The 113574-nt window shown below is 70.6% G+C and carries 106 protein-coding genes and 2 pseudogenes (2 of these 108 running past the window's edge); 56 read left to right on the top strand and 52 right to left on the bottom strand.

Annotation, left to right across the window (positions count from 1 at the left end):
• Positions 1 to 1011: the 5' portion of a threonine ammonia-lyase gene (ilvA, locus tag IF67_RS0101600; RefSeq protein WP_030981371.1), read on the bottom strand. It extends 261 nt beyond the left edge of the window; only the first 1011 of its 1272 coding nucleotides appear in the window; it begins with the start codon at positions 1009 to 1011; its stop codon lies beyond the left edge, outside the window.
• Between the two features lie 235 nt (positions 1012 to 1246).
• On the opposite strand from ilvA, the gene IF67_RS0101595 reads away from it, so the two are divergent.
• From IF67_RS0101595 to IF67_RS44595, 3 genes are all read left to right on the top strand, one after another.
• Entirely contained in the window at positions 1247 to 1747 is a 501-nt protein-coding gene (locus tag IF67_RS0101595) for a MarR family winged helix-turn-helix transcriptional regulator (protein ID WP_030981370.1), read from the top strand.
• A 358-nt stretch (positions 1748 to 2105) separates the two neighbouring features.
• Positions 2106 to 2687: a sigma factor-like helix-turn-helix DNA-binding protein gene (locus IF67_RS0101590; RefSeq protein ID WP_030981369.1), complete on the top strand. Its 582-nt coding sequence runs from the start codon at positions 2106 to 2108 to the stop codon at positions 2685 to 2687.
• Positions 2684 to 2932 (top strand): hypothetical protein, encoded by a 249-nt coding sequence (locus IF67_RS44595; RefSeq protein ID WP_030981368.1) that lies wholly within the window; start codon positions 2684 to 2686, stop codon positions 2930 to 2932. Before IF67_RS0101590 ends, IF67_RS44595 begins: the two co-directional genes overlap by 4 nt.
• A gap of 25 nt (positions 2933 to 2957) precedes the next feature.
• Here IF67_RS44595 and IF67_RS0101580 read toward each other — a convergent pair whose 3' ends face one another.
• On the bottom strand, positions 2958 to 4118 hold the full coding sequence (locus IF67_RS0101580) for a cystathionine gamma-synthase (protein WP_030981367.1): 1161 nt from the start codon (positions 4116 to 4118) through the stop codon (positions 2958 to 2960).
• Positions 4119 to 4331: 213 nt separating this feature from the next.
• Here IF67_RS0101580 and IF67_RS0101575 point away from each other — a divergent pair, with 213 nt between their 5' ends.
• Together IF67_RS0101575 and msrA are read left to right on the top strand one after the other, a co-directional pair.
• Positions 4332 to 5495 (top strand): hypothetical protein, encoded by a 1164-nt coding sequence (locus IF67_RS0101575; RefSeq protein ID WP_030981366.1) that lies wholly within the window; start codon positions 4332 to 4334, stop codon positions 5493 to 5495.
• 308 nt (positions 5496 to 5803) lie between these two features.
• A complete protein-coding gene (gene msrA, locus IF67_RS0101570; protein ID WP_030981365.1) occupies positions 5804 to 6478 on the top strand; it encodes a peptide-methionine (S)-S-oxide reductase MsrA in 675 nt (224 codons plus the stop codon).
• Positions 6479 to 6488: 10 nt separating this feature from the next.
• On the opposite strand, the gene IF67_RS0101565 is transcribed toward msrA, so the two are convergent.
• Both IF67_RS0101565 and IF67_RS0101560 read right to left on the bottom strand, forming a co-directional pair.
• Positions 6489 to 6959, bottom strand: coding sequence for an NUDIX domain-containing protein (locus IF67_RS0101565; protein WP_030981364.1), 471 nt, complete (start codon positions 6957 to 6959; stop codon positions 6489 to 6491).
• A 3-nt stretch (positions 6960 to 6962) separates the two neighbouring features.
• Positions 6963 to 7706: a helix-turn-helix domain-containing protein gene (locus tag IF67_RS0101560; RefSeq protein WP_030981363.1), complete on the bottom strand. Its 744-nt coding sequence runs from the start codon at positions 7704 to 7706 to the stop codon at positions 6963 to 6965.
• A 119-nt stretch (positions 7707 to 7825) separates the two neighbouring features.
• Between IF67_RS0101560 and IF67_RS41035 the strand changes: the two genes are divergently transcribed.
• Positions 7826 to 8050 carry a hypothetical protein gene (locus tag IF67_RS41035; RefSeq protein WP_030981362.1) on the top strand — a complete coding sequence of 75 codons (225 nt, stop codon included), beginning with the start codon at positions 7826 to 7828 and terminating at the stop codon, positions 8048 to 8050.
• A gap of 499 nt (positions 8051 to 8549) precedes the next feature.
• The gene (locus IF67_RS45665) at positions 8550 to 8675 is read left to right on the top strand and encodes a hypothetical protein (RefSeq protein ID WP_267959174.1); all 126 of its coding nucleotides are present in this window, start codon (positions 8550 to 8552) and stop codon (positions 8673 to 8675) included.
• 1082 nt (positions 8676 to 9757) lie between these two features.
• Here the strand turns inward: IF67_RS45665 and IF67_RS43560 are convergent.
• A complete protein-coding gene (locus IF67_RS43560) occupies positions 9758 to 11158 on the bottom strand; it encodes a hypothetical protein (RefSeq protein WP_158713027.1) in 1401 nt (466 codons plus the stop codon).
• 630 nt (positions 11159 to 11788) lie between these two features.
• On the opposite strand from IF67_RS43560, the gene IF67_RS0101530 reads away from it, so the two are divergent.
• The 4 genes from IF67_RS0101530 (at position 11789) to IF67_RS0101515 (ending at position 15542) form a co-directional block, all read left to right on the top strand.
• Complete coding sequence (locus IF67_RS0101530; protein WP_030981360.1) at positions 11789 to 12283, top strand: hypothetical protein; 495 nt, start codon at positions 11789 to 11791, stop codon at positions 12281 to 12283.
• 161 nt (positions 12284 to 12444) lie between these two features.
• On the top strand, positions 12445 to 12927 hold the full coding sequence (locus IF67_RS0101525; RefSeq protein ID WP_030981359.1) for a DUF1877 family protein: 483 nt from the start codon (positions 12445 to 12447) through the stop codon (positions 12925 to 12927).
• Positions 12928 to 13111: 184 nt separating this feature from the next.
• Positions 13112 to 14530, top strand: coding sequence for an amino acid permease (locus IF67_RS0101520; RefSeq protein ID WP_030981358.1), 1419 nt, complete (start codon positions 13112 to 13114; stop codon positions 14528 to 14530).
• Between the two features lie 220 nt (positions 14531 to 14750).
• A complete protein-coding gene (locus IF67_RS0101515) occupies positions 14751 to 15542 on the top strand; it encodes a DUF4239 domain-containing protein (protein ID WP_030981357.1) in 792 nt (263 codons plus the stop codon).
• A gap of 94 nt (positions 15543 to 15636) precedes the next feature.
• Here IF67_RS0101515 and IF67_RS0101510 read toward each other — a convergent pair whose 3' ends face one another.
• The 4 genes from IF67_RS0101510 to IF67_RS0101495 all read right to left on the bottom strand — a co-directional run bounded on the left by IF67_RS0101510 (position 15637) and on the right by IF67_RS0101495 (position 21276).
• Complete coding sequence (locus IF67_RS0101510) at positions 15637 to 17568, bottom strand: sulfatase (RefSeq protein WP_037838591.1); 1932 nt, start codon at positions 17566 to 17568, stop codon at positions 15637 to 15639.
• 190 nt (positions 17569 to 17758) lie between these two features.
• Entirely contained in the window at positions 17759 to 19036 is a 1278-nt protein-coding gene (locus IF67_RS0101505; protein WP_030981355.1) for a DUF2786 domain-containing protein, read from the bottom strand.
• Positions 19037 to 19389: 353 nt separating this feature from the next.
• A complete protein-coding gene (locus tag IF67_RS0101500; protein ID WP_078889262.1) occupies positions 19390 to 20661 on the bottom strand; it encodes a L,D-transpeptidase in 1272 nt (423 codons plus the stop codon).
• 276 nt (positions 20662 to 20937) lie between these two features.
• Positions 20938 to 21276, bottom strand: a complete 339-nt coding sequence (locus tag IF67_RS0101495) for a hypothetical protein (RefSeq protein WP_030981353.1) — start codon at positions 21274 to 21276, stop codon at positions 20938 to 20940.
• A 108-nt stretch (positions 21277 to 21384) separates the two neighbouring features.
• On the opposite strand from IF67_RS0101495, the gene IF67_RS0101490 reads away from it, so the two are divergent.
• The gene (locus IF67_RS0101490) at positions 21385 to 21783 is read left to right on the top strand and encodes a hypothetical protein (RefSeq protein ID WP_030981352.1); all 399 of its coding nucleotides are present in this window, start codon (positions 21385 to 21387) and stop codon (positions 21781 to 21783) included.
• Between the two features lie 36 nt (positions 21784 to 21819).
• Here IF67_RS0101490 and hutH read toward each other — a convergent pair whose 3' ends face one another.
• From hutH to IF67_RS0101465, 5 genes are all read right to left on the bottom strand, one after another.
• Positions 21820 to 23364, bottom strand: coding sequence for a histidine ammonia-lyase (gene hutH / locus IF67_RS0101485; protein ID WP_030981351.1), 1545 nt, complete (start codon positions 23362 to 23364; stop codon positions 21820 to 21822).
• Between the two features lie 113 nt (positions 23365 to 23477).
• On the bottom strand, positions 23478 to 24593 hold the full coding sequence (locus tag IF67_RS0101480) for a sensor domain-containing diguanylate cyclase (RefSeq protein WP_051817560.1): 1116 nt from the start codon (positions 24591 to 24593) through the stop codon (positions 23478 to 23480).
• Positions 24594 to 24921: 328 nt separating this feature from the next.
• Complete coding sequence (locus tag IF67_RS0101475) at positions 24922 to 25734, bottom strand: enoyl-CoA hydratase/isomerase family protein (RefSeq protein WP_030981349.1); 813 nt, start codon at positions 25732 to 25734, stop codon at positions 24922 to 24924.
• A 153-nt stretch (positions 25735 to 25887) separates the two neighbouring features.
• Positions 25888 to 27159: an adenylate/guanylate cyclase domain-containing protein gene (locus IF67_RS0101470; protein ID WP_030981348.1), complete on the bottom strand. Its 1272-nt coding sequence runs from the start codon at positions 27157 to 27159 to the stop codon at positions 25888 to 25890.
• A 274-nt stretch (positions 27160 to 27433) separates the two neighbouring features.
• Positions 27434 to 28336 (bottom strand): biotin--[acetyl-CoA-carboxylase] ligase, encoded by a 903-nt coding sequence (locus IF67_RS0101465; RefSeq protein ID WP_030981347.1) that lies wholly within the window; start codon positions 28334 to 28336, stop codon positions 27434 to 27436.
• A 131-nt stretch (positions 28337 to 28467) separates the two neighbouring features.
• Here IF67_RS0101465 and IF67_RS0101460 point away from each other — a divergent pair, with 131 nt between their 5' ends.
• The 7 genes from IF67_RS0101460 to IF67_RS0101430 all read left to right on the top strand — a co-directional run bounded on the left by IF67_RS0101460 (position 28468) and on the right by IF67_RS0101430 (position 34460).
• Positions 28468 to 30057, top strand: a complete 1590-nt coding sequence (locus IF67_RS0101460) for an acyl-CoA carboxylase subunit beta (RefSeq protein WP_030981346.1) — start codon at positions 28468 to 28470, stop codon at positions 30055 to 30057.
• A 40-nt stretch (positions 30058 to 30097) separates the two neighbouring features.
• Positions 30098 to 30310 (top strand): acyl-CoA carboxylase epsilon subunit, encoded by a 213-nt coding sequence (locus tag IF67_RS0101455; protein ID WP_030981345.1) that lies wholly within the window; start codon positions 30098 to 30100, stop codon positions 30308 to 30310.
• Positions 30311 to 30438: 128 nt separating this feature from the next.
• Positions 30439 to 30567, top strand: a complete 129-nt coding sequence (mmpB, locus tag IF67_RS45660) for a morphogenic membrane protein MmpB (RefSeq protein WP_267959173.1) — start codon at positions 30439 to 30441, stop codon at positions 30565 to 30567.
• 186 nt (positions 30568 to 30753) lie between these two features.
• Positions 30754 to 32238: a peptidoglycan D,D-transpeptidase FtsI family protein gene (locus IF67_RS0101445; RefSeq protein WP_030981344.1), complete on the top strand. Its 1485-nt coding sequence runs from the start codon at positions 30754 to 30756 to the stop codon at positions 32236 to 32238.
• Positions 32239 to 32282: 44 nt separating this feature from the next.
• On the top strand, positions 32283 to 32897 hold the full coding sequence (locus IF67_RS0101440; RefSeq protein ID WP_030981343.1) for a nucleoside triphosphate pyrophosphatase: 615 nt from the start codon (positions 32283 to 32285) through the stop codon (positions 32895 to 32897).
• A gap of 105 nt (positions 32898 to 33002) precedes the next feature.
• Positions 33003 to 33833, top strand: a complete 831-nt coding sequence (locus tag IF67_RS0101435; RefSeq protein WP_030981342.1) for an MOSC domain-containing protein — start codon at positions 33003 to 33005, stop codon at positions 33831 to 33833.
• A gap of 60 nt (positions 33834 to 33893) precedes the next feature.
• Entirely contained in the window at positions 33894 to 34460 is a 567-nt protein-coding gene (locus IF67_RS0101430; protein WP_030087111.1) for a DJ-1/PfpI family protein, read from the top strand.
• A gap of 134 nt (positions 34461 to 34594) precedes the next feature.
• On the opposite strand, the gene IF67_RS0101425 is transcribed toward IF67_RS0101430, so the two are convergent.
• The 4 genes from IF67_RS0101425 to IF67_RS0101410 all read right to left on the bottom strand — a co-directional run bounded on the left by IF67_RS0101425 (position 34595) and on the right by IF67_RS0101410 (position 40638).
• Complete coding sequence (locus tag IF67_RS0101425; protein WP_030981341.1) at positions 34595 to 36694, bottom strand: protein kinase domain-containing protein; 2100 nt, start codon at positions 36692 to 36694, stop codon at positions 34595 to 34597.
• Positions 36695 to 36779: 85 nt separating this feature from the next.
• On the bottom strand, positions 36780 to 39017 hold the full coding sequence (locus tag IF67_RS0101420) for a protein kinase domain-containing protein (protein ID WP_030981340.1): 2238 nt from the start codon (positions 39015 to 39017) through the stop codon (positions 36780 to 36782).
• A 6-nt stretch (positions 39018 to 39023) separates the two neighbouring features.
• Complete coding sequence (locus IF67_RS0101415) at positions 39024 to 39995, bottom strand: serine/threonine protein kinase (RefSeq protein ID WP_030981339.1); 972 nt, start codon at positions 39993 to 39995, stop codon at positions 39024 to 39026.
• Between the two features lie 130 nt (positions 39996 to 40125).
• On the bottom strand, positions 40126 to 40638 hold the full coding sequence (locus tag IF67_RS0101410; protein ID WP_234340946.1) for a hypothetical protein: 513 nt from the start codon (positions 40636 to 40638) through the stop codon (positions 40126 to 40128).
• Positions 40639 to 41100: 462 nt separating this feature from the next.
• Between IF67_RS0101410 and IF67_RS0101405 the strand changes: the two genes are divergently transcribed.
• Positions 41101 to 42870, top strand: a complete 1770-nt coding sequence (locus IF67_RS0101405) for an acetyl/propionyl/methylcrotonyl-CoA carboxylase subunit alpha (protein WP_030981337.1) — start codon at positions 41101 to 41103, stop codon at positions 42868 to 42870.
• 74 nt (positions 42871 to 42944) lie between these two features.
• Here the strand turns inward: IF67_RS0101405 and IF67_RS0101400 are convergent, their stop codons facing one another.
• Positions 42945 to 44129: an alpha/beta hydrolase gene (locus IF67_RS0101400; RefSeq protein WP_030981336.1), complete on the bottom strand. Its 1185-nt coding sequence runs from the start codon at positions 44127 to 44129 to the stop codon at positions 42945 to 42947.
• Positions 44130 to 44673: 544 nt separating this feature from the next.
• On the opposite strand from IF67_RS0101400, the gene IF67_RS0101395 reads away from it, so the two are divergent.
• The 6 genes from IF67_RS0101395 (at position 44674) to IF67_RS0101370 (ending at position 50463) form a co-directional block, all read left to right on the top strand.
• Positions 44674 to 45945: a hypothetical protein gene (locus tag IF67_RS0101395; RefSeq protein WP_030981335.1), complete on the top strand. Its 1272-nt coding sequence runs from the start codon at positions 44674 to 44676 to the stop codon at positions 45943 to 45945.
• A 111-nt stretch (positions 45946 to 46056) separates the two neighbouring features.
• Complete coding sequence (locus IF67_RS0101390; RefSeq protein WP_107050145.1) at positions 46057 to 47328, top strand: DUF4145 domain-containing protein; 1272 nt, start codon at positions 46057 to 46059, stop codon at positions 47326 to 47328.
• A complete protein-coding gene (locus IF67_RS0101385) occupies positions 47322 to 48215 on the top strand; it encodes a carbohydrate kinase family protein (RefSeq protein WP_051817470.1) in 894 nt (297 codons plus the stop codon). Before IF67_RS0101390 ends, IF67_RS0101385 begins: the two co-directional genes overlap by 7 nt.
• The gene (locus IF67_RS0101380; RefSeq protein ID WP_030981332.1) at positions 48212 to 48835 is read left to right on the top strand and encodes a 2'-5' RNA ligase family protein; all 624 of its coding nucleotides are present in this window, start codon (positions 48212 to 48214) and stop codon (positions 48833 to 48835) included. The genes IF67_RS0101385 and IF67_RS0101380 overlap by 4 nt, the downstream gene beginning before the upstream one ends.
• Entirely contained in the window at positions 48832 to 49596 is a 765-nt protein-coding gene (locus tag IF67_RS0101375) for an inositol monophosphatase family protein (protein ID WP_051817468.1), read from the top strand. The genes IF67_RS0101380 and IF67_RS0101375 overlap by 4 nt, the downstream gene beginning before the upstream one ends.
• 225 nt (positions 49597 to 49821) lie before the next feature.
• On the top strand, positions 49822 to 50463 hold the full coding sequence (locus tag IF67_RS0101370) for a TetR/AcrR family transcriptional regulator (RefSeq protein WP_420708585.1): 642 nt from the start codon (positions 49822 to 49824) through the stop codon (positions 50461 to 50463).
• A 108-nt stretch (positions 50464 to 50571) separates the two neighbouring features.
• Here IF67_RS0101370 and IF67_RS0101365 read toward each other — a convergent pair whose 3' ends face one another.
• Positions 50572 to 51555, bottom strand: a complete 984-nt coding sequence (locus IF67_RS0101365) for a DeoR/GlpR family DNA-binding transcription regulator (protein WP_078889215.1) — start codon at positions 51553 to 51555, stop codon at positions 50572 to 50574.
• A gap of 302 nt (positions 51556 to 51857) precedes the next feature.
• The gene (locus tag IF67_RS0101360; protein ID WP_030981328.1) at positions 51858 to 53303 is read right to left on the bottom strand and encodes an NAD(P)H-quinone dehydrogenase; all 1446 of its coding nucleotides are present in this window, start codon (positions 53301 to 53303) and stop codon (positions 51858 to 51860) included.
• A 140-nt stretch (positions 53304 to 53443) separates the two neighbouring features.
• Between IF67_RS0101360 and IF67_RS0101355 the strand changes: the two genes are divergently transcribed.
• From IF67_RS0101355 to IF67_RS0101345, 3 genes are all read left to right on the top strand, one after another.
• A complete protein-coding gene (locus tag IF67_RS0101355) occupies positions 53444 to 53881 on the top strand; it encodes a gamma-glutamylcyclotransferase (RefSeq protein WP_030087091.1) in 438 nt (145 codons plus the stop codon).
• A gap of 169 nt (positions 53882 to 54050) precedes the next feature.
• Positions 54051 to 54872 (top strand): purine-nucleoside phosphorylase, encoded by an 822-nt coding sequence (locus tag IF67_RS0101350; RefSeq protein WP_030981327.1) that lies wholly within the window; start codon positions 54051 to 54053, stop codon positions 54870 to 54872.
• Positions 54873 to 55288: 416 nt separating this feature from the next.
• Entirely contained in the window at positions 55289 to 56983 is a 1695-nt protein-coding gene (locus IF67_RS0101345; RefSeq protein ID WP_030981326.1) for a phospho-sugar mutase, read from the top strand.
• A gap of 301 nt (positions 56984 to 57284) precedes the next feature.
• Here IF67_RS0101345 and IF67_RS0101340 read toward each other — a convergent pair whose 3' ends face one another.
• A complete protein-coding gene (locus tag IF67_RS0101340) occupies positions 57285 to 57908 on the bottom strand; it encodes a PH domain-containing protein (protein WP_030981325.1) in 624 nt (207 codons plus the stop codon).
• A gap of 231 nt (positions 57909 to 58139) precedes the next feature.
• Here IF67_RS0101340 and deoC point away from each other — a divergent pair, with 231 nt between their 5' ends.
• From deoC to IF67_RS0101305, 7 genes are all read left to right on the top strand, one after another.
• The gene (deoC, locus tag IF67_RS0101335; RefSeq protein ID WP_030981324.1) at positions 58140 to 59144 is read left to right on the top strand and encodes a deoxyribose-phosphate aldolase; all 1005 of its coding nucleotides are present in this window, start codon (positions 58140 to 58142) and stop codon (positions 59142 to 59144) included.
• A 7-nt stretch (positions 59145 to 59151) separates the two neighbouring features.
• Positions 59152 to 60603: an aldehyde dehydrogenase family protein gene (locus IF67_RS0101330; protein ID WP_030981323.1), complete on the top strand. Its 1452-nt coding sequence runs from the start codon at positions 59152 to 59154 to the stop codon at positions 60601 to 60603.
• Positions 60603 to 61469: an aldehyde dehydrogenase family protein gene (locus tag IF67_RS0101325; protein WP_030981322.1), complete on the top strand. Its 867-nt coding sequence runs from the start codon at positions 60603 to 60605 to the stop codon at positions 61467 to 61469. The genes IF67_RS0101330 and IF67_RS0101325 overlap by 1 nt, the downstream gene beginning before the upstream one ends.
• A 161-nt stretch (positions 61470 to 61630) precedes the next feature.
• Complete coding sequence (locus IF67_RS0101320; RefSeq protein WP_030981321.1) at positions 61631 to 61966, top strand: hypothetical protein; 336 nt, start codon at positions 61631 to 61633, stop codon at positions 61964 to 61966.
• On the top strand, positions 61963 to 63009 hold the full coding sequence (locus IF67_RS0101315) for a WXG100 family type VII secretion target (protein ID WP_030981320.1): 1047 nt from the start codon (positions 61963 to 61965) through the stop codon (positions 63007 to 63009). The genes IF67_RS0101320 and IF67_RS0101315 overlap by 4 nt, the downstream gene beginning before the upstream one ends.
• Positions 63010 to 63040: 31 nt before the next feature.
• Complete coding sequence (locus IF67_RS0101310; protein ID WP_030981319.1) at positions 63041 to 63811, top strand: hypothetical protein; 771 nt, start codon at positions 63041 to 63043, stop codon at positions 63809 to 63811.
• Between the two features lie 4 nt (positions 63812 to 63815).
• The gene (locus IF67_RS0101305) at positions 63816 to 64538 is read left to right on the top strand and encodes a hypothetical protein (protein WP_030981318.1); all 723 of its coding nucleotides are present in this window, start codon (positions 63816 to 63818) and stop codon (positions 64536 to 64538) included.
• Positions 64539 to 64614: 76 nt separating this feature from the next.
• On the opposite strand, the gene IF67_RS0101300 is transcribed toward IF67_RS0101305, so the two are convergent.
• Entirely contained in the window at positions 64615 to 65016 is a 402-nt protein-coding gene (locus IF67_RS0101300; protein ID WP_030981317.1) for a hypothetical protein, read from the bottom strand.
• Between the two features lie 157 nt (positions 65017 to 65173).
• On the opposite strand from IF67_RS0101300, the gene IF67_RS0101295 reads away from it, so the two are divergent.
• Positions 65174 to 65878, top strand: a complete 705-nt coding sequence (locus IF67_RS0101295) for an ATP-binding protein (RefSeq protein ID WP_420708583.1) — start codon at positions 65174 to 65176, stop codon at positions 65876 to 65878.
• A 242-nt stretch (positions 65879 to 66120) separates the two neighbouring features.
• On the opposite strand, the gene IF67_RS0101290 is transcribed toward IF67_RS0101295, so the two are convergent.
• Complete coding sequence (locus IF67_RS0101290) at positions 66121 to 66948, bottom strand: SigE family RNA polymerase sigma factor (protein WP_030981315.1); 828 nt, start codon at positions 66946 to 66948, stop codon at positions 66121 to 66123.
• Positions 66949 to 67174: 226 nt separating this feature from the next.
• Here IF67_RS0101290 and afsQ1 point away from each other — a divergent pair, with 226 nt between their 5' ends.
• The 5 genes from afsQ1 (at position 67175) to IF67_RS0101265 (ending at position 71185) form a co-directional block, all read left to right on the top strand.
• The gene (gene afsQ1, locus IF67_RS0101285) at positions 67175 to 67852 is read left to right on the top strand and encodes a two-component system response regulator AfsQ1 (RefSeq protein ID WP_026169550.1); all 678 of its coding nucleotides are present in this window, start codon (positions 67175 to 67177) and stop codon (positions 67850 to 67852) included.
• Positions 67849 to 69648 (top strand): ATP-binding protein, encoded by a 1800-nt coding sequence (locus tag IF67_RS0101280; protein ID WP_030981314.1) that lies wholly within the window; start codon positions 67849 to 67851, stop codon positions 69646 to 69648. The genes afsQ1 and IF67_RS0101280 overlap by 4 nt, the downstream gene beginning before the upstream one ends.
• Positions 69645 to 70283, top strand: coding sequence for a hypothetical protein (locus tag IF67_RS0101275; protein WP_030981313.1), 639 nt, complete (start codon positions 69645 to 69647; stop codon positions 70281 to 70283). Before IF67_RS0101280 ends, IF67_RS0101275 begins: the two co-directional genes overlap by 4 nt.
• A gap of 131 nt (positions 70284 to 70414) precedes the next feature.
• Complete coding sequence (locus IF67_RS0101270) at positions 70415 to 70930, top strand: VanZ family protein (RefSeq protein ID WP_199812677.1); 516 nt, start codon at positions 70415 to 70417, stop codon at positions 70928 to 70930.
• Positions 70931 to 70975: 45 nt separating this feature from the next.
• Entirely contained in the window at positions 70976 to 71185 is a 210-nt protein-coding gene (locus tag IF67_RS0101265) for a PspC domain-containing protein (RefSeq protein WP_030087060.1), read from the top strand.
• 199 nt (positions 71186 to 71384) lie between these two features.
• On the opposite strand, the gene IF67_RS0101260 is transcribed toward IF67_RS0101265, so the two are convergent.
• Together IF67_RS0101260 and IF67_RS0101255 are read right to left on the bottom strand one after the other, a co-directional pair.
• Positions 71385 to 71654, bottom strand: a complete 270-nt coding sequence (locus tag IF67_RS0101260; RefSeq protein WP_030981311.1) for a hypothetical protein — start codon at positions 71652 to 71654, stop codon at positions 71385 to 71387.
• A 141-nt stretch (positions 71655 to 71795) separates the two neighbouring features.
• Positions 71796 to 72956, bottom strand: coding sequence for an adenosine deaminase (locus IF67_RS0101255; RefSeq protein ID WP_030981310.1), 1161 nt, complete (start codon positions 72954 to 72956; stop codon positions 71796 to 71798).
• Between the two features lie 103 nt (positions 72957 to 73059).
• On the opposite strand from IF67_RS0101255, the gene IF67_RS0101250 reads away from it, so the two are divergent.
• Complete coding sequence (locus tag IF67_RS0101250; RefSeq protein WP_030981309.1) at positions 73060 to 73878, top strand: hypothetical protein; 819 nt, start codon at positions 73060 to 73062, stop codon at positions 73876 to 73878.
• A gap of 27 nt (positions 73879 to 73905) precedes the next feature.
• Here IF67_RS0101250 and IF67_RS0101245 read toward each other — a convergent pair whose 3' ends face one another.
• On the bottom strand, positions 73906 to 74922 hold the full coding sequence (locus IF67_RS0101245; RefSeq protein ID WP_420708581.1) for a LysR substrate-binding domain-containing protein: 1017 nt from the start codon (positions 74920 to 74922) through the stop codon (positions 73906 to 73908).
• A 62-nt stretch (positions 74923 to 74984) separates the two neighbouring features.
• Between IF67_RS0101245 and IF67_RS0101240 the strand changes: the two genes are divergently transcribed.
• Complete coding sequence (locus tag IF67_RS0101240) at positions 74985 to 76310, top strand: MFS transporter (protein WP_030981307.1); 1326 nt, start codon at positions 74985 to 74987, stop codon at positions 76308 to 76310.
• A 685-nt stretch (positions 76311 to 76995) separates the two neighbouring features.
• On the opposite strand, the gene IF67_RS0101235 is transcribed toward IF67_RS0101240, so the two are convergent.
• A complete protein-coding gene (locus tag IF67_RS0101235) occupies positions 76996 to 77643 on the bottom strand; it encodes a TetR/AcrR family transcriptional regulator (protein ID WP_051817463.1) in 648 nt (215 codons plus the stop codon).
• Between the two features lie 76 nt (positions 77644 to 77719).
• Between IF67_RS0101235 and IF67_RS0101230 the strand changes: the two genes are divergently transcribed.
• On the top strand, positions 77720 to 78415 hold the full coding sequence (locus tag IF67_RS0101230) for an alpha/beta hydrolase (protein WP_030981305.1): 696 nt from the start codon (positions 77720 to 77722) through the stop codon (positions 78413 to 78415).
• A gap of 198 nt (positions 78416 to 78613) precedes the next feature.
• Positions 78614 to 79036, top strand: a pseudogene (locus IF67_RS0101225) (hypothetical protein); the annotation flags it as partial.
• On the opposite strand, the pseudogene IF67_RS44590 reads toward IF67_RS0101225, so the two are convergent.
• From IF67_RS44590 to IF67_RS0101165, 12 genes and pseudogenes are all read right to left on the bottom strand, one after another.
• A pseudogene (locus tag IF67_RS44590) lies at positions 79014 to 79184 on the bottom strand (NUDIX hydrolase); the annotation flags it as partial. The pseudogenes IF67_RS0101225 and IF67_RS44590 sit on opposite strands and share 23 nt — an antisense overlap.
• 29 nt (positions 79185 to 79213) lie before the next feature.
• The gene (locus IF67_RS0101215) at positions 79214 to 80491 is read right to left on the bottom strand and encodes a thymidine phosphorylase (RefSeq protein ID WP_030981303.1); all 1278 of its coding nucleotides are present in this window, start codon (positions 80489 to 80491) and stop codon (positions 79214 to 79216) included.
• Positions 80492 to 80581: 90 nt separating this feature from the next.
• Positions 80582 to 80977 carry a cytidine deaminase gene (locus IF67_RS0101210; RefSeq protein ID WP_030981302.1) on the bottom strand — a complete coding sequence of 132 codons (396 nt, stop codon included), beginning with the start codon at positions 80975 to 80977 and terminating at the stop codon, positions 80582 to 80584.
• Complete coding sequence (locus tag IF67_RS0101205; protein WP_030981301.1) at positions 80974 to 82266, bottom strand: ABC transporter permease; 1293 nt, start codon at positions 82264 to 82266, stop codon at positions 80974 to 80976. Before IF67_RS0101205 ends, IF67_RS0101210 begins: the two co-directional genes overlap by 4 nt.
• On the bottom strand, positions 82263 to 83378 hold the full coding sequence (locus tag IF67_RS0101200) for an ABC transporter permease (RefSeq protein ID WP_030981300.1): 1116 nt from the start codon (positions 83376 to 83378) through the stop codon (positions 82263 to 82265). Before IF67_RS0101200 ends, IF67_RS0101205 begins: the two co-directional genes overlap by 4 nt.
• Entirely contained in the window at positions 83375 to 85054 is a 1680-nt protein-coding gene (locus IF67_RS0101195; protein WP_030981299.1) for an ABC transporter ATP-binding protein, read from the bottom strand. The genes IF67_RS0101200 and IF67_RS0101195 overlap by 4 nt, the downstream gene beginning before the upstream one ends.
• A 117-nt stretch (positions 85055 to 85171) precedes the next feature.
• Positions 85172 to 86209 (bottom strand): BMP family lipoprotein, encoded by a 1038-nt coding sequence (locus tag IF67_RS0101190; RefSeq protein WP_030981298.1) that lies wholly within the window; start codon positions 86207 to 86209, stop codon positions 85172 to 85174.
• A 141-nt stretch (positions 86210 to 86350) separates the two neighbouring features.
• Positions 86351 to 87619, bottom strand: coding sequence for an amidohydrolase (locus IF67_RS0101185; RefSeq protein WP_051817461.1), 1269 nt, complete (start codon positions 87617 to 87619; stop codon positions 86351 to 86353).
• 139 nt (positions 87620 to 87758) lie between these two features.
• Positions 87759 to 88973: a hypothetical protein gene (locus tag IF67_RS0101180; RefSeq protein ID WP_420708580.1), complete on the bottom strand. Its 1215-nt coding sequence runs from the start codon at positions 88971 to 88973 to the stop codon at positions 87759 to 87761.
• A gap of 28 nt (positions 88974 to 89001) precedes the next feature.
• Positions 89002 to 89931 carry an N-acetylneuraminate synthase family protein gene (locus IF67_RS0101175; RefSeq protein ID WP_030087032.1) on the bottom strand — a complete coding sequence of 310 codons (930 nt, stop codon included), beginning with the start codon at positions 89929 to 89931 and terminating at the stop codon, positions 89002 to 89004.
• A gap of 81 nt (positions 89932 to 90012) precedes the next feature.
• The gene (locus IF67_RS0101170; protein ID WP_030981295.1) at positions 90013 to 91305 is read right to left on the bottom strand and encodes an acylneuraminate cytidylyltransferase; all 1293 of its coding nucleotides are present in this window, start codon (positions 91303 to 91305) and stop codon (positions 90013 to 90015) included.
• Positions 91306 to 91343: 38 nt separating this feature from the next.
• Positions 91344 to 92633, bottom strand: a complete 1290-nt coding sequence (locus IF67_RS0101165) for a DUF6716 putative glycosyltransferase (RefSeq protein WP_030981294.1) — start codon at positions 92631 to 92633, stop codon at positions 91344 to 91346.
• 223 nt (positions 92634 to 92856) lie between these two features.
• Here IF67_RS0101165 and IF67_RS0101160 point away from each other — a divergent pair, with 223 nt between their 5' ends.
• The 3 genes from IF67_RS0101160 to IF67_RS0101150 are packed head-to-tail and all read left to right on the top strand — an operon-like array spanning position 92857 to position 96340.
• A complete protein-coding gene (locus IF67_RS0101160; RefSeq protein ID WP_030981293.1) occupies positions 92857 to 93834 on the top strand; it encodes a glycosyltransferase family 2 protein in 978 nt (325 codons plus the stop codon).
• The gene (locus IF67_RS0101155) at positions 93834 to 95189 is read left to right on the top strand and encodes a polysialyltransferase family glycosyltransferase (protein ID WP_030981292.1); all 1356 of its coding nucleotides are present in this window, start codon (positions 93834 to 93836) and stop codon (positions 95187 to 95189) included. The genes IF67_RS0101160 and IF67_RS0101155 overlap by 1 nt, the downstream gene beginning before the upstream one ends.
• Positions 95186 to 96340, top strand: coding sequence for an acyltransferase family protein (locus IF67_RS0101150; protein ID WP_030981291.1), 1155 nt, complete (start codon positions 95186 to 95188; stop codon positions 96338 to 96340). The genes IF67_RS0101155 and IF67_RS0101150 overlap by 4 nt, the downstream gene beginning before the upstream one ends.
• Positions 96341 to 96432: 92 nt before the next feature.
• Here IF67_RS0101150 and IF67_RS0101145 read toward each other — a convergent pair whose 3' ends face one another.
• Positions 96433 to 97110, bottom strand: a complete 678-nt coding sequence (locus tag IF67_RS0101145) for a TetR/AcrR family transcriptional regulator C-terminal domain-containing protein (protein WP_030981290.1) — start codon at positions 97108 to 97110, stop codon at positions 96433 to 96435.
• Between the two features lie 37 nt (positions 97111 to 97147).
• Here IF67_RS0101145 and IF67_RS0101140 point away from each other — a divergent pair, with 37 nt between their 5' ends.
• Positions 97148 to 98719, top strand: a complete 1572-nt coding sequence (locus IF67_RS0101140; RefSeq protein WP_063754288.1) for an FAD-dependent monooxygenase — start codon at positions 97148 to 97150, stop codon at positions 98717 to 98719.
• A gap of 34 nt (positions 98720 to 98753) precedes the next feature.
• On the opposite strand, the gene IF67_RS0101135 is transcribed toward IF67_RS0101140, so the two are convergent.
• Positions 98754 to 99353 carry a TetR/AcrR family transcriptional regulator gene (locus tag IF67_RS0101135; RefSeq protein ID WP_030981288.1) on the bottom strand — a complete coding sequence of 200 codons (600 nt, stop codon included), beginning with the start codon at positions 99351 to 99353 and terminating at the stop codon, positions 98754 to 98756.
• Positions 99354 to 99422: 69 nt separating this feature from the next.
• On the opposite strand from IF67_RS0101135, the gene IF67_RS0101130 reads away from it, so the two are divergent.
• Entirely contained in the window at positions 99423 to 100484 is a 1062-nt protein-coding gene (locus IF67_RS0101130; RefSeq protein ID WP_078889211.1) for a DMT family transporter, read from the top strand.
• Here the strand turns inward: IF67_RS0101130 and IF67_RS0101125 are convergent.
• Positions 100481 to 101467, bottom strand: a complete 987-nt coding sequence (locus tag IF67_RS0101125; protein WP_030981286.1) for an IS481 family transposase — start codon at positions 101465 to 101467, stop codon at positions 100481 to 100483. The genes IF67_RS0101130 and IF67_RS0101125 overlap by 4 nt on opposite strands.
• 87 nt (positions 101468 to 101554) lie before the next feature.
• Positions 101555 to 101920 carry a VOC family protein gene (locus IF67_RS0101120; protein WP_030981285.1) on the bottom strand — a complete coding sequence of 122 codons (366 nt, stop codon included), beginning with the start codon at positions 101918 to 101920 and terminating at the stop codon, positions 101555 to 101557.
• A 95-nt stretch (positions 101921 to 102015) separates the two neighbouring features.
• Between IF67_RS0101120 and IF67_RS0101115 the strand changes: the two genes are divergently transcribed.
• Entirely contained in the window at positions 102016 to 102981 is a 966-nt protein-coding gene (locus tag IF67_RS0101115; protein ID WP_030981284.1) for a helix-turn-helix transcriptional regulator, read from the top strand.
• Between the two features lie 49 nt (positions 102982 to 103030).
• On the opposite strand, the gene IF67_RS0101110 is transcribed toward IF67_RS0101115, so the two are convergent.
• Entirely contained in the window at positions 103031 to 104428 is a 1398-nt protein-coding gene (locus tag IF67_RS0101110) for a gluconate:H+ symporter (RefSeq protein WP_030981283.1), read from the bottom strand.
• Positions 104429 to 104492: 64 nt separating this feature from the next.
• Positions 104493 to 105014 (bottom strand): gluconokinase, encoded by a 522-nt coding sequence (locus tag IF67_RS0101105; protein ID WP_030981282.1) that lies wholly within the window; start codon positions 105012 to 105014, stop codon positions 104493 to 104495.
• A 132-nt stretch (positions 105015 to 105146) separates the two neighbouring features.
• Between IF67_RS0101105 and IF67_RS0101100 the strand changes: the two genes are divergently transcribed.
• Positions 105147 to 105848, top strand: a complete 702-nt coding sequence (locus IF67_RS0101100; RefSeq protein ID WP_030981281.1) for a FadR/GntR family transcriptional regulator — start codon at positions 105147 to 105149, stop codon at positions 105846 to 105848.
• Between the two features lie 50 nt (positions 105849 to 105898).
• On the opposite strand, the gene IF67_RS41025 is transcribed toward IF67_RS0101100, so the two are convergent.
• The 5 genes from IF67_RS41025 to IF67_RS0101075 form a co-directional block, all read right to left on the bottom strand.
• A complete protein-coding gene (locus tag IF67_RS41025) occupies positions 105899 to 106111 on the bottom strand; it encodes a hypothetical protein (protein WP_030981280.1) in 213 nt (70 codons plus the stop codon).
• Positions 106112 to 106241: 130 nt separating this feature from the next.
• Positions 106242 to 106784 carry an NUDIX hydrolase gene (locus IF67_RS0101090; RefSeq protein WP_030981279.1) on the bottom strand — a complete coding sequence of 181 codons (543 nt, stop codon included), beginning with the start codon at positions 106782 to 106784 and terminating at the stop codon, positions 106242 to 106244.
• A 5-nt stretch (positions 106785 to 106789) separates the two neighbouring features.
• Complete coding sequence (locus IF67_RS0101085) at positions 106790 to 107911, bottom strand: NAD-binding protein (protein WP_030981278.1); 1122 nt, start codon at positions 107909 to 107911, stop codon at positions 106790 to 106792.
• Between the two features lie 218 nt (positions 107912 to 108129).
• Positions 108130 to 108561 carry an ATP-binding protein gene (locus tag IF67_RS0101080; RefSeq protein WP_030981277.1) on the bottom strand — a complete coding sequence of 144 codons (432 nt, stop codon included), beginning with the start codon at positions 108559 to 108561 and terminating at the stop codon, positions 108130 to 108132.
• Positions 108562 to 108569: 8 nt separating this feature from the next.
• Complete coding sequence (locus IF67_RS0101075; protein WP_030981276.1) at positions 108570 to 109010, bottom strand: hypothetical protein; 441 nt, start codon at positions 109008 to 109010, stop codon at positions 108570 to 108572.
• 151 nt (positions 109011 to 109161) lie between these two features.
• Here IF67_RS0101075 and IF67_RS0101070 point away from each other — a divergent pair, with 151 nt between their 5' ends.
• Entirely contained in the window at positions 109162 to 110259 is a 1098-nt protein-coding gene (locus tag IF67_RS0101070; RefSeq protein ID WP_030981275.1) for a hypothetical protein, read from the top strand.
• Positions 110260 to 110275: 16 nt separating this feature from the next.
• Positions 110276 to 110944 carry a YdcF family protein gene (locus tag IF67_RS0101065; protein WP_030981274.1) on the top strand — a complete coding sequence of 223 codons (669 nt, stop codon included), beginning with the start codon at positions 110276 to 110278 and terminating at the stop codon, positions 110942 to 110944.
• Positions 110945 to 111079: 135 nt separating this feature from the next.
• Here the strand turns inward: IF67_RS0101065 and IF67_RS0101060 are convergent, their stop codons facing one another.
• Positions 111080 to 112678, bottom strand: coding sequence for an acyl-CoA mutase large subunit family protein (locus tag IF67_RS0101060; protein ID WP_030981273.1), 1599 nt, complete (start codon positions 112676 to 112678; stop codon positions 111080 to 111082).
• Positions 112679 to 112848: 170 nt separating this feature from the next.
• Here IF67_RS0101060 and IF67_RS0101055 point away from each other — a divergent pair, with 170 nt between their 5' ends.
• On the top strand, positions 112849 to 113574 hold the 5' portion of the coding sequence (locus IF67_RS0101055; protein WP_030981272.1) for a L,D-transpeptidase family protein. Its footprint extends 114 nt past the window's final position; 726 of the gene's 840 nt are visible here — the first part of the coding sequence; its start codon is at positions 112849 to 112851; its stop codon lies off the right edge, out of view.

Below are 113574 nucleotides of genomic sequence, written 5' to 3'. Positions count from 1 at the left end.
GATGCGCTGCAACAGCAGCGGGTCGACATTGCCGCCGGACAGCACCGCGACCACCGGCCCCTCGAAGGACTCCGGTTCGGCGAGCAGCGCCGCCACCGGGCTCGCCCCGGCCGGCTCCACCACCAGCTTCGCCCGCTCCAGACACAGCAGCAGCGCACTGGAGAGCTTGTCCTCGGTGACCGTACGGACCTCGTCCACCAGCTGCTCGACCATCCCGAAGGTCACCTCGCCGGGCCGCCCGACCTTGATGCCGTCCGCCATCGTCGAGAGCCCCTCGATCGCCACCGGACGCCCGGCCGCCAGCGACGGCGGGTAGCAGGCCGCCCCCGCCGCCTGCACCCCGACGATCTTCACGTCCGGCCGCAGCGCCTTGACCGCGAGCGCGACCCCCGCGGCGAGCCCGCCGCCGCCGATCCCGATGACGATGGTCCGCACCTCGGGGCACTGTTCGAGGATCTCCAGGCCGACGGTGCCCTGACCGGCGATGATGTCGGGGTGGTCGAAGGGGTGGATGAAGACCGCGCCGGTCTCTCGCGCGTAGTCCTGGGCGGCGGCCAGCGTCTCGTCCACCACCTGGCCGTGCAGCCGTACTTCTGCGCCGTATTCGCGGGTCGCGGCGACCTTGGGCAACGGGGCGCCGACCGGCATGAACACCGTCGACCGCACCCCCAGCAGCGACGCCGCGAGCGCCACGCCCTGCGCGTGGTTGCCGGCGCTGGCGGCCACCACACCCGCCGCCCGCTCCTGCGCCGACAGCCCCGCGATCCGTACGTAGGCGCCACGGATCTTGAAGGAGCCGGTGCGCTGGAGGTTCTCGCACTTGAGGTGAACGGGCGCGCCGACCAGCCCGGACAGATAGCGGCTGCCCTCCATCGCGGTGGCCCGGGAGACACCGGAGAGCATCTTGTGCGCCGCGCGCACGTCATCGACCGTAATCGCGGCGACCGGACCCTCGGCGGAGTGTGCGGAGGCGGAGGTTCCGTGCGGCGTACGCGGCGTGTGGTCGGCCATATCGCCAGTCTTGCAGTTCGCCCACCGCGGGGCCTTTTCTGCCCGAATGGCGATCAGGGCCGCGTCGGAAGCGGCGGACGGCGGCGCGGCGGCGGCGTTGGCGGCGGAGTCCCCGTACGGCCGCACGGGGGTTACGGGGCGTTATCGGAATGGACAGCCCAGGTACGCTCCGCGCCGGGTCCGCGTACGCTGTCCTCCCATCCATACGCACTTCCATCGAAGCGAGCTCCCGGCCATGCCCACCTCTTCGGACATGACGACCCACACCGACCCCGCTCTCCTCGACGCGCTGCAACACCAAGTGGCCGTCTTCGCCCGCCGCGCAGAACAGAGCCGGCTCGGCGGCGTCGGGCAGGCGCGCAATTCCATGGACCGCGCGGCCTACCTGCTGCTCAACCGCCTGGACCAGGAAGGCCCGATGGGCGTCAAGGCCCTGGCCGCCGGTATGGGCATCGACTCCTCGACGGTCACCCGGCAGGTCGCCCCGCTGGTCGACTCCGGTCTGGTCAGCCGCGCCACCCACCCGGAGGACGGCCGGGCCGTGGTGCTCCAGCTCTCCGAGCGCGGCCGCGCCCGCCTGGAGGAGGTGCGCACGTCCCGCCGCGCGCTGATGGCCCTGGTGACCGAGCAGTGGTCCGAGGAGGAGCGCACGGCGTTCACCACGCTGCTGACGCGCTTCAACGCCTCCCTCGCCGACATCACCGCGTCGCTGACTCCGGTGGGTCCGGCGTCCTGACTGCCGGCAGGTCCGGCGTCCCGACTGCCGACGAATCCGAGGCCCCGACGCCCGCGCGCCGGAAGAACTGACCCGGCGGACGCGGGCCGACCGCAAGCCGACGGACGCGGGACGACCGCAGGCCGGCGGGCCGCCGCACCCGTACGCGCCGTGACCGCATGCCTGCCGCCGCACCCGTCGCGCCCCGTCACCGCATGCCTGCCGCCGCGCCCCCGGCCCCGTGACCACGGGCCGCCGTACCCGTCACGCCTCTCCCGCACCCCGCGGACTGCCGCCCCCGTCACGCCTCTTGACCAGGTGGCCGCGCTGCCGTGCTATGAGGAGCCCAGGGTCGGGTGTCCGTCATCCGGGAGGCGCGGTGCGAGAGCGGCGACCGGCGCAGGAGCGCCGCCACGCCCGGGAGTTCAGGCTGTTCGTGGCGGGCGCGGCGGGCCGGCTGCTGCACACCGCCACCCTGCTGACCGGCGAGCCCGCCTCCGGGCCCGCGCCGGCCGCCGAAGAGTTGCTGACCTGCGCGCTCTCGCGGACGTACGCCGTCTGGGACCGGCTGCGCGGTGACGATCCGTACGAGCGCACCCGCCGGGAGATGTCCGCCCTCCCCCAAGCTCTTAAGGAGCAGGGCGGTGCCCCCATCGCGCGCACCGCCTGGCGCCACCGCCGGCCACGCGGCGGGCTTCTGGACCGGCTGTCCCCGCAGGAGCGTCTGGTGCTCGTCCTACGGCTGTACGAGGGCGTGGCCGAGGAGCAGACCGCGGCCCAACTCGGCCTGCCCGCCGAGCGGGTGCACGCCCTGTGCCTGCGCGCGGTCGCGGAGATGCGCAGCCGCCGCCCCGGGCCGGAGCCCTCCGCGGCACGCCGTCCCGCGCCGGCACCGGAATCCGGCCCGGCACCGGAATCCGGCCCGGCCCAGGACTCCGCGCCCAAACCGGCGGCCCCATGAGCCTCCCCGACCGCAAGGAGGCCGAGGTGCGGCGGATGCTGGCCGGGCCGCATCCGCTCGTCCCGCCCGATCTCGCCGAACGGGCCACCGCCCGCGGCCGCCGTCTCCTGGCGCACCGCAGGCTGGTGCGCCGCCTCGGCTGGCTGCTGGCGCTGCTCGCCCTGGCGGCGCTGACCTGGGCGGCCGTGCAGCACCCCTGGCTGCCCCCGCCGGCCCCCACCACCCCTCCCGTGGAGGGGTGGTGAACGGCAGGGCCGGCGACCGGTCCCGTCAGCCCAGCGCCTGCGCGAGGTCCGCCAGCAGGTCGTCGACGGACTCGATGCCGACCGAGAGGCGCACGAGGTCGTTGGGGACCTCCAGCAGCGAACCGGCCGTCGAGGCGTGCGTCATCAGCCCCGGGTGCTCGATCAGCGACTCGACGCCGCCCAGCGACTCACCGAGGGTGAACAGCTTGGTCCGGTTGCAGACCTCCACCGCCGCCTGCTCGCCGCCCGCGACCTGGAACGACACCATGCCGCCGAAGGACCGCATCTGCTTGGCGGCGATCTCGTGGCCCTGGTGCTCGGCCAGCCCCGGGTAGTAGACGCGGGTCACCTTGTTGTGGGAGGTGAGCAGGTCCGCGATGCGTGCCGCGTTGGCGCTGTGCCGGTCCATGCGGACGGCGAGCGTCTTGATGCCGCGCATCACCAGCCAGGCGTCGAACGGTCCGGCGACCGCCCCCATCGCGTTCTGGTGGTAGGCGAGTTCCTCGCCGAGGGCGTCGTCGTTGACGACAAGAGCGCCGCCGACCACATCCGAATGCCCGCCCATGTACTTGGTCGTGGAGTAGACCACCACGTCCGCGCCGAGAGCGAGCGGCTGCTGAAGGTAGGGGCTGGCAAAGGTGTTGTCGACAACGAGCTTGATCCCGGCGTCATGCGCGACACCGGCCAGCGCCGAGATGTCGCTGATGCCGAGCAGCGGGTTGCTGGGCGTCTCCACCCAGATCGCCTTCGTACGGGGCCGCAGCGCGTCGCGTACGGCCTTCGGGTCGGAGGTGTCGGCCACCGACCACTCCACACCCCAGCGCTCGACGACCTTCGAGATGAGACGGAACGTCCCGCCGTAGGCGTCATTGGGGATGACGACATGGTCGCCGGGGGTCAGCAGGGTGCGCAGCAGGCAGTCCTCGGCGGCGAGGCCGGAGGCGAAGGCGAGGCCGCGGCGGCCGCCGTCGAGCGCCGCGAGGTTCTCCTCCAGGGCGGTCCGGGTCGGGTTGGCGCTGCGGCTGTACTCGTAGCCGCCGCGGAGCCCGCCGACCCCGTCCTGCTTGTAAGTGGATACCTGATAGATGGGCGGTACCACCGCGCCGGTGGCCTCGTCGGGCTCCTGACCTGCGTGGATGGCAACGGTTTCAAAATGCTGGTGGCGTGGTTCGCGCTGATCGCTCATGTCTGCCGAGGGTAGTCGGCCTCGCGACCGAACTTTTCGGAACTTTCTGGTTGGCTGGATAGTGGATACATACGAGGGACCACACACAGGTTCCCCGCGCACCCCATCCGCCGCCCGTCACCCACACCCTCCTCCCACCCCACTCCTCCTCTCCGCGCCACGCCTTCGACCCGCACCGTTACAGGCAGCCGTTACAGGTACAGGACACCCCACATGGACGCTCTGCTGGTTCTTCTCGCCGCGCTCACGCTCGGCGGCTTCGTCTTCCTGCCCTGGATGCGGCGCCGGCGGGCCGGGCAGCACACCCGGCAGGGCATGGTGGTGGCCTCCGACCCGATGGCCGGCTACGGCTTCGTACCGCTGGAGGAACTCGACGTACGGCTGCCCGGCCCCGACCAGGAACTCGCCGAGGCGCTCGCCGAGATGCGCCGCACGCACGACTGGCGCCCGGCCGCCGCGCTGCTGAAGTCCACCGGCGACGACTGGGAGCGCCGCTGGCAGCGGGTGCAGACGCTGGCCGGCGCCGCCGCGTTCGAGCTGGCCGCGGAAGAGGCGACGGAGCAGCAGCGGCGCGGTACGGCGCCGGGGTACGGCGACGGCGGGCGGACCGGCGGGATCTGGCTGCGCACCTGGCGCTCGGAGGCCCCCAAGGACCCCGGCGGCGCCCAGACGCACGCCCAGTTCCTCGTCGTCCAGGCGCTGCGCGACCCGGGCTCGGAGGACTTCCGCATGATCCTCGAAGAGGCCCGTACGGTCTGCCGGGAGGCGGCCCTGCTGGCGCCCGGCAGCCCGATCCCGTACATCACGGAGCTGGCCGTCGCCCGCGGCCTGGGCGACCGCCCCGCCGACTACGAAGAGCTGTGGTCCAAGGTCGCCCAGCGCGCTCCGCAGCACATGGGCGCGCATCTCGCCGCGCTCCCGTACTGGTCGCAGAAGTGGCACGGCTCCCGCGAGGAGGCCGAGGCCTTCGCCGAGCGCTCGGCGGCCGCCGCCCCGGCCAAGACCCTCCTCCCGGCCCTCCCTCTCTTCGCGGTCTACGAGCACCTCCCCGAGGCCAACATGGTCCGCAGCCTCTACCAGAGCGCCGTCGTCGAGCGCGCCATAGAAGGCGCCCACTTCGCCCTCCGCGAGGCCCCCGCCGACCACCCCATGGCCCCGCACGTCCGCCATCTCCTGGTCTGGTTCCTGGTCCGCGCCGAGCGCTACCCGGAGGCCATGGAGCAGCTCCGCCAGGTCGACGGCCATGTCGGCGCCGTCCCCTGGTCGTACGGCCGCAGCCCCGCCGCCGAGTACGCCGCCTACCGCGCCCTGGCCATCGCGGGCTGGGAACAGCTCGGCGGCGGCAGCTCGGCGGGCTTTCCGCCGGCGGGGCAGTAGCCGCCCTGGCCGGAAAACGTGGCTCACGCGCCTGCGCCCGCAGCGGCCGGCCGACGCCCCGGCCATGAGCATCGGCCCCTCGGCGATCCCGGAATCCGGACAACCCGTGCATCATCCGGCGTCCCTCCGGGGGCGGCTCCAGCTCCGGCTCCGGCTCCGGCTCCGGCTCCGGCTCCGGCTCCGGCTCCGGCTTCGGCTTCGGCTTCGGGCCGGAATACCCCCCACCCCGACAACGTTGAGCGCACTAAGGACACTGCGTGCCACGTCGGTGCCACGTCGCTCGCCCCAGCCCCAGGAGCCTGATCCGGATGCTCTTCTCCCGCTTCAAGACCCACCTCCCCACGCCGGACGAGGCCCTCGAAGGCCGCCCTGAGCGCCCGTTCGCCGTCCCCGACCGGCACACCGTCCTCGGCAACCCGCTGCTCGGCCCGTACCCGGACGGCCTGGAGATCGCCGACTTCGGCCTGGGCTGCTTCTGGGGCGCCGAGCGGAAGTTCTGGCAGACCAAGGGCGTCTGGACCACCCTCGTCGGCTATCAGGGCGGCCACACCCCCCACCCCACCTACGAAGAGGTGTGCAGCGGCCACACCGGCCACACCGAGGCCGTCCGCGTCGTCTACGACCCCGCCGTGATCCCGTACACGGCCCTGCTGAAGCTCTTCTGGGAGTCGCACGACCCGACCCAGGGCTTCCGCCAGGGCAACGACGTCGGCACCCAGTACCGCTCCGCCATCTACACCCACTCCCCCGCCCAGCAACAGGCCGCCGAAGCCTCCCGCGACGCCTACCGCACCGTCCTCCAGAACTCCGGCTACGCCGACATCACCACCGAAATCCTCCCCGCCGACGGCACCCGCCCCTTCTACCCGGCAGAGGGCTACCACCAGCAGTACCTTTCAAGCAGCAAAAACCCGAACGGGTACTGCGGGATCGGCGGGACGGGCGTGAGCTGCCCGGTAGGGGTGGCTCCGGCCGGGGACTAACTCGGGAGCATCACCCCAGGTAGGGGCACTCCCGACGCTCCAGGAAGTGCCGGATACGGAGCTGCTGCGTGTGGTGCATCGGGAGATCGCCGACCTCATCGGGGTGGATGAACCGCAGCTCCGTGGACTCGTCCGAGATGGCAAGCTGCCCTCCGACGAGGCGCGCGGTAAAGCACACGTTGAACTGTCGCCGTACCTCCCCGTCCGTGTAGGCGATCACGTGACGGGGATCGGTGTACGTCCCCACCAGCCCTGTGATCTCCACATCCAGCCCGGTCTCCTCCTTGACCTCCCGGACCGCGGTGCCGGGAAGGGAGTCGGTCATCTCCATGCCACCGCCGGGCAGGGCCCAGAGGTCATTGTCCCGACGCCGCTGGAGCAAGATGCGGCCCTCACCATCGGTCACCACAGCTGAAGCGGCAACGACGAGACTGTTGGGCTCGGGGGCGTCGGGATCGTCGTAATACTCGGTACGCGACAGGGTTCACTCCTCGGATACAGGCTTCGCCGCCGTCCACACCGCGTCGAAGCTCAGGGCGTAGGTGTCGAAGATTCCACCATCCCTGTTGCGGCGAAGGTGCCATACCGGTGCCCCATAGGCATTCACGCCCCAGACATGGGCATTGGCCAGGAGCTGATCGTCCGCCCGGTAGATGGAGTTGTACAGCGTGGTTCCGTGGGTCCGGATCTCGATTCCGGGTACCCCGAGCAGCGGCCGGAAGTGCATAAGGGCGAGCCGGCAACGCGATTCGATGCCGTGCCCAAACCGTTCCTCCTCTCCCCGCTGCCGCACGTTCTCGCTCTCCGCGTCGCCCAACGCGATCCGCACGGAGCACCCTTCGGCGGCGCGCTCACGGAGCAGGTCGTTCAGGCGGGGAAACGCCTCATGCAGGAAGACTGCCGCATAGACAAGTACGTCAATGTTCTCGCGGGCCTCCGCCAGCATGTCCGTAAACGTGGACACGGGGACATCAGCCCGCTGGTCGTACAACGCGACCAGCTCCGAGCTGACAGCGCGGGCAGAGCGTGCTTGCCTGAGCGCCGGCCAAAGTGCATGCACGTCTTCTCCTAACGTCTCAGCCGCCAGCAGGGCCGTCGCCCGTCGCGGGATCCGGCCCAAGTTGACCCATCGCTCAACGGACTTGGGGTCCACCTGAGTACTGGCTGCGAGGGCGGCGTGGGTCCACCCTCCGACTGCCATGGCGGCTCGAAGCCTCTCGTTCGGCATCCGCAGTCTCTCCCTGAATGTCGGGACGTCGCTAGGGACGTTCTACCGCCTCCGGGACGTCCCAAAATGGGTTTTGGGAGAGGTTCCTACGTCCTGGGTACCGCCGTGATCCTCCTTGCATGAGCGACAAGAAAGCCCCCGCGGTGGGCACTTTGACGCTGGACTCCAGGAGCGGCCGGGTCGGCCGGGTCATGGACTTTGAGGGGCCGCACGTACAACTGCGGCCGCCCCAAGGCGGGATCGAATGGGACGCACGACCGGAGGATCTGCGTCCGCTCGGTTCCTGTGACGACCTGAGCTCACGGGTGGCAGAGCGCAACGCTCACAGCAGGAGCAGGCTGTGACCAGGTCGGTCTATCGCTACCTCAGGTGGACGATGGGGCCGGAGACCGCTCCGGAAGCCACCGAGATGGTGCACAAGTTGGAGTGCATGTCCTGCGACACCGCAGCAGACCCCTCGGAAGAATTCGAGACCGCACGAGACTGGGCCTTCTCGCATACCGGCCAACATCCCTCGCACCGCGGGTACCGCGAGACCGTCACACGATTCTGGCGCATGACGCCAACGGACGGTGAGTGCCTGTGAGACAGCGATTATTCAGCGTTCTGATCGTGGCCTTCTGGGCGGCGATAGTCGTGCCGCTTGTCGTCATCAGCACCCCTGACAACGGCTGACCCAAGACATGTGAGACCGGACCACCTCGCCTGCACAGCATCCGAGGTGGTCCGGGCCGGAGCCTTCGCGGACCCCGGTGCCGATGGTACTGGGGCCGTTGTCATGCCCGTTGACCGGCGGGTGGACAGCCCCAGGTAATCAACTACTGCTCCTGGGAGTGACGTTCTGTGCAGCACGATCCGATGGATCCGAACTTCGACGACGAGGCTCTGAAACCGGACGGCTGGATGTGGGTACGCGGAGTGGACTACGTGGCCGACTGGCGGAGCGCGGTGGCGCTGCGACGGAGCTAAAGGGCGCGATGGATGAGGCAGGCATCGACACGACCGAGGTCATGTCGACGGCATAGACAACGACTGATGGTTCGGGAGTACTCCGGCTGTCACTGCCTGTGGAGGCTGCCGGCTTCTCCATGGCGCGATGTACTGTTCGACTCAATCGTGAAGGACTGGGAGCGCTGACGCTCCGCAGCGTAGGGAGCTCTGGCTCCTGTCCTTTCCTTTGGGAGGACAGGCATGCTCGGGTTCGCGGGGAAGTTCTGACCTGAGCCGTCGAAAGCCAGCCAGGGCGGCGGGCACGCCGAAAGAGCACCCGCCATGCGTATCTCCAGCAAGCCCCGTTCCAGGCTTAGCCGTGCATCTTGAGCGCGTCATGAGTGGACCCCACCTCGGGCCGCTGTCGACGTGGTTGCACAATGCTTTGGCTATTCCGTAAGAGCCATTCGGTCATGGGCCGGTGGATGGTGGGCGCAACGCTCCAACTAATTGGGCATCAGCTTCGTCTTGCTGCTTTGGCCTGGCTGTCCGTATTATGCGGTTACTGTACTTCGCTGCTGTACAGTACAGCGGGCTGACCACCGCTTTAGGAGTTCGTTCAAGGCGCCGACCCACCGCGTCATAGCTGGCGCCCGCACTCCGTAGGAAACCGCCCCGATCCGCATGTTCCTGCCGTCGTTGATGTCGGGCGTGGATGTCGGCGGCCTGCCTGTAGGCTAACGCGCACACGGCTCCGGAGGACCCATGTGTCTTCCATATTTCGGCAGGTCAGGCACCTAGGAGCGGCCTATACGCCTCCGCCGGTCCACGCATAGGCCACAGCTAGCAGATAGGCCTGTCCTCCAGGTATTGATGTGGGCGCAGGGTCCGCGCTGCTGGTGGCCCCTGGGTGCGTCAGTGTCTATGGCTACCCAGAATCCCTTGGACTCCCGGGGGTGCCCCCAGGTTGTGCCATGACAAGCCGGGATGCTTCGATCCTCAGCGCGGCGAGGCCGACCGGGGTCAGTGCACCTCTCACCTACCGAGATGGTCCGCGAGCACCGTGTACGTCGGAGTTATCCCTCAGATAAACAGCTGCTGCGGTGCTGAGGCTTGAGGGCCTAACGCCCACGCGCCTGAGCGCTCAGAATCACTTCGTATGCCAGGAAGCGAACGAGCTCGATGTCAGGCCCCAATGCCTCAGCCTCATCACTCTGGGGCAGAAGGGCGGGCGTGCTCTCAAACTTCGGGTCATCCTTCGCGTGCACAATTCGATTCCTGATCCGGTAAACTCGATCCGCCACCTGACTGAAAAGCGGAGACTGCTTATTGTCTGGGTTGATATTCTCGTTCACCCCCCGAATGGGGCCGTTCTTAGTGAAATGCTTCCCCCAGTCATGGTCTGCGAAGAAATCGCGAAGGCTTGAATCGCGTACGAATTCTTCGACAAGCACCTTGAGTTGACTGGCCTCTGAAGAGGTCGCAGCGTTCTCCCCCACAGAAAGGAGACGCATAAGGTACTTATCGTCACGGCGGTCGAACCGCGGATCGGTAAGTTCAAGTTCCAGCTTGCGTAGCGCATTCCTGCGCGCTGCGACAGGAAAGAAGTTCTCCAACACTTGATAGTAAGACAGGAAGGCCAGAGGTGGATTACCTGAGGCGCTGCCGGCGAAACCGAAGAGGACGGACACTTCTGGGTCGATACGGGTCTCGGGAAATCGAACGATACGATTCGGTCGAGTTGTGCGAGCGGGTCTTTGCTGACTAACTCGCGAGGGCCACCGGACGGCGCGAAGCTTGACGCTGTTTCGGACGTCGAGCTCGTAGATCAGAGAGTTAAGGATTGGCTCTGCCGCCGCTTCGATTTCTTCCAGTTTAATCGGCTGGCCGAAATCTATTTTCACGGTGTACGAGAATCGAGGACGCCCTCGATATCCGCTATTAGAAAGAACGTGACATGTGGGCGAGGGAGGTGAAATTTCGAGACAGGCTTTTTCTCCTATGAGATGCAACTTGCCGTCAGGTTCACCTCGTCGGTGCTCTGCGAAATCGAGAGCTTCCAGGCATTCATCATCACGAATATGCTGGCATGCGATGTCGATCTCATCCGCCACCATGCGACTCAGGGGGCGAATGGCGGAGGATGAGGCAGGGATCGAGGAGTTAGGTCGAATCAGAACCTCTATGTACCCCTTAGCGGGGACGGAAATTCCAGCCCATCGCGTGCATAGCACGACCCCGCGCGCAAGCGTGGTAGCCAGCTCTGGCGACCGGTCACGGGGGAGATGGTTGACATCGAAGGAGGACTCTCCCCACCTGGGATGCGCCGAGAAAATGATGTACTCGGACTCCATCCCTCGGACTTCGATTTCATGGTTCGCCAGATCTCGAATGACCTTAGTTTCCAGGGTGGTCGCCTGCTCGTCGACAGTGGAATCAACTAGCATTTGAGGACCGTTAGGGACGCCCGCCTCGTCGTCCTCGCCGTCGGCCCAGTCGTTATCGATCTCGACGTCGGTCATATGCCCCCCAGTTCAATCGTCTGCTGGGAGCAACGATAGGGAACAGACGAGGTCGGTGGAGCGGCTTTGGCCGGTGTCCTGCCCGGATTGGGGTCGAGCACGACCAGGGGGCCGTACGCTGGCCGGCAACTCGGTCAGCTCTTGAGCCCCCTCACCCCGGACGAAGCCGACTGGCTGCGGCGCGGATTGAGCCTGGCAGCAGAGGCGATCGAGGCAGCCCAGCCTCCATTCCAGCAGACGCTGGTCACCGTGTATCGCGTGTTGTTCCCCGAAACCAAGTTCCAGGCGGAGGGGCTGGCCGGAGCGATCATCACTGGTCACAGAAAGAGTTCAGCATCCCCGAAGTCGCCGTCGGCATCTCCTTCGACCGTGCCGCCAACCGCTTCGCCTTCAACTGGCAGTCGCATCAGCCCGGCCCAGGAGACGATGTGCGCAGGAAGCGCCCGCCCGGGATCTGCGTGGCCGCCTTCTGCAGGACGAACGAGGCGCGGAGTAGTACGACTGCCCCGCAGGGCGTTTTCGTGGGTCCGGGTCTCGACTCCGGTGCCCCGTGCAGCGGCCCGTAGTGCATGAAGGCCGGGCCAGCAGCGGGATGCTTGGATGGCTTCGGAAGCCGTTAGCTTGATCCGTATGGCCAGCCAGATCATCACTCTCATCGGCGTCCTGGTGGGCGCCCTCACATCCTTCTTCGCCACCAGCATGGCCGAACGTGCCAAGTTCCGGCGGACGTTGGCCACACGGTGGGACGAGCGGAAGCTGGACACGTACATCGAGTACACGTCGTGCATCAAGGAAGAGGTGCGGACAGCGAGGCGAGCCGTTGAGGCCGGTGAGCGAGGCGAGAGTCCGGCGGAGGCGCTTGCCGAGATGGATGCGGCAGAGGCGAGGCGGTCTCTCCTCTTCGAGGGGCTCGTCCTGCTGAGCAACGATGCGGCTATCGAGGCGGCCAACACGGTCAACCAGCGCACTTGGGACCTGTTGAAGTGCGCGCGCGGGCCTGCGCAGGAAGCTGTCGACCAGCGACCGGAGTTGAGCATGCTCGTCATCGAGGCGCTGAACGCCCTGCACATCGCGGCGCGTTCCGATCTCTTCATAAACGGCTCGCAGTTGGTGCGGCGGCGGTGAGCACTCGCCGCGGTCGTAGCGCTCGCCGTGCTGCGCGGCTTCGGCGGCTCCGTGTGCGTCCTGGTCGGCTGAACGTCACCGGCGGCGGGAGCGGTTGCGCGGAATTCGGCGGAATGCAGTGGAATGCAGTGGAATGCAGTGGATTTCAGGGGGAAATTTTCATGGGGCAGGACATCCAGTTCGTGCGGGTGACGGCGGCGGAGCTGGAGCGGGCGGAGCAGGAGCCGGACCGGGCGGACGAGTTGGTCGTCGAGCGCAGCGAGGAAGGCGAGGAGGACGACGACCTCGTCGGGTTCCTGGGGAGGGACTGGGCCGGGCTTCAGTACCTCTTCGATGCCGCGGAGGTTCCGGTGATGATCCTGGACGGCGGATCCACGATCGACGAGCACGGGATCTACACCGGCTGGGACGTCGAATCCGTCGCGCACGTGGCGGAGGAGCTGCGGAAGGCGGCCTGGGAGGACCTGGCCGAGCACTACGACCCGGAACAGATGCTGGAGGAGGACGTCTATCCCGGGCACGGCTACTGGGACCGGGACGGGAACGGTCTCGGCTACCTGGAGGGGGCCTTCGTCACCCTGCGGCACTTCTTCACCACTGCCGCGGCCGTGGGCTCCGCGGCGATCCGGGAATTCAATTTCTGACCGGCCGGCAGTCGCAAATTTTCCGATGCGAGGCAGGCGTCACATGGCAAGCCCACTGCGTGTCAGGGCGTTCACCACGGGTAAGCGAATGGTCCGCATAGTGGGCGTTCACCTCGTACGCGCAACACGTCCCTCCACACTCTTGAGGCTCTCCGAACGTCTCGATCAATGAACAGGCACGACCATGAGTCGGACATCCACCCGGTCCCCCCAGGGCTCCCAGCAGGCCCTACAGAACGGCGGCGAGCCCGTGTTGTCGCACGGGCTCAAACAGCGCCATCTGTCGATGATCGCGCTCGGCGGGGTCATCGGCGCGGGGCTCTTCGTGGGTTCCGGGGTCGGGATCGCCGCGGCCGGGCCGGCCATCGTGCTCCTCTTCATGGGTACCGGCGCGCTGGTCATGCTGATCATGCGGATGCTCGGTGAGATGTCCGCGGCCCGGCCCTCCACCGGCTCGTTCTCGGTGCATGCCGAGGAGGAGATCGGGTCCTGGGCAGGTACCACCTCGGGCTGGATGTACTGGCTGATGCTCTGCGCCGGTGTGGCCGCCGAGGCCACCGCGGCGGGCACGATCATGCACACCTGGGTGTCGTTCATCCCCGCCTATGGCTGGGTGGCGATCTTCATGGTGTTCTTCTGCGCCAGCAATCTGACCGCGGTCAAGAACTTCGGCGAGTTCGAGTTCTGGTTCTCCGCCATCAAGGTCACCATGATCGTCGCCTTTCTGGTGCTGGGCGTGCTCGGCATTCTCGGGGTGTTCGGCAGCGCCCCCGGCACGAGCCATCTCACCGGCCACGGCGGTTTCTTCCCGACCGGCGCCGCCGGCCTCGCCGCCGGGCTGCTGACCACCATTTCCGGGTTCGCCGGGCTGGAGACCGTCACCATCGCGGCGGCCGAGTCCGACCAGCCGAGCCGGAACGTGGCCCGTGCCGTCCGTACTGCCGTCTGGCGCATCGCCGTCTTCTACATCGGCTCCATGGCCGTGGTCGTCACCCTTGTGCCGTGGAACGACCCGAAGGTCGCCTCGGCCGGCCCGTACGTCACCGTGCTCGACAGGCTCGGCATCCCGGCCGCCGGCACGATCATGCAGATCGTGGTGCTGGTGGCACTGCTCTCCGCCATGAACGCCAACATCTACGGCTCGTCGCGCATGGCGTACTCCCTCGTCAACCGGGGCCAGGGGCCGCGTTTCCTGGGCAAGGTCACCAGGGGCGTACCGGCTGCGGCGGTACTGGCCTCCTGTGTGTTCGGCTTCGCGGCCGTCATCGCCGGGATCGTCTGGCCGACCACCGTGTTCGCCTGGCTGCTGAACATCGCGGGCTGCTCGGTGCTGGTCGTCTGGTCCATCGTCTGCCTCACCCAGCTGAAGATGCGCCGCCGTCTGGAGCGCGAGGCACCCGAGCTGCTCTCCGTACGGATGTGGGGCTTCCCCTACCTGACCTGGCTCGCGTTCGCCGCCATCCTCGGCGTCTTCGCCGTCATGGCCTCCAACGCGGACGGCCGTCAGCAGCTCGCCGGGACGGCCGTCGTGGTGGCGGCGCTGGCCTGCGCGGGCCATCTCAAGCAGCGCCGCGACGACCGCCGGGCCGACGTCACCGCCTGAGCCCGACGTCGCCGTCTGACGCGTCCCGCCGAACCCCCGTCCCGTGCCGGGGGATGCCGATCCTGCGCCGCCCGGATGCTGGTCCCCTGCCGCACGGATACCGCTCCCCTGCCGCCGTCTCCCGCCGAAGAGACGAAGAGGGCGTGTCCGCTGCCCGGCACTTTCGTTGGCCACCGCGCCGGTGGTGGCGGGGTGTGGGGTACGTCAGGAGCGTGGAGCAGTGAGCCGTTGGATCGTGGTCAACCTCCCTTCCTGGTTGCTGCTGGCAGGGCTCATCGTCGTTGTCGTCGGCGGGACGGCGGCCGTCCAGGCGTTCGTCCGGCACCGTTTCCCCCGCCTCAAGCAGGGCGGGCAGAACGAAGTCGCACAGTTCGTGTTCCCCGTGATCGCTGTGGTCTACGGGTTCCTCATCGGCTTCATCGTCCTTGCGCTCTGGGGCCAGGTGAACTCGGCCGACCAGACGACGCGGGCCGAGGGCGCCGGGGCGGTGCAGATGGCCGGGAGCCGCGAGGTGTTCGGCAAGGCCGAGAGCGCACGGATCCGGCAGAGCCTGCTGGAGTACGGACGCGCGGCAGCGGCCGAGTGGCCCCGCGCCGCGACCGGCCTCACCACGCCCGAGGCCGAGAACGCGCTGAACCGCCTGCACCGCACGTACGAGAACATCACGCCCCGCAACGACACCCAACGAGCCTTCCTCACCAGCTCGCTCGCGTCCCTGAGGGAAGTGAACCTCGCCCGTACGCAACGGCTGCTGGCGGCCCGCAGCAACCTCGGCCCGCCCCTGTCCTTGTGGATGGTGATCCTGCTGACCAGTGGACTGGTCCTCGGGTTCTCCGTCGTCTACGGCTCCGAGCAGGCCCGGATGCGCTACGGGATGGTCGGGGCGGTGAGCGTCCTGGTTGCCGCCAACCTGTTCCTCGTCACGGAACTGTCCTATCCCTTCCTCGGCGAGTTCGCCACGTCGCCGGAGCCGCTGAACACGGTGGTGGAGGTCCTGTCGTCGCCCCGGTAGACCGGAGGGCGCGCGGGCGGACGGACGGACGTAGCCAGTGCAGTTGGCTCAGGGTTGCGGGCTCTGTGGCCGGCGTGGTGGCCGACCGTGGTGGCTACCGGGACGGTGCCGGTCCGGGCCGGGAGCCGTAGGCGGAGAGGAAGCGGTTGCGGAAGGCGTCCATGCGCCAGACCGGGGCTTTGTGGCCGGGGTTGAGGCCGGGTGTCCAGCCCCAGTCGGAGATCCGTTTCAGGACGTCGGGGTCGTGGGCGACGATCGCGACCGGGACGTCCCTGCTGGCGTGGTCGCCGGAGACCTTCGCGACGGGCTGGTGGTCGCCGAGGAAGACGAGCACGGTGTTCTTGTTGCCGTACTTCTCCACATACGAGATGAGGCTGTTCAGGGAGTACTGGATGGACTTGCCGTACTCGGTCCGCACCTTGTCGGTCTGCTGCCATACGTCGACGGGGTGCTTGCCGGCCTTCTCGATGGAGCGGAAGACGGAGCCGTCGCCGACCTTGTCCCAGCCGATCGTCCTGGGGAGGGGCGCCCAGGGGTTGTGGCTGGAGGTCAGGATGATCTCGGACATCAGCGGCTTGTCGTGCGGTTTGCCGTGCTCCAGGCGCTCGAAGGCGGCGAGGCTGTACTGGTCGGGCATGGTCGACCAGCTGAACTTGGGTCCCTTGTAGCCGAGTTCCCGGGAGTCGTAGACGTGGTCGAGGCCGTAGAACGTGCCCTCCGGCCAGCTCTTGGTGACACCGGGCATGATGCCGACGGTCCGCCAGGCGCCGGTGCGCTTGAAGGCGCTGGTGAGGGTCAGATGATCGCCCGCGGTGACGGTGCGGTAGCGCTGCTGGTTGTCGATCCACAGGCCGGACAGGAAGGTGGAGTGGCCCAGCCAGCTGCTGCCGCCGTACGTCGCCGAGGTGAGCCAGCCGCTGCGGGCGGAGTAGCCGGCGGCCCGCAGTCGCTTGGTCCCCTTCGCCAGCACCGCGTCGACCCCCGGTGCCATCAGCGGGTCCTGGACCGCGCTGCGGCCGTAGCTCTCGATGAAGGTGAAGATGACGTCCTTGCCGCGCAGTCCGGTCAGCAGGCGGCTTCCCGGGGTGTGGTGGTAGGGGTCGCTCGCGGCTTCCTTGGCGAACGTCCGCTCGTCCTTCAGGGTCGCGTTGACGCCGTCCACGCGGGCCTGGACGAGGTCGGAGGTACTGCGGGAGGCGACCGGCGCGCCGGCGATCTGCACACCGAGCGCCGAGGAGACGACCCAGGCGGTGCCGAGTACGAAGGTGGTGCCGGCCGCCCTGGCGCCGTGCCGGGCCATGAGGTTGCTGAGCCGGAGGACCGCCAGTGCGGGGAGGACGAGCAGGGCCAGGACGAGGAGGACGGCCGCGATCTCGACTCCGATCGTGCCCGCGCGGCCGATGGAGTCCTGGAGGAAGGAGGCGCCGTCGCCGAGCAGGGCCCAGTCGAACACCACGTTGAATCCTCGGCCGAGCACCTCGACGAAGCCGAAATCGAGGAGGTCGAGGAGGGTCAGCAGGCCGAGCCCGGCCCCGGCGAGCACCGCGGCCATCCGCCGCGCCGTCCGGGGCAGGAGGAGGAGCAGGGCGGCGCCGGCTATCCCCTCCACCGGTATGCGGGCGAATTCGGTGGGGGTGAGGCGGGCGGGATCGTTCGGCAGCAGGAGGGTGACCAGCACCAGCGCGCCGGCCAGGGCCGTGGTCGTCCAGGCCACTGCCCGCGCCGCGGCCGGATGCCGATGCCGCCAGCCGCCGGCCGGGCCGGGGTCTGTGCCCGTACCCGTGTCCGTACCCGTTTCCGTGCCCTCGTCCTCGGCCTTGAGCGCGCCCTCGACCTCGACCGGGGCGGTGTCTTCGCCCCGGGCGGTGTCTTCGACGTCCTGTTCCGCTGCCGTTGCCGCGCCGTCCGGGGTGTCCTGCGGCGCGTGCTGGGGCGTGTGCTCCGGGGAGCTGTCCGGCGGCAGGTCCTCGGTCGCGGTTGCCTCCGTCTCCTGCGGCAGCTGGCGAAAGCGCGTGAAGTGGGACAACCCCAAGGTCCTTCCGTGCGAGGCCCGGTAGTGGCATGGCGGACCGGACTCGGGAGGTCGGCGCCGTCGTTATCTGTACGGCGGACGGGCGGCCTGCGTTCAGTGCCCAGGTCACCCTCGTGGGACGGATGTGGGAGGCGGACAGGCGAGACGGACATGCGCAAGCCCCGCAGGTCACCCGCCCCCAAGGTCACCCGTCCCCCAGCCGCGCCCGGTCCGCCGCCGCTCTGCCCTGGTGCCAGCCGTCCGCGTCGCGGATGCCGCGCAGGCGGACCGGGGCGGTGTCGGGGAAGAGGGCGCCGGTGGTCTCCTCGACGGCGAGTTCGCGGGCGGCGAGGACCGGGAGGAGGTCGGGGGCCGCGCCGGCGGACTCGGCGGTGGCGGCGGCCGTGGCGGCTGCGGTGGCCGCCCCGAGCCGGTCGCGGATGCGGTCGGCGTAGGCGACGAGGAAGGTCTGGCGGAAGTCCCGGGTGCGGCGGGAGCGGCCGCGGGCGACGGGGGTACCGCCCTGCTCCTTGAGAGCCCGGTGGTGGTCGTCGCCCGCACGGCTCATCGCGGCGGTGGCCTGGAGCAGCAGCGAGGTGTAGAGCATCTCGGCCGCCTCCAGGTCGGGTGCGAAGCCGATCAGGGTGGAGAAGCCGACGTCGGCGGCCCAGACGGCCTGGCAGCGGTTGGCGGCCGCGACCGCGTCGAGCAGCAGCGCCTTGGCCTGCTCGTACGGGCCCTCGATGCCGATCCGGACCGCCGACGGGCCGCCGGCCTGCCCGCCCGGCGAACCGTCCGCGCCGTCGAGGAGCGCCTCGTCGATGCTGTGCCGCGCCATCAGCTCCTGTGCCTTGGCGGACAGCGCCTCCGCCTCCTCGGGGTAGTCGGTCGCCTCGGCCTTGGCGAGCAGTCCGCGGATCCGGCCGAGGGCGCGGGACGCGGCGGCGCCGGCAGGGCCGCTCCTGCGGCCTGCCTGCGGCGGGGCCGGCAGTGGGGTGACTCGGGGCAGCCGCGCGAGCACGCGCAGCGCCGCCAGGACGTCGTACGCGGTCTCGAAGCGGGAGGCGCGGCGGCGCCGGGCCAGTGCGTCGAGGTAGCCGGTGTCGCAGGCCCACCAGACCTCGGCGCCGAGGTGCCGCAGCTGCTCGGCCCAGCGGGCATCCCGCGCGGACCGCGCTGCCGCCGGACGGGCCGCGTCGGCCGCGATGGCGTCGACGATCACGGCGACGTGGGAGGCATGGGAGGCATTGGAGGCGTGGGAGGCGTGGGAGGCGTGGGACGCCTCGCGCCGTACGATCCGCTCCAGGTCGGCGGGGTGCCAGCCGCCCGCCCAGCACTGCCGCACCCCTGCCACGGCGGCCGCGACCACCGCCGCGCTCACCGCCTCCCAGCCGGCCTCGGCCGCGGCCAGCATCGAGGCGCCCGCTTCGATGGCGTCCTCGGCCTGCGCACCGTCCGGCGCGTAACGGACGCTGCCGAGCACCTGCCCGACCAGTTCACCGGCCGTCGACGACGACGGCCCGCCGCGCCCTTTTCTCCCGCGCTCACTCACCCGTTCACTGTACGGAGGGCTTCCCCGCGCCCGTGGCCCGGTGGCGGTCGGTCGCGGCGCACCGCCCACAGCGGCGACGCCCGCCGCGCACAGCGATGACGCCCGTGGCGCCCTGATCGGGGCGCCACGGGCGTCGTCGCTTCATGGGGCGGGGGCCGGGCGATCACGTCATGACACGGCCTGCCACGCCCCCTTGCCCGGGATCATCCCCACGCAGTCACCAGGAGTCACAGGCAGTCGCGCGACGAAGTCACGCGTGCGGTGTACTGCCGCGACTCGCGGCGTCACTGCATCTGCACCGCGCTGCCGGCCACCCACTGCGACCAGTCCATGTTCCAGCCGTTCAGGCCGTTGTCCGGCTTGACGCTCTGGTCAGGGGAGTTGGCGACCTCCACCACATCGCCGAGCTGCGAGTGGTCGAAGAACCAGGCGCCGTCCGACTTCGGATCCTTGGCGCCCTTGACGTCCTCCAGGCCGATGCAGCCGTGGCTGGTGTTGGCCTTGCCGAAGACGCCCTTCCCCCAGTAGTTGCCGTGGATGAAGGTGCCGGTGTCCGACAGGCGCTGGGCGTGCGGCACATCGGGGATGTCGTACTCGCCCTTGCCGTCCTTCTTCTTGAAGCCGACGGTCGAGCCGTCCATCCGGGTCTGCTTGAAGCGCTCGGAGATGACCATCTGGCCGTTGTAGGTCGCGTGGTCGTCGCTGCCGGCCGAGATCGGAATGGTCTTGATCAGGTTGCCGTCCCGCACCACGTACATCTCGTGTGCCTGGGTGTCGACGGTGCTGACCTGCGAGTGGCCGACGTTGAAGCTGATGGTCTTGTTCTGGATGCCCTTGACGCCCGGTGACGCCTCGACGCCGTCGAGGCCGAGCTTCATGGTGACCTTGGAGTGCGCCTTCCAGTGCTCGGAAGGGCGGAAGTCCAGCCGCTTGTCGTTGAACCAGTGGCCGACGACCTTCTGGTTGCTGCTCGAAGCGACCTTGATCGCGGACTCGACGGCCTGCTTGTTCTTGACCGGCTTGTCGAAGTTGATCGACACCGGCATGCCGACGCCGACGGTCGAGCCGTCCTCCGGGGTGAAGTTCCCGACGAAGCTGTTCTCCGGGGCGACGGTGGTGAAGCTGGAGTTCTCCACCGCCGTGCGTCCCTTGGAGTCCTTCGCGTGCGCGGTGACCTTGTACTTCGTCGAGCGCTCCAGCGGCTTGTCCGGCTTCCAGGAGTGGCCGTCGGCAGAGAGGGTTCCGTCGACCGTCTGCTTGGACTCGGCCGAGGTCATGGTGACGTCGGTGAGCTTTCCGGCACTGACCGTGACCCCGGCGTCACGGTTGACGCCCGCGCCGGTCGCACCGTCCTCCGGCAGAATCTTGATCTTGGCCTGGGAGGCGTCCTTCGCGGCCGCCTCGTCCACCTGTTTGGTGTTCTCGTGCCGGGTGCCGTCCGTACCGCCGTCGCCCTGGTCGGCCGCCGTGCTGCCGCCACACGCCGCAAGCGTGAGTACGCCCCCGAGCAGCGTGGCGCTGGCTATGAGCCCCTTCCGGCGCTGGCTGTCCGTCATCACACGCATCTCCATTGCTACCGATTTCGCATAGTTCCCCGAGCGAGCTGCCAACTGAACGCAGGCATATGTGGACGCAGGCATTCCTGCCGACGCCATATAAACGCCTTTTCCTTTTCGCCCGTTCCATGCATCCACAAAGTGTGGGGAAGGCCACTAATGCCCCCCATACCGGTCACGAGCGCTCACGGACCGAAGTCGCGGCGGCCACGAGAAGGGCCCCCGCACGGCGGGTAGCCGTACGGGGGCCGTGCCATCGGGGGGAGAATTTTCCGCTCAGCCCTCCCCGTCCGCGTCGTCCGCCAGATCCCACTCCGCCGCGTCCCACTCGGCGTCCGGGTCGTAGTCGGTCAGCTCCTCGCTGCTCCAGGAGGCCTGGGCGAGTTCGGTACCCGGCACCGCGGTGACGAGGTCGAAGGGGTCGATCAGGTGGGCCAGCGCCTCCGCCGGGTCCCCCTTGACGGTCTCCAGGGACTGTCTGCGCTCCTCGTCGGGCAGCGACGGGTCACCCTCGATGTGGTCGAGGGCCGCACCGGTCAGCTGACCGCCGTCGGTGACCTCCATGATCAGTTCGACATGAAGGCGCACAAAACGTGATGTCTCACCATTGCTCATAGCACGGAGGTTAGGCATGGACGGGTCCTGACTTCCCCGCGACCCGCGGCGGTCACTAACATCTGAGGTCAACGGCCAATTCGCCGAACCCACAAGGGGGATCGCTCCGTGACCGCTCGACGACCACTGCTGACCGCCGCAGCCGCGGGATCGGTACTGTTCGCCCTGTGGTTCGTACCGTCCGCCACTGCGAGCGCGGGGGTTGACGGAGCGACAGATTCCGGCCTGCGGACGGCCTCCGCGACGGCCGGGAGCGGCCTGACCCACCGGGCGGGCAGCGGGGCCCAGGACGCCGTCGGCGGTTCCACGACGACCACCCCGCAGCACAGCGGCACGGGCTCAGCCTCCGGTGCCGACGGCGCCTCCGCCGGCACCCCTGCGCACTTCCTCGCCGACACCGGCAGCCCGGACACCACGCCGTACGTGATCGGCGGCGCCGCCCGTCTCGCGCTCGGCGCCGGCCTGGTCGGCTACTCCGTCCGCTGCACCCGCGACGAGACCGCCTGAGGCGGGACGGGACGACGGGCGCCCCGCCCGCCGCGGTTACGCCAGCTCGCCGGTAACCGACTCCACGGCCGCCACCAGCTTCCCGCCCCGCACGAACGCATACGCGTCCGCCAGGTCCGGCGCCAGGAAACGGTCCTCGCCCGGTCCCTGGATGCCCGCACCGCGCACCGCGTCCAGTACGGCGCGGGTGGCGGGGGCGGGCGTCAGCCCCTCGCGCATCTCGATGGCACGGGTCGCCGCATAGAGCTCGACGGCGATGATCCGGGCCAGGTTGTCGACCGCGGTGCGCAGCTTGCGCGCCGCCGACCAGCCCATCGAGACATGGTCCTCCTGCATCGCGGAGGACGGGATGGAGTCCACCGAGGCAGGCGCGGCCAGCCGCTTCAGCTCGCTGACCAGCGCGGCCTGGGTGTACTGGGCGATCATCAGGCCGGAGTCGACGCCCGGGTCGCCGGCCAGGAAGGCGGGCAGCCCGTGCGAACGGTTCTTGTCCAGCAGCCGGTCCGTACGGCGCTCGGCGATCGAGCCGAGGTCGGCCGCGGCGATGGCCAGGAAGTCCAGGACGTAGGCGACCGGCGCGCCGTGGAAGTTGCCGTTGGACTCCACCCGGCCGTCCGGGAGGACCACCGGGTTGTCGACGGCCGCGGCGAGCTCGCGGTCGGCGACCAGGCGGGCGTGGGCGAGGGTGTCCCGGCCTGCGCCGGCGACCTGCGGGGCACAGCGGATCGAGTAGGCGTCCTGGACGCGCGGGGCGTCGTCCTGGTGGTGCCCGGTGAATTCCGAACCCGCCAGCACCTTGGACATGTTGCCCGCGGAGGCGGCCTGCCCGGGGTGCGGGCGGATGGCGTGCAGCTCGGGCGCGAGGACCTTGTCCGTGCCGAGCAGCGCCTCCAGGGAGAGGGCCGCGGTGATGTCCGCCGAGGTGAACAGCCGGGCGAGGTCCGCGCAGGCCATCACGAGCATGCCGAGCATGCCGTCGGTGCCGTTGAGGAGCGCCAGGCCCTCCTTCTCGCGCAGTTCGACGGGCTCGATGCCGTGTGCGGCCAGCAGCTCGCCGGCCGGCCGTACGACGCCGTCGGGGCCTTCCGCGTCGCCCTCGCCCATCAGCGTCAGCGCACAGTGCGAGAGCGGCGCCAGGTCACCCGAGCAGCCGAGCGACCCGTATTCGTGCACGACGGGCGTGATGCCGGCGTTGAGTATGGCGGCCATCGTCTCGACGACGAGCGGGCGGACGCCGGTGTGCCCGGAGGCGAGCGTCTTCAGCCGCAGGAACATCAGCGCGCGCACGACCTCGCGCTCGACCCGCGGGCCCATACCGGCCGCGTGCGAGCGCACGATGTTGCGCTGGAGCTGCACGCGCAGCTCGGGGCTGATGTGCCGTACGGCGAGGGCCCCGAAGCCGGTGGAGACGCCGTATACGGGGTCGGGCTTGGCGGCGAGTTCGTCGATGAAGGCGCGGGAGGTGGCGACGGCCGCGAGGGCCTCCTCGGACAGCTCGATCCGGGCCGCGCCGCGGGCCACCGCGATGACGTCCTGTGCGGTCGTGCCGGACGTCCCCAGCACCACAGTGTGCATATCCATATTCAGGCACCCTAGAGACTGAATCGCCGGATGTCACCACCGGATTTCGCGATCACCCCTTACCGGGGCGTACGCAAGGGACCGGGGGCCGGGCTGTGTCAGGTCGCGGCGCCTCACCTCCGGAAGCGGCGGCGTTCCGGCCCCGTCCGCCGGTCCGGGGCGTCCGCGAGCCGGACGACCGGGTCGTCCTTGCCGCCGTGCCGCCCGGCGACCACCGGCTCGCCGGACCGCGCCGCCTTGGCCTTGTACTGCGCGGCGTCCGCGAGCCGGAACAGCCGGCGGGCACTGCGCACCGGGCCGATCGGATCACCGGTCGAGGCGACCCCGACCGCGACCCCCTCACCGAGGTCCAGCTCCCCCGCCCGGTCACACAGCTCACCGGCCACCTTGACCACCTCGTCGGCCGGCGGGCCCACCGCGAGCAGACAGAACTCATCGCCGCCGAGCCGGGCGGCCAGCATGCCCGGCAGCATCGCCCCGCACAGGGACAGCACCGAGCCGAAGCGCTCCAGGAGACGGTCCCCGACGGCATGGCCGCGCGAGTCGTTCACCCGCTTCAGCCCGTTGAGGTCGCACACCACCAGGCTGACCACCGTCTCGTCACCGCGGTGCAGCTCCAGCGCCTCGTCCAGCCGCATATCCACGGCCCGCCGGTTGGCGAGGCCCGTCAGGGAGTCCGTGAAGGCAAGCCGGCGGGCCTCCGCCAGCCGCTCGGTCTGGGCGATCCCGGCGGCCGTCACGGCGGCGAGCACGCTCGCGAAGTCCGCGTCCGCCCGGCCGAAGACCTGCTCCCCCGTACGCCGCGCGACATACAGCTCGCCCCACGCACGGCCGTGCAGCACGATCGGCGCGACCACACAGCAGCCCCGGCCGCGGCGGCGCAGCGCGGCCACCCGCTGCGGGTTGACGCAGCCGCCCGCTTCCCTCCCGGTGAGCGCCGGGCCGCCGGGCGGCTCCTCGGCCGTCTCCACCCAGGCACTGGGCTCTCCGCCGCCCGCCCACTGCTCGTGCAGAAAGCCGACGATCTCCGGGAATTCGTGGACGGGGTAGCTCTCGTCGTCCGGGAACTCCTCCTCGCCGTCGGCGAGTTCGCCGACATTGACCAGCACCCGCAGCTTGCCCAGCTCGCGCTCCCACTTCGAGATCGCCGCGAAGGAGCCGCCCAGGGCCTGGCGCACGCCCAGCGCCGCGGCATGCGCCGATTCGCGCGGAGTGTGCGCGGCCGCCATCGCCTGCGCCAGCTCCACCACGGCCCGCAGCCTCGCATCGCCCTCGCCCGTCACCGGACCCTCGCATTCCGTCACCGTGAGCACGCTCTGTATTACAGCGTAGGAATGTTTAACCCCTTTCGCCCCTTTCCGTGCGAGATTGACACCCAGGCGTTATTCGCGTCGTTCCTCGCGTCGTTCCTGGTGAGGCAGCCGGGGCGGACCGAAGCGGGGCGGAGGCCGGGCGGGCACGGGGCGGCGGCGGCGAGTCCTTACGGTGCGTCACCATGGGCGGCCCGCCCGGCGCCGCGGGAGACACCGTCCGGCGCCGGCCGTCCCCGCCCCCGGATCACTCCCCGGGCCACTCCGGATCCCGCTTCTCGTTGAAGGCCGCCACGCCCTCCGCCCGGTCCCCGGAGAAGGCCACACTGCGCCAGGCGCCGTCCTCCAGCTCCAGCCCGGCCCGCAGGTCCAGCCCGTGCCCGAGCCGCATCGCGCGCTTGGCGGCACGCAGTCCGACCGGCGAGTTACGAGCGATGCCGGCCGCCAGTTCCAGCGCCTCGGCCCGGTCCTGCCCGTTCGCCACCAGCCGGTCGACCAGCCCCAGCTCCGCGGCCTCGGCCGCCCGCACCCGCCGCGCGGTGAAGACCAGCTCGGCCGCCCGCGCCGCGCCCACCCGGCGCGGCAGCAGCTGGGTCCCCCCGCCGCCGGGGATGACGCCCACCGACACCTCCGGCAGGCCGACCTCCGCCGTACCGTCGGCGACGATCAGATCGCAGGCCAGCGCCAGTTCGAAGCCGCCGCCGAGCGCAAAGCCGTGCACCGCGGCGATGGTGGGCACCGGGAGGTCCAGTACGCCGGTGTACGCGGCGCGGGTGTGCGGGCGCTGGCGCATCAGGTCCGCGTCCGTGAAGGAGTTGCGCTCCTTGAGGTCGGCGCCCACGCAGAACGCCCGCTCATGGGTGGAGCTGAGGACCACCGCCCTTACGGAGCGGTCCGCGGCCAGCTCGGCGCAGGCCTGCGCCAGGCTGTCGGCCATGGCCGTCGAGACGGCGTTCATGGCCTTCGGACGGTCCATGACCAGCTCCGCCACGAAGCCGTGCCGCTCGACGGCGATCCAGCCGTCCGCGCCGAATTGTTGCCGTTGCCCCTGCCGTTCCATGCAACCCTCCCAGTTAACGGGCGTTGACCTGACGGGGGGATCATGCCAGGTGGGCGGGCCCGGGGAACAGGGATGACGGGGACGGGGGCCGGATGAGGCCGGGGGGGTGCGGTACGGGCTTCGTTTCAGGGCGGCCCGGTCCGCGCGCGGGCCTCAGTCGTTCGCGCCCTGTCCGTTACGGCGGCTCAGCATCCATGGCTCGACCACGCCCAGGCCTCGCACCGGCCGCTGCCACATCGGCTGGAGCGCGAAGCGGTACGACGGCGGCGGGGCGCCGGTGCCCTCCGCGGCCGCCTTTTCCGCGGCCGCGGCGTCGGCCTCGGAGACCGGCGCGTCCCCGATCCGGCCCAGCTCCTCGGCGAACGCCTCGTCCACCAGCACGGTGTCCTTCGGCGCTATCGAGGTGAGGCGGCTGGCGAGATTGACGGTCGTGCCGAAGACATCGCCCATCCGGGTCGTGACCGTGCCGAAGGCGATGCCGACCCGCAGCTCGGGCATCGTCTCGTCGTTGGTCATCGTCTCGATCAGCCGCAGCCCGATCTCGGCGGCGATACCGGCGTCGTCGGCGGAGAAGAGGACCTCGTCGCCGAGGGTCTTGATGAGCCGGCCGCCGTGCGCGGCCACCAGGTCGGAGCAGGTGGTCTCGAAGGCCTCCACCAGCTCGCCCAGTTCCTCCTCCTCCAGGCGGCGGGTCAGACGGGTGAACCCGACCAGGTCGGCGAAGCCGACGGCGAGCCGGCGGTCGACCATCTCGGCGTCGTCCTGGGCCCGGACGACGCGGCCGGTGGCGGCGGCGAGCTGCCGCCGCCAGACGTAGACCAGGAACTCCTCCAGCTCGGGGAGCAGCAGCTCGACCAGCGGGTAGGTGATCTCCGTACGGGTCAGCCCGGAGTCCTGGGGCTCGGTCAGGCCCTCCAGGAAGGAGTCGATCTGCCAGTCGGCGAGGCGGGCGGTGGTCTGGCCCGTGGAACGGGCGACCTGGATGGCCATGGCCTCGCTCAGCAGTCCGGCCTCGACGAGACCGGACAGGCGGCGCAGGGCCAGCACATCGGCTTCGGTGAGGGCCTTGACCTGGCCGATGTCGGCGAAGCCCATGGCCCGCCAGAAGCGGGCCGCGAGATCCATGGAGACACCGGCGCCGCGGGCCGCCTGGAACGGTGTGTAGCGGCGGTCGGCACCGAGGATGAGCTGTTCGAGGCGGACGGCGATGTTGTTCTCGTCGCCGTTGTCGGCTCCGGGGTCGCCGGCGCCGTTGTCGGCTCCAGGATTGCCACCGCCGTGGGTGGTGGCGCTGCTGTTCACGCCGGCGTTGTGGGTGGCGCTCCCGTTCTCGGCCCCGGAGGGGTCGTCGACGGGGACGTCGCGCACGGCGTCGTCCTCGGTGTCCATGTCGCGCGGGGCGGCGCCCGAGTCGTCGGCGGTCACCGGCCGCTCCCTGTCCGATCCCTGCGCACTGCCCTTCCGATCACTGCTCGCCGGTGGTCCGCTCCCTGGCGGACCGCCTTAACGATACGGCAGGTGTGCTCTGGCTCACTCTCACATGTCGGCCCTGACCACGGAAGTGGTGGGGGTGCATCGGCGCGGCGGGTGGGCGGCGGGACGGTGGCGGGGCGGGTTGCCCCCGCCCCGTCGTGCCCGGCTGCCGTGACCGGTGCCGACGGGCCCCGGCGCCACCGCTCGGGACCGGGGGCGTCTCCCCTCAGGCCTCCGCCGCCGGGCGCAAGTGGACGATGTCTCCCGCGCCCACGGGCCGCTGTACGCCGTCCGCGGTGGCCAGGACCAGGCGGCCGTCGCTGTCGATGGCCACCGCCTCACCGGTGATTTCGGTGTCGCCGGGGAGTTCGGCGCGCACGGAGCGGCCCAGGGTGGCGCAGCCGGTGGCGTAGGCCTCCTGGAGGCGGCTGGTGACGGGGTCGCCGCCGGCGGACTGCCACGCGCCGTACCAGTGCTCCAGCGAGCGGAGTACGGCGCGCAGCAGCGGGTCGCGGTCGGTGGTGCGGGCGCCTGCCATGGCCAGGGATCCCGCGGTGGGAACGGGGAGTTCGTCGGCGGTGAGGGAGACGTTGAGGCCGATGCCGACGACGACGCCCGGACCGGCGCGTTCGGCGAGGATGCCGCCCACCTTGCGTTCCGTGAGGGTCCCCCCTGGACGGAGCGCGTCGGCGTCCGGGGAAGTTACCAGCAGGTCGTTGGGCCACTTGAGGGCCGTGTCGACGCCGGCGGCCTGGGTCAGGGCGCTTGCCGCGGCGACTCCCGTGAGCAGCGGGAGCCAGCCCCAGTGCTCCACGGGGACGCGGGGGGTGAGGTAAACGGAGAAGAAGAGGCCGGAGCGCGGGGGCGCCGACCAGGTGCGGTCGAGGCGGCCGCGGCCGGCGGACTGTTGCTCGGCCACCAGGATGGCGCCCTCGGTCTCCCCCTCGGCCGCACGGGCCGCCAGGTCGGAGTTGGTGGAGCCGGTGGCGGAGACGACGTCCAGGGCGGTCCAGAGCGAACCGGGGCGCAACAAGGCGCGGCGCAGTGCCGTGGCGTTCAGCGGAGGGCGGCCCAGATCGCTCCAGCGACCGGCATCTTTGTCCCGGTTTTCCGGTGGTTGAGGCGTCATGGGACCAGCCTAGGTGTGGTCAACGACGCAGTGCCGGTGAGCAGTCCCGCGGATACGCTACGAATCGGTAGCCAAACCCGTACCACCCTCAGTACGAGCACCAGTCCAGGACGAGCAGGAGCCGCATCCCGATGTCCGAGCCGGAAGCAAACATCCACACCACCGCGGGCAAATTGGCGGATCTGCAACGGCGGGTCGAAGAAGCCACGCATGCCGGTTCCGCCCGTGCAGTGGAAAAGCAGCATGCGAAGGGGAAGTTGACGGCGCGTGAGCGCATCGATCTGCTGCTGGACGAGGGCTCGTTCGTAGAGCTGGACGAGTTCGCGCGGCACCGGTCGACCAACTTCGGAATCGAGAAGAACCGCCCCTACGGCGATGGTGTCGTCACGGGCTACGGCACCGTCGACGGGCGGCCGGTCTGTGTCTACTCGCAGGACTTCACGATCTTCGGCGGGTCGCTGGGCGAGGTCTACGGCGAGAAGATCGTCAAGGTGATGGACTTCGCGCTGAAGAACGGGTGCCCGGTCGTCGGGATCAACGACGGCGGCGGGGCCCGGATCCAGGAGGGCGTGGCCGCGCTCGGCCTGTTCGCGGAGATCTTCCGGCGCAATGTGCATGCGTCGGGTGTCGTGCCGCAGATTTCGCTGATCGTCGGGCCCTGTGCGGGTGGCGCGGTGTATTCACCCGCCATCACCGACTTCACGGTCATGGTCGACCAGACCTCGCACATGTTCATCACCGGTCCTGACGTCATCAAGACGGTCACGGGTGAGGACGTCGGCTTCGAGGAGCTGGGCGGCGCGCGGACGCACAACACCACCTCGGGTGTGGCGCACCACATGGCGGGCGACGAGAAGGACGCCATCGAGTACGTCAAGGGACTGCTGTCGTACCTGCCGTCCAACAACCTCTCCGAGCCGCCGGCCTTCCCGGAGGAGGCGGACCTGGAGACCTCGGACACCGACCGCGAGCTGGATGTCCTGATCCCGGATTCGGCCAACCAGCCGTACGACATGCATGTCGCGATCGAGCACGTCCTGGACGACCACGAATTCCTGGAGACCCAGGCACTGTTCGCGCCGAACATCCTGACCGGCTTCGGGCGGGTCGAGGGGCATCCGGTGGGCATCGTCGCCAACCAGCCGATGCAGTTCGCCGGCTGCCTCAACATCGACGCGTCGGAGAAGGGCGCCCGCTTCGTGCGGACCTGCGACGCGTTCAACATCCCGGTGATCACCTTCGTGGACGTGCCGGGCTTCCTGCCGGGGACGGACCAGGAGTACGACGGGATCATCCGGCGCGGCGCCAAGCTGATCTACGCCTACGCCGAGGCAACGGTCCCGCTGATCACGGTCATCACGCGTAAGGCCTTCGGTGGCGCCTATGACGTCATGGGCTCCAAGCACCTGGGCGCGGACCTCAACCTGGCCTGGCCGACCGCGCAGATCGCCGTCATGGGCGCACAGGGCGCGGTCAACATCCTGCACCGCCGCACACTGGCCGCGATCGAGGACCCGGCCGCGCAGGACGAGCGGCGCCAGGAGCTCATCCAGGAGTACGAGGACACCCTGCTCAACCCGTACGTCGCGGCCGAGCGCGGCTATGTCGACGCGGTGATCATGCCGTCCGAGACGCGCCGGCACATCGTCCGCGGGCTGCGCACGCTGCGCAACAAGCGCGAGGCGCTGCCGCCGAAGAAGCACGGCAACATCCCGCTCTGACCGGCAGAACCAGCGGAACCAGCGAAGGGAGCCGTTCTCCATGATCAAGGTCGTACGGGGCAATCCCACACCCGAGGAGCTGGCCGCCGCCCTGGCGGTGGTGCAGGTCCGCGCGGCGGCCGCCGCTTCCGCCGAGCCCCAGGGCACCGATCGCGGTACCGAGTGGTCGGACCCCGCGGCCACGGTCCCGGCGCGGGCACGGATGCCGCACCCGGGCCCGCGGGCCTGGCGGACGAGTTACTGGCCGCATTGACCGGCTGACGTCATGCGGTGACCGGCCGCGTCAGGTCGGTGCATAGTGCATTGACTAGTCCATAACGCCTGTGGCGCCTGAGTACGCGTACTCAGGCGCCACGGGCGCATCGGGCACAGGATCGATACATGCTGTGGTCAGATCCGCCCGATGAGCCTCCGGAGGAGCTGCGCGATGTGCAGGCCAAGCTCCGCCGGATGGGCATCGTGCTGGCCGTGGTCGCGGTGGTGATGATGGTCCTCCTCCTGGGGAGGTAGCCGTTCGCGTGCCCGGGGGAGGTCGCCGTTCCCGTGCCCGGGGGCGTGGCTGTTCCCGTCCCCGGGGAGGTAACCCTCACAGTCCCCTTTCGCAACCATCACCGCTGAAATCGCTTCTTTCCCTCTCGACAGAGCAATTCGGGTGCTCGGCCGCACGGGCGCCGGCCGACCGGGAGTGGGAGAGCGATGAACAGGCCGCTGAGACATATAGCCGTCTTCTGCGGGGTGCTGGTGCTGGCCCTGCTGGCCCGCGCCACCTGGGTCCAGTTCGTCCAGGCCGACGAACTCGCCAACGACACCCACAACCGGCGCGTCAAGATCGAGGCGTTCTCCTACCCGCGCGGCAACATCATCGTCGGCGGCAAACCGATCACCGGCTCGGTGGCGACCTCCGGCGACTTCAAGTACAAGCGGACGTACAAGGACGGCCCGATGTACGCGCCGGTCACCGGCTTCGCCTCGCAGGCCATGGGCACGTCCTTCCTGGAGGGCATCTACAACAAGGTGCTCAGCGGCAAGGACGACCGGCTGGCCTTCAATCGCGCCCAGGACATCCTGACCGGCAAGAAGCCGCGCGGTGGCGATGTCGTCACCACCATCGACCCCAAGGCGCAGAAGGCTGCGTACAAGGGGCTGACCGACCTCAACGCCAAGGGTGCGGTCGTCGCCCTCGACCCGCGCGACGGCCGGGTGCTCGCGCTCGCCTCCACCCCCTCCTACGACCCGTCGGTCTTCACCGGTATCTCCACCGCCGAGGGCCGGAAGTTCAAGGCGATGGAAGCCGACAAGAGCAAGCCGCTGAGCAACCGGGCGCTGCGCGAGACCTATGCGCCCGGCTCCACCTTCAAGATCCTCACCGCGGCGGCGGCCCTGGAGAGCGGCGCGGTGTCGGACATCAACGCCTCGTCGGGCGCACCCGCCCCGTACCAGCTGCCGCAGAGCACGACGAAGATCGGTAACGATGTCGCGGGCGCACCGTGCGACAAGGCCTCGCTGAAGACCGGCATGCAGTGGTCGTGCAACAACGTCTTCCTCGACGCCGCGCTGAAGGTCGGCAAGGACAAGATGCGCAAGACCGCGGAGAAGTTCGGCTTCAACGCGAACATCTACGACGAGGACCTCGGTGACCTGCTGGCCAGCAAGAGCCTCTACCCGGACAAGCTCGACAAGCCGCAGACCGCGCTGACCGGTATGGGCCAGGGCAGCCTCACCAGCACACCCATGCAGATGGCGATGGTCGTCGCCGGCCTCGCCAATGACGGCAAGGTGATGATGCCGCACCTCGTCGACGAGCTGCGCGGCCCCGACCTGTCGACGATCGAGAAGATCGAGCCGAAGATGAAGTCCCAGGCCGTCTCCGCCGACACCGCGAAGAAGGTGCAGGAGATGATGGAGTACACGGTCGACGAGGGCACCGCCTCGAAGGCCAAGATCGACGGTGTGACGGTCGGCGGCAAGACCGGCACCGCCCAGCACGGCGCCAACGTCAACGACGAGCGCCCCTACGCCTGGTTCGTCTCCTACGCCAAGCAGAGCGACGGCAGCTCCCCGGTCGCGGTCGCCGTCTTCGTCGACCCCAAGGACATGGACATCCCCCGGTCGGAGATCGCCGGCGGCAAGCTGGGCGGCCCGATCGCGAAGTCCGTGATGGAGGCCGTGCTCAACAAGTAGTCCGGGCGCCCGGGTGGCCCCCCGGGCTCCGTACGATGGCGGGCATGACCGAAGAGCCCCGCCCCCGCCATCTCGTCCTCGCCTCCCAGTCCCCCGCCCGGCTGGCCCTGCTGCTGCAGGCCGGGCTGGCGCCCGAGGTCGTCGTCAGCGGCGTCGACGAGGATGCGCTCACCGCCCCCACGCCCGGCGAACTGGCCCGCGTACTGGCCGAGGCGAAGGCCGCAGCCGTCGCCGCCCGCCCGGAGACCGCCGGCGCGCTGGTGGTCGGCTGCGATTCGGTCCTGGAGCTGGACGGGCGGGCGCTCGGCAAGCCCGCGGACGCCGAGGACGCCACCGCCCGCTGGAAGTCCATGCGCGGGCGCTCGGGCATCCTCCAGACCGGCCACTGCGTCATCGACACGGCGGCGGGCGGGCGCCAGGTCTCCGCCACCGCCTCGACCACGGTCCGCTTCGGCGACCCCACCGACGACGAGATCGCCGCCTACGTCGAAAGCGGTGAGCCGCTGTTCGTCGCGGGCGCCTTCACTCTCGACGGCCGCTCCGCCCCCTTCATCGACGGCATCGACGGCGACCCCGGCAATGTCATCGGCCTCTCCCTGCCGCTGCTGCGCCGGCTGCTGGCCGGCCTGGACGTCGCGATCACGGACCTGTGGACCTGAGCCTCCCCGCACCGGCCGGGTCCGGCGCCGGGCGGCCCGCGCGGCGGGGCACCCACCGGCGGTAAAGGGCGGCACCCGGCGGCCGCCCCGTCCTACGCTGCCCGTATGGCGACTGTCATCGAACTGACCAGCTACCCCGTCAAGGGCTGCGCCGGCACCCGGGCGGCCGCGGCGGAGCTCACCCCGGCCGGCCTCCCGCACGACCGCAGCTTTTTGGCCGTCGGCCCCGGAGGCGTCTTCCGCAGCCAGCGCACCGACCCCCGGCTGGCGGTGGTACGGCCCGAGGTCAGCACCGACGGGACACAACTCACCCTGAACGCCCCCGGGTTGGAGACCCTCCACCTGGACATCGACCTCGGCGCCGGGCCGGCACCCCGCTGCGACGTCGAGATGTTCGGTGACCCGTACCGCGCGGTCGACCAGGGGGACCGGGCGGCCGAGTGGCTGTCCGAGGCGCTCGGCGCGACCAGCCGGCTGGTCCGCGCAGCGCCGGAGCACGACCGGGTGACCGACGGCCTCACCCCCGGCACCTCCGGCTTCGCCGACAGCAGCCCCGTGCACGTCATCTCCCTGGCCACGTTCGACGACCTCAACCGCCGTATCACCGCGGCCGGGCGTTCGCCGGTCCCGATGGACCGCTTCCGTCCCAACATCGTCGTCGACGGCTGGGACGCACCGCAGACCGAGGACCGGGCGCGGCGGGTCACGGTCGGCGGCGGTGAACTGGGTTTCGCCAAGCTCGCCGTCCGCTGCGCGGTCACGCTCGTCGACCAGCGCACCGGCGACAAGGCGGGGCCGGAACCGCTGCGCACACTCGCCTCGTACCGGCGGGTGCCCGAGGGCGGGGTCGCGTTCGGATCGAAGTTCTCGGTGCTGGGGACGGGAAAGGTGGCGGTGGGCGACGCATTCGAGGTCACCGAGTGGGGAACCGATTGATCCGATACGGCCCGATCGGCCGGATCGGTCCGGTCCATGCCAGCGTGAGGAGTCCGCACCATGCCCAAGATCCTGATCATCGCCGGTGACGCCACCGAGGACCTGGAGTTCTTCTACTCGTACCAGCGGATGCTGGAGGAGGGGTACGAGACGCAGGTCGCGGCCCCGACGCGGAAGAAGCTGCGGTTCGTGGTGCACGACTTCGTCGACGACTTCGACACCTACGTCGAGCGCGAGGGCCACTCCTGGCCGTCCGACCTCGCCCTGTCGGAGGTCGACCCGGCGGAGTACGCCGCGCTGGTGCTCCCGGGCGGCCGCGCCCCGGAGTACCTGCGCAACGACTCCGACTACCGCCGCGTGGTCACCCACTTCTTCGACGAGGACAAGCCCGTCGCCCACATCTGCCACGCGGCCATCACCCTGGCCCCCCTCGGCGTCCTCAAGGGCCGCCGCACCGCCGCCTACCCGGCCTGCGCACCGGATGTGGCGATGGGCGGCGGGATCTTCGTCGACGGCTCGGCGGTGGTGGACGGCAAGGTCGTCTCGGCGCGTGCGTGGAACGACCAGCCGGAGTGGATGCGGGCGTTCATGGAGGTCCTGCGGGAGCATGCGCCGGTGAAGGGCTGAGCGGCCCGCCGCAGTCCGGACGGCCGGGCCGGTGCCCGTTCGGCCGGGCTGCGGTCTCCGGCCCGTCCCCCGTCACACCCGGCTCCGGATCACCGGGCCCCGGCAGACCGGGGCGCAACGGGCGCTCAGGGCGCTCAGGGCACCGGCAGCGCATAGAGCGACGTGCCGTGGAGGACGAACACCCGGTTGCCGTCCGCCACCAGCCACGAACGCTCGGCCGCGGGAAGCTTGTACGTCAGGACGGGGACGCCGGTCGACAGATCCGCGGCGAACACCTTGAACCAGGGGTCGCCCTCGATGGACCAGAGGGCGCGCCCGTGGATGAACACCGGGAGCCACCGGACCGACGTTCCGTTCCCGCCCTGGATCTCGCTGCCGTCGCTGGTCTTCCTGATGCTGGGCCACTCGTCGTGCGCGGCGCAGACGGTGTCGTCGTCGAAGACCGTCGCCGGGCCCCAGTCCTCGTGCTTGTCCCAGGCGTCCCGCTTGTCGAGCGACCACAGCTTCTTGCCGTCGCTGATCCGGCGGGCGGTGAGCGTTGTGCCGTTGAGGTACACGGTGGTGCCGTGGACGGCCGGACGGACCAGCCGGTCCCACTGGTCCCGCAGTTCCCACACCTGGTGGCCGTCGGCCGTATCGACGGCGAACACATTGCCGTCGCTCGTGCCCAGGATCAGACGGCCGTGGGCGACGACGCCCGGCGGCTCGACCTTGGTGCGGTAGCCGGCGGCGATCTTCGCCGTCCAGCGGATCGTGGCGTCGGAGCAGCGGACGGCGCGGAGCCGGTGGTCCTTCGTCAGGACGTAGACGTTCTCGTCGTCGGCGGCCAGCAAGGCGCTCGCCTCGGCGTCGACGGTCCAACGGGGCTCGCCCGTCGAGGCGATGAAGGTGCGGATGGTGCCCTTGGTGTCGGCGGCGGCGATCAGCCGGTCCGAGAGGGAGAGGTAGCGGCTGGGCGCGCTGACGTCGCGGGCGGCCCAACGGCGTTTGCCGTCCACGACGTTGTGGGCGGCGATCCCGCCGCCGCGTGCGCCGAAGACGATGACGTCCCGTACGGGCAGGGGCGCGGGCGTGTCCTCGGCGAGGGCGTCGACCGGGCCCCACAGCGGTTTCACCTCACCGCCGGCGAGGTAGTCGCCGTTGTCGGCGTCGAGCACATGCGCCACCGGGGTCCTGGCGGCGGGCGGAAAGGCGAAGGGGTCGGGCCGGCCTGCCGACTGCCGCGGCCCCCACGGCCACCAGACCGCCGCGGCGCCGCCGCCCGCGGCCAGGACCGCACCGCCCGCCGCCAGGCCCGTGAGCAGCCGGCGCCGGGTCACCGGACGGCCGGAACCGCCGTCGGGCAGGGTCGCCGCGGTCAGCTCGTGGAGGCCGCTCTCCCGCTCCTTGATCGCCTGGTTCACCGGGCCGCGCCGCCAGGCCCGTTCGGCGCCGCGCGGTGGTGCGAAGGCGGCGGCGATCCGGGCGGGGGCGGGACGGGCGGCCGGGTCCTTGGCGAGGCACGGGGCGATGAGGTGCCGCAGGGCTTCCGGGACACCGGTCAGGTCGGGTGCGTCGTGGACGACCTTGTACTGGAGGGCGGCGATGTGCGAGGCGTCGTAGGCGCGGTGCCCGCTGGCGGCGTACACCAGAACGGCGCCCAGGGAGAAGACATCGGCCGAGGAGGCCACGCGCCGGCCCAGGACCTGTTCGGGGGCGCCGTAGCCGGGGGTGACCGGGACCTGGCCGGTGGAGGTGAGGGTGAGGCCGTGCTCGGGGCGGGCGATGCCGAAGTCGATGACGCGGGGGCCGGCCGACGTCAGGACGATGTTCGGGGGCTTGAGGTCGCGGTGGATCAGACCGGTGGCATGGATGTCCGCCAGGGTGTGGGCGATCGACGCGGCGAGGGCGCGTACGGCCGGTTCGTCGAGGGGGCCGTACGCCTCGACGGCCTCGTCGAGGGTCGGTCCGGCCAGGAACTCGGTGGCGATCCACGGGCGGCCGCCCTCCGTGTCCGTGCCCAGAACGCGGGCCACGCCCTTGCTGGTCACGGCCGTCGCCGCCTGCGCCTCGCGGACGAAACGGCGGGCGAGGTTCGCCTCGTCGGTGAGCTCGGGCCGGAGGACCTTGACGGCGGCGACGGTGCCCACGGCGTCCTGGCCGACGTAGACCTTGCCCATACCGCCCTCGCCGAGCACACCGAGCAGGCGGTAGGGACCGAGGCGGAGGGGGTCGCCGGTGCCGAGGGGTTTCATGGGCGGTGTCCTTCAGGCGGGTTCAGGCAAGTGCGGGCAGGTTCAGGCGTCTTGTGGCACGTGGTGGCGGCACGTTTCGGCACGTTCAGCGGAGGGGGAAGCCGGCGAGGAAGTCGGGGCCGGACGCGATGACCGTCCGGCTCTTCTCATGGGCGGTGAACCGGGTCCCGCTGGTCTTGTAGAGCTGCTCGGTGGTGTGCGAGGTGAGGCCGACGGCCCGGAGGACCTGGTCGGTCTGGCTGTACGTGTAGGCGTACGCGGAGCCGACCACCGGATGGACGACGTGGTCCGTCCGTGGGCCCTCCTCGCTCTTCTCCGCCCACCGCGGCTTCCCGCTCCCGGTGCCGAACGCGACCAGGCCGAGGTCCTTCTCCACCGCGTACAGCACCCCGTCCTTGAGGGCCGGCGGTCCGTACGTCTTCCCGGGGCGGGTGGCAGCCGTGTCCCAGGCCTGCCCGCCGTCGCTCAGCCGCAGCGCCCGCAACGGGCCGTAGCCCAGGTAGAGATGCTTGTCATCGGCCGTGAGCGGATCCCGTACGAGCCGCCGGTCGGCGCCCTTCCACGGCTTGTCCCAGGCGACTTTGCCGGTGCGGATGTCGCGGGCGACGACCCGGACCTTGCCGTCGTTCATCTGCTGGAGGGCCACCAGCAGGCCGCCGACGACCTTGGCGGACAGGAAGTGGTTCTCGTCGCTCTCGGCGGAACGGAACGGCAGCGGGTCCGTCCACTTCCGGCTCCCCGTGGCGAGGTTCACGGCCATCACGGACCAGGGGAGCTGCCGTTCGTACCGCTTGACCTTCCCGTGCGAGATCGCCAGGTAGGCCGTGTCGTCGGCGACGGCCAGCAATCGGTTGATGAGGCCGTTGTGCTGGGCGTCCGAGACCGGGGCGAGGCGCTTGCCTGCCTTGCCCGTGGCGAGGTCCACGCGGGCGAGGAAGAACGAGACGGTCCTCAGCGAGCCATTCGCGTCACGGTGCTCGTCCCTCGCTATGCGGTAGACGTGGGTACCGTCCGAGGCGACCTGCCACGAGTCGTCCGCATACAGCGAGAACGTCCACCGGGACTCACCGGACCTGGCGTCCACACCGCGCGCCCCGGCATTGGCCACCAGGACGACCTGGTCACCGGCGAGCAGGGGCACTTCGGGGTTCTGGTCGTCATCCGGGCCGCCGAACTGCTTCTGCCACACCGAGTCCAGCTTTTTCTTCTTCACCGCGCTGACGCTCGGCCCCGGCTTCGGCTTGGTGTACCCCGGTCCGGTGCCGGGCCCCGGCTCGCTCCCGCCCAGCCAGGCCCACACCCCCGCCCCCGCCCCCGCGACGCCGAGCACCGAGCCCGCACCCGCCATCAGCAGCCCCCGGCGGGACAGGCCACGGGCGGCGGGGACATCGGCGGACGGCACGGTCGCCGGCTGGTCGGGCGGTGCGGGCAGCCGCTGCGGTACGACCTGCCAGACCTCGCTCGCCCGCCGTCCGATCTCGGCGAGCACCGCGTCCGGCAGCTGGTCGACGAAGTCACCGCTGCCGTCGTGGAGTTGAGCGGCCAGCCCGGCGGTGGCCGGGCGCTCGGCGGGGTCCTTGGCCAGGCAACGGGACAGGACAGGGACCAGGGCCGCAGGCACCCCGGTGAGGTCCGGCTCGGCGTAGCGCACCCGGTAGAGGAGGTCCGCCGGCTGCCCCTCGCCGAACGGGCCGCGGCCGGTGGCGGCGAAGACCAGCACCCCGGCGAGCGCGAAGACGTCTCCGGCCGGGGTGTGTTCCTGCCCGGTGGCCTGCTCCGGCGACATGAATGCGGGGGTGCCGACCGCGGCGCCCGTGTGGGTCAGCCGGTCGTCGCCGAGGGCGCGGGCGATACCGAAGTCGATGACCTTCGGGCCGTGCGCCGTGACCATGATGTTCGACGGCTTGAGGTCACGGTGCACGACATCCGAGTGATGGAGCTGGCCGAGCGCCCCGCACAGCGCCGCCCCCAGGGCGCGTACCGACGCCTCGGGCAACGGGCCGGCCAGCTCCACCGCGTCGTCGAGGGGCGGGCCGAGCACGTACTCGGTGGCCATCCAGGGGGTCTCGGCGAGCGGGTCGGCATCGACGACCTGCGCGCCGTACCGGCCGCCGATGACCCGGGCGGCATCCGCCTCCAGCCGGAACCGGGTACGGAATTCGGTGGTGGTGGCGATCCGGGCGTGCATCGTCTTGAGCGCCAGGGTCCGGCCGCCCGGGGAGCGGGCCAGGTAGACGGTGCCCATACCGCCGCTGCCCAGCCGGGCGAGGAGGCGGTAGGTGCCCAGGCCGGGCGGGTCGTCATGGGCGAGGGGGAAGGGCATGGGGTGTCAGTCCTGTGGGGCGGGCGGAACCGGGAGGGTGGCGGCGAGCAGCTCGGCCGACTGGCGGGCGAGGGCCGCGATGATCCGGCCGGGCAGCCAGCCGGGAGAGAGCAGGGCGGCGGCGCGGCCGGCCGGGTTTCCGGCGGCGTCGAGCACCGTGGCGGGGCGCGGCGGTCCGGCGGCCCCGGCTCCCGGCGCGGGCGGCCCGGCAACCGGACCGAGCGCATCGAGCAGTTCGGCGGGGCGCGGGCGGGCCGCCGGGTCCCGGGACAGACAGGCCGTGACGACGGCCCGCAGGGCGGCGGGGAGCTCCTCCCGCTCCGGCACGGTGTATCCGGTAGCGGCATAGGCGAGCGTCGCACCGAGTGCGTAGACGTCGCCCGTCGGATGCGGCCGCCCGCCGTTCGCCTGCTCCGGCGGCAGGCTGCCCGACTCCAGGCCCGGCAGCCCGGAGCGCGGTGTGCCGTCCTCGGCGGCGGCCCGTGCCGCCCCGAAGCACGTCAGCCGGGGCCCGTCGGCCGCCAGCAGCACGGCCGCGGGCGATACACCGGCATGGGCCAGGCCCTGCCCGTGCCCGATGACCAGGGTCTCGACGAGGGCCGCGCCGAGGGCCCGTACGGTGCGCTCGGGCAGCGGGCCACCGTGCACGGTGAGCGCGGCGGGCAGCGGGAGCACGGGCACGTACGGGCGGGCGTGCCAGGGCGCGTCACCGGGTGCGGCGACCTCGGTGGCCGGCGAGGACCAGGGCCCGAGCAGATAGCGCGAGGTCTCCGCCTCGGCCAGGAACCGCCCGGGGTCGGCGCCCGGCAACGGCACACCGATCAGGACCGTACGGTCGCCGTCCGCGCTGCGACCGATGAACCGCCGTTCCGGTACGGGTATGCCGGACGCTGCGTCATCCAGCTCCCGCAACACCGAGTAGGGGCCTGTCGCGCCCCTGCGCGCCCGGCCCTCCGCATCCGCAACCGATGCAGGCATCCGCACCATCCCCCGTCCGACGACACCGCGCGAGAGCCTACCCGGGCGTGTCGCACGGCCCCGGGCGGCATCGATCCGGCCCGGGGAGCGGGCAGTTCGGACCGGCCCGCCGCACCGGATGCGGGGCGGGTCAGGCCGACGTGGGAGCCGCGGGCGGTGCGCCGTTCGGGGGGTTTTCCGCGCTTCCCCGCCCGTCGCCCGTAAAGCCCTCCCCGTACGCCACCAGGGTCAGCACCAGCAGCGCCAGCACGACCGTCATCGCGAGGAAGGCGACCCAGCCGACCAGGCCGACGGCGAAGGCGCCGAGGACGCCGTGCACCACCGCGCAGCTGATGAGGGCGATACGGGTGAAGCCGCCGGGGGCGCGGTCGCGCAGCGCGGTGCGGATCAGGACACCGGCACAGAACAGCAGATAGAGCCCGAAGAGGATGCCGCCGATCCACGAGCCGGTGGACATCACGCGGGGCTGAAGCCCGGCCAGGGACATCTGCTGCCTGTCCACGACGATGCTCAGAATCCAGTTGAGCAGCACGATCCCGAACGCTTCCAGGACCAGTACCACCGCCGCGGCCAAGGCCACCGGCCGTCGTGCCACGACCACCCCGTCCACCCACTTCCGCCGTTTGCCGAGCCGTGCGCCCATGCGGACGCCTGATGCCGCTGGTGCCCCTGTTACCGCGGGGTACAGGACATCGCGCACGCTACATGGGGGTCCCCCCTGCTCGGGAAGACCTTGGCGGAAGGTAAAAGCTGGGCAAGGGTTGTGCGCGGGCGGGTGCGGACGACTGCGCGCGAGAGGCCGGCGGCACGCCCACGGACGGAGTCGCCCGCAAAGTTTCCTTCGCCCATTCGTAGGGACTCCACAAAGAATTGACGATCCGCTGGACGTCCAAAGTTGGAGACCTAAGCCACACCGGGACTCGAGCAGGAGCCCAGGAATCCGGGCCTACCCTGGGATACCAGGGGACTTAGGTTCCTCACTGGCGCCCCGAGCACACTCCGTGTGGGCAAGCTCACCCCAGGGAACGGGTCGGCACGCGGTGTCGCCAGTCCCTAAAATCGCCGCATCCATTTGTTACGGCGAAGCGCCAAGGAAGGACCCATCGTGCGCAAGGTGCTCATCGCCAACCGTGGCGAAATCGCTGTACGCGTTGCCCGTGCATGCCGGGACGCGGGGATCGGAAGCGTAGCCGTCTACGCCGACCCCGACCGGGACGCACTGCACGTACGCGCGGCAGACGAGGCATACGCCTTGGGCGGTGACACTCCTGCCACCAGTTACCTGGACATCGCCAAGGTCCTGGCCGCCGCCGCCGATTCGGGCGCGGACGCCATCCACCCGGGATACGGCTTCCTGTCGGAGAACGCCGAGTTCGCGCAGGCCGTCCTGGACGCGGGGCTGACGTGGATCGGGCCGCCCCCGCAGGCCATCCGCGACCTCGGTGACAAGGTCGCCGCGCGGCACATCGCCCAGCGGGCCGGTGCGCCGCTGGTCGCCGGCACGCCCGACCCGGTCTCCGGCTCGGACGAGGTCGTGGCCTTCGCCAAGGAGCACGGTCTGCCGATCGCGATCAAGGCGGCCTTCGGTGGCGGCGGCCGCGGTCTGAAGGTGGCCCGCACCCTCGAAGAGGTCCCGGAGCTGTATGACTCCGCGGTGCGTGAGGCGGTGGCCGCGTTCGGCCGCGGCGAGTGCTTCGTCGAGCGCTACCTGGACCGCCCGCGGCACGTCGAGACCCAGTGTCTGGCCGACAAGCACGGCAACGTGGTCGTCGTCTCGACCCGTGACTGCTCGCTCCAGCGCCGCCACCAGAAGCTGGTGGAGGAGGCCCCGGCCCCGTTCCTGACCAAGGAGCAGAACGCCGAGCTGTACCGCGCCTCCAAGGCCATCCTCAAGGAGGCCGCCTACGAGGGCGCCGGCACCTGCGAATTCCTCGTCGGCCAGGACGGCACCATCTCGTTCCTGGAGGTCAACACCCGCCTCCAGGTCGAGCACCCGGTCACCGAAGAGGTCACCGGCCTCGACCTGGTCCGGGAGATGTTCCGGATCGCCGACGGCGAGGAGCTCGGCTACGACGACCCGGCGGTCCGCGGCCACTCCTTCGAGTTCCGCATCAACGGCGAGGACCCGGGCCGCAACTTCCTCCCGGCCCCCGGCACGGTCACCACCTTCGTCGGCCCGTCCGGTCCGGGCGTGCGCCTGGACGCGGGCGTCGAGTCCGGCTCGGTCATCGGCCCCGCCTGGGACTCCCTCCTCGCCAAGCTGATCGTCACCGGCGCCAGCCGCGAGCAGGCCCTTCAGCGCGCCGCCCGTGCGCTGGCGGAGTTCACCGTCGAGGGCATGGCCACCGCCATCCCCTTCCACCGCACGGTCGTCCAGGACCCGGCGTTCGCCCCCGAACTCACCGGCTCCGCCGACCCGTTCACGGTCCACACCCGCTGGATCGAGACCGAGTTCGTCAACGAGATCGCCCCGTTCGCCGCCCCCGGCGCGGACGAGGCCGAGGCCGACACCCGCGAGACGGTCGTCGTCGAGGTCGGCGGCAAGCGCCTGGAGGTCTCGCTGCCGTCCTCGCTGGGCATGCCCCTGGCCCGGGCCGCGGTCGCCGGCGGCGCCAAGCCCAAGCGCAAGGCCGCCAAGAAGTCCGGCGGCGCCGCCTCCGGCGACGCACTCGCCTCCCCGATGCAGGGCACCATCGTCAAGGTGGCCGTCGAGGAGGGCCAGCAGGTCACCGAGGGCGAGCTGGTCGTCGTCCTGGAGGCCATGAAGATGGAGCAGCCGCTCAACGCGCACCGCTCCGGCACCATCAAGGGCCTGACCGCCGAGGTCGGCGCCGCGCTCACGTCCGGCGCCGTGATCTGCGAGATCAAGGACTGACCCGACGGCATCCCGTAGGCGCGCGAGGGGCCCCCGGCACCGGCCGGGGGCCCCTCGCGTCCGTTCCCGCCCGGCTACGAGTTGCCCACCACGTCCTCCGGAAAGCTCAGCGACCGGCTCATCCACTCCAGCGCGGCGGGCAGTTCGCGCCGCCAGGTGGCGAAGTTGTGGCTGCCGTGGGGGAGAACGATCGATTCCGCCTTCATCGGCGGCTTGACGGCGGCGAGGAAGGCGCGGGCCGCCGGGTAGTTCTTCTCGCCGGTACGGCTCGTGCCCACCAGGACGTTCACCTGCGGAGCGGGCAGATGCCGCAGCCGCCACATCAAGTCGTGCTCCTGGCGGCGACGGACCCGGTCCCGGCCCTCGCCGAAGAGATTGCCGGTCGTGGGATCGTTGCTGACCTTGTAGTCCGGCGAGAGGGCGGCCGCCGAGGTGTACGTACGGTCGTGCCGCATGGCGAGCTGGAGGGCGCAGCTGCCGCCCGAGGAGTAGCCCAGGACGCCCCAGCCGCCGGGGTCGTGCCCGACGCGGTAGCGGGACCTGAGCGCGTCCGGCACATCGCGGGCGAAGAACGTCTCGGCCTGCGGGCCGCCCGGTACGTCGACGCACTGGGTGTCGCGCGGCGGCGCGATGGTGGGCCGCAGCATCACGATCACGGTCGGCTGCATCCTGCCTTCCCGGATCAGCCGGCCGGCGGTCTGCGGCAGCCGCAGGTGCTGGCCCAGCAGGAAGGTGCCGCCCGGGTAGCCGCTGAACGCGACGACGACGGGGAACCGCTGGCGGGCGTACTGGGGCTGGAAGTACTGCGGCGGCAGATAGACGTACGCCGGGTCCACCGCCCGGGTCCGCTTGCCGACGATCCGTACGGACTCGACCTTGCCCGCCAGTGACGGCTCCCCCTTCGGCAGCCCGTGCACCTTGTCCAGCCCGTCCGCCGCCGAGGGCTGCACCAGGCCCTTCGACGGGTCGCCGACGGGCCCGGCCGTGCCCCCGTCGCCCCACTTGCCGACGGCGGCCGGCGCGTCGTCGTACAGCCCGAGCAGCTCGTGCCAGGAGGCGTAGAACTGGAAGTTGGCGTTCACCACAAGGCCGAGCGCCGCCACGATGGTCAGCTGGGTCGCCGCGATCGAGCCGAGCCGCCCCAGCAGCGCCCGCGGCCCGCGCCCCGCGAAGCGCGGCCACAGCCAGAGCGTGAGCCCCACGCAGACCACGGCGACCGCGGCCACGGCGTAGAACAGCGATCGGCTGGTCAGTCCCATGACTCTTCCCCAGATGTTCCGCGCCGCGCCCCGCTCCCCCGGCGGTCCTCACAGCGTCTTCCCAGGCTCCGAAAAACTCCGGAAGACCTCATTGCGCCTGGTTTGATGGCTCCTCACGACGCCACGTTGCGGCCTTGCCGAGGTATTCGACCGCGCGACCACTGGGGGATGCCGGGGCTTCACCGGGCCGCCCCTCCACGTCCACCAAGTGCGCCGGACGCACCTGCGCAGCGAGTCGCCGGCCGGGAGCGGCTGCCCGGAGACGGTTCAAGGCGCCGGCTCGGGCAGGGCGCCGCATGGCCGACGCACTCAGGGGCATAGATGAGCGTGCATGTCGCCGGCCACCGGGCTGACGCGGCAAGCAGCACGGTCCCCGGGCCCCTGAGACAGCAGCCGACCACATGGTCACGGAAGCGGGGACGGGACCGGCGGGAACGGTCCGGTGGCAGGACGCGTCCCCGCGTGGGGACAAGAGACCGTAGGCAGGACCCCACGCAGATCGTGCCGGCGCCGAGAAGCGCAGGCAGGAGGAGGCACCGAACCCGTGACCGTGGAACTCAGCTCCCTGACGGGTGTCCGCCAGGCAATCACCGTCGTGCTCCCGGTCCAGCTCCCCGACCTGCCGTCATGGGCCGAGGGACCATTACCGTTCGAGCTCGGCAGCCGCCGCACCGACACGCTTACCCGGCAGACGTACTTCACACCGGCAGCGGCTCGCGTCCTCTACGGCACACCGGAGCGACCCTGCCGATGGCACCGTCTCGCGGACATCTCACACGGTGCGCTGCACCTGCACGGCATGGAACTGATGCGCACGGTGACCGCCCGGCAGCGCCGGCACGCGCTGGCGGTCCTGCACTTCACCGTGCAAGGGCCGGCGCTCCTCGAAACCCTGCGGGCCATCGGACACCGCCACACCGCGGATGCCGATCCTCTCGACGGCCCCCTGGCTCCGGCCGTCCTTCTCGCCGGCGCGGCGGAACCCAGAACCGTGGAGTCGCCTTTCGCCATCGCGCGCCCGTACACCATCGCGTTCCTCACCCCCGGAGCAGAGCACACGGACGCCCTGCGGGACGACGGCCGGCTCCCCGGAACCGCCGACCGCTGGCTGTGGCACCTGGCGTCCCGGTCCACGGACGCCGACTTCCCGGCAGCGCCGGAGAACCTGCCGTCCCAGACGGAGCACACGGTACGGATATCCGCCGACTGGAGCGCGCTCGTCCTCCGCCACGGGGCGGCGTTCCTCGGGCACCGACCCGACCGGGGCGACGGTGACTTCTACGACTTCGCTGCCTTGCACCACCGCACCATCTACCTCGACGCGCTGCTGCTCGGTACCGTCCAGCGCGACCACATCGACGAACTCACCGATTCGCTCTCCGGCGTCTTCGAGGGCCCCAAGCTCGGTTCCCGTGTCGCCGTTCTCGAACGGCACATCGCGGGCTTCCGCAGCACGTACTGGCGACAGCACCTGACCGCCCACGGCCCGGCAAATGAACTGCTCCTCGCCTACCAGGCGCAGTACCGCCTGCCGACCCGCTTCGCGGAAATCCTCTCCGAGGCGGCCGACTACGCCCGGCTCGTCCAGACGCAGGACAGCCAGCAGATCGCCGGCGCCCTCGGTGTCCTCACTATCCTCGGCCTCCCCCTGGGCACAGCCCTGAGCGTCCTCCAGGTACTCGACGACCACGCCCCCGGTCACCTCCTTGCCGCCCTGGGCGCTGCCGCCCTTGCCACGGCCATCGCCTTCACCAGCCGCTATGGCCGTCTCGTCCTATCGGCCCTGCGCGATCGCATCAGGAGCCTGGACGACTGACGTATGGCGCACTCAGGCCCTGCGGGCATCCAAGTGTCTTCAAAAAAGGGCAAGTTGAGAAGGATCCCTTGGTAAGGTGCAACAAAAACTGCCGAAGAGGACACGGACGACGTGACGGTCAACGAGGGCGAGTCGCTCCGGCTGTACAAGAAGGCTTTACGGTATGCCGAGTCGGACCCAGAGGTCTTTCTCGGCGCGGCGAGGAGAGCGGCGGAGTCGATCCTTTTGGATATCGCCCTACAGGAAGCAGTTGGCTCCAAGCCGACACTCGAATCGTTGTTGACGGTGCTGGCCGCCAAGGACCTGGTGCCCCCAAAGGTCGTTCTGGCCGTACGGACCATCCAGAATTACGGCAACTACGGGAGCCACGCACAGAAGGGTTCCGGCGAGGAGATTTCCGCCGAGGACGTGCAGCCGTGCCTCAACGCGCTGACGCAACTGGCGGTCTGGTACGGCCGCACGAGCAAGGCGTTGGCCGAGGACGAGGCACGACAGGGACTGGCTGCCGTTCAGCACACCACCACGAGCACGACACGCCTCGCCGATTCCTCATTGATCGTGGTCAAGGCGCTACTCCTCGGCTGCGGCTTCGAGCAACTGCTGGCACAGCACCGTCACCGGCTGGTGCACGTCCAACTCCCCTGGTCGGACCAGCTGGTCAAAGATGTGTCGCAGCGGCTGCTGGACGTGGCGATCTACAACGAGCAACGCGTACTGCGACTCTTGGAGTCCGAGGACGACGTCAGGGACCAGGTGGTGCCCATCGGACGAGTCGGGTATTCGATGGGCGGTCGGAATTTCTATCTGCTTGCCGCACGCGCGGGCCGCTGGGGGAATACGGCCGGAGCGGAATTTCTGGCCGACCCGGCCGGGGCGCAGATCGCCGTGCCAAAGCACAGCGATATGTTCGACAACGTCCTGGCGGCTTTCTCGACCGATGAGGCGGGCTTACGGGACATGGGCGTCACGATTCTCGACGTTCCGCACCATCTCGGCCTGGAGCTCTTTCACCTGAACAGGGACGTGCTGGCCGTCGGCGGACAGAATCTTCGGATGCACGCACGCGAGAGCGATGACTACTTCGAACTTCTCGATTCCGAGATGCTTTCCCCGTGCGCGCGGAAAAGGTTGCGTTCGGCAGCCGCCAACGTCCTGATCGCCAATCGGTCCTGGCTCACCGAGATGAGAACCGATGCCGGCGAGCTCCACCGCGAACTGATGCGCTGCTTCCACGCCATGGGATCGGAAGCGGCCCGCTTCGAGGAAGTCGTCCAAGACCTGGTCGCCCACGCCTGCTTCCCCCAGGAATGCGGCCCCGAAGGCAGGGAACGGCTGGTACGTCACGTCCTGTTCGAGAGTTACCGGCTGGGCGAGCCGTGCTAGAGAGCAACTCGCGGCCCGCCCGCGGCCGGACGTCGGCGGCACAACGGGTCCTCGTCGTGGGCAGTACCAATTTCGACATCATCGTCCAGACGGAGCGCTTTCCGGAGGAACACGAGAAGCTCCGGGGCGGGGCATGCTGGGCGTCACCAGGAGGCTCCGCGGCCAACACCGCCCTGGGGCTTGCCCGGCACGGCTGCGCGGTGACACTGGTCTCCGCGGTGGGTGACGACGCCCTGGGACGGGTGTGCCTCGACGACCTGCGGGCCGGCGGGGTGGACACTTCGTTGACGCGTATCGCCCCGGCCACCCGGACCGGCATGGCCATCGTCTTCTCCTCGGGCGCGGGCAAAAGGATGATGACCTTCGCGGGTGCGGACCGTGACGCGGCGATCGGCGCGGTCACTGCGGACGAGATACTCGCTCTGGACCATGTGCATGTCGTCGGTGACATCACTCCGCCGCTCACCCGGTTAGTGGCCCTGGCACGGCGGCTCGGCCGTTCGGTGTCGGTCGAATGGAACGGCCGGGACATGAGCCCGCTCGCCGGGCCCTCGACGCTGAACCTCATGAACGCGGACGAGATGAGGAACCTCCCCGGCGCAGCGGCGCACGACCCTGCGGTCACTGCACAGCGGTACGCCGAGTCGCTGTCGGCCGAAGTGATCGTGACCCTGGGCCCGGACGGTGCGCTATGGGCCTCCCCCGGCCGCCCTCCACTGCTGGTCCCCACCACTCCCGTCGAGCCGGTGGACCGCACCGGCGGTGGTGATGCCTTCAATGCCGGTGTCATCGCGGCGAGGCTGAGCGGCGCCCCGCCGACCGAGTGTCTGAGCCGGGGCCTCAACGCTGCCGTACACGTGATCACGAAGAGAGGAGCCCATCCGTGACCAGTTGGCTTGGCGTAGCGCTGCTTCCCAGCGCGGACCACCTGCTTTCCGCAATCCAACTGCAAGAGAAGGTCGGAGGTGAGCACCGGCTGCACCCAGCCCTGGCAGCGGACGGCAATCTCCCTCACGTCACCGTCTTCCAGGGCCCGTTCTCCGATTCCCTCCACCCGGAGACCGTGCTGGAGAAGATCGGCAGGTCCACGGCCCTGAAGGAGATCCGGCTGGCCACCGTGGGCATCGTGTACCAGCCCACAGGGTGGGTCTTCCTCTCCCTGGCGAAACCACCGCTGATGGTCGGCCTACAGCAGGCAGCCCTCGACGTGTTGGACTCCCACCTCGACCGCAGAGCATTCGACACGGCCAAGGACACCACACGCTTCTCGGAGAGCGAGCGTGCCAGCTTCGCCCAATATGGATACCGGTACACGGGCGACGCCTACGCACCACACATCACACTCGGACGAGCCGAGGAACGGATCGCCCAGGATATGGTGCACACCGCATCCGAGCGCACCTCCATTCCGACAGACTGGGTGTTCGACCGGCTCAGCGTCTATGTGATGGGGGAGCACGGTGCCCATGCGCAGACGCTGGCTGAGCGGGCGCTGGACCGGACGTGAGTGAGCCCGACTGCCTGCTCGACGTGGCCGAGCAGGCAGTCGATGCGGGTATCGCACGGCTGGCCAGCGCTGGAGAAGGCTGGTCCGCCAGACGGTTCAAGGCGTCGGGAGAAGAGGTCACCGCGGCGGATCTCGAGGTCGAGGAAGTGGTCTCGGCCGTGCTGCGACGGCATTCTCCCGGCATCCCCGTAGTCGGCGAGGAGACTGCCGTCGGGACAACCCTCCCGCCCCGGTGCTGGCTGCTGGACCCCATCGACGGAACGATGAACTTCACTCGGGGCTCCCCTTTCCACGCCGTATCGCTGGCGTACGTCGAAGACCGCCTCCCCCGACTGGGCGTTGTCGACGCTCCAGCCCTCGGCCGCCGCTGGCACACGGGACAGCAAGGCTGCCCGCCACCCTCCTCGCCGGTGACCCGCACCGTGGACGAAGCGGTCATCGGCCTCACCGGTACGGGTTCTGGCGACCCCCGGCGCATCGGCCTGCTACAGAGCACGGCGTACCGGATCAGAATGCATGGGGCCATGAGCCTGGACCTCGTGGGCGTGGCCGAGGGCTGGCTGGACGCCTGCGTCTGCCTGCGCCCCAGGCCGTGGGACGTCGCTGCCGGCACCGCACTCGTCCGGGAGCGGGGCGGGGCGGTTCTGGGTGCGGGCGGACGGGAGTTCGCCTTCGACTGCCCCGTCCTCGTCGCGGGTCACACGGCGCTGGCCCGTGCGGTCCTCAGCCTGTGGGAATCGCGGCCCGCCGAGGGCGGGTGAAGCGAGCAGCCCGCGAAGTTCGCCGGGCCCGGCCGCACCCGGCCGTCGCGCGCAGCGGCCGGGCCTGACGTGGCGGCGATCGGGCCCACGGGGCCTCGGCACCACGGCACGGACCTCATAGCCGCACGGAGGGAGCAGAGACCGGCTCCATTGACTGCCCCCTCGGCGCGCAATGGCATCCTGGAACCACCGGGCCGCAACCGGCCGGGTCGAGGGAGGACGGCGATGGCGACCGAGACGGCAGGGCAGCGGCAGACGGCGCAGGGTCCGGTGGCGGATGCACCGGTGCGGTCGCATGACGTGCGGCCCATGCGTGCCGATGCGCGCCGCAACTACGAACGGCTGCTCACGGAGGCCCGTACGGCCTTCACCGAGCACGGCACGGACACCTCGCTGGAGGACATCGCGCGCCGCGCCGGCGTCGGCATCGGGACTCTCTACCGGCACTTCCCCAACCGGACCGCCCTGATGGGCGCGGTCTTCCAGGGCGAGGTGGACGCCCTGCTGGCGCATGCCAAAAAGCTCGCCGACGCGCCGCAGCCGTGCGCCGCGCTGGTGGAGTGGCTGCGCGCGATCATCACCCACGCCAGCACCTACCGCGGGCTGTCGCGCGCGCTGATGACGGCGTCGGCGGACGACAGCTCGGGGATGGCGCGGTGCAGCGTGCCGATGCGGGAGGCCGGTGGCGCGCTGCTGACCCGCGCCCAGCAGGCCGGAGCCGTACGCCCCGATGTGAGCATCAGCGACCTGATGCAGCTGACCAACGGCATTGCGCTGGCCGCCGAGGAATCGCCGGACGACCCCCGGCTCGCCGACCGGCTGCTGACGCTCACCCTGAGCGGGCTGAAGGGCGAGCGGCACCACTGAGCGATGCCCGGCGGATCTTCCTGACGCCGTGGAGCGCCGCCGGAGACCGTGGTCCGGGCACCGTCGCCGGGGCGGCGCGCCCGTTCGGCGCGCCTCCGGCTCCTGCGCTCAGCGCCGTCGTGGGGCCAGATCGGCGACCCGGCCGCCCGAGGCCTCGGACAGTGGCGTGGCCGAGCGGAGCTGTGGTGCGCCGCCCCCGCCGCCCGGCGCGTGGTTGCGCCGCTGGCCCGGCAGGGGGACGTCCCGGCGGGGGCCCCTGCGGTCTGCCGGAGCGTCCATCCCCGGCTGCCCCGGGCCGCGGCCCGCGCCCGGACCGCCGGCCACGGCGATCTGCACCCCCTGGTCGGCCAGCGCCTGGAGTTCCGTGGCGGCGCGGTCGTCATGGCCCGGCGGCTCGTCCGTGACGAGACGTGTGATCACATCCGTCGGCACGGTCTGGAACATCGTGTCGGCCCCGAGCTTGGTGTGGTCGGCGAGCACCACCACCTCCCCCGCCGCCTGCACCAGCGCCCGGTCGACGCTGGCGGAGAGCATGTTGGAGGTGGACAGACCGCGCTCTGCGGTCAGTCCGCTGCCCGACAGGAAGGCGCGGGAGACCCGCAGGCCCTGGAGGGACTGTTCGGCACCACTGCCGACGAGCGCATAGTTGGAGCCGCGCAGGGTGCCGCCGGTCATCACGACCTCGACGCGGTTGGCATGGGCCAACGCCTGGGCGACCAGCAGGGAGTTGGTGACGACGGTCAGGCCGGGGACGCGGGCGAGCCGGCGGGCCAGCTCCTGGGTGGTCGTTCCCGCACCGACGACAATGGCCTCGCCCTCTTCGACGAAGCCGGCCGCGAGATCGGCAATGGCCGTTTTCTCCGCGGTCGCTAGATGGGATTTCTGTGGGAATCCGGATTCGCGAGTAAAGCCTCCCGGCAGGACCGCACCGCCGTGGCGGCGGTCGAGCAGTCCTTCTGCCTCCAGCGCGCGCACGTCCCGCCGTACGGTTACTTCGGAGGTCTGGACGACGCGGGCGAGCTCCCGGAGCGATACGGCTCCATTGGCGCGCACCATTTCAAGGATCAATTGGCGACGTTCTGCAGCGAACACGAAACTGACAGTAACGCCAACGACCGTCTGTTTTCAGCAGGTTGCACCAATTAACGGAAGTTGTACGCACCGCGGAGCGTGACGTGGTATGCGGTGTGCATATGTCGTGCGGATGTCGAACTGCTGGGCGGCGCGACCCGCTTGCCCCCTGGTCAGCCGCCCTGCGCGGCCCGTACGGCGGCGGCCCGGCCGGGCGGACCGGCCCCCTGCGGATGCAGGGACGTTTCATCCCAAGTGCTCACCGCTGGCACAAAGATTTCAATCGGCCGACCGCTGCCGTGCGTTTATCGCCTCATTGCCGACTACTCGCCGGCCGTCTTGCGGATGTGCAGCTGACGGGCGACCTCGGCGATCGAGCCGGACAGCGACGGGTAGACCGTGAAGGTACTGGCCATCTGCTCGACGGTCAGATTGTTGTCGACCGCGATCGAGATCGGGTGGATCAGCTCACTGGCGCGCGGGGAGACGACCACACCGCCGACGACGATGCCCGTACCGGGGCGGCAGAGCAGCTTCACGAAGCCGTCGCGGATGCCCTGCATCTTGGCGCGCGGGTTGCGCAGCAGCGGGAGCTTCACGACCAGTGCGTCGATCTTGCCGCTGTCGACGTCGGCCTGGGAGTAGCCGACGGTGGCGATCTCCGGGTCGGTGAAGACGTTCGCGGAGACCGTCTTGAGGTTCAGCGGCGTGACCGCGTCGCCGAGGAAGTGGTACATCGCGATCCGGCCCTGCATCGCGGCGACGGACGCCAGCGCGAAGACGCCGGTGCAGTCGCCGGCCGCGTACACGCCCTGGGCGGAGGTGCGGGAGACCTTGTCGGTCCAGATGTGGCCGGAGTCCTTGAGCTTGACGCCGGCCGCTTCCAGGCCGATCCCCTCGGTGTTGGGGATGGAGCCGACGGCCATCAGACAGTGCGTACCGGAGATCGTGCGGCCGTCGGCCAGGGTGACCTCGACGCGGTCGCCGACCCGTTTGGCGGACTGGGCCCGGGAGCGCGCCATGACGTTCATGCCGCGGCGGCGGAAGACGTCCTCCAGGACGGCGGCGGCGTCCGGGTCCTCGCCCGGCAGCACACGGTCACGGGAGGAGACGAGCGTGACGCGGGAGCCGAGCGCCTGGTAGGCACCGGCGAACTCGGCACCGGTGACACCGGAACCGACCACGATCAGCTCTTCGGGCAGCTCGTCGAGGTCGTAGACCTGCGTCCAGTTCAGGATCCGCTCGCCGTCGGGGAGCGCGTCCGGGATCTCGCGGGGGTGCGCGCCGGTGGCGATCAGCACCGCGTCCGCGATCAGGCCCTCGGTGGTGCCGTCGGCGGCGGTGACCGTCACCTTGCGGGAGCCGTCCGGCGCCTGGCCCGGCTCCAGCCGGCCGCGGCCGCGCATGACCCGGCCGCCGGCGCGGGTCACGGACGCGGTGATGTCATGCGACTGGGCGAGCGCGAGACGCTTGACCCGTCGGTTGACCTTGCCCAGGTCGACGCCGACGACCCGGGCGGGCCGGTCGATGTGCGGCGTGTCGTCCTCGACGATGATGCCGAGCTCTTCGTACGACGAATCGAAGGTGGTCATCACCTCGGCCGTGGCGATAAGAGTCTTCGACGGCACGCAGTCGGTGAGCACCGACGCCCCGCCCAGACCGTCGCAGTCGACGACGGTCACCTCCGCGCCGAGAGAGGCGGCCACCAGGGCCGCTTCGTATCCGCCGGGTCCGCCACCGATGATCACGATCCGAGTCACGTACTCCATTCTCCCGCACGCCCGTACGTCCCTCTCGCCCGGGGGCGGTCTGCGCCCCTTGCGGGGCAACCGGGTGCGCCCTGCCAGGCCTCTTGTCCGGACCTCGGGTCCCACGAGCCCGACGGGCAACCTCCCGTACCCTCGGAACCATGTCGCTCTACGCCGCGTACGCCGGCAACCTCGACGCGCGGCTGATGTCCCGCCGCGCACCGCACTCGCCGCTGCGCGGCACCGGCTGGCTGGACGGCTGGCGGCTCACCTTCGGCGGCGAGCAGATGGGCTGGGAAGGCGCCCTGGCGACGGTCGTGGAGGACCCGGCCTCCCAGCTCTTCGTCGCGCTCTACGACATCGCGCCCATGGACGAGGAGTCCATGGACCGCTGGGAGGGCGTCGGCCTGGAGATATACCGCCGGATGCGGGTGCGGGTGCACACCCTCGACGGCGACGAGACGGCGTGGATCTATGTCCTCAACGGCTACGAGGGCGGCCTGCCGTCGGCCCGCTACCTGGGCGAGATCGCGGACGCCGCGGAATCGGCGGGCGCACCGCACGACTATGTGATGGAGCTGCGCAAGCGGCCCTGCTGACGGGCGGCGGGCGGGCGGCCGCGGCGGGCACACCGCCGTAGGGGTGCGCCGTACGGGTGCCGCGACGCGCCCGGGGCGGCACTTTCGGCAGAAGCCACAAGACAACGATCCCAGGACCGTGAGCAGTGACATCTACGCGCGTAGGGGAATACCGGCTACCCTCGTCCGCGTGAACGCATCTGTTACCCCGGACATCGCGCGCGACCCGCAGGGTGCCGCCGCCGACGCCGCCGCCCGTCTGCGCGAGCTGACCGGCGCCGAGACCCATGACGTCGCCCTGGTGATGGGCTCCGGCTGGGCGCCGGCCGCCGAGGCCCTGGGCGCGCCCGAGCACGAATTCCCCGTCACCGAGCTGCCCGGCTTCCCGGCGCCGGCCGTCGCCGGACACGGCGGCACGATCCGCTCATACCGGGTCGGCGAGAAGCGGGCCCTGGTCTTCCTGGGCCGTACGCACTACTACGAGGGCCGTGGTGTCGCCGCGGTCGCGCACGGCGTCCGTACCGCCGCGGCGGCCGGCTGCAAGACCATCGTGCTCACCAACGGGTGCGGCGGTCTGCGCGAGGGCATGCGCCCCGGCCAGCCGGTCCTCATCAGCGACCACCTCAACCTGACCGCCACCTCCCCGATCGTCGGCGCGAACTTCGTCGACCTGACGGACCTGTACTCGCCGCGGCTGCGCGCGCTGTGCAAGGAGGTCGACCCGAGCCTGGAGGAGGGCGTCTACGCCCAGTTCCCCGGCCCGCACTACGAGACCCCGGCCGAGATCAAGATGATCCGGACGCTGGGCGCCGACCTGGTCGGTATGTCCACGGTCCTGGAGGCCATCGCGGCGCGCGAGGCCGGCGCCGCGGTGCTCGGTCTGTCCCTGGTGACGAACCTCGCCGCCGGCATGACGGGCGAGCCGCTCAACCACGAAGAGGTGCTCCAGGCCGGCCGCGACTCCGCGACCCGGATGGGCAGCCTGCTCGCCCAGGTGCTCGGCAAGCTCTGAGGCCGTCACGGCGTCAGGCGCCATGACGTCACGGAGTCAGGCGTCGCGACGTCATGGAGTCAGGCGTCGTCACGACCTCACAGCGTCATGAGGTCATGGAGTCATGACGTCATGGAGTCAGGCGCCACGGCGTCACGGCGCCGAGCACCGCACGACGACGGAGGACGGCCACGGCGGGTGTGCGACACCCGCCGGGCCGCCCCGCCGCCGTCACCACCGCAGCGGCCCCGCCGCCCGGCCGCCGGCCGCTCCCGCCGCGCGACACCGCCGCCCCCCACGCGCTGCCATCCAGCGGCATTGGCCGGTTCTGCGGCTCCCCTCACCCGCGTAATGGGTAGGCGTGACGAGCCGAGAGGGGCCCTCCCCGCAGCTGTCCTCAGCGCGCCCCCACCCGCATCCACCGTCAGGAGCATCACGTGGCTACCGATCCCGCGGAGCTGATCAACCGGGCCAAGGCATGGCTGGCCGAGGATCCCGACCCGGAGACCCGGGACGAGCTGTCCAAGCTCATCGAAGCCGCCGACGACGGCGAGATCGCCGCGGAGCTGGCCGCCCGGTTCGCCGGCACCCTCCAGTTCGGCACCGCCGGGTTGCGCGGTGAACTGGGCGCGGGCCCGATGCGGATGAACCGCTCCGTGGTCATCCGGGCGGCGGCCGGTCTCGCCGCGTACCTCAAGGCGCAGGGCGACGGTGCCGGCCTGGTCGTCGTCGGCTACGACGCCCGCCACAAGAGCGCCGACTTCGCCCGCGACACGGCGGCCGTGATGGTCGGCGCGGGCCTGCGCGCCGCGGTGCTGCCGCGCCCGCTGCCCACCCCGGTCCTGGCCTTCGCGATAAGGCATCTGGGCGCGGTGGCCGGTGTCGAGGTCACCGCCAGCCACAACCCGCCGCGCGACAACGGTTACAAGGTCTATCTGGGCGACGGCTCGCAGATCGTGCCGCCCGCCGACGGCGAGATCGCCGCCGAGATCGCCGCGGTCGGCCCGCTGGCCGGCGTACCGCGTCCCGAGGCCGGCTGGGAAACCCTCGACGAGACGGTCCTGGACGCCTATCTGGCGCGTACGGACGCGGTGCTGACCCCGGGCTCCCCCCGGGACACGAAGGTCGTCTACACGCCGATGCACGGCGTCGGCCGGGACACCCTCGTCGCCGCCTTCGCACGGGCCGGGTTCCCGGCCCCGGCGGTCGTCGCGGAACAGGCCGAGCCGGACCCGGACTTCCCGACGGTCGCCTTCCCCAACCCGGAGGAGCCGGGCGCGATGGATCTCGCGTTCGCCACCGCCCGCGAACGGGGCGCTTCCGGCGTCGACATCGTCATCGCCAACGACCCCGACGCGGACCGCTGCGCCGTCGCCGTCCCCGACCCCGGCACGCCCGACGGCTGGCGGATGCTGCGCGGCGACGAGGTCGGCGCACTGCTCGCGGCCCATCTGGTCAGCAAGCGCGCCACCGGCACTTTCGCGACGACCATCGTCTCCTCCCAGCTGATGTCCCGTATTGCGGCCGCCTCCTCGCTTCCGTACGAGGAGACGCTGACCGGCTTCAAGTGGCTGGCACGGGTGGACGGCCTGCGGTACGCCTTCGAGGAGGCGCTCGGCTACTGCGTCGACCCGGAGGGCGTCCGCGACAAGGACGGCATCACCGCGGCGCTGCTGATCACCGAGCTGGCCGCGGAGCTCAAGCAGGACGGACGCACCCTCACCGACCTGCTCGACGACCTCGCGGTGGAGTTCGGGCTGCACGCCACCGATCAGCTCTCGGTCCGCGTGGAGGATCTGTCCCTGATCGCCGACGCCATGCGCGCCCTGCGCGCGCAGCCGCCGGCCGCGCTGGCGGGTCTGGCCGTGGCCCGGGCCGACGACCTCAACCGGGGTACGGAGACGCTGCCGCCGACCGACGGGCTGCGCTACTACCTGTCCGGTTCGCCGGAGGCCGGCATCGAGGCCGCCCGTGTGGTGGTCCGGCCCAGCGGCACCGAGCCCAAGCTCAAGTGCTACCTGGAGGTCGTGGTCCCGGTGGCCTCACCCGAGGCGCTCCCCGAGGCCCGGACGAAGGCCGCCACGACACTGGCGTCGATCAAGCAGGATCTGTCGGCGGCGGCGGGGATCTGAACGGCTGACGGCTGACGGGCGGCTGAACGGCGGCCGGACGTATTGCACGCGTCGGCCGGACGTACTGCATGCGTCGGCCCGACGTACTGCTCACGCCGACCCGGCGCACTACACCCGTCCACCCCCGAAGGGGCCCGACGCACTACACCCGCCCACCCCCCGGAGGGGGGTGGGCGGCGGGGAAACAACAACACCGGGGTGGGCGGCGGGGAAACAACAACACCGGGGTGGGCGGCGGGGAAACACCACAGGGGCGCCCCACTTCCCGTACTGCCGGCGCCCCGGCGGCGCGGCGCACCGTCTACAGCGCCACCATCACGGCCAGCCCGACCGCACCCACCACGATCGGCGCGACGATCGCGTACGCCCAGCGCACCACCGGCTCTCCCTGGGCGCTCTCGCGGTCCGCGGCGCGCTCCTTGAGCTCGCGGAGCTCTTCGAGGGCCTGGTCGGCCACGGCGCGCGGTGCCGGGCCGGACTCCACCTGCGGTCCGAAGCGGAGCCCGGAGGTGGCGCCACGGCGCGCCTGCCGGCTGGCCTTCTTGCGCTGCCGCAGCGAAACCGGAATGGCCCACAGCTGGTAGGTGCCGGCCGCGGTGACCGCCTCGGTGGAGAACGCCGCCCGCAGCGTCTCCACGGCGCCCCACGGCAGCGTGATCGTACGGAACGGATTGCGCACCGTCAGCCGGTCCTCGCCCGCCCTGACCAGCGGGCGCAGGGTGTAGGCGATCACCAGGGGGACCCCGAGGAGCAGCGCGAACACCGCCATCAGCTTGGTCTGCGTGACGCCCTGGAGCAGCGCGTCGCCGCCGAGCCAGCCTCCGAGCAGGAGGAGCAGGACGCCGCCCGCGAGGGCCGCGGGCGAGCGGTAGCTGCGCTCCGCGTACTGCTGCTGGGGCGGGGTGGACCGGTCCTGGCTCGTCATATCGCCGATTCTGCCTGACCGTCCGCATGCCGGACATTGCGTTACGGCATCATTCGGGAGCGGGGTCCGTGCCCCTCCGGCCCCGGGTACGTTGGCGTTCGGCGCCCGCCACCGGGCAGTTGGCCCTTCAGTGTCCTCCGGCGCGCTCCCGCACCCTCCGTTCCGGCCGGATTCGGAACGCTGAGGGGGATGACATGGCGCTACGCGCGTAGATATGCTCCCCTCGTGACCATGCCCATCACTGTTCCCGCATACGGCAAGGAAGCCGCGGGGCGTCTGGCGTCAATGGCGGACGTGACCGCCGACGACGGTGCGCTGCGCCGCTTCCTCCACGGCCTCCCCGGCGTCGACGCGGTCGGCCTCGAGGCCCGCGCCGCCACCCTCGGCACCCGCTCGATCAAGACGACGGCGAAGGCGTACGCCATCGATCTCGCCATCTCGATGATCGACCTGACGACCCTCGAAGGCGCGGACACCCCGGGCAAGGTCCGGGCGCTGTGCGCCAAGGGTGTCCACCCGGATCCCACGGACCGCACCGCCCCCAAGGTCGCCGCGATCTGCGTCTACCCGGACATGGTCGCGACCGCCAAGGAGGCGCTCGCCCGGGCCGGCGGCCCGGAGATCAACGTAGCCTCCGTCGCCACCGCGTTCCCGGCGGGCCGGGTCGCGCTGCCGGTCAAGCTCGCCGACACACGTGACGCGGTCGCGGCCGGCGCCGACGAGATCGACATGGTGATCGACCGGGGCGCCTTTCTCTCCGGCCGCTACATGGACGTCTTCGAGGAGATCAAGGCCGTCAAGGAGGCCTGCGCCCGCCCCGATGGCACGGCCGCCCACCTCAAGGTCATCTTCGAGACCGGCGAGCTCCAGACGTACGACAACGTCCGCCGGGTCTCCTGGCTCGCGATGCTCGCGGGCGCCGACTTCATCAAGACCTCGACCGGCAAGGTCGCCGTCAACGCCACGCCGCCGGTCACCCTCCTCATGCTGGAGGCGGTCCGTGACTTCCACGCCACGACCGGCGTCCAGGTCGGTGTGAAGCCGGCCGGCGGCATCCGTACCACCAAGGACGCGATCAAGTACCTGGTGATGGTCAACGAGACCCTCGGCGAGCCCTGGCTGACCGCCGACTGGTTCCGCTTCGGCGCCTCCAGCCTCCTGAACGACCTGCTGATGCAGCGCCAGAAGCTCAGCACCGGCCGCTACTCCGGCCCCGACTACGTCACGGTGGACTGAGGCTCCCATGACCTTCGATTACGCACCCGCACCCGAATCCCGCGCGGTCGTCGACATCGCGCCGTCCTACGGCCTGTTCATCGACGGCGAGTTCGCCCCGGCCTCCGACGGCAAGGTCTTCAAGACCGTCTCCCCGTCGTCCGAGGAGGTCCTCTCGGAGGTCGCCCAGGCGAGCGCCGAGGACGTCGACCGCGCCGTGAAGGCCGCCCGTAAGGCCTTCGAGAAGTGGTCCGCGCTGCCCGGCGCCGAGCGGGCGAAGTACCTCTTCCGGATCGCCCGGATCATCCAGGAGCGCTCGCGCGAGCTGGCCGTGCTGGAGTCGCTCGACAACGGCAAGCCGATCCGCGAGTCCCGCGACGCCGACCTGCCGCTGGTCGCCGCGCACTTCTTCTACTACGCGGGCTGGGCCGACAAGCTCGACCACGCAGGGTACGGCGCGAACCCCCGCCCCCTGGGCGTCGCCGGCCAGGTCATCCCCTGGAACTTCCCCCTCCTCATGCTCGCGTGGAAGATCGCCCCGGCGCTGGCGACCGGCAACACGGTCGTCCTCAAGCCCGCCGAGACGACCCCGCTGTCCGCCCTGTTCTTCGCGGACATCTGCCGCCAGGCGGGCCTGCCCAAGGGCGTCGTCAACATCCTCACCGGCGACGGCTCCACGGGCGCCTCGCTGGTCGGGCACCCCGACATCAACAAGGTGGCCTTCACGGGCTCCACCGAGGTCGGCAAGGCCATCGCCCGTACGGTTGCCGGCACCGACAAGAAGGTGACCCTCGAACTGGGCGGCAAGGCGGCCAACATCGTCTTCGACGACGCGCCGCTCGACCAGGCCGTCGAGGGCATCGTCAACGGGATCTTCTTCAACCAGGGCCATGTCTGCTGCGCGGGCTCGCGCCTGCTGGTCCAGGAGTCGGTCCAGGACGAGCTGCTGGACGCCCTCAAGCGCCGGATGCAGACCCTGCGCGTGGGCGACCCGCTCGACAAGAACACCGACATCGGCGCCATCAACTCCGCCGAACAGCTGGCCCGTATCACCGCGCTGGCCGACGCGGGCGAGGCCGAGGGCGCCGAGCGCTGGGCGCCGTCCTGCGAGCTCCCCACCTCCGGCTACTGGTTCGCCCCGACGCTGTTCACCGGCGTCACCCAGGCGCACCGCATCGCCCGTGAGGAGATCTTCGGCCCGGTGCTGTCCGTGCTGACCTTCCGCACCCCCGCGGAGGCCGTGGAGAAGGCCAACAACACCCCCTACGGCCTCTCCGCCGGCATCTGGACGGAGAAGGGCTCGCGGATGCTGTGGATGGCGAACAAGCTGCGCGCGGGCATCATCTGGTCCAACACGTTCAACAAGTTCGACCCGGCCTCGCCCTTCGGCGGCTACAAGGAGTCGGGCTACGGCCGCGAGGGCGGCCGGCACGGTCTGGAGGCGTACCTCGCCCCGTCGAGCCCGAAGGGCGAGCGCTGATGAACACTGTTGACCGCTTGAGTGTGCTCAAGACCTACAAGCTGTACGTCGGGGGCAAGTTCCCCCGGTCCGAGAGCGGGCGGGTGTACGAGGTGACCGACTCCAAGGGCACACGGCTCGCCAACGCGCCGCTGGCCTCCCGCAAGGACGCCCGCGATGCGGTGGTCGCCGCCCGTAAGGCGTTCGGCGGCTGGTCGGGCGCCACGGCCTACAACCGCGGGCAGATCCTCTACCGCGTCGCCGAGATGCTGGAAGGCCGCCGCGACCAGTTCACCGCGGAGGTCGCCGCCGCCGAGGGGCTGTCGAAGGCGAAGGCCGCGGCGCAGGTGGACGCGGCGATCGACCGCTGGGTCTGGTACGCGGGCTGGTCCGACAAGGTCGCCCAGATCGCCGGCGGCGCCAACCCGGTGGCCGGTCCGTACTTCAATCTCTCCTCCCCCGAGCCGACCGGCGTGGTCGCGCTCCTGGCCCCGCAGGAGTCGTCGTTCCTCGGCCTGGTCTCGGTGATCGCACCGGCGATCGTCACCGGCAACACGGTGGTCGTGGCGGCCGCCGAGGGCGCACCGCTGCCCGCCCTCTCGCTGGCCGAGGTGCTCGCCACGTCCGACCTCCCGGGCGGCGTGGTCAACATCCTCTCGGGCCGTACCGCGGAGCTGGGCGCCCCGCTCGCCGCCCACCAGGACGTCAACGCCCTCGATCTCGCGGGCGCCGACGAGGAGTTGGCGACGGAGCTGGAGAAGGCCGCGGCCGACAACCTCAAGCGGGTGCTCCGCCCGGCGGCGGTGAACTGGACCGCCGACCCCGGCACCGGCCGCCTGCTGGGCTTCCTGGAGACGAAGACGGTGTGGCATCCGATGGGCGTTTAGGCCTGTTCCTGGCCTGCTCTGGGCCTATTGCGTCAGCCTTATGACGTGCCGTCACCAATGCCCGTGCGGGGCCTCGCCTGATGGCGGGGCCCCGCACTGCTGTCCGAACCTTTCACTACCATTGGCTTGACCGCACGACGACAACATTTCGGGGGAGATCCGTGCCGGAGCAATTCAGCGCTGCCCAGGAAGCGCTGCACAAATTCGCCAAGAGCTCGGACCAGCGGGCGGAGAAGCTGCGGGCGATCCGCAGCAAGCTCGCCTCGCATGAGCTGAACAAGGAGGCCTTCGGGAAGCTCCCGGAGTCCGATGAGCTCTACCAGGCCTACGACGAGCAGAGCGAGCACTGCCTGGACACGCTCGACTCCGCGGCCACGCTGGAGGAGAAGATCAGCGAGGGCGTCACCGAGACGGCACGTGCCTATCAGTCCGACGAGGACGAGACCGCCGCGTCGATGCGGCAGATCCACCAGGGCGGGCCGGGGAGCACCCGATGAGCGGGCCGGTATCGGGGGCGCTGAGCGCCTACAACAAGGTCAACGACTGGATGGGCGGTTTCGACTCCGCCGTCGACAGCATCATGCGTCCGCTCGTCGAACCGCTCGCCGAGCACCTGGAGGCGGTCACCGGCGATGACGAGGGCATCCAGGAAACCGCCAAGCTCTGGCGCGACCAGGCAGCCGAGCTGCGCGACCTGATCGCCGATCAGCGGCGTGACCGCGCGGACCTCGCCCACGAGTGGACCGGCGAGGCCGCCGAGGCGTTCCAGGGCCACCTCGCCGAGCTGGAAACCGCCCTGGAGGCGGAAGCCGAGGACATGGACGCCGTGGCCGACGTCCTGGAACAGGCCGGCGCACAGGCGAAGATGGCCGAGCAGGTCGTCGAGACGCTCATCCGTGAGCTGATCGAATGGGCCCTCATCGAACTTGCCGTGGCCCTGGCCACCTCGATCGTCACCGCCGGCATCTCGGCCGCTGCCGCCGCGGCGGCAGCGGTGGCCGAGGCCAGTTTCGTGTCGGCGCGTATCGCCAGGGTGCTGGCCGAACTGGCAAAGGAGCTCAAGGCCTTCGTCAACATCATCAAGCTGCTGAAAAAAGCCAAGAAGATGTCGAAGGTCAAGAAGCTCAAGCCCTGGACCTGGAAGCACCTCAAGGACCCGGTCGAGGCCGAGAAGTTCGCGAAGGCGCTGGCCGCCAAGAAGGCGCTGAAGGTCATCAAGACGCCGATGAAGGGGGCCGTGGAGCTGGGGATGGGCGGCCTCGGCTTCTCCGGCGATCCGACCCAAGCGGTCTCCCCCATCGTCCAGCACGAGGCCGACGAACTCGACGACGCGCTGAACGGCAAGGGTTCCCACGGCAGTGGCGGCAGCGGCGGTCACGGCAGCCCCCACCTGCCCCCGGCGCCCGACTTCGCAGCGCAGCCCACCGCACAGGACCCCCTCAGCCGCTACCGCGAACCCGCGGTCGAGCGGGACCCCCGCCTGGTCACCCGTCCGGCCGCCGCCCAGCAGCCGCGCGACCCGGACAATCCGTTCGGCTGAGCGCCGCACCCGACGAGAGGAGCCGCGCCGGATGCGACCGGACTACCGCGACTGTTTCCTGCCCTTCCTCCAGCCAGGGGAAAGGCTGATCATCGCCTCGGACTACTGCCACAATGCGGCGCTGCCCTTCGTCCCTGCCGGGCTGCGCACCCCGCGCACCCCGTCCCCTCTCGAACAGCGGGTACGGGGCGCGCTGGGGAACGCTCTGGGCAAGGTGACGAAGCCGCTGGGCCCGGCGATCAACAAGCGACTGGCGAACAATCCCGTGACGCGGGCCGTCAGCGGGTCCGCCGACAACAGCGCGCCGCGGCCCGTCAGCGGAGAGGGCGAAACCGTCGCCACGTATGCCGCCGGAGACTTCGGCGGCAACGGCGGGAGGCGGCCGGACCGCGATCTCAGCGAGGCGGTGTTCGAAATTCAGGAGACGATCGAGGACGCCGCGGCCGACGCCATCGAGCACATGATGTATGGCAAGCCCATGGAGGGCGGCTGGTCGAGCATGGCCGGGCGTTTCCTGGTCGATCTGACGAACGCGGGCGACGAGCCCAGATTTCAGGCGCTGACCGACCGCCGGCTGATCGTGCTCGTGAACCGCAACAAGAGCTGGCTGGACGGCACCCCGAAGTGTGATCTCGGGGTGGCGGTGCCCCGTACGAACATCGCCCGGGTCACCGCGCATTCGAAGGCCGTCACCAAGGGGCGGTTCGACGTCACCTTCGTCGACGGTTCGTGGATCGCCCTGGGAAGCCTTCAGCGCGAGCGCATGGAGGGGTTCGTCGCCGCCTGGAACCGAGGAGGATGACCGTATGCCGAAGATCGACCATGTCACTCCCTCCCGCCAGTTCCTCCAGCCGGGCGAGGCACTGTGGGAGGCCAGGGACTACCACGAGTACCCGGATCTCCCGCTCGTGCCCGCCCATCTGCGCGCCCCCCGGAGGCCGCTGCCGCGCGCAAAGGGCCTCCTGGGAAAGCTGAGTGACATCCTCGACAAGGCGTCGCAGCCGTCCGGCGGCGCGATCGCCAGTCAACCGTCCGGCGGAACGGCCACCAGCCGGCCGTCCGACAGCCGCCTGCTCAACAACCGGCTGCTCGACAACCCGGTGACGCGCGTGGCCGGAAATGTCGCGGAGGGTCTGAACGAGGCCCAGGAGAACATCGAGGACGCCCTCGACGACGCCACCCAACGGATGATGTACGGCAAGACCATGGAGGGCAGCTGGACGAGCATGGCCGGCCGGTTCCTCGTCCAGGTCACCAACGCGGGCGGCTCGCCCCGGCACCAGGCGCTCACCGACCGCCGGCTGTTCGTGCTGACGGACCAGGCCACCGGGTGGCGGGAGCGGGAGCCCGAGCTGGAGGTCGCCGTCCAGATACAGCTCTCGAACATCGCGGAGCTGCGGCCCCGTCCGCGTATGACGTTCCCCCGCGGCCGCTTCGACCTGGTCTTCGTCGACGGCTCGTGGCTGGCGCTGTGCTGTTCGTTCCAGGAGGACATGCAGGCCATGGTCACGGCCTTCCACGGGCGCTGACCCCGGACGGCGGGGCGGCGGGCGCGACCGGTCCCGGCGGCTGAGGGCCGCCGGGACAGCGCCCGCCGCGCCGGCCTCACCCCGGCAGCACCCTCGTCAGCGTCCCCACCAACGGCAGGTCCTTGAGCGCGCCGCCGTCCGAGAGAGCCCCGGTCACCAGCGTGGTGCCCACCGGCTTGAAGTCGGCGATCTGGGTGCTGACGGCGTTGGCGAGCGGGTCGACGGGGGTGTTGGCCAAGGGGTTCACCTGGAGGTTCTTGACCGGGCCGAGGCCGCCGCCGAGGGAGTTCACGAGTGCGCCGGTCAGCGCCGAGGCCGTGGCACCGGTGTCGGCGCTGCGTTCCGGGGCGGCGGGGGCGGCTGTCGCCGTTGCCGCACCGCCCGCCGCGATCGCGGCGCCGGCTGCGGAGATGACCAGCCCGGCCCGCAGCAACGTGCGCGGAATACGGCTGGGCTTGGGACGTGCATGGGAGGGCATGTGCCACCTGCCTGTGGATCGAAGCGGTCGAAGTGCTGTGCGAGCGAGAGCAGTCGGGTAATCGATTGACTGCGTAGCGTAGTTGAGGCAGGGATGGCCGATCCACCTCGCGCGCCAGGGGTACCCCACACGGCCCCATACGCGACAATGGCTGCCCGTGAGCTCCCACTCCTGCACCCCGCCGCCCTCCGCCACGCTCTCGGCCCCTCCTCCACTCTCGGGGGACCCCCATGAGCGGGGAGGCACCCCCGCCCGGGTCATCCTGCTTACCGGCCCCTCGGGCTCCGGCAAGACGTCCCTGGCCGCGCGCAGTGGACTGCCCGTCCTCCGTCTCGACGACTTCTACAAGGAGGGGACGGACCCGAACCTGCCGCAACTGCCCGAAGGCGGCGGCGCCGACTGGGACGCGCCACTGTCCTGGGACGCCGGAGCCGCGGTCGCCGCCATCGATGCGCTGTGCCGTACGGGGCGTACGGACGTTCCGGTCTACGACATCGGGGCCAGCGCCCGGGTCGGTGCGTCGGCGCTCGACCTCGGCGGCGCCCCGCTGTTCATCGCGGAGGGCGTCTTCGCCGCCGATGTCATCGCGGAGTGCCGCGCGGCGGGACTGCTGGCCGACGCGCTGTGTCTGCGCGGCCGCCCCACCACCACCTTCCGCCGCCGGCTGGCACGGGATCTGCGCGAGGGCCGCAAGTCGAGCCTCTATCTCGTACGCCGGGGCCTGCGGCTGCTGCGCAACGAGCGGTCGATCGTCGCCCGGCATACCGCGCTGGGCGCACACCCCTGCGCCAAGCCGGAGGCGCTGGCGCGGATATCGGCGGCGCGGGCGGCGGACGGGCAGGGCGCGGCCGTACGTTCCTGACGGGCGGTTCCGGCCGCGGCCGCACTCAAGGCCGCCCCGGCGCATACGAAGAAGCGGGTTCGGGCAGACCCCCCGGCCGCCCGAACCCGCTCCCTCTTCCCCCGTACTTCCCCCGTATCCCCCGATACGTCCGGCTTGAGCGGATTGCTCCGTTGCCGCCGGTTCCCCCGTATCCCCATTTCCCCTCGGGCGTTCCCCCCGGTTCTCCCTCGGGCCCCCCGGCCCTCGGGCTCCCCGATCCTTCAGGCCACCAGCTCGCCGAAGGACTCCTCCTGGTCACGGCCGAAGCTGAGGACCTCGTCCTCGCGCAGCCGGCGCAGGGCGCGCCAGATGCTCGACTTCACCGTGCCGACACTGATGCCGAGAATGTCCGCGATCTCCGGGTCCGTACGGCCCTCGTAATAGCGCAGCACCAGCATCGTGCGCTGCGTCTCGGGCAGCCGGACCAGCGCCTGCCACAGCACGGCGCGCAGCTCGGTGCCGCGCATCGCGTCCACGTCGCCCGCCGTCTCCGGCAGCTCCTCGGTCGGGTACTCGTTCAGCTTGCGCCGACGCCAGGCGCTGATGTGCAGATTGGTCATGGTGCGGCGCAGATAGCCGCCGAGCGCCGCCTTGTCACTGATCCGGTCCCACGCCCGGTAGGTCGAGAACAGCGCGCTCTGGAGCAGGTCCTCGGCCTCGTAGCGGTCACCGGTCAGGTGGTAGGCGGTGGCGTACAGGGAGGACCGGCGCTCCTGGACGTAGGCGGTGAAGGCCGCTTCGGCCTCCGCCGTCTCCGCCGGGGAACGCCGTTCCCCCGTGGCCTCCCTGTACTCCGCTCCCCCGTTGTTGCCCCCGTGGGCGGCGTTGCCCCCGTGCCCCCGGTTTTCCCCGTCGGCCCCGTCGAGCGTGACCGTCGTGGCGTCGATGGCCACCATGTACGGCGGCCGCTGACGCCCGATGCCGCGAGCGCACCCCCGACTTCCCCCGAGGGAGGTGCCCCCGCTGACACCGGACTTCTCGTTGGTCCTGACGACGTCGTGGAGTCGCGTGATAACTGCGCTGGAAGTGGTGCCGTGCAGTGTGTTCATCTCGCGCCCCCCGTCGTAGAGCCCAGCTCGTTCGGTGTGTTCGGGTGTTGATCTCTCCCGATGCCCCAAAGACTGCCAACCCAGTTTCATCGCGTTGTCCGCCGACTGTCACAGGCCTGTCACAGGGGCCGGTACGGCGCGTCGCGGGGGTCTCGGGCGTGCGGGCCTTGTGTACGAGAGCGGCACTGGTCGATCTCCCGGCGTCCCATGGGCCAGAATGGCTGACGTGCCTTTCCTGTTGCTGATCGAGGACGACGACGCCATCCGCACGGCCCTCGAACTCTCGCTGTCCCGCCAAGGTCACCGTGTGGTGACCGCGGCGACGGGCGAGGACGGCCTGAAACTGCTGCGTGAGCAGCGCCCTGACCTGATCGTGCTGGATGTGATGCTGCCGGGCATCGACGGTTTCGAGGTGTGCCGGCGGATCAGGCGTACGGACCAGCTGCCCATCATCCTGCTCACCGCGCGTAACGACGACATCGACGTCGTGGTGGGGCTGGAGTCCGGAGCCGACGACTATGTCGTCAAGCCGGTGCAGGGAAGGGTGCTGGACGCCCGGATCCGGGCCGTGCTGCGCCGTGGCGAGCGGGAGTCCAGCGATTCGGCGACGTTCGGGTCGCTGGTGATCGACCGGTCGGCGATGACGGTCACCAAGAACGGCGAGGATCTGCAACTGACACCGACCGAGCTGCGGTTGCTGCTGGAGCTGAGCCGCCGGCCCGGTCAGGCGCTGTCCCGGCAGCAGTTGCTGCGGCTGGTGTGGGAGCACGACTACCTCGGCGACTCGCGCCTGGTGGACGCGTGTGTGCAGCGGCTGCGCGCGAAGGTGGAGGACGTGCCGTCCTCCCCGACCCTGATCCGTACGGTCCGTGGCGTCGGCTACCGGCTGGACTCCCCGCAGTGAGGGAGCGTGCCACGGGCGGCGCGGCGACGGATGACAGCCCCGGCGGCGGGACCGGGAGCGCCGGGGTGCCCGCGGCCGGCCGGCGGGTGCTGCGGATGCTGGGGCGCGCGTCGGGGCTGCTGCGCTGGACGAGTCTGCGGCTGCGGCTGGTCGTGGTCTTTGCGCTGGTGGCGCTGACCGCGGCGGTCTCCGCGTCCGGCATCGCGTACTGGCTCAACCGCAACACCGTTCTGGACCGCACGCAGAACGCCGTCCTCAAGGATTTCCGTAAGTCGCTGGAGGACAGTACGCGGTCGCTGCCGCTGCGTCCGCGGTGCACCGAACTCCAGGACGCGGCACGGCAGATGGCGGGCGGGCCGCAGAACTACGCGGTGCTGCTGATCGGCGTGGATCGCGACGGCAAGGACTGCGCGGCCACCACGAACAAGGACCTGCTGACGCTCAAGAACGTACCGACGTCGCTGCGCAGCGCGGTTAACGAGGTGCGCCCGGTCGACGATTCCAACCGCTACTCGCACCATCTCTACTGGCAGCGCAAGCAGGTCGGGGACAGCCCCTATCTCGTCGCCGGGGCGAAGGTGATCGGCGGCGGGCCCACGGGCTACATGATGAAGTCGCTGGCCACCGAGCGGCAGGACCTCAACTCGCTGGCCTGGTCGCTGGGCATCGCGACCGCGCTCGCGCTGGTCGGCTCGGCGCTGCTGGCGCAGGCCGCGGCGACGACGGTGCTGCGGCCCGTACAGCGGCTGGGGCATGCGGCGCGGCAGCTCGGCGAGGGGCGTCTGGACACCCGGCTGCGGGTGACCGGCACGGATGAACTCGCCGATCTCTCCCGGACGTTCAACCGCACGGCGGAGCGTCTGGAGCAGCGGGTCGAGGAGCTGAGTGGGCGCGAGGCCGCGTCCCGGCGGTTCGTCGCCGATATGTCGCACGAGCTGCGGACGCCGCTGACCGCGATCACCGCGGTCTCCGAGGTGCTGGAGGAGGAGGCCGACTCCCTCGACCCGATGATCGCGCCCGCGGTGCAGCTGGTGGTCAGCGAGACCCGGCGGCTGAACGACCTCGTGGAGAACTTGATGGAGGTCACCCGCTTCGACGCGGGCACGGCCCGGCTGGTGCTGGACGAGGTCGATGTCGCGGACCAGGTGACCGCCTGTATCGACGCACGGGCCTGGCTGGACGCGGTCGAGCTGGACGCGGACCGCGGCACCGTGGCCCTGCTGGACCCGCGGCGGCTGGACGTCATCCTGGCGAACCTGATCGGCAACGCCCTCAAGCACGGCGGCTCGCCGGTCCGGGTCTCGGTGCGTACCGAAGGCGTGGCGGGCGACGACGCGGGCGGCAGGACGGGCAGCACGGCCGTCGGCGGCGGTGGCGGGGCGGACGCTCCGGCCGGCCCCGAGGCGGACGGCGGACCGGCCGGCGGTGCCGGGGACGGCAGTCCCGAACGGTCCGGGTGGACGGCGGATGCGGAGCGGCCCGGGAGCGGGACGCTGGTGATCCGCGTACGCGACCACGGCCCCGGCATCCCCGAAGAGGTCCTCCCGCATGTCTTCGACCGCTTCTACAAGGCGAGCGCCTCCCGGCCGCGGTCGGAGGGCAGCGGTCTGGGCCTGTCGATCGCGCTGGAGAACGCGCATATCCACGGCGGAGAGATCACCGCGGCCAATCTTCCCGAGGGCGGCGCGGTCTTCACCCTGCGGCTGCCGATGGACGCCTCCCCGCTGGCGGGCGGCGACCGGAGGGACGGCGGCGCGGAGGGCCCGGCCGGCGAGGGCACGGAGGGCGGGCGATGAGGTCCAGCAGGCGGATAGGGCGGCGCGGCGCCGCCGTGGCGGCGCTCGCGCTCGCCGTCGCGGGCTGCGGGATCCGGGGCACGTCCGTACCTGTCGACGCGGGCGGCGCGCCCTCGCGGGTGAGCTGCAAGGCCCCGGGGAGCGAGTCGTCGCCGAGCCCGTCCGGTGACGGCACGCGGTCCGTCGTGTATCTGGTGTGCGGCTCGGCGCTGGCCCAGGTGGAGCGGGCCGTGCCGCCGTCCGAGGCCGACGGCCCACGGCTGCCGACCGCCCGTGCGCTGCTCGGCGAGCTCCAGCGCAAGCCGTCGCCGGACGAGGAGAAGGCCGGTTTCAGCAGCGCGCTGCCGCAGGACCTGAAGGTCTCCGGGCCCCGCGCGGGCGACCGGGCGGATGCGCTGCGGCTGAGCATCCGGCCCGACGACCTGCCGTCGTTCGCGCTGGCGCAGCTGGTGTGCACCTACGGCGCGAGCCCGGCGCTGGGCCGTGGGCATGCGGCGGTGCTGGGCGGGCCCGGCGACGATACGGCGCACCGTTACGACTGCTCGGCGGATGTGCTGGCCAACCCGGACATCGCGGAGAACGCCGGGTGGGGGGACCCGTTGTCGCAGGAGTCGGAGGAGTCGGAAGAGGAGTGAGACGGGGCGCCACGACGGGGGTGAACGAGGGCGGGCCAAGACGGGCGCAATTGGGCGGAACCGAGGCCCCCGCTCCCGGCGTCCTGGGCTGTGTGCAGCGTCATGGCCCCGGCACCACAGCCGCCCCCCGCATGCGCGTCACCGGACTTCTCCTCCTCGTGGCGCATCTACTGATCGTCGGCTGGCTGACGCTGCGCCCCCGTACGGTGCCGTGGGTACCCGCCGCGAATCTCGAACCACTGGCGACGATCCAGGCCGAGCTGGCGCGCGGCCCGTCGTGGGACGTCATACAGCATCTGGGCGGATCCGTGCTGCTGCTGGCGCCTCTGGGCGCGCTGCTGCCCCTCTCGGCCGGCCGCCTGAACGTTTCGCCGCTGGTGTCCCTGACCCGTACCGCCTTCGCCGGAGCGATGATCTCGCTGGCCATCGAGCTGCTTCAGTCAGGGGTGCCCGGCCGGGTCCCCGACATCGACTCGGTGCTGCTCGGCACCCTCGGGGTGGCCGTGGTGCACCTTGCGGTCGTCCCCGGGGCGCGGTGCCGGCTGCGCCGCCGGTACGGGCATCTCGGGGACACGACCCCGAGAATCCCCAGGGTTGAACTGGCCCCGCAGGCTGACGCTCTCTCCGGCAGCCGGACCTACCTTTGAGACATCGGGGCAAACGCCCCGCCGAGTCGAAAAGGAGCCGTCCTCATGGCCGCCGCACTGGTCCGCCCCCGCAATAACCGAATGATCGCCGGAGTGTGCGCGGGCCTGGCCCGTCGCTTCGGTACGACCCCGACGACGATGCGCGTGCTCTTCGTGGTCTCGTGTCTGCTTCCCGGACCGCAGTTCCTGCTCTATCTGGCGCTGTGGATACTCCTCCCCTCCGAGGAGAAGGCCACCGGCGCCGCCGCCTGGTGACCCACCCGGCGGCCCGCGGCCGGCGGCCCGGCGCGCGCCGCTGACCCGACGCCCCGGCACCCCGACAGCCGACGGCCGGCTCCCGGCTCCCGGCTCCCGGCTCCCGGCTCCCGGCCGCACATGACGAGGCCCCGGCCGTATGCGCAAGGGCGTACGGCCGGGGCACGGCGCAGTGGGCGTCCCGGTGGGACGGGCCGCGTCAGCCGCCGAGGAGGCTGCCGGGCTGGAGGCCGCCCAGCAGCTTGTTGCCGTGGGAGTTCAGCTTGGTCTTGACGTCGTTGCCGGCCGGCTTGGACTTGGTGAGCCCGGAGACGGTCTTGGCGGCGTCCTTCACCGGCAGGCTCTTCAGCACCCCGGTGGTGTCGGAGCCGCCGGCCGCCGGGGCCGCGCTGGCGACGCCCGCAGCGGTGACGACGAAAGCGGCACCGAGCGCGACGGTACCGAGAGTCTTGATGGTTCCCTGCTTCATCGAATTACGTCCTCGTGATGGGGGTTTGACCGGCGAGTCAACCTAGCGAGGCCGAAACCGGCGCCGCAAACAGCCACGACGAAAGAAAAAACGGCCGGTGGACATTCCACCGGCCGTTGCGCTATAGGCTCGCGCTACCGCTCACACAGAGTCAGAACCACTGCTCAGCGGGGCAGTTGTGCCCTGCGGACGGAACAGCCACTCGGCCCGCAGTTCCGCGTAACCCGGCTTGATGACGTCATTGATCATCGCCAGACGTTCATCGAAAGGAATGAACGCTGATTTCATCGCATTGACTGTAAACCACTGCATGTCATCGAGCGTGTATCGGAATGTCTTGACCAGGTGCTCGAATTCCCGGGACATGTTCGTGCCGCTCATCAGCCGGTTGTCGGTATTGACCGTGAGCCGGAACTGAAGTCGGCGCAGCAGGCCGATGGGGTGCTCCGCGTAGGAGGGGGCGGCACCGGTCTGGAGGTTGGAGGTCGGGCACATCTCCAGCGGGATGCGCTTGTCCCGTACGTACGAGGCGAGCCGGCCGAGCTTGACCGAGCCGTCGTCGGCGACCTCGATGTCGTCGATGATCCGGACGCCGTGGCCGAGGCGGTCGGCGCCGCACCACTGGAGGGCCTGCCAGATGGACGGCAGGCCGAAGGCCTCACCGGCATGGATGGTGAAGTGGTTGTTCTCCCGCTTGAGGTACTCGAACGCGTCGAGGTGGCGGGTGGGCGGGTAACCGGCCTCCGCGCCCGCGATGTCGAAGCCGACGACGCCGGTGTCCCGGTAGCGGTTGGCGAGTTCGGCGATCTCCAGGGCGCGGGCGGCGTGCCGCATGGCGGTCAGCAGGGCGCCGACGCGGATGCGGTGGCCGTTCTCGCGGGCCCGCCGCTCGCCCTCGCGGAAGCCCTCGTTGACCGCCTCGACGACCTCTTCGAGGGTCAGACCCTGTTCGAGGTGCTGCTCGGGCGCGTACCTGACCTCGGCATAGACCACACCGTCGGCGGCCAGGTCCTCGGCGCACTCGGCGGCCACCCGGGCCAGTGCGTCGCGGGTCTGCATGACGGCGCAGGTGTGCGCGAAGGTCTCCAGGTAGCGCTCGAGCGAGCCGGAGTCGGCGGCCTCACGGAACCAGATCCCGAGCTTTTCCGGGTCGGCTTCGGGCAGTCCCTCGTAGCCGTTCTCGCGGGCCAGCTCGACGACGGTGGCGGGGCGCAGGCCGCCGTCGAGGTGGTCGTGGAGCAGCACCTTGGGGGCACGGCGGATCTGTTCACTGGTCGGGAGTGTGGTGGTCTCGCTCGTCATTTCGGCACTCTAGCCCCTACGCGCGTAGATCTCATCGAACGATACGTAACAGTGACCCGTCCATGGGGTGGCGGGCAGGCCGCCTTCTGCCATCGTTCTGGTCATGGCTCAGCAAGCACTGCCGGTGCGCGAGGCCCGGCTGGGAAAACCGCTGGGAACGGCCGGCAAGGAAGGCACGCGCGAGGCGCTCCGGTGGCGGAGTGGGAGCGGCCGGGGCACCGGCCGGGAGGTGAGCGGGGTCGCGCTTTTACTGCCCGGGGGCGGACCGACCGGGGTACGGCGGCCGTCGCCGGTGGCGGCGCTGGCGGTGCGTCCGCTGGCGGTCCGGCTGGCGAAGGCGGGACGCCCTGAGGGCCTGACGGCCCATGTCGTGCGCTACCGGTGCAGCGGCTGGAACGGTCCCGACGCGCATCCGGCACGGGACGCCACCTGGGCCCTGGACGAGGTGGTCCGCCGATACGGCGATGTCCCGGTCTGCCTCGTCGGTACGGGCATGGGAGCCCGCGCCGCCCTGCACGCAGCAGGCCACCCCGCCGTCAACTCCGTACTGGCACTGGCCCCTTGGCTGCCCGAGCTCGACGAGAACGACAAGCGGCCCGACCCGGTGAAACAGCTCATCGGCCGGCAGGTCCTGCTCGTCCACGGCACCAACGACGAACGCACCGACCCCGATCTGTCCTACCGCTATGCCGAGCGCGCCAAGAAGATCAACCGCGACACCTGCCGCTTCGAGGTGCACTCCGACGGCCACTCGCTCCACCAGCACCGCGCCGAAGTCCTCGCCCTGGCGGCCGACTTCATGCTCGGCTCCCTGTTCGCCCGGGGCTACTCCAGACCCGTGAAGGACGCCCTGGCCGCACCACCACCGCTGGGCCTGCGGATGCCACTGGCCGCGGGCTTCGGGGCGTCGCTGCGGCACTGAGCGGCGTCCGCCCCTGGACCGCGCCCGTCACCTGGGCAACAACCTCCCCCGCCGGCTCAGCAGAAACTTCTTGAACTCGGCGACCGGGGCTGTGTCCGGGTGGCCGTCCAGCCAGGCGACGCCGATCTCGCGGACCGCGCGCGGCGCCGTCACGGTCAGCTCGGCGACCCCGGGGCGCGGCACGGCGGGCGGCGGGAGCAGGGCGACGCCCAGACCGGCCGCGACCAGCCCGCGCAGCGTCTCGGCCTCCTCCCCCTCGAAGGCGATGCGCGGGGTGAAGCCTGCCTCGGCGCACAGCGCGTCGGTGATCCGGCGCAGCCCGTAGCCGGGTTCGAGGGTGACGAACAGCTCGCCCGCGGCCTCCGCGAGCCGGACCCGCTTGCGCCCGGCCAGCGGATGGTCGTCCGGGACGACCAGGCGCAGCTTCTGTTCGTCGAGCCGGCGGGCGACCAGGTCGGGGTAGTCGGGGACCGGGGAGGTCAGACACAGGTCGAGGTCGCCGGCGCGCAGGCGCTCGATCATCGCCTCGCCGTAGTTCTGGACGAGCTGGAAGCGGACGCGCGGGTGGTCGGCGCGGAAGCTGCGGATCAGGCCGGGCACGGTCTCCGAGCCGAGCGTGTGCAGAAAGCCGAACGCCACCTTCCCCGCGGCCGGGTCGACATCGGCCCGTACGGACTCCGTCGCCCGCTCCAGATCCGTCAACGCCCGCTCGGTGGAGGAGAGAAACGCGCGGCCGGCCGGGGTGAGGGAGAGGGTGCGGCCGTGCCGGGCGAAGAGGGCGACGCCGAGGTCGTCCTCCAGGCGGACGAGGGCGCGGCTGAGCGTCGGCTGCGGCATCCCGAGCTCCTGCGCGGCGCGGGTGACGTGTTCGTGCCGGGCGACGGCGGTGAACTGGGCGAGCCGCGGGGCGAGGATCACCGCCCAGGAGTCGACACCGAGCTCGGCCGCCTCCCCCACTTCCGCGCCAACGGGCCTCGACCCGGCAATGTCTTTTCTGTTGCGACCTTGCAACAGGGGCCCTTGCAACCTGCGGTCATGTGTCACAGCATCGATTATGGCGTTTCCATGCATTGGACGCATGAAACTGCGCGGCCTACCTTCGAAACATGCCTCCCGCTGATACCGGGGCGTCCGTCACCGACCGTGCGGCCGCCTCTCCTCTGTCGTCCACCGACTCCTCTTCCTCCGCCTCCTCCGCCGCGCCCGGCCCCGAGTCGGCCAAGCTGCGGCCGGGCGGCCCCGGCTACCGCCGGATGAGCTTCGCCCTCTTCGCCGCCGGAGTGGCGACCTTCGCGCTCCTCTACTCCACGCAGGCGCTGCTGCCCGCGATCTCCGGTGACCTCGGGGTCAGCCCGGACCAGGCGAGCTGGACCGTGTCCGCGGCCACCTTCGGCCTGGCCCTCGGCGTGATCCCGCTGAGCGCGGTCTCCGAGCGCTTCGGGCGGCGCACGCTGATGACGGTGTCCCTCTCGGTGGCCGCGCTGATCGCGATGCTGGTGCCGTTCGCCCCGTCGCTCGGGGTGCTGATCGCGCTGCGCGGGATCCAGGGTGTCGCGCTGGCCGGACTGCCGGCGTCGGCGATGGCCTTCCTGGCCGAGGAGGTACGCGCCAAGGCGCTGGTGGCGGCCATCGGGCTGTTCGTGGCGGGCAACAGCATCGGCGGGATGTCCGGCCGGATCGTGACCGGCTGGGTCGCCCAGGCCTGGGGCTGGCGGGCCGCGCTGGCCGCGGTGGGTGTGCTGGCCGTGCTCTGCGCGGTGACGTTCCGGCTGCTGATCCCCAAGGCCCGGCACTTCGCGCCACGTTCGGTGGGCCCGCGGGCGCTGGCCCGTACGCTCGGCAACCACCTCGCCGACCCTCTGCTCCGCCGCCTCTACGCCATCGGCGGCCTGTTCATGACGGTCTTCGGCGCGGTCTACACGGTCATCGGCTACCGCCTGGTCTCCGAGCCGTTCAACCTCCCGCAGGGCATCGTCGGTTCGATCTTCGTGGTCTACCTGGTCGGTACGGTCTCCTCGGCCGCGGCCGGCCAGCTGGTCGCCCGTACGGGCCGCCGCGGCGCCCTCTACCTGGCCGTCGGCACCACCTCCACGGGCCTGCTGCTCTCCCTCGCCGACTCCGTCGCCGCGGTGCTGGCGGGCCTCATCCTGATCACCGCGGGCTTCTTCGCGGGCCATGCGGTCGCCTCGTCCGCGGTCAGCCGCACCGCCAAGACGGCCCGCGCCCAGGCGTCGGCGCTGTACCAGTGCGCGTACTACGTCGGCAGCAGCCTGGGCGGCGCCCTCGGCGCCGCCGCCTTCCACGCCGTCGGCTGGGAGGGCACCGTCCTCCTGGGCCTCGCCGCGATGGTCGGCGCCGCCTCGGTCACCCTCTACGCCACCCGCAAGGCCGTGGCCGAACGCCGCCTGCTCCACCTGGAGAAGGCCGCGTAACACCCCTCAGTCCGAAGGGCCCGTCCCACCACCTGTCCTGGTGGGGCGGGCCCTTCGTCGCTTTGGGAGATCCACGTCCTGGTGGAGGCGAGTCCTGCGCCGCCAGACGGTGCCGGAAGGGAAGACGCTGGTACCGACGGTCAGGCCGAAGGGCTCGGGGAGCTTGCCGTGCGACCGAGCAGTGGCGGGGCCGGCACCCTGCACGGCTTTTCCCCTGCTCGTTCGGGCACCCGCGCGTCAGATCCGGTTCAGGCACCCTCGCGGTGGTCGTGCCAGGTGGCCGCGGCGGCCGCCAGGCGCAGGGTCCAGGGGTGGGGGTCGGCGGTGCTGATCTCGTCCCAGACGTTGCGGTTGGCGGCGGCGAAGGCGGTGATGCCCTTGGCCGGTGCGGTGAAGCCGTCGGGCTGGCCAAGGCGGTGGACGACCGCCAGTTCATGGCCAATGTGCTCGCCTGCATGAGATGCCGAGGTCCGCGGTTATGGGATCCGTAAACGCCGCGTCAAGGGGGATGGAACCGAAGCCGTGGCGCCCGGGACCTCCTGCACCACCTGAGCCAGTTCCCGGGCGAGACCTGGGACTCGACCTCACCCTCACCTTCCTGCAGCAGAAACGAGAACAGTCACAGCGGCTGACCCGCATCGCGCCCGTCAGCCTCGGCATGCCGGGCGTCCGGCCAGAAGGGCCGTCATGAGCCGCTCAGCATCCCCGGCCTCGATGGGGCTGCTACACCGCCCGGCGGGACACCATCTGGGACGAGGAGAACCGCGCCTGAGCGGTAGCCGCTGGACAGGTGCTCGACTGCACCGAGGAAGTCGCGGAAGGCCCGGTCGGTGCGGGTGGTGTCGCCGGTGGCGTCGAGGTCCATGAGGAGACCACGGATGACAGCGAGAACGAGCGTCGCGAGATCCGGCCGACCGATGCTGCGCAGGCCGTCCTCGAGCGGCCCGAGCCAGTCGGTCGTCGCGGTGCGCCGGAAGTTGGGCCACAACTGCTGCTCCGCACTCTCGCGCAGCTGACCGAACATCCGCAGGTACGGCTGCCCGTCCGGGCCGGTCATGGAGGTCCAGGCGCGGTTCAGGGTGGCCGTGTACGGCTCGTCGGGTCGCACCCGCAGGAGGTCGCCGAATGTGTCGAGCTGACGTTGCCGTGCGTGCCCGAGGACGGCCCGCAGCAGCGCGTCGCGGGTGCCGAAGTGATAAATCAGCATGCGGGCTGAGGTGCCGGTGGCGGTGGCCAGCGGCTCGAGCCGGTCGGGGAGACCGTGCGCGAGGGCGTGATCAGCGCAGGCATCGAGCAGCCTCTCCTTGATGTGCGGTTCCGGTCGTCTACCCACGACCCTACTTTTTCACGTAACGGCTACTACGTCTATCGTCGGCAGGGGAGCAGTCACGGCAGACGTGGAGGTAGCGATGAGGGTCGTGTTCGTGCATGGGGCGTGCGTGCGGGACGGGTCGTGGTGGTGGCACCGCACCGCCGGGCTGCTGCAGGAGCGCGGGGTGCCGAGCGTGGCCCCGGCGCTGCCGAGCTGCGGCGAGGCGGGCCTGCCCGGCGGCGTCGGCGGTCCGGGACTGCCCGAGGATGTTGCCGCGGTGCGGCAGGTGCTGCAGGACAGCGACGAGCCGACCATCGTGGTCGCCCACAGCTACGGCGGCATCATCACCGCGGAAGCCGCCGCGGGCATCGGGTCGGTGCGCCACCTGCTGCTGGTCTCCAGCTACCTGCCCGAGGTCGGGCAGAGCCTGTCGGAGTTCGGGGACGGCAGCCCCGCCCCGTTTCTCGACGTTGACCCCGACGCCGGCACATTCGGGGTCCGCCCCGAGCTGCTCGTGGATACATTCCTGCAGGACTGCGACCCCGAGGTCCAGGCGCAGGCGGCGGCCCACCTCGCCCGGCAGAGCGTGCAGGTGACCGGGCAGCCGGTCGGGGCGGCCGCATGGCAGCAGTTGCCCTCTACGTACCTCGTCTGCGCCCAGGACCGGGGCACCCCGCCGCGGCTGCAGCGCGAGTTCGCCCGCCGGGCCGACAGCGTCGTCGAACTCGACGCCGGCCACCACCCGTTCCTGTCCCAGCCCGCCGCGGTCCGGGACCTGCTGCTGAGCCTGTGACGGCAGCCGCGGACGAGCCGGGCCGGCGATCAGAAGGCCAGGAGACCGTCGTGAGTGCCGAGGAAGAACTGCTGTCAAGGGCCTACCTGGCCTACAACGGGCAGGACGTCGACGGCCTGCTACTCAACCGTATCCGCCCGATTTTCGGCGAGTACTACGGAGACCCCGAGACGGCCGACGACTTGACTGGTGCAGAGAACCTGCTTCAGCCGGATCAGTGCCAACGATCCGGACCCGGCCTGGGTGGCCTACTTCGACGAGCCGAAGCTGATCGTCAACACCGGCATCGCCCACGGCCGTCTGGGCGAAGCCGCCCTTGCCGAACCCCTGATCGCGGACGCCCTACGCCGCGAGCACCGATCGAACCACCGGGGCCGCGCCCTCCACACCATCTGGCCGGCCCGCACCCAGCTTCAACGCGGAAAGCTCGACGAAGCGTGCCACACAGCCATGGACGCGCTGGCCCCTGCGGCGGCCGTCAGCTCGCAACGAGTGGCCGGGCACCTTCGGGAGTTCTACGAGCAGTTGGAGCCCTTCCGCCGGGAGCCGGCCGCGGTGGCTTTCGAGGTCCGGCTCCGGGAGCTCTTGCCCCGCCAGGTCAGCGGATCGCCTCGTCCATGAGCACGTAGAGCAGCCCGACGAGGGAACCGCTGCTGACGATCTCACGCCGGTCGATCATGCCCCGGACCTCGGCCAGCGGGACCCACTCAATCCGGTCCGACTCGTTCTTCTCGGTCGGCGGACCCTCGTACGTCGCCCCGTCGGCCCGTCGGCCCGTCGGCCGGAAGACGCAGCAGGTCAGGCGATACGTTCCAGTACCACAGGCGTGGCGGCGAAGGCCGTGTCCGCTGGGCCGACGAGGACGCCGCCATCGAGGGCCTCCAGGGCGTAGGCGAACTTTTCCGGGGTGTCGGTGTGCAGGGTCAGCAGGGGCTGGCCGGCGGTGACCGTGTCGCCCGGCTTGGCGTGCAGTTCGACGCCGGCGCCTGCCTGGACCGGGTCCTCCTTGCGGGCGCGGCCGGCGCCCAGGCGCCAGGCGGCGAGGCCGACGGCGTAGGCGTCGAGGGTGGTGAGGGTGCCGGAGGAGGAGGCGGTGACGACATGCTGTTCGCGGGCCACCGGGAGGGCGGCGTCGGGGTCGCCGCCCTGGGCGACGATCATGCGGCGCCAGTGGTCCATGGCGGAGCCGTCGGCGAGCGCCTTGGCCGGGTCGGCGTCCTTGAGGCCGGCCGCGTCGAGCATTTCGCGGGCGAGGGCGAGGGTCAGCTCGACGACGTCCTGCGGGCCGCCGCCGGCCAGTACCTCGACGGATTCGCGGACTTCGAGGGCGTTGCCGGCGGTCAGGCCCAGCGGGGTGGCCATGCCGGTGAGCAGGGCGACCGTCCGCACGCCGTGGTCGGTGCCCAACTCGACCATCGTGGCGGCCAGTTCGCGGGCGTTGTCGAGGTCCTTCATGAAGGCGCCGGAGCCGACCTTGACGTCCAGGACGAGGGAGCCGGTGCCCTCGGCGATCTTCTTGGACATGATGGAGGAGGCGATCAGCGGGATGGACTCGACGGTGCCGGTGACATCGCGGAGCGCATAGAGCTTCTTGTCGGCCGGGGCCAGGCCGTCGCCGGCGGCACAGATGACGGAGCCGACGTCGCGCAGGACGTCGAGCATCTCGGCGTTGGAGAGCGTCGCGCGCCAGCCGGGGATCGCTTCGAGCTTGTCGAGGGTGCCGCCGGTGTGGCCGAGGCCGCGGCCGGAGAGCTGCGGGACGGCCGCGCCGCAGGCGGCGACGAGCGGGGCGAGCGGGAGGGTGATCTTGTCGCCGACGCCGCCGGTGGAGTGCTTGTCGGCGGTGGGGCGGGGCAGCGACGAGAAGTCCATGCGCTCGCCGGAGGCGATCATCGCCGCGGTCCAGCGGGCGATCTCCGTGCGGTTCATGCCGTTGAGGAAGATGGCCATCGCGAGGGACGACATCTGCTCGTGGGCGACCTCGCCGCGGGTGTAGGCGTCGATGACCCAGTCGATCTGATCGGGGGTCAGCTCGCCGCGGTCGCGCTTGGCGCGGATGACGGAGATGACGTCCATGGAGGGTTCCTTTCGAACGGGTAACTCCCGTTCTACACGCATAGACACGAGGGTGGCCAGACCGGACGGGGCCCGGCCACACCTCGTGCGTCAGGGGGCCAGGTGGCCGGGCCCGAAGGCGTCGGGCAGAAGCTCGGACAGCGGGCGGATGCCGGACGCCGTGTCCACCAGGAGCTCGGGCCCGCCGTGTTCCCACAGCAGCTGGCGGCAGCGCCCGCACGGGACGAGCAGTTCGCCCGCGCCGTCCGCGCAGGTGAAGGCGGTCAGCCGGCCGCCGCCGCTCGCGAACAGGGCGGAGACCAGGCCGCATTCGGCGCACAGACCGAGGCCGTACGAGGCGTTCTCGACGTTGCAGCCGGTGACGGTGCGGCCGTCGTCCACGAGGGCGGCGGCGCCCACGGGGTAGCCGGAGTACGGGGCGTAGGCCCGGGACATCGCGTCCCGGGCCTGCCGCCGTAGTGCCTCCCAGTCGGGAGCGGTGCTCACTTGCCCTGGCCCCTTCGGTAGATCTTGCCGATGGCCTTCGGGGGCCGCAGCCGCTGGGCGGCCAGCGCGAGCACCAGCAGCGTGGTGATGTACGGGGCGACGCTGACGATCTCCAGCGCGACCGTGTCGGTGGTGGCGTACCAGAGGGCGAGCAGCGCGGCGCAGACCAGGCTGATCACGGCCTGGGTGCGGTAGCCGGTGCGCAGCTTCCACAGCGCGAGGCCGACCAGCAGGACGGCGAGCAGGAGCAGCAGCGCATGGACGGTGGGGCCGCCGCCGCGCAGCTGAAGCGCGTCCATGAAGCCGAACAGGCCGGCGCCCATGGCGACCCCGCCCGGCCGCCAGTTGCCGAAGATCATGGTGGCGAGGCCGATGTAGCCGCGCCCGCCGGTCTGGCCGTCCTGGTAGATGTGCACGTAGATGGCGAGGAACGCGCCGCCGAGCCCGGCCAGTGCACCGGAGGCGAGCACCGCCGCGTACTTGTAGCGGTAGACGTTGACGCCGAGCGATTCGGCCGCGATCGGGCCCTCGCCGCAGGAGCGCAGTCGCAGTCCGAAGGAGGAGCGCCACAGGACGAAGAAGGTCAGCACGAAGAGGGCGGCGGTCAGCAGCGTCAGCCAGGAGACGTTGGTGACCAGGGAGCCGCAGATGCCGGCCACGTCGGAGACCAGGAACCAGTGGTGCTGCTCGACGGAGTAGAGCCAGTCGGACAGGCCGGGGACGGTGAACGTCGGCATGTCGGGCATGGGTGGCGACTGCTTGTCGTTGCCGCCGGCCTCCGCGGCCGCGCTGCCGTCCGCGCCGAACCACAGTTTGGCGAGGAACTGGGTCAGTCCGAGCGCCATGATGTTGATGGCGACGCCGGAGATGATGTGGTCGACGCCGAAGGTGACGGTGGCGACGGCGTGCAGCAGTCCGCCGAGCGCGCCGCCGAGGAGGCCGGCCAGCGCCGCGGCCCAGGGCCCGTGCTCCCAGCCGACCGCGCCGGCGGAGAAGGCGCCGAGCATCATCATGCCTTCGAGGCCGATGTTGATGACGCCGGAGCGCTCGGCCCACAGGCCGCCGAGACCGGCCAGGCCGATCGGCACGGCGGCGTTGAGCGCCGCGGTGTACTGGCCCGATTCGGTCAGGTTGTTGGCGCCGGTGATGATCCGCAGCAGGGACAGCAGGATCAGGCTGCCGGCGATGATCAGCAGCACCTTGGGGTAGGTGAGCTTCATCCTGGGGGGCTTTGTCTTGTGCTGGTGGCCGGTGCTCTCCGCGACCGGGGCCGTGAGGTTCGAACTCACGAGGTCACCTCCGCCTTGTCGGTCTTGCGGGCCTGGGCGGCGAGCTTCTCGCCGACCTGCCGCTGCTGGAGTTTGAGGCCGTAGCGGCGGACGAGCTCGTAGGCGATGACGACGCAGAGCACGATGACGCCCTGCATCACGCCGACGATCTCCTGCTCGTAGTCCTCGAATTCGAGCTGGGTGCCGGTGCGTTCGAGGAAGCCCCACAGCAGCGCGCCGGCCGCCATGCCGACCGGGTGGTTGCGGCCGAGCAGCGCGATGGCGATGCCGGTGAAGCCGATGCCGATGGGGAAGTCGGTGCCGTAGTTGTACGAGGTACCGAGCAGCGTCGGCATGCCGATCAGGCCCGCCGCGGCGCCGGACAGCAGCATGGAGGTGACGATCATGCGCTTGACGCTGACGCCGCTGGCCTCGGCCGCCGGCTCGGACTGGCCGACGGTCCGCAGATCGAAGCCGAAGCGGGTGCGGTTGAGGACGAACCAGTACACGAGGCCGACTACGGCGGCGATGACGAGGAAGCCGTCGAGGGGCTTGGGGTTGGTGGGGATGGTGAAGAAGTGGCTGGAGGCCGGCAGGTTGGGCGTGTGGAAGAGGTTGCCGTCCTTCTTCGCGAGCCGGCCTTCCTGGAGGAAGTAGCCGATGACCGCGGCCGCGATGGCGTTCAGCATGATCGTGGTGATCACTTCGCTGACGCCGCGGGTGGTCTTCAGCAGACCCGCGATACCCGCCCAGACCGAGCCGACCAGCATCGCGACGAGGATGATCAGCGGGATCTGCAGGAAGCCGGGGAGCGTCAGGGCACCGCCGACCACCGCGGCGAAGAAGGCCGCGATGCGGTACTGGCCGTCGACACCGATGTTGAAGAGGTTCATCCGGAAGCCGATGGCGACGGCGACCGCGGACAGGTAGTACGGGACCGCCTTGTTGATGATCCAGACCTGGCTGTCGCTCTTGGAGCCGAAGTCGGCCATCACGGCGTAGGCGTGGAGCGGGTCCTTGCCGGTGAACAGGATGATCATCGAGGTGATGACCAGGGCCGCCACAATGGCGAGGAGGGGGGCGGCGATCCCGAGGATCACCTTCTTCTTGTCGAATCTGGCGAAGGTCTTCACTCGGACTCACCCTCCTCCGCGGGACCCTCGGCGGAGCCCTCGTCAGACACGGACAGGTGGCCGGTAGCGGCGCCGGTCATGGCCGAGCCCAACTCCTCCGGGGTGATGGTGGCGGGGTCCGCGTCCGCGACCAGGCGGCCGCGGTACATGACCCGCAGGGTGTCGGACAGCCCGATCAGCTCGTCCAGGTCGGCCGAGATCAGCAGCACGGCCAGCCCTTCGCGGCGCGCCTCGCGGATCTGGTCCCAGATCTGCGCCTGGGCACCGACGTCCACGCCCCGGGTCGGGTGCGCGGCGATCAGCAGCTTGGGGCGGTGGCTCATCTCGCGGCCGACAATCAGCTTCTGCTGGTTGCCGCCGGAGAGCGAGGCCGCGGTGACCTCGATGCCTGGGGTGCGGACGTCGTACTCGGCGACGATCCGCTTGGTGTCGGCGCGGGCGGCCTTCAGATCCAGCAGCCGGCCCCTGGCGTTGGGCCGTTCGGTGACGTGCCCCAGGATGCGGTTCTCCCACAGGGGGGCTTCCAGCAGCAGGGCGTGGCGGTGGCGGTCCTCGGGGATGTAGCCGATGCCGTCCTCGCGCCGGGTGCGGGTGGGCGTGTGGCTGATGTCCGTACCGTTCAGCACGATGGTGCCGCCGTCGGGGTCGCGCATGCCCATGATGGCCTCGACCAGTTCGGCCTGGCCGTTGCCCTCCACGCCCGCGATGCCCAGCACTTCGCCCTTGTGGATCGTCAGCGACACCTCGTCCAGGACGGTGCGCGCCACCCCCTCCGCGTCGGTGGAGACCAGGCCCAGCCCGTGGACCTTCAGCATCTCCACGTCGGTGACGGTGGACTCGCGGGTCTGCGGCGACGGCAGCTCGCTGCCGACCATCAGCTCGGCGAGCTGCTTGGGCGTGGTCTCGCTGGGGACGACGGAGGCGACGGTGGTGCCGCGCCGGATGACGGTGATGTCGTCGGCGACCGAGAGCACCTCGCCCAGCTTGTGGGAGATGAAGATGACGGTGAGGCCCTCGGCCTTGAGCTCCCGCAGATTGTCGAAGAGCGCGTCGACCTCCTGCGGGACCAGAACGGCCGTCGGCTCGTCGAGGATGAGGGTGCGGGCGCCGCGGTAGAGGACCTTGAGGATCTCCACGCGCTGGCGGTCGGCGACGCCGAGGTCCTCGACGAGGACGTCGGGGCGGACACCGAGGCCGTAGCGGTCGGAGATCTTGAGGATCTCGGCGCGGGCCTTGCCGCCGATGCCGTGCAGTTTCTCGCCGCCGAGAACGACGTTCTCCAGGACGGTGAGGTTGTCGGCGAGCATGAAGTGCTGGTGCACCATGCCGATGCCGCGGGCGATGGCGTCGGCCGGGCTGTGGAAGCTGACCTGTTCGCCGTCGATGCGGATGGTGCCCTCGTCCGGCTTCTGCATGCCGTAGAGGATCTTCATCAGCGTGGACTTGCCCGCGCCGTTCTCGCCGACGAGCGCGTGCACGGCGCCGCGGCGGATGGTGATGTCGATGTCGTGATTGGCGACAACGCCCGGGAACCGCTTGGTGATCCCGCGGAGTTCCACCGCCGGTGCTGCGGCGGGGGCGCTGTCTGCCTGGGAGCTGCTGGACGCTTTGATGGCGCACTCTCCTCGGGGGACAGGGAGTGAAGGAGGAGCGGGGAGGTGACGATATCGCGCCAACTCCGCGCTACGCGCGTAGTGTCGGCGCCGAAAAAAGCCGGCAGGGCTGCCGGGTCGCCCCGGCGAATGGGCCCGGCACGGCGGCTCGGTGGCCGCCGTGCCGGGCCCGGACGAGCCCTACTGCTTGGTGGGGGTGTCGCTGACCTTCACCTGGCCCGACGCGATCTTCTTCTTCGCCGCGTCGATCTTGCCCTGGATGTCGTCGATGAAGCCGCCCGAGGTGGACAGCCGCACGCCGTTGTCCTTGAGGGTGTAGCTCTTGTTGCCGGTCAGCGGCTTCTTGTCCTTGACGCTCTTGACGAGGTCGTAGACCGCCACATCGACGTTCTTCATCACCGAGGTGAGGATCGAGCTCTTGTACTGGGTCAGACCCGGCTGCAGGTACTGGTCGGAGTCGACGCCGATCGCCCAGGTGCCCTTCTTGCCGGCGACCGTCTCGATCGAGCCGTTGCCGGACTGGCCGGCCGCGGTGTAGATGACGTCGATGCCGGCGTCGAGCATGCCCTTGGCCTTGCCCTTCGCGGCGGCCGGGTCGTTGAAGCCCTTGTCGTCGTTGGCGTAGAGGTACTCGGAGGTGATCTTGGCCTTCTTGTCGGTGTCCCGGACGCCCTGCTCGAAGCCGGCCTGGAACTTCTGGATCAGCGCGTTGTTCACGCCGCCGATGAAGCCGACCTTGTGGGTCTTGCTCTTCAGCGCGGCGGCGACACCGGCGAGGTAGGAGCCCTCGTGCTCGGCGAAGACCATGCCGTAGACGTTCTTGGCCTGGGAGGGGGAGTCGACCACACCGAAGGTGGTGTCCGGGTAGTCCTTGGCGACCTTGTTGACGGACTTGCCGTAGTTGAAGCCGACGCCGATGACGGGGTTGAAGCCCGCCTCGGCCAGCGAGGACAGCCGCTGCTCGCGGTCCGCCTCGGTCTCACCGTTCTTGGCGGTCATCATCTTGGACTTCACGCCGAGGTCCTTCTCGGCCTTGTCCACGCCACGGGCCGCCGCCTCGTTGAACGAGTGGTCGTCCCGGCCGCCGACGTCAAAGGCGAGTCCGACGCCCTTGTTCTTGCCACCGGACTCGGTGGACGATTCACCGCAGGCGCTCAGCGAGACAGTGAGGGCCGCGGTGGCGATGCCCGCGGCAACGATCTTGGATACCCGGCGCACGTGGGGCCCCTTCGACTCGTAGCGCCTCCGTCGGCGCTGATTCCGCGGCATCGTAACGCGCGTAGATGCCAGAAATAGGGGACGTCCGAAGCCGTTATCGGATCGTCGCGAACGGACGCTGACGGCGACCACTACCTGGGGTTACGACGGGGCGGCAGCAAGCAGCGCCGCGGCGGTGAAGAGTTCGACGCCGACCTTGATCGCCAGCTCGTCCACATCGAAGTCGCCGCGGTGCAGATCCCGGCGCATCGGGTCGGCGGGCGGGTGGACGCCGAGGCGGGCCATGGCGCCGGGGACATGTTCGAGGTACCAGGAGAAGTCCTCGCCGCCGAGGGACTGCTCGGTGTCCTCGATGGCGCCCTCGCCACGGCGGGCGGCCATCGCGGAGTGCAGCAGCTGGACGGTGACCGGCTCGTTGACCACCGGCGGCACCCCGCGGACGTAGGTGATCTGCGACTTCGCGCCGTGCAGCGCGGCCACCTCGTCGATCGCCGCATGCACCAGGTCCGGGGCCTTCCGCCAGGCGTCGAGATCGAGACAGCGGACCGTGCCGGAGAGTTCGGCGTGCTGCGGGATCACATTGCAGGCGTGGCCGGAGGCCAGACGGCCCCAGGTGACGGCGAGGCCGGCGCGGGCGTCGACCCGGCGGGAGAGCAGGGCCGGTACGTCCAGGGCGACCCGGGACGCGGCGGTGACCATGTCGGTGGTCAGGTGCGGGCGGGCGGTGTGGCCGCCGGGGCCGTCCAGCCCGACCTCCAGCCGGTCACAGGCGGAGGTGATGGCTCCCGTACGGATCCCGATGCGGCCGGCGTCGACGCGCGGGTCGCAGTGGACGGCGAGGATCCGGCCGACGCCCTCCAGGGCGCCGGACTCGATCGCGTCGGAGGCGCCGCCCGGCAGCACCTCCTCGGCGGGCTGGAAGATCAGCCGGACGGGGCGCGGCAGGGCGCCGGCGCGGGCCAGTTCGGCCAGGACCAGACCGGCGCCCAGGACGACGGAGGTGTGCACGTCGTGGCCGCAGGCGTGCGCACGACCGGGGATCGTCGAGGCGTAGTCGACGGTCTTGGTGTCCGGGATGGGCAGGGCGTCGATGTCCGCGCGCAGGGCCAGCAGGGGGCGCGCGGGGGCCGCGGCGAGCGCCGTTCCGTCGGCCGTGGCGTCCGGTGTACCGATGTCACAGATCAGGCCGGTGCCGACGGCCAGTACCCGGGGCCGCAGACCGGCCCGCTCCAGCCGTTCCTTGAGCGCCGCGGTGGTCCGGAACTCCTGGTTGCCGAGCTCGGGATGCATGTGCAAGTCGCGGCGGAAGAGGCCGAGTTCGGCGCGCAGCGCCTCGGGGAGGGCGCCGGGGAGCTGGTCCCCGGCGGGAGTACGGGCGGTGCCGGCATCGCGGGAGATCGAGTGGTTCACCCGTGGAAGGTTACGGGCCTCAATGGGGCAACTGTCCCTCGATCAACAAAAGTTCAGCCCGTTAGGGGAAGAAAATCTAGGCCGCTCGGCGCATGGACGGTTTATGCGACGGGTATGCAGTAGGGCTTCCCGCACATGCTCATCCGGCGGCCACCCGCTGGGTGAACGGCAGTCGCTGCACGTCGCGGGCGGTGCCGGTGACCCCGTCGAGGAAGCCCTGGGCGCGCGGCGAGGCGTGGGCCGTCAGCCACTCCGGATCGATGTCGCAGACCGCGACCTTGACCTCGGTGCCCCGCAGGGCGAGCGGCAGGGTGTGCACGACCGTGGAGGGGAAGCTGACGATCAGCCGTCCGATGGGGCCGCGCCGGGCGATCAGTTCCAGCGGCAGATCGGGCCGGACGATCTCCAGCCCCGTCTCCGCCACGAGTCGGCGCAGCTTGTCGGCGCTCTCCTTGCGGTGCGCGAAGTAGCGGGTGGCGCCATGCGTACGGGCCAGCATGCCGACCGCCGCCAGATAGCGGTCGGCGTCCACGACTCCGGTCTCCACCAGCGAGGTGCCGACGATATCGGCGGCGCGGGTGAGCCGGGGCGGGCCGAAGCGGCCGCGGGTCCAGGCGAAGTCGTTGGTGGTGACCTCGACGCCCGGTGGTGCCTCGACGGGCATCGAGCTGAACAGGCCGACGGTGCGCCGGCCGCCCTCGGGTTCCGGGGTGAGCCGGCGCCGGGCGGTGGCCGAGAACGGCGCGAAGACCAGGTCCCGCGCGCCGCGCCCGCTGCCGTTGCGGTGCCAGCGCACCAGCCGTTCGCCGTGGGCGAGTTGGGAGATGAACTCCATGGTGGCGGTGCCGTCGTCGACCACGACCAGATCGCGCGCCCTGGTGAGGGTGAGCAGCAGCTGCACGTAGCGGGAGAACGGGTCGCCGATGACGATGCGGCGGGCGCGGCGCAGCAGCGGGGTGAGCCCGCCGACGGTGCGCATCGGCGCCGTCGGGCCGCCGCGGGCCTCTTCCCAGCGCACCGTGTGGCCTTCGTCGCGGGCGAGTTCGGCCATCCGGCGCAGCTGGCCGCGGGTCATCGGGTCGTGCGGGGAGAGCACGACGACGGTGAGCGCGGTGGCCTGTGCCGTGTACGCCCATTCCAGGACGTTCAGCAGCTGCACCGGGCTCTCGACGAACGCGAGGGTGCCGGTGCCCCGGGCGGGGGCCTCCGGTCCGGAACCGGTGCGTGCCGGCCGGCGGCGCTGCCGCGGCACCCCCAGGAGACGACGGGCGGGAGAACCCGTCGTCTCCTGGGGCGGGACCCCGGTGCCGGGCGTGACGGACCCGGCGGGGGCCCCTTCAGGTGAGCTCACCATCGCTCCCGTCGGTTCGTCGGCCCGGCCGTCAGACCGCCGCCGGCTCGGCGCCGGCCTCGGCCTCGGCGACCACGCCGGTGACGCGGCGCAGCTTCTTCATCGGGCCGAGCTCGCTCTCGTAGACCTTCTTGACGCCGTCACCGAGGGACTCCTCGATGGTGCGGATGTCGCGGACCAGGCGGGACAGGCCGCCGGGCTCGACGGAGGCGGCCTGGTCGGAGCCCCACATCGCGCGGTCGAGGGTGATGTGGCGCTCGACGAAGGTGGCGCCGAGGGCGACCGCGGCGAGGGTGGTCTGGAGACCGGTCTCGTGGCCGCTGTAGCCGATCGGGACGTTGGGGTACTCGTCCTGGAGGGTGTTGATCATCCGCAGGTTGAGCTCCTCGGCCTTGGCCGGGTAGGTGCTCGTGGCGTGGCAGAGCAGGATGTTCTCGCTGCCCAGGACCTCGACGGCGTGCCGGATCTGCTTGGGGGTGGACATGCCCGTCGAGAGGATGACGGTGCGGCCGGTGGCGCGCATGGCGCGCAGCAGCTCGTCGTCGGTGAGCGAGGCGGAGGCGACCTTGTAGCAGGGCACGTCGAACTTCTCCAGGAAGGCGACGGACTCGACGTCCCACGGGGAGGCGAACCAGGCGATGCCGCGCTTCTTGCAGTACTCGTCGATGGCGCGGTAGCCGTCCTCGTCGAACTCCACACGGTGGCGGTAGTCGATGTAGGTCATCCGGCCCCAGGGGGTGTCGCGCTCGATGTCCCACTGGTCGCGCGGGGTGCAGATCTCCGGGGTCCGCTTCTGGAACTTGACGGCGTCACAGCCGGCGTCGGCGGCGGCGTCGATCAGCGCGAAGGCGTTCTCCAGGTCGCCGTTGTGGTTGATGCCGATCTCGCCGGTGACGTAGACGGGGCGGCCGGGGCCGGCCTCGCGGGAGCCGAGGGTGCGGAGGCGGGAGTTGCTGCTCATGGGGAGGGTTCCTTCGTGTCGATCAGGGGGTGTGCGGGGTGATCAGGGTTTTTTGGGGGGTGTTCAGGGGGTCTTTGTGGGTTACAGGGACGGGCCCAGCAGCCAGCCGGCGATCTCGCGGATCGCGCCGCTGCCGCCGGGCGTCGCGGTGACCGCGCGGGCCGCGCCGCGCACCACGTCGTGCGCCCCGGCGACCGCCACGGGCCAGCCGACGAGGTCGAAGCACGGGAGGTCGTTGACGTCGTTGCCGACGTAGAGCACGCGCTCGGGCGCGATGCCGGCCTCCTCGCACCACTGCTTGAGGGCGAGGTCCTTGCGGTCGATGCCGTGCAGGACGGGCACCCGCAGCTTGCGGGCCCGTGCGGCGACGACCGGGTTGGTCTCGGTGGACAGGATCAGCAGCTTCAGCTCCGCCTTGCGCAGGGCGGCGATGCCGAGGCCGTCGCCGCGGTGCACCGCGACGATCTCCCGTCCGTCGGAGTCGATCAGCACCCGGTCGTCGGTCTGGGTGCCGTCGAAGTCGAGGACGACGGCGTCGATGTCGTCGAGGGTCGGCAGTGCGCCGGGCCGCGGGGCGTCCAGCAGCGGCGCGAGCGCGCGGGCGCGGGCCAGGTCGTGCGGATCGTCGATCTCCAGCACCCGGGCGGGGTCGGTGCGCACGAGTTCGGTGCGGCCGAAGAAACGGTGGCCGCCGGCGCGGAAGCCGGCCGCTTCCATGGCGTAGGCGGCGCCGGTCTCCAGCAGGTCCTGGGGGCGGTCCTGGCGGCGCGGCCGGAAGGATTTGTCGTGGTTGACGCCGTAGCCGCCGGTGGTGGTGACGGCGGCCGGGGCGGTGGCCATGGGCTGCGCGGGGACCGTGGCGCCGGCGGGCCGCTCGGCGGGAGCCGGGCTCACGTCCGCGTCGTCGGCGGCGTCGCGCCAGACGAAGCCGTGGAACGGTGCCACGGTCAGCGCGCTGTCGGCGCCGCCCTCGACGACCGCGGCGGCGACCGAGTCGATGTCCTCGCGGACGAGGAAGGGGCTGGTGCACTGGACCAGCAGCACCGCGTCGACCCGGGTGCCGTGCTCGGCCTCGTAGGCGTCCATGGCGTGCAGGACGGCGGCCTCGCTGGTGGCGGTGTCGCCCGCGATGTCACCGGGGCGCCGTACGACGACCGCTCCGGCGCCGCGGGCCGCGGCCGCTATCCCGGCGTCGTCGGTGGACACCACGACATCGGTGACCAGGCGGGCGGCGCGGCATTCGCGGACCGCGCGGGCCACCAGGGGCACTCCCCCGACGGCGGCGAGGTTCTTGGCGGGCACGCCCTTGGATCCGCCGCGGGCGGGGATGACGGCAACCACGGTCGGCGGGCTGCTCTGCGGGTTCGGCGGCATGTCGGGCTCCTTCCGGGAGCTGGCGGGCGACGGGGCGGTCACAGCTGCCCCCAGCGGCGGATGGCGGGGGCGACGCGCTGGACGCCGTGGCGGTAGGCGCCACGGGCGGCCTCGCGGACCGTCTCGCGGGCGACCCGGCGCAGTCCGCCGGTCTCCTCGGGGGCGTCCGCATGGCCGGCGACCGGCGCGCCGTGCGGGTCCAGGCCGTGCCGGGCGAGGATGCCGGGGAGGTAGCCGGGGGCGGTACGGGCTGTGTAGTACGGGGTGACCGGCGGCAGCCGGTCGGCGGTGCGCAGCGCGGTGACCCGGGTGCGGGCCGCGTCGAAGGCCTGCTCGTAGTCCCCGGCTGCGGCGACGCCCTGCCGGGCGAGCCAGTCGGCGTCCGGCTCCGGGCGGTGCCCGGCGTCCAGTTCGTCCCAGGAGGCGAGGCAGCCGGAGCCGAGGAAGTGGTGGTTGCCGAGGACCTCGCGGACGCCGAGGTCGGTGAGGACGGCGGTGGGGATGCCGCGGTGCAGCGACTCCAGGGCGGCGGTCGAGCTGACCGTCACCATCAGGTCGGTGCGGTCCAGGACCTCGCCCATGTTCCCGTACACCAGGCGGCAGTTGGCGGGCAGTCCGCCGGGCGCCTTCGCGGCGAGCTTCTGGTAGGGCAGCTCCTCGATATGGGTGGTGTGCTCGCCCGGCTTGCTGCGGAGCTTGATCAGCACCTCGCGGTCCGGGTGCCTGCGGGCGTGCTCCACGGCCCGGCGCAGCAGGTAGGCCCGGTCCGCGCGGCTCTCCGGGACGGAGGGCTGGGCGGCGAACACCACGGTGTAGGCGCTGGTGGAGCGGCCGCGGTCGTAGGGCGCGCCGCCGAGGAACGGCAGGGCGCATTCGACGACGCTGCCGTCGTCGGCGCCGACACCGCGGTAGACCTCGCGGAACCGGTCCGCGTCGTGCCGGGAGTTGGCGAGGACGACATCCGCGCCGTGCCGCAGCAGCAGCCCGTCGGCGAGCTTCTCGTAGACCACGCCGACGTAGCCGGTGACGACGACGGGGCGGCGCTCGGCGCCCTGCCAGGCGCGGCCGAGGCCGTGCAGCATCGCCTGCACCGCTCCGCCGACACAGGCCAGCACGACGACGTCGCAGACCGTACGGTCGAGGGACCGGACGAAGTCGACGCCCCTGATTTCGCGCAGCGAGTCCGCACGGGCGCCGACCTCGTCGAGCTGGCGGACCGTGGGAGTGGCGCGGCCGCGGAGAAGGTAGCCGTCGAGCCGGATGTCCGATTGGATTCGGTACGCTGTCAAAGCGCCCCATTTCCATCGGGTATCCGAGTCGGCGAGCACAGCGACCCGCGGCGAAGAAGAGGTACGTGATGGCACGTCGATGACGCTAGGAAGGCATTCCGTTTGGCGGGCCAACTGGGTCGCAACAAAGGGTTAACAGCGGGTCGACGAATGGCCAACCAGCCCGATTGTCGGCCTGGTTAACCATCCCGCCATTCTTCGTTCACCTTGAGGTCCGCACCCGGTAAAGACGAATGCCGTCTGCCCGCCTAACGTCACCCGGGTGGTTAAGCTCTCCGTCATCGTGCCGTTCTACAACGTGCAGACATACGCGCCCGACACCCTGAAGAGCCTGGCGGCCAATGCCCGTGAGGACTTTGAATTCCTGCTCGTCGACGACTGTTCGCGCGACGAGACCCCGGAGATCCTCGCGCGCGCCGAGCGTGAGCTGCCGGGCGCCAGACTGCTGCGGCACGAACAGAACGGCGGCCTGGCCACCGCCCGGAACACCGGCCTGGACGCAGCCCGCGGCGAATACGTCACCTTCCTGGACGGCGACGACTGGCTCGCCCCCGGTTACTACCCCGAACTCCTCGGCGCCATGGAGGGGTTGGGATGTGACTTCGTCCGTACCGACCATGTCCAGTGCACCGCCCGCGCACGCACCGTGCACCGTGTCCCGCACGGCCGGCGCGGGGTGGTGATGGACCCGCGCGAGGCGATCCTGCCCGCCGACCGCTCCACCTCCGTCGACTACGCCTTCGCCTGGGCCGGCATGTACCACCGCCGGCTGCTGGACGAGGGGGTGCTGCATTTCCGGGACGGTCTGCGCACCGCGGAGGACCGCCCGTGGATCTGGCGGCTGCACCGCGAGGCGAAGTCCATGGCGGTGGTCGGGCTGCTCGGCGTTTTCTACCGGCGCGGAGTGGCATCCTCACTGACCCAGATCGGAGATGTGCGGCAATTGGACTTCATTCGCGCTTTCGATCAGGTGATCGAGGAAACGGCGCAGGACCGCGATGCCGATCTTCTGCTGCCGAAGGCGGTGCGCACCTATTGCGCGATCATTTCCCACCATCTCGGTTCGGTCGAACGTTTCGAACCGCAGGTCGCCCGTAAATTGCGCGCGATGAGCGCCGCGGCCATGAAACGCATGCCGCAGGACGTACTGAAGGAAGCCCTGGATTCGATGGATGTGCAGCGCGCGTCCCGGCTGCGGCGCCTGCGCCGTCGCCCCGTCCCGGCGGAGGTCGCCGCCTGATGTCCACCCGACCGCGTACCCAGATCTTCATGGCGTCCACGCTCTACGGTGCGGCGACGCTCGCCGCCGCGCTGGACGCCGACTGCTTCGCGCCGGCCGACCGCCGGCTGCTGCTGCTCAGCAACAACGCGACGACCCCGGAGACCACCGCGTCGCTGGACACCATGCCCGGCTTCGAGCGGCTGCGCGGCCGCTTCGACCGGGTGCTGTCGTGGAACGAGACGATCAGCCCGTTCCACCCCGGCGGCTGGTCGCCGCGCTCGGACGACGTCCCGCTGTGGGAGCGGCATCTGCGGCTGCTGTGGGGCCTCGGCGACGACCACGTCGAGCTGGTCGTGGAGTCGATCCAGGTCAACCCGGCGCTGGCGATCGCCCAGCTGTTCCCGGACGCGCCGATCGATGTCTACGCCGACGGGCTGATGAGCTACGGACCCACCCGCAACAAGCTCGACCCGCTGATCGGCACGCGCATCAGCCGGCTGCTGCATCTGGATCTGGTGCCGGGCCTGACGCCGCTGCTGCTCACCGAGTTCGGCGTCGCGCCGCAGACCGTGCCGACCGACGCCTTCACCAAGGTGCTGGCCGAACTCTGTGACGCCAGTGGCGAGGTGGCGGTCCCCGAGGGTGCCGCGCTGCTGCTCGGCCAGTACCTCTCCGCGCTGGGCATCCTCACCCCCGAGGAGGAAGAGGAGCTCCATGTGCGGATGGTGCGCGGCGCCGCCGAGCGCGGCCACCGCGAGATCGTCTTCAAACCGCACCCGTCCGCGCCGGCCCGCTGGTCGCGGCTGCTGGAGCGGGAGGCCGAGAAGCTGGACATCGCGCTGACCGTGCTGGACAGCCCGGTCCTGGCCGAGGTGCTCTACCAGCGGATGCGGCCGGCGCTGGTCGTCGGCTGCTTCTCCACCGCACTGCTGACGGCGGCCACGTTCTACGACCTGCCCACCGCGCGGACCGGCACCGGGCTGCTGCTGGAGCGGCTCACGCCGTACCAGAACAGCAACCGCGTCCCGGTCACGATCGTGGACGCGCTGGTGCCCGACCTGGGCGACCGCAGCGAACGCCCGCGCGCCTTCGCGACCGCCGGGAGCATCGAGGGCCTGGTCACCGCGGTCGGCTATGCGATGCAGCACCAGATCTATCCGCAGCTGCGGCCGGCCGCCGAGCGCTACCTCGCGACCCGTCTCGACCAGGTCACCTGGCGCTACTTCAAGCGCCGCCGGCTGACCGCGCTGGCGCTGCCCGGTGCGCTCCCGTCCCAGCTGTCGTTCATTCCGCGCAATGCCACCGTCCGCAGGGTCGCGCGCCGGGCGCGTGCGGTGCAGCGGCGGCTGAAGAAGCGGGCCGCGTTCGGATGAGCGCGCCCCAGCTGACGACCGGCGCGCCGCCCGTCGCGCCGGATCTCGTCACCGCCGGTCCCCGGCCTGCGATACGGGGGCGCAGCCGCGGAGGACCGTCGCGGCTGCGCGCCCTGGACGGGCTTCGGCTGCTCGCCGCGCTGATGGTCGCCGCCTACCACTACGGGGGCCGCAACGGCGAGATAGCCCAGGCCTGGGGCGGCTCGCCCGCCCACCAGTTCCCCACCGCCGCGCCCCTGTTCGCCTACGGCTGCCTGGGCGTGCAGATCTTCTTCGTGATCAGCGGCTTTGTGATCTGCCTCAGCGGCTGGGGACGGACGCTGCGCGCCTTCATCGCCTCCCGCGTCTCCCGCCTCTACCCGGCCTACTGGGCCGCGATCCTGCTGGTCACCGCGGTCTTCGCGCTCCCCTGGGTCGCCTACAAGGCGCTGGCGCCCAGCGAGGTGCTGACCAATCTGACCATGCTCCAGCAGCCGTTGGGCGTGGACCGGGTGCTCGGGGTGTGCTGGACCCTCTGGGCGGAGATGCGCTTCTACGCCCTCTTCGCGCTCTGCGTCGTGCTGCCCGGCGCCACCCGCCGCCGGGTGGTGCTGTTCTGCGCGGGCTGGACGCTGGCCGCCGCGCTGGCGCAGGCCGCCCACCAGCCCTTCCTCGACACCGTGCTGATGCCGGAGTACGCCCCGTTCTTCATCGGCGGGGTGGGCCTGTACCTGCTGCACCGTTACGGCGCCCGCGATCCGATCGCCTGGGCGATAGTGCTGGTCAGCTGGCTGATCGGCCAGCATTACGCGGTCGCGGGACTGTGGCACGCGCCGTCGGCCACCGCGTTCTCCTACCGCTCGACGGCCGTCATCATCGCCGTCGTCACGCTCGGCTTCGCCCTGGTCGCGGCGGTCGCGCTGGGCAGGCTGCACTGGGCGAACTGGCGCTGGCTGACCGTGGCCGGCGCGCTGACCTACCCGTTCTATCTCGTGCACGAGCATCTGGGCTGGGTCGTGGTGCGGGCGCTGCACCACGGCATCGGGCTGCCCTCGTACGCGACGCTGATACTGACCGTCGCTCTGATGCTGCTGCTCGCGTGGGTGCTGCACCGCTTCATAGAGCGCCCGCTCACACCCGTGCTGAAGCGGTCCATCGACCCACGGCGCTGACGTCGGGCGGGGCCGGTCCCCGCGGCTGCGCATTCCGCCCGCGGGGCCGGTCTCCGCGGCGCCGCGGGACGGCCGCCCGCCCCGCGGCGCGATCAGCCTCGCGCGTCCGGGCCCATGGTGACCTCAATGCCCGCGACGATGGTCCGCAGCCCGGCCTCGAAGCCCTGCTCCAGATCACCGAACATCGTCCGGCCGGCCAGCGCCGCGAGCGGATACTCCGGCCCGATCTGCCGCTCGCGCTCGGACTCGTCATAGGCCGGGTCGCGGATCTCCCGCTGTCCGGGCACCGGGTGGACCGACTGGTCCTCGATCACCGCGCCCACAGTGAAGTTGTACGCGGTCCACCAGGCCCGCACGGCCTCTTCCAAGGTGAAGCCCGCCTCCGTCAGGCGGGTCATCAGGGAGTCGAGCGGCCCGGCGGCGGTGCCATCGGTCATCCGCGTGCCGCTGAAGACCTTGCCGCCGTCGCGGTAGGCGAGCAGTTCGCGGCGCACCGACCGGCAGGCGCCGAGGAGCATCTCCTGCCAGGTGCCGGCGGGCCGGCCCGCGCCGGACCCGCCGCCCTCCAGCCTCCCGGCCATCCGCCGGATCATCTCGGTGGCCATCTCGTCCAGCAGTTCCTGCTTGTTCTTGAAGTGCCAGTACAGCGCGGGGGCCTGGACGTTCAGCTCCTTGGCGATGCCTCGCAGGGTGAGCCCGTCGAGGCCGACCTCGTTCAGCAGCCGCAGTGCGGTGTCCACGATCTGTTTCCGGTCGATGCGCGAAACCATGTTGACAACTTAACACCGTTAAAGCCATCCTCGGAACATGGCACTTAACAACGTTAAGGAAACCTTTGGCGCCGCCCTGCCCGACGACGGCACGGCGGTCGACGTACTGATCGCCGGGGCGGGCCCGACCGGCCTCGCCCTGGCGATCGACCTCACCCGCCGCGGCGTGCGCACCCTGCTCGTCGAGCGGCAGGAGCAGCTCTCGCCCGGCGCCCGCGGCACCGGCGTGCAGCCGCGCACCCAGGAGGTCTACGACGACCTCGGGGTGCTCGACGCGGCCTTCGCGGCCGGCGGCCTCTACCCCAAGACCGCCCGCTGGGAGAACGGCGCGATCGTCGACGTCACCGAGATGATCGAGCGGGTCGACCCGACGCCCGCCACGCCGTACTCCAATGGCCTGATGCTGCCGCAGTTCCGCAACCTGGAGCTGCTGTACGAGCGGCTGCGAGAGCTCGGCGGAGACGTGCTCTTCCGCACCGAACTCACCGCGTTCGACCAGGACCCCGCCGGCGTGACGGCCCGTCTGCGCCACGCCGACGGGGCGGAGCGCACCGTGCACGGGGCCTATCTGGTCGCCACCGACGGCGGACGCAGTACGGTGCGGCGCGCGCTGGGCGTCAAGATGAGCGGTCCGGAGCTGGAGCCGGTCCCCGTGCTGCTCGCGGATGTCCGGGTGGACGGCCTGGACCGCGACCACTGGCACCGCTGGGAGCTGCCGACCGGCGGGTTCGCGGGCCTTCTCCCGCTGGCCGGCACGGACTACTTCCAGACCATGATCGCGGCCTTCGGCACCACACCGGACACCTCGCCCGAGACGGTCCGCGCCCAGCTCGCGGCCCACACCCACCTCGACGCCGAGCAGATCCGCGAGGTGCTGTGGTCCTCCCTCTTCCGCCCCCGGGCGGGCCTGGTCGACAGCTACCGCACCGGCCGGGTCTTCCTCGCCGGCGACGCCGCGCACATCCACTCCCCCGCGGGCGGCCAGGGCCTGAACACCAGCGTCCAGGACGCCTACAACCTCGGCTGGAAGCTCGGCCAGGTACTGCGGCACGGCGCCCCCGACAGCCTCCTCGACACCTACGAGACCGAGCGCCGCCCGATCGCCGAGGGCATCCTCGACACCAGCACCCGGCTGCACCGCTCCCGCGAGCTGCGCCGCGGCCGCGACCTGCACCAGCTCGGCATCGGCTACCCCGACAGCCCGCTCACGCGGGAGCTGCGCACGGACCTCGCCGAGGGCATCCCCGCTGCGGGCGACCGGGCCCCCGACGCCCCCTGCACCACGGCCGACGGCAAACCCACCCGGCTCTTCGACGTCTTCCGGGGCCCGCACTTCACGCTGCTGGACCTGGGCGGGGCCGGCGTCGACGACACCGCCCTGCCCGCCGCTGCGGGCCTGCTGCGCCTCGTCCGCGTCGGCGGCCAGGACCCCGATCTGATAGACACCGACGGCCATATCCGCGAGGCCTACGGCCCCGGCCCCGCCGTGCTCCTCATCCGCCCCGACGGCTATCTCGCCCTCGCCGCACCGCCCGAGGACGCGACGGCGCAGGTGACCGCGGCGCTCAGCACCTACCTGGGCGCGGACCTGGCACCGGCAGCCCGGTGAACCCCGCCGGCCGGTCCGGCGGGCCCACCGCCGGTCACGGCCGCACCCCCGCGGCCGCGAGCAGCGTCTGCGCCTCGTCGCGGGCCTGACCGATCGGGTCGGGGAAGATGCCCAGTCCGTGGGCGACGAGGGCCCCTTCATGAAGGAGCATCAGCGCCCGGCCCAGCCGGTCGGCCCGGCCGGGGGCGGCGGCCCTGACCAGATCGGTGAACAGCGCGAGCATCCACTCCTTCTGCGCGGTGATGATCGCGTACGCCGGGTGGGACGGATCGCTGATCTCGGCATGGGCGTTGACCATGCTGCACCCCTTGCCGCTGTGCTCCGCCGACCAGGCGCGGGAGGCGTCGAAGACGGCCAGGACCCCCGCCGCGGGCGACGGCCGGGCGGCGTCGAGATACGGCACGAGAAAGGCCCGCCAGCGTTCATCGCGGTCCGCGAGGTACTCCACGACGATCTGCTCCTTGGAGCCGAACCGGTCGTAGAGGGTCTTCTTCGTCACCCCGGCCTCAGCAGCGATCAGATCCACGCCTACGGCATGGATCCCGCGCTCGTAGAACAGCCGCCCGGCGGCCTCCAGGGCGCGCCGCGCGGCAGGCGTCATCGTGATCCGGGGCGGTTTCTGCGAGGCACCCATGCAAAAAGTATACCGATCTGTATAGTGAAAGGAGAGGTATACAGATCGGTCTACTGAAGGGGCGACGACATGCATCTCCTGCTCTCGGCCGCCTTTGTGCTCTGCTGGAGCTCCGGGTTCATCGGGGCCAAGCTCGGCGCGGACAGCGCGCCCGCCACCACGCTCCTCATGTGGCGGTTCCTGCCGCTCGCCGCCGTCCTCGTCGTCGTGGCGGCCCTCTCCGCCCGCGCCGCGTGGCGGGGCCTGACCGCACGGAACCTGGCCCGGCAGGCCGTCATCGGCGCCCTGTCGCAGAGCGGCTATCTGCTCACCGTCTACTCCGCGATCCAGCTCGGGGTCTCCAGCGGCACCACGGCCCTGATCGACGGCACCCAGCCGCTGGTGGCCGGGGCGCTCGCCGGACCGCTGCTGCACCAGTACGTCTCCCGCCGGCAGTGGCTCGGCCTGTGCCTGGGCGTGGGCGGCGTCGTCCTGGTCACCACGGCCGACGCGGCGGCCGGCTCGGGGGTGGCCGGGTGGGCCTACCTCGTCCCGTTCCTCGGGATGTCCTCGCTGGTGGCGGCCACGTTCCTGGAGGGCCGCTCGCGCACCCGGGTCGCCCCGTCGGTGTCGATGACGATCCACTGCACCACCAGCGCGGTCCTGTTCACCGCCCTCGCCGCGGGCACCGGCTCCCTCCGGCCGCCCGCCTCGCTCTCGTTCTGGGCGGCGGTCGGCTGGCTGGTGGTGCTGTCCACCTTCGGCGGGTACGGGCTGTACTGGCTGATCCTCCGGCGCCGGGGCGTCACCGAGGTGAACACCCTGATGTTCCTGATGGCGCCGGTCACAGCCCTGTGGGGAGCCGCCATGTTCGGCGAGCCCTTCGGCCCGCAGACCGCCGCGGGGCTGGCACTCGGGCTTGCGGCGGTCGCCGTCGTGCACCGCGGCGCGGCACGTCCGGCCGGGGCAGACACCACCGGAAGCCCGCCCCCATGTGCACGAGGCCGCACCAGCGGATATCCGCTCGTACGGCCTCGTGACGGGGACAGGCGCCTGAGGGGGGGTGGGGCGCCCGGGGCGGCAACCCGCCCGGAAAGAACAGTGGTCCGAAGGACCCGGGCCCTGAAGGGCCCCGGAGAACAAGGCCCCTAGATGTACTGGTCGGGGACGTTGATCAATCGTGAGAACGGGGGCTGGTTGCCGCAAGCGGTGTGCGGACGGTGCTGGTTGTACTGGTGCAGCCACGGTGGCAGAGCGTCTCGGCGTTGTTGCTCGCTGGTGTAGCAGCGGGCGTAGGCCCAGCCGTCGGCCATGGTGCGGTGGAAGCGCTCGACCTTGCCGTTGGTCTGCGGACGGTAAGGGCGCGTGAACTTCGGCGTGATCGAGAGGGCGTCGCACGTGTCGCGCCACAAGTAGGACCGGTAGGCGCCTCCGTTGTCCGAGAGCACCCTCTCGATGGTGACGCCGCGCTCGGCGAACCACTCCACCGCGCGATGCAGCACGCTGACTGCGGTCATGGCCGTCTCGTCATTGTGGACCTCGGTGTAGGCGACGCGAGAGTGGTCGTCGATGACGGTGTGCACAAACGCGTATCCGAGCTTCGGGCCGCCGTAGGCGTTGCGTGACTTGCCCGGAGTCGCGACGCGGTGCTTCTCGCCTTGGCGGCGGCCGACGTAGCGCCATCCGCCGCCATCGGGAATGTTCCCGAGCTTCTTCACGTCCACGTGCACCAGCGATCCCGGGTGGTCGTGCTCATACCGCCGGACGGGTTCACCAGTCGCGCGATCGACGTAGGCAAGTCGGTTCAGTCGGGCTGATCGCAGGATTCGGTGCACTGTCGACGGGGCGATGTCGAGTCTCGCGGCGAGCTGGACCGGCCCTTCTCGCAGACGCAGTCGCAGGTTGACGCACCTCTTCGTCACGGTGATGGTTGTCTTGCTCGGCGATATCCGGGGTCGTGAGGATCGGTCCTGCATGGACTCACCTGCAAGGTAGCGGTCGACCCAGCGCTTTACGGTTGGCCAGGACACCTGGAATCGGGCCGCGACTTCGCTGATGGGCCAGCCGTCGTCAACGACGAGTCGCGCGACTTTCAGACGGTGGCGCGGGGTGAGGGCAGCGTTCGGATGTGACATTTCTGAGCTCCTGGACAGACTGAAGGGCCGACCATCGTGTGTGGCCGGCCCTTCGACAACTAGACGTGTGGGTAGGGGGCGTGCAGATCAGTCCACCGGGGAGACTCGGATGAGGTTGCCGTCGGGGTCGGTGATCACAAACGTGCGGCCGAAGACAGCGTCGTGCGGCTCCTCCACGACATGGACTCCCTTCGAGACCCAACTCGTGAAGATCTCGTCAATCGCAGTCGCTGCTCCGGAGACCATCAGCCCGACTTCGCTTGTGCGAGGGGTGCTCGGGACCGCTTGCTCGCTGTAGCCCGTCCACAGCGCGAACAGGACACCGGGGGCAACCTCGAAAGCTACGTAGTGGGGACTGATGAAGGTCGGTTCGATCTCGAACAGGTCGCTGTAGAAGGCGGTAGCGGCCTCGGCGTCGCGGACGCCGATCAGGAACAGGTTGGGTGCGGGCATAGAGCGCTCCTCAGATCGTTGAAGTCTCGGTACCGCTCCAGTTGATCGCCTCATCGCGACAGAACCTGTCACCTTTTCTGCGAACATTAGTCAGCATGAAGGCTTCGAGGCTGTTGCACCTCTTGCTGCTCCTGCAGACCCGTCAGCGCATCACCACCACCGATCTCGCCGAGCGTCTGGAAGTGTCTCGGCGGACTGTGCTGCGGGATGTCGAGGCGCTCTCGACAGCAGGTGTGCCTGTCTATGCCGAACGCGGGCGGAACGGCGGGATCGTCTTGCTCCCCAGTGCAAGGCTCAACGCATCCCATCTGGAACCACCAGAGCTGGAGGCCCTCTCCGTAGCCGGTTTGGACAGCGCGCAACTTGAGCGTATGGGCCTGTCTGCGGTGTGGGAGTCGGCCGCGCGCAAGATAGCCGCCCGGCAGGCTGTAGCACCTGGGTCGCCGAGCCTGCTGCAACTGGCGGACCTGGTGCTGGTGGACAGCACCGCGTGGTTTGCTGCCTCAGAGGCAGCGGTCGACGTATCGGATCTGGCCTCGGCCTTGCGACGCCGACGACGGCTGCGAATCCAGTACCGGCGCAGCGCCGAGAATCAGGCCTCAACGCGGGTGGTCGACCCGTACGGGATCGTGGCGAAATCAGGCCGCTGGTATCTCATCGCCGATGACCAGGGGGACGGTCGACTGTTCGCTCTGGAACGACTCTCGTCCTACGAACAACTCGACGCGCCCGCTGCTCTCCGACCAGGCGAAACCCTCCGCACCAGATGGACCGCATTGAAGGAAGGTACCGAGGGGCAAGGTCGCGTGAGCGTGACCGTCCGTCTGCCAGAAAATGGCCTCGACCTGGCATGGCGCATCCTCGGCAACCGCATCCACGATATCTCCGACGCGGAGAACGGCTGGTGCACCGTCGTCGTCCGCTACCCCGACATCGAGTCAGTGCGTCAGCTCCTCCAGTTCGGCGACCACATCGAGATACTCACCCCAGAGACAGCCCGCGAACGCATCAGTCAGCTCGCCAGAGACCTGGCTGAAAGGCACTCAACCCCAGCCTCGTGATTGCCGATCGGAACGTCCTGCCCTCCATCAACGTCTCCGGTCAGTACACCTAGAGGACCAGGGAGAGCAGCAGCACGCACCCGATCCCGACGACCGAGATCAGCGTCTCCATCACCGACCAGGTCTTCAGCGTCTGGCCGACGTTCATCCCGAAGTACTCCTTGACCAGCCAGAATCCGGCGTCGTTGACATGGCTGAAGAACAGCGACCCGCAGCCGATGGCCAGCACCAGCAGTGCGGCATGAGTGGTGCTCAGCTCCGCGGCGAGCGGGGCGACCAGTCCGGCGGCGGAGATGGTGGCCACCGTCGCGGAGCCGGTCGCGAGCCGGATGGCGACCGCGATCAGCCAGGCGAGCAGCAGCGCGGAGATGTTCCAGCCCTTGGAGACATCCAGGATCATCTGGCCGACGCCGGCGTCCACCAGCGTCTGCTTGAAGCCGCCGCCCGCGCCGACGATCAGCACCACACCGGCGATCGGGGCGAGCGACTTCTCGACGGTGGTGGCGATCCGGCCGCGGGTGAAGCCCGCCGCCCGGCCCAGCGTGAACATCGCGACGAGGACGGCGGTGAGCAGCGCGATCAGCGGCGAGCCGATCACGTCGAAGACCCGCTGGACGGTGTGTTCGGGATTGTCGACGACGATGTCCACCAGCGCCTTGGCCAGCATCATCACCACCGGCAGCAGCACGGTGGCCACGGTGATCCCGAAGCCGGGCCGCTTCTCCAGGTCGTCGGTGGCGCGCTCGGGCACCATGTTCTCCGGCGGGCGGATGTCCACCCAGCGGGCCGCGTAACGGGAGAAGACCGGCCCGGCGATGATCGCGGTCGGGATGGCGACGACCACACCGAGCGCGAGGGTGACTCCGAGGTTCGCACCGACGGCGTCGATCGCCACGAGCGGCCCGGGGTGCGGGGGGATCAGCCCGTGCATGACGGACAGTCCGGCCAGCGCCGGGATGCCGATGCGCATCAGCGAGAAGTTGCCGCGCTTGGCGACCAGCAGCACCACGGGGATCAGCAGCACGATGCCGACCTCGAAGAAGATCGGCAGCCCCACAATCCCGGCGATCAGCACCATCGCCCAGGGCATCGCCTTCCGGCTCGCCTTCGCCAGGATCGTGTCGACGATCTGGTCCGCACCGCCGGAGTCGGCGAGCAGCCGCCCGAGGACGGCACCGAGCGCGATCAGCACGCCCGTGCCCGCGACCGTCGTGCCCAGGCCCGCCGAGAAGCTGGTGATGACCTTGTCGAGCGGTGCGCCGGCCACCGCGCCGAGCACCAGCGAACCGATGATCAGCGACAGAAAGGCATGCAGCTTGAACTTGGTGATGAGCAGGACGATGACGGCTATGCCGGCCAGGACGGCGATGCCCAGCTGTGCGTGGCCGGCCGAGGTTATCGGCTCGACCGCGTCCGCTGCGAGCATCTCGACGCTGAGATGAGTCACGGCGATTCCCTTGGTTGGACGGAGGGGGAAGGGGGTGCTGCGGTACGGGTGCGGGGGTACGGGGTTATGCGCCCGGCGGGTCCATCGCGCGCAGTGCGGTCACCGCGCGCTCGGCGATCTCCTCCGGGGTGCCGGACACATCCACGGCGACACCGGCCTCGTCGGGTCCGAGCGGTTCGAGCGTGGCGAACTGGGAGTCCAGCAGCGCGGTCGGCATGAAGTGGCCCTTACGCTCGGCCATCCGCTCCTCGATCAGCGAGCGGTCGCCGGTGAGGTGCAGGAAGACGATGCGGGGAGCGGCCGCCCGGAGCCGGTCGCGGTAGGCGCGCTTGAGCGCGGAGCTGCTGACCACACCGCCGCCGTGCCCGGCGCGCTCGTGCGCCCAGGCCCCTATGGCGTCCAGCCAGGGGCCGCGGTCGTCGTCGTCCAGCGGGATGCCCGCCGACATCTTGGCGATGTTGGCCGGCGGATGGAAGTCGTCACCCTCGGCGTACGGAACGCCCAGCCTGTCGGCCGCCATCGGGCCGATCGTGGTCTTGCCGGTGCCGGCCACGCCCATCACGACGATCACGTCGGGGGTGCTCATCCCGTGGTACCTCGCTGTCTTCATCGACCTCGTGCGGCCCCCACTGAAACCCATTAGGTACGACGTATTCAAGAGTCTGTGATGCAAACGTCATACTTAATTGGCCGGAGTGCGGGAACGTAGGCTTGCCCCATGGAAAACGAGGGGAAGGGACTGCACGCCCGTGTACTGGAGTCCCTGGGGCCCGCGATCACCGCGGGCGACTACCCTCCGGGCACGGTCCTGCGCACGGACGAGCTGGAGCAGCGCTTCGACGTCTCCCGCACGGTCATCCGCGAGGCGATCCGGGTACTGGAATCCATGCAGCTGGTCGCTTCCCGGCGCCGGGTGGGGGTGACCGTCCGGCCCACCGAGGAGTGGAACGTCTACGATCCGCGGGTGATCGGCTGGCGGCTGGCCGGCCGGGACCGCCCCCGGCAGCTGCGCTCGCTGACCGTCCTGCGCTCCGCGATCGAACCGGTCGCCGCGGGCCTCGCCGCCCAGCACGCCACCCCCGCGCAGTGCGCCGAACTCACCGAACAGGCCATGGGGATGGTCGCCACCTCACGCGGCCAGCAGCTCGACGCCTATCTCGTCCACGACACGGCCTTCCACCGCGTCGTGCTGACCGCCTCCGGCAACGAGATGTTCGCCCGGCTCGGCGATGTGGTCGCCGCCGTCCTGACCGGCCGCACCCAGCACCATGTGATGTTCACCGACCCCGACCCGGCCGCGGTCACCCTCCATGTGCAGGTCGCCGAGGCGGTACGCACCGGCGACGCGGCACGGGCGGAGTCCCTGACCCGTGAGATCACGGCGGGCGCGATGGCCGAACTGGACGTGCTGGCACCGTAGTCGGCGGGACGTCCGCGCACCGTCAGGGCAACCGGCAACCGGCAACCGGATCAGAACAGCGGCTGCTGCCCCGGGATCGGCGGCTCCTCCGGGTCGAACAGCTTCTCCGCGGGCGCCATCATCGGCGCGATCCGGCGCGACCCCGGGCAGGAGATCAGCTCCAGCACCGTCCGCCGGCCAGGCGGGTCATGACGGGCGAAGCGGCCGCCGACAACGGCGATCTCTCGGGTACAGACGGGGCACGCGCGGCGGGGTGACGACATACCCACAGTCTGACGCAGCCTGACCACCGGGGCACAAGCTCCCGCCCCCGCACCGCGCGCACGCACGGGACTCCGGAAGCGACGCGGGCCGGGGCCGCTTCCGGAGTGCCGGGGGGACTGCCGGCCGGTGTCAGCGAAGAACCTGGGCGATCCGGCATCGCAGGCGTACGTCGCTGATGCTGTCGAGGTCGCGCCAGGCGGCGTCGATGACCTCTTCGCTCTGGAGCCGGCCGACTTCGACTCCCGTGCGGAAGAGGAACCGGAAGTCGACGTGCTGGTGGTCCGGCTCGGCCTTGGCGTCGTTGGCGTCGATCGGGTGGATGTCGATGTGGACAGGAATGTTGCTCGCTGGGGTGATGGCCTCGGCAAGGATGCCGGTCTCTTCCGCGAGCTCGCGCCTGGCGGCTTCCATGAGGTTGGTGTCGGTGGATTCGAGGTGGCCGCCGGGGAGGAGCCACTTGCCGGTGGCGAGGTGGTGGATGTGCAGGACGCGTCCGTCTGGCCCGACGAGGATCGCGCCCGCGGTCGCGTGACCACGGAACTCCTTGCGGGAGGCAAGGTCGGATCCGGCGTCCAGGAGTTCGAGGGCGATGGCCAGGCCGGGCTTCTCCTCGGGGTGCTCCTCAAGGTAGGAGTGCAACGTGGTGCGGATGTGGGCTGCCGTGATGGCCATGGTGATCACCTGTTGAAGTAGGAGAGCCAGATTGCCGCGATCGCGGCGCGGTCGGCCGCGGGAACCTCGTGCATGCCGGGGGCGAGATCTCCGCGGGTGAGCATCCTGATCGCGGCCAGGATCTCGGCCTGGACCAGGAAGATGAACGGTCCAACGCTGGCGCCGTGCAGGAAGTTGACGGCGTTGCCGCCGTTCGCCAGATAGAAGTAGTGGCCGGTGGTCTGGTAGCGGGTGACGTGATCGCCGACCATCGTGCGGGTATAGACATTCGGCAGTCCGCCCAACTCCAGTTCATCCTCGCTGGAGGTGACAGTGGCGACGTAGGCGCCGTTGCGGAGGTGGGGGAAGTCCTCCCCCTGCAGCGAGACGGCGCCGGTCGCGCAGAGCACCAGGCCGGCGCCGGTCAGGGCGGTCTCGCGGTCGCGGGCAACGGCGAAGCCCTGGGACAGGGCCTGGGTGCGGCGCACGGGGTCGATGTCGAAGACGGTGACCTGGACGCCCTTGGCGTGTAAGAGGCGGGCGATGGATGAGCCGAGTTTGCCGAAGCCGATCACCAGGGCCGGGCGGCCGTGGAGGATATCTCCTCGTGCGCGCATGACGGCCTCGGTGGAAAAAACGACGGACTGGCCGACGAGGAAGTCCTCGGGGTCCTTGAGCGGGGACCGGGCGACGGAGATGACTGGGCAGGGCAGTTTGTCGAGTTCGTCGTAGCGGCGATGTCCGTTCTCGGTGTCCTCGATCACCCCGGCGAGGCGGCCGGAGTAGCAGCCCGAGATGTCAGTGAGGGTGGGCGCGAAATAGCCGCCGACATCCAGCAGGACGAACGTCTCCCCGGCGGCCCGGGATTCGATGTAGTCGAGCGCGGTGTCGGCGTCGGTGAACAGTTCGCGGGAGAGCGCGTCGACGGGGAGGGTCCGCTCGACCTCGCGTCGGGCGGCTGCGTCGACGGATTTGGGCTTGGGCAGCACGGCTTTGAGACGGCTCATCGCGGCGACTGCGCGGATGAAGCCCGGCCGCTCGGGCAGCAGATGGGTGACGAGGAGGGAAGCAGCTTGCTCATCGGGGGCGAACCGGGCGGCGATCTTCGTGAAATAGGCGTCCAGCCGGGCGCGTTCGAAGGATTCCATAGCATTGACCTCTCGTTCTTCAGCTCGGAGCCGCGGGGGCTGTCAGGCAGTGCGGGCGAAGCCGACAGCAGCAGGTCATCGGCGACCAGGTGAGCGTTGACGGGGACGGCGCCGACGGTGTGCGGCGGTGGGGCGGTGGGGCGGGCCGAGGATCAGGAACATCCAGGCGCCCAGCGAGACCAGGAGTCCAGGGCCCGGACCTTGAGAAGGAGTGCCGGTCAGCCCAGGTGGTCCTGGCTGCCGGGGAACCCGGCCTTGAAGCGCGACCAGACGATCTTGCCCAGCGGCTCTCGGTCCTCGACACCCCAGCCATCGGCGAGTATGTCGACGATGCTCAGGCCCCGCCCGGTGGTGTCGGTGTCCGCCGGGTGCTGAATTGCCGGCTGCGGTTCGCAGCCGCCGCGACGGTCGTGGCTGTCGTGCACTTCCAGGCGTACGAAGTCTTCGTCAGCGTCCAACCGCACCAGGAAGCCGTGGCCACGCTTCGTGCCGTGGAGGATGGCGTTGGAGGCCAGTTCGGAGACACACAGCCGGACATCGTCGGTTGGTGCGTCCAGCCCCCATGCCTTCAGAGCCATGGCGGCGAAGTCGCGGGCCAGGCTGATCGATTCGGGCTTTGCTTCGAAGAACTTCTGTGTCGCATCCACCATGGCGGGCCTCACGTGATCTCTGTGTCCAGGGCAAGGGCCGACCCCGGGCTTCGGCGGCGAAGGGCTGCGGAGGGCGGGCTGGTCGGCCCGTGACCGGACGGGCGAGGGCTGCGGGGTCCGCGCACCAGCAGCAGCCGTGACCCGGCCGCCTCGATCTGTTTCTGCCGTTCACCGGCTATCGCCTTCGTACCCAAATGGGAGGCAGCCGGTGCAACGACGCCATAGGTTTCCGGCAGAGCAAGCACCTCCAGCAGACCGGTGAACGCCCCCGAACCGTTCGTGGCAGAGCGTTCGGTGAACAAACCGGACAGCACCAGCTCGTGGCTGCGGCAGTACTCGGTCAGCGACGCCATCAGGGCCTCCTGCCGGGCGGCAGAGACCTGCACCAGCCGCAGAAAGCCGAAAACGACCGGCCCGCTGACCCGGCGATGCTCGGTGAGGGGTTCCATCGATGTCCGTCCAAGTGCTCGGGATGTGACAGCACTTGAATCCTGGCCCGGTCTGCTTCAGCGGCCAATGACCCTCTGTTGTACTTCCGTTGCACTTGTGTCCCCTGCCGCCACGCACCGTGCTTGGATGACGGACGGAAGGGAGCGACGCGTGGCGACCGTGCACCACTGGACCGGCCTGGAAGCCCGGGCATTACGTCTCGCACTCCGGCTGAGCGTCCGCGCGTTCGCCCAGCACCTGGGCGTCGGCGTCCGCACCATCTCCAAGTGGGAGAAGCTGCTGGCCACAACGGCACCACGGCAGGACACCCAGGCCATCCTGGATACCGCCTTGGCCCGCTCGGACACCGCCGTGCATCTGCGCTTCGAGACATTCCTGTCCGAGGCCGGCCGGCACGGCCAGTGCAGCGGCAGCCGCATCACCAGCAGCGGCCCGAGAGCCTGGGAATACGAAACGTGGACCGACGACCTGGACCGGACCGTCGTCGCCCTCTCCCGCCAGAACTTCACCTTCGCCGACAACCTGCTGAACCGGTGGCTGACACGCTTCGATCCGGCCGAGCTGGACGACAAAGGCAGGTACTTGGTCGCCCGCTCAACAGCGCTGATGGGTGATCTCCAACGAGACCAAGGAGCCGTCCTCGGCCCGCTGTCGGCCCAGCACTCCTATGCCGGTGCCCGCTCGCTGTTCACCCAGCTCGACATTCCTCGCCGCATCGCCCAGCTCGACCTGTCCCTCGCCGTGGTCGCCGAGATGTCCGGCAAGCTGGAGACAGCCGCCCGCCATTACGAGACCCTGGCCGTCGACGACAGGCTCTCCCGCCGCGACCGGGCCAGAGCCCAGCTGTGGGTGGGCACCGCGCTGAGCAAGGGCGGCAACAACGACTACGCCGCCCGGGTCATGCTCGCCGCGACGCGGGAGTTCGAGAACCTGACCGAGCCCGACGACTGGTCCGTCGCCCACCAAAAGCTCGCCCTCGCCCACCGCGGCGTTGGTGACATCACCCAGGCCCTGCACTTCATCGACATCGCCCGTAGCACCGGAACGACCGACTCACCAATGCAGCAGGTCCGGCTGGACACCGCCCACGGTCACATCCTGCTGTCCGACCCTGCCACCCGGGATGATGGGCTGCATGTGCTCGACGACGCCGCGAAGCTGGCCGCCAAGTTCGGTCTGAGTCACCAGTTCCGCAGCATCGAGGGCATCCGGATGACGAGCGAGGGGGCCTCCGGCCCCCGGCGGTGACCAGGGAGAGACGCGAGTGACGGACAACGAGCGGGCCATCACCAAAGGCCAGCGACAGCAGGCCGAGCTGATCTGGGACTACCACCAGATGCACCACGAGGTGCGGCCCACCGACGCCGCCATCGGCCTGGGCAGTCACGACCTTGGTGTCCCGGCTTTCTGTGCCGAGCTGTACCGAGCCGGCCTGTTCCCCACTCTGGTGTTCTCCGGCGGCTCCAACCCCACCGCCCCCGAACGCTTCCCCCGCGGCGAAGCAGTGCACTTCCGCGAGCATGCGATCGCCCTCGGAGTGCCGGCGGACGCGGTTCTGCTGGAGCCCGGCGCGAGGAACACCGGGCAGAACATCACCCTCTCCCGCGAGGTCCTGGTTGCCGCCGGGATCATGCCGAAGACTGTGTTGCTGGTCTCCATGCCATATATGGAGCGACGCGCCTATGCCACTGCCCGCAAGGTGTGGCCCGAGGTCGAGGTGATCTGCGCCTCGGCGCCCCTGGAGTTCGATGACTATCTGAAGACGATCGGCGACGAAGAACTTGTCGTCCACCAGCTCGTCGGCGACCTGCAGCGGGTGGTCGAGTATCCCCGCCTCGGGTTCGCCGTCGAGCAGATCGTCCCGAAGGACGTGTGGGTCGCATACGAATCGCTCGTCCACGACGGCTTCACCAGCCGCCTCCTCGCTCCCTGACCTGCCGCCTCCGGGCGGGCTGTGCGCGAGTCACCAACCCAACGCGTTCCCGAGGCAAAGCCGTGCCGCTGCCTCGGCACGGCTCTGTGGAGTGCAGTGCGCGCTGACTTGGCACCCTGTCGTGCCCGACCACCCTCAGAACGCATCCGTCGGCACATACGTCCCCCAGACCTCCCGCAGCGCATCGCACACCTCGCCCACCGTCGCCCGCGCCCGCAAGGCCTCGCGCATGGGGTGGAGGACGTTGTCCGTGCCCTCGGCGGCCTTGCGCAGATCGCCGAGAGCGGCCGACACCGCACGGGCATTACGGCGGTCCCGGAGCACGCCCAGCCGCTCGATCTGCTGGGCCTCGATCGCGGGATCGACCCGCAGCGGCTCGTAGGGCTCCTCCTCGTCCAGCTGGAAGCGGTTGACGCCGACCACGACCCGTTCACCGGCGTCCGTCTCCTGGGCGAGGCGGTAGGCGTTGCGCTCGATCTCCTCCTTCTGGAAGCCCCGCTCGATGGCGGCCACCGCACCGCCCATGTCCTCGACCCGCCGCATCAGCGCCACGGCCGCCTCCTCGGCCTCGTCCGTCATCGACTCGACGGCGTAGGAACCGGCGAACGGATCGACGGTGGCGGTCACATCGGTCTCGTACGCGAGCACCTGCTGGGTACGCAGCGCCAGGCGGGCCGACTTGTCCGTGGGCAGGGCGATGGCCTCGTCGAAGGAATTGGTGTGCAGCGACTGGGTGCCGCCGAGCACGGCGGCGAGCCCCTGGAGGGTGACCCGGGCGAGGTTCACCTCCGGCTGCTGGGCGGTGAGCTGCACCCCCGCCGTCTGGGTGTGGAACCGCAGCATCAGCGACTTGGGATTCTGCGCGCCGAACTCCTCCCGCATCACCCGGGCCCAGATCCTGCGCGCGGCCCGGAACTTGGCGACCTCTTCGAGCAGCGTCGTCCGCGCGACGAAGAAGAAGGACAGCCGCGGCGCGAAGTCGTCGACGTCCATCCCGGCGGCAACAGCGGTACGCACATAGGCGATGCCGTTGGCGAGCGTGAAGGCGGTCTCCTGCGCGGGCGAGGCACCCGCCTCCGCCATGTGGTAGCCGGAGATGGAGATGGTGTTCCACCGGGGGATCTCGGCCCGGCAGTACTGGAAGATGTCCGCGGTCAGCCGCAGCGACGGCTGCGGCGGGAAGATGTACGTCCCCCGCGCGATGTACTCCTTGAGCACATCGTTCTGGACGGTCCCGTTCAGCTGACCGGCCGCCACCCCTTCCTCCTCCCCCACCAGTTGGTAGAGGAGCAGCAGCAGCGCGGCGGGCGCGTTGATCGTCATCGACGTCGACACCCTGTCCAGCGGGATACCGCCGAACAGCACCCGCATGTCCTCGACGGAGTCGATGGCCACCCCGACCTTGCCGACCTCGCCCGAGGCGATCGGGGTATCCGAGTCGTGGCCCATCTGCGTCGGCAGATCGAAGGCGACCGACAGGCCCGTGGTGCCGTGGGCGATCAGCTGCCGGTAGCGGGCGTTGGACTCGCGCGCGGTGCCGAAGCCGGCGTACTGCCGCATCGTCCAGGGCCGCCCGGTGTACATCGACGGGTACACGCCCCGGGTGAAGGGGTAGCTGCCGGGGGCGCCGAGGCTGCGCTCCGGGTCCCAGCCGTCCAGCGCCTGTGGCCCGTACACAGGATCGATGGGCAGGCCGCTCTCGTTGTACCGCACACTGCCCGACTCGTGCGCCATGGGTGTACGCCTCCCACTGGGTGACCGGCACCGGGTATCCGCCTTGCTCACAGCATGCCCGCAGGTTCGCCGCCCCGCAGCGCTGGGAAGAGTCACCGAGGGCCGGTCGGGCCGCCGAGATCCGGGGGTTGCGCATGCAGCGGAGCAGTGGAAGACGTACAGCGCCTGCGATGGCCGCGGTACTGGTGGTGGCCGCACTCGCGGTGGGCTGCCGCCCGGTGCAGGTCACCGGGACCGCCTCACCGGACAGCAGGGGCATCCGCTACGCCCCCACCACTCCCGCTCCCCCACCCCTCGGCCATCAGGCACCACCCGCCCCGGCCAAGCACACCACCCCGTCGCACCCCCACCGCACCGCCCACCACGCACCACCGGCCGCCAGGCCGCTCATGGCGGCCGGCTCACGCGGTGCGCAGGTCCGCGAACTCCAGGCGCGACTGGCCCAGCTGGGCCTTTTCGACCGCGCCCCGACGGGCCACTACGCCTCGATGACCGCCGCCTCGGTCCGCGCCTTCCAGAAACGACAGGGCCTGCCCCGTACGGGCGCCGTACAGCCCACGGCCTGGCGGGCACTGCGGTCCCAGACCCGCCGTCCGTCGCACCAGGAGCTCCACCCGCCCACGACGAGGCCGGTCGGCGTCCCCGACCCGCGCTGTATGCGGGGCAGGGTGATCTGCATCAGCAAGCGGAGCAACACCCTCACCTGGAGGGTCGACGGCGAGATCGTCTCGGCGATGGATGTCCGCTTCGGCTCGCAGTACACCCCCACCCGCGAGGGCACCTTCGCCCTCACCTTCAAGAGCCGCCACCACGTCTCGACGATCTACCACACGGCCATGCCGTACGCGATGTTCTTCAGCGGCGGCCAGGCCGTCCACTACTCCGCGGACTTCGCC

Source organism: Streptomyces sp. NRRL S-1813 (assembly GCF_000719605.1).
In the GTDB taxonomy this organism is placed as follows: domain Bacteria; phylum Actinomycetota; class Actinomycetes; order Streptomycetales; family Streptomycetaceae; genus Streptomyces; species Streptomyces decoyicus.
Note: the sequence above shows the minus strand (reverse complement) of the source record. Positions and strands in the feature narration are given on the sequence as shown.

Excerpts from the sequence above, each read along its gene's own strand:
- IF67_RS0101595 (WP_030981370.1), top strand. The coding sequence starts at position 1,247 with ATGCCCACCTCTTCGGACATGACGACCCACACCGACCCCGCTCTCCTC.
- IF67_RS44595 (WP_030981368.1), top strand. The coding sequence starts at position 2,684 with ATGAGCCTCCCCGACCGCAAGGAGGCCGAGGTGCGGCGGATGCTGGCC.
- IF67_RS0101580 (WP_030981367.1), bottom strand. The coding sequence starts at position 4,118 with ATGAGCGATCAGCGCGAACCACGCCACCAGCATTTTGAAACCGTTGCC.
- IF67_RS0101575 (WP_030981366.1), top strand. The coding sequence starts at position 4,332 with ATGGACGCTCTGCTGGTTCTTCTCGCCGCGCTCACGCTCGGCGGCTTC.
- msrA (WP_030981365.1), top strand. The coding sequence starts at position 5,804 with ATGCTCTTCTCCCGCTTCAAGACCCACCTCCCCACGCCGGACGAGGCC.
- IF67_RS0101560 (WP_030981363.1), bottom strand. The coding sequence starts at position 7,706 with ATGCCGAACGAGAGGCTTCGAGCCGCCATGGCAGTCGGAGGGTGGACC.
- IF67_RS41035 (WP_030981362.1), top strand. The coding sequence starts at position 7,826 with ATGAGCGACAAGAAAGCCCCCGCGGTGGGCACTTTGACGCTGGACTCC.
- IF67_RS43560 (WP_158713027.1), bottom strand. The coding sequence starts at position 11,158 with ATGACCGACGTCGAGATCGATAACGACTGGGCCGACGGCGAGGACGAC.
- IF67_RS0101530 (WP_030981360.1), top strand. The coding sequence starts at position 11,789 with ATGGCCAGCCAGATCATCACTCTCATCGGCGTCCTGGTGGGCGCCCTC.
- IF67_RS0101525 (WP_030981359.1), top strand. The coding sequence starts at position 12,445 with ATGGGGCAGGACATCCAGTTCGTGCGGGTGACGGCGGCGGAGCTGGAG.
- IF67_RS0101520 (WP_030981358.1), top strand. The coding sequence starts at position 13,112 with ATGAGTCGGACATCCACCCGGTCCCCCCAGGGCTCCCAGCAGGCCCTA.
- IF67_RS0101500 (WP_078889262.1), bottom strand. The coding sequence starts at position 20,661 with ATGACGGACAGCCAGCGCCGGAAGGGGCTCATAGCCAGCGCCACGCTG.
- IF67_RS0101495 (WP_030981353.1), bottom strand. The coding sequence starts at position 21,276 with ATGAGCAATGGTGAGACATCACGTTTTGTGCGCCTTCATGTCGAACTG.
- hutH (WP_030981351.1), bottom strand. The coding sequence starts at position 23,364 with ATGGATATGCACACTGTGGTGCTGGGGACGTCCGGCACGACCGCACAG.
- IF67_RS0101480 (WP_051817560.1), bottom strand. The coding sequence starts at position 24,593 with ATGGCGGCCGCGCACACTCCGCGCGAATCGGCGCATGCCGCGGCGCTG.
- IF67_RS0101475 (WP_030981349.1), bottom strand. The coding sequence starts at position 25,734 with ATGGAACGGCAGGGGCAACGGCAACAATTCGGCGCGGACGGCTGGATC.
- IF67_RS0101465 (WP_030981347.1), bottom strand. The coding sequence starts at position 28,336 with ATGACGCCTCAACCACCGGAAAACCGGGACAAAGATGCCGGTCGCTGG.
- IF67_RS0101460 (WP_030981346.1), top strand. The coding sequence starts at position 28,468 with ATGTCCGAGCCGGAAGCAAACATCCACACCACCGCGGGCAAATTGGCG.
- IF67_RS0101455 (WP_030981345.1), top strand. The coding sequence starts at position 30,098 with ATGATCAAGGTCGTACGGGGCAATCCCACACCCGAGGAGCTGGCCGCC.
- mmpB (WP_267959173.1), top strand. The coding sequence starts at position 30,439 with ATGCTGTGGTCAGATCCGCCCGATGAGCCTCCGGAGGAGCTGCGCGAT.
- IF67_RS0101445 (WP_030981344.1), top strand. The coding sequence starts at position 30,754 with ATGAACAGGCCGCTGAGACATATAGCCGTCTTCTGCGGGGTGCTGGTG.
- IF67_RS0101440 (WP_030981343.1), top strand. The coding sequence starts at position 32,283 with ATGACCGAAGAGCCCCGCCCCCGCCATCTCGTCCTCGCCTCCCAGTCC.
- IF67_RS0101435 (WP_030981342.1), top strand. The coding sequence starts at position 33,003 with ATGGCGACTGTCATCGAACTGACCAGCTACCCCGTCAAGGGCTGCGCC.
- IF67_RS0101430 (WP_030087111.1), top strand. The coding sequence starts at position 33,894 with ATGCCCAAGATCCTGATCATCGCCGGTGACGCCACCGAGGACCTGGAG.
- IF67_RS0101425 (WP_030981341.1), bottom strand. The coding sequence starts at position 36,694 with ATGAAACCCCTCGGCACCGGCGACCCCCTCCGCCTCGGTCCCTACCGC.
- IF67_RS0101420 (WP_030981340.1), bottom strand. The coding sequence starts at position 39,017 with ATGCCCTTCCCCCTCGCCCATGACGACCCGCCCGGCCTGGGCACCTAC.
- IF67_RS0101415 (WP_030981339.1), bottom strand. The coding sequence starts at position 39,995 with ATGCCTGCATCGGTTGCGGATGCGGAGGGCCGGGCGCGCAGGGGCGCG.
- IF67_RS0101410 (WP_234340946.1), bottom strand. The coding sequence starts at position 40,638 with ATGGGCGCACGGCTCGGCAAACGGCGGAAGTGGGTGGACGGGGTGGTC.
- IF67_RS0101400 (WP_030981336.1), bottom strand. The coding sequence starts at position 44,129 with ATGGGACTGACCAGCCGATCGCTGTTCTACGCCGTGGCCGCGGTCGCC.
- IF67_RS0101370 (WP_420708585.1), top strand. The coding sequence starts at position 49,822 with ATGGCGACCGAGACGGCAGGGCAGCGGCAGACGGCGCAGGGTCCGGTG.
- IF67_RS0101360 (WP_030981328.1), bottom strand. The coding sequence starts at position 53,303 with ATGGAGTACGTGACTCGGATCGTGATCATCGGTGGCGGACCCGGCGGA.
- IF67_RS0101355 (WP_030087091.1), top strand. The coding sequence starts at position 53,444 with ATGTCGCTCTACGCCGCGTACGCCGGCAACCTCGACGCGCGGCTGATG.
- IF67_RS0101340 (WP_030981325.1), bottom strand. The coding sequence starts at position 57,908 with ATGACGAGCCAGGACCGGTCCACCCCGCCCCAGCAGCAGTACGCGGAG.
- deoC (WP_030981324.1), top strand. The coding sequence starts at position 58,140 with ATGCCCATCACTGTTCCCGCATACGGCAAGGAAGCCGCGGGGCGTCTG.
- IF67_RS0101330 (WP_030981323.1), top strand. The coding sequence starts at position 59,152 with ATGACCTTCGATTACGCACCCGCACCCGAATCCCGCGCGGTCGTCGAC.
- IF67_RS0101325 (WP_030981322.1), top strand. The coding sequence starts at position 60,603 with ATGAACACTGTTGACCGCTTGAGTGTGCTCAAGACCTACAAGCTGTAC.
- IF67_RS0101315 (WP_030981320.1), top strand. The coding sequence starts at position 61,963 with ATGAGCGGGCCGGTATCGGGGGCGCTGAGCGCCTACAACAAGGTCAAC.
- IF67_RS0101310 (WP_030981319.1), top strand. The coding sequence starts at position 63,041 with ATGCGACCGGACTACCGCGACTGTTTCCTGCCCTTCCTCCAGCCAGGG.
- IF67_RS0101305 (WP_030981318.1), top strand. The coding sequence starts at position 63,816 with ATGCCGAAGATCGACCATGTCACTCCCTCCCGCCAGTTCCTCCAGCCG.
- IF67_RS0101300 (WP_030981317.1), bottom strand. The coding sequence starts at position 65,016 with ATGCCCTCCCATGCACGTCCCAAGCCCAGCCGTATTCCGCGCACGTTG.
- IF67_RS0101290 (WP_030981315.1), bottom strand. The coding sequence starts at position 66,948 with ATGAACACACTGCACGGCACCACTTCCAGCGCAGTTATCACGCGACTC.
- IF67_RS0101275 (WP_030981313.1), top strand. The coding sequence starts at position 69,645 with ATGAGGTCCAGCAGGCGGATAGGGCGGCGCGGCGCCGCCGTGGCGGCG.
- IF67_RS0101270 (WP_199812677.1), top strand. The coding sequence starts at position 70,415 with ATGCGCGTCACCGGACTTCTCCTCCTCGTGGCGCATCTACTGATCGTC.
- IF67_RS0101265 (WP_030087060.1), top strand. The coding sequence starts at position 70,976 with ATGGCCGCCGCACTGGTCCGCCCCCGCAATAACCGAATGATCGCCGGA.
- IF67_RS0101260 (WP_030981311.1), bottom strand. The coding sequence starts at position 71,654 with ATGAAGCAGGGAACCATCAAGACTCTCGGTACCGTCGCGCTCGGTGCC.
- IF67_RS0101255 (WP_030981310.1), bottom strand. The coding sequence starts at position 72,956 with ATGACGAGCGAGACCACCACACTCCCGACCAGTGAACAGATCCGCCGT.
- IF67_RS0101250 (WP_030981309.1), top strand. The coding sequence starts at position 73,060 with ATGGCTCAGCAAGCACTGCCGGTGCGCGAGGCCCGGCTGGGAAAACCG.
- IF67_RS0101240 (WP_030981307.1), top strand. The coding sequence starts at position 74,985 with ATGCCTCCCGCTGATACCGGGGCGTCCGTCACCGACCGTGCGGCCGCC.
- IF67_RS0101230 (WP_030981305.1), top strand. The coding sequence starts at position 77,720 with ATGAGGGTCGTGTTCGTGCATGGGGCGTGCGTGCGGGACGGGTCGTGG.
- IF67_RS0101215 (WP_030981303.1), bottom strand. The coding sequence starts at position 80,491 with ATGGACGTCATCTCCGTCATCCGCGCCAAGCGCGACCGCGGCGAGCTG.
- IF67_RS0101180 (WP_420708580.1), bottom strand. The coding sequence starts at position 88,973 with ATGGTGAGCTCACCTGAAGGGGCCCCCGCCGGGTCCGTCACGCCCGGC.
- IF67_RS0101175 (WP_030087032.1), bottom strand. The coding sequence starts at position 89,931 with ATGAGCAGCAACTCCCGCCTCCGCACCCTCGGCTCCCGCGAGGCCGGC.
- IF67_RS0101170 (WP_030981295.1), bottom strand. The coding sequence starts at position 91,305 with ATGCCGCCGAACCCGCAGAGCAGCCCGCCGACCGTGGTTGCCGTCATC.
- IF67_RS0101155 (WP_030981292.1), top strand. The coding sequence starts at position 93,834 with ATGTCCACCCGACCGCGTACCCAGATCTTCATGGCGTCCACGCTCTAC.
- IF67_RS0101150 (WP_030981291.1), top strand. The coding sequence starts at position 95,186 with ATGAGCGCGCCCCAGCTGACGACCGGCGCGCCGCCCGTCGCGCCGGAT.
- IF67_RS0101145 (WP_030981290.1), bottom strand. The coding sequence starts at position 97,110 with ATGGTTTCGCGCATCGACCGGAAACAGATCGTGGACACCGCACTGCGG.
- IF67_RS0101140 (WP_063754288.1), top strand. The coding sequence starts at position 97,148 with ATGGCACTTAACAACGTTAAGGAAACCTTTGGCGCCGCCCTGCCCGAC.
- IF67_RS0101135 (WP_030981288.1), bottom strand. The coding sequence starts at position 99,353 with ATGGGTGCCTCGCAGAAACCGCCCCGGATCACGATGACGCCTGCCGCG.
- IF67_RS0101130 (WP_078889211.1), top strand. The coding sequence starts at position 99,423 with ATGCATCTCCTGCTCTCGGCCGCCTTTGTGCTCTGCTGGAGCTCCGGG.
- IF67_RS0101125 (WP_030981286.1), bottom strand. The coding sequence starts at position 101,467 with ATGTCACATCCGAACGCTGCCCTCACCCCGCGCCACCGTCTGAAAGTC.
- IF67_RS0101120 (WP_030981285.1), bottom strand. The coding sequence starts at position 101,920 with ATGCCCGCACCCAACCTGTTCCTGATCGGCGTCCGCGACGCCGAGGCC.
- IF67_RS0101115 (WP_030981284.1), top strand. The coding sequence starts at position 102,016 with ATGAAGGCTTCGAGGCTGTTGCACCTCTTGCTGCTCCTGCAGACCCGT.
- IF67_RS0101105 (WP_030981282.1), bottom strand. The coding sequence starts at position 105,014 with ATGAGCACCCCCGACGTGATCGTCGTGATGGGCGTGGCCGGCACCGGC.
- IF67_RS0101100 (WP_030981281.1), top strand. The coding sequence starts at position 105,147 with ATGGAAAACGAGGGGAAGGGACTGCACGCCCGTGTACTGGAGTCCCTG.
- IF67_RS41025 (WP_030981280.1), bottom strand. The coding sequence starts at position 106,111 with ATGTCGTCACCCCGCCGCGCGTGCCCCGTCTGTACCCGAGAGATCGCC.
- IF67_RS0101090 (WP_030981279.1), bottom strand. The coding sequence starts at position 106,784 with ATGGCCATCACGGCAGCCCACATCCGCACCACGTTGCACTCCTACCTT.
- IF67_RS0101085 (WP_030981278.1), bottom strand. The coding sequence starts at position 107,911 with ATGGAATCCTTCGAACGCGCCCGGCTGGACGCCTATTTCACGAAGATC.
- IF67_RS0101080 (WP_030981277.1), bottom strand. The coding sequence starts at position 108,561 with ATGGTGGATGCGACACAGAAGTTCTTCGAAGCAAAGCCCGAATCGATC.
- IF67_RS0101075 (WP_030981276.1), bottom strand. The coding sequence starts at position 109,010 with ATGGAACCCCTCACCGAGCATCGCCGGGTCAGCGGGCCGGTCGTTTTC.
- IF67_RS0101060 (WP_030981273.1), bottom strand. The coding sequence starts at position 112,678 with ATGGCGCACGAGTCGGGCAGTGTGCGGTACAACGAGAGCGGCCTGCCC.